This is a genomic window from Pseudomonas sp. PSPC2-3 (assembly GCF_049898265.1).
Taxonomy (GTDB): Bacteria; Pseudomonadota; Gammaproteobacteria; order Pseudomonadales; family Pseudomonadaceae; genus Aquipseudomonas; species Aquipseudomonas veronii.
The window spans coordinates 57672-169804 of the sequence record NZ_JAFCXJ010000011.1 but is presented as its reverse complement, the minus strand read 5'-3'; the positions used below and the strand labels follow the sequence as shown (position 1 = coordinate 169804).

Annotated in this window: 107 protein-coding genes, 1 tRNA gene and 4 pseudogenes (2 of these 112 cut by a window edge); 58 read left to right on the top strand and 54 right to left on the bottom strand. The window is 61.0% G+C overall.

Annotation, left to right across the window (positions count from 1 at the left end):
* The 5 genes from ACP7E3_RS25090 to ACP7E3_RS25070 all read left to right on the top strand — a co-directional run.
* Positions 1 to 64, top strand: the 3' portion of a protein-coding gene (locus tag ACP7E3_RS25090) for a DUF3313 family protein (protein ID WP_000837791.1). It extends 557 nt beyond the left edge of the window; 64 of the gene's 621 nt are visible here — the last part of the coding sequence; the start codon falls outside the window, past its left edge; the stop codon is at positions 62 to 64.
* Positions 61 to 1218, top strand: coding sequence for an MlaE family ABC transporter permease (locus ACP7E3_RS25085; RefSeq protein ID WP_000063629.1), 1158 nt, complete (start codon positions 61 to 63; stop codon positions 1216 to 1218). The genes ACP7E3_RS25090 and ACP7E3_RS25085 overlap by 4 nt, the downstream gene beginning before the upstream one ends.
* A gap of 5 nt (positions 1219 to 1223) precedes the next feature.
* Positions 1224 to 2036, top strand: coding sequence for an ABC transporter ATP-binding protein (locus ACP7E3_RS25080; RefSeq protein ID WP_024944155.1), 813 nt, complete (start codon positions 1224 to 1226; stop codon positions 2034 to 2036).
* Positions 2037 to 2127: 91 nt separating this feature from the next.
* A complete protein-coding gene (locus ACP7E3_RS25075; RefSeq protein ID WP_000433686.1) occupies positions 2128 to 3057 on the top strand; it encodes an MlaD family protein in 930 nt (309 codons plus the stop codon).
* A 92-nt stretch (positions 3058 to 3149) separates the two neighbouring features.
* Positions 3150 to 3749, top strand: a complete 600-nt coding sequence (locus ACP7E3_RS25070; protein ID WP_003124411.1) for an ABC-type transport auxiliary lipoprotein family protein — start codon at positions 3150 to 3152, stop codon at positions 3747 to 3749.
* 66 nt (positions 3750 to 3815) lie between these two features.
* Here the strand turns inward: ACP7E3_RS25070 and ACP7E3_RS25065 are convergent, their stop codons facing one another.
* The 9 genes from ACP7E3_RS25065 to ACP7E3_RS25025 all read right to left on the bottom strand — a co-directional run bounded on the left by ACP7E3_RS25065 (position 3816) and on the right by ACP7E3_RS25025 (position 11275).
* Positions 3816 to 5819: a relaxase/mobilization nuclease domain-containing protein gene (locus ACP7E3_RS25065; protein ID WP_000132148.1), complete on the bottom strand. Its 2004-nt coding sequence runs from the start codon at positions 5817 to 5819 to the stop codon at positions 3816 to 3818.
* 448 nt (positions 5820 to 6267) lie between these two features.
* On the bottom strand, positions 6268 to 6867 hold the full coding sequence (locus ACP7E3_RS25060; protein WP_021162757.1) for a S26 family signal peptidase: 600 nt from the start codon (positions 6865 to 6867) through the stop codon (positions 6268 to 6270).
* The gene (locus ACP7E3_RS25055; protein WP_021162758.1) at positions 6864 to 7412 is read right to left on the bottom strand and encodes a DUF2840 domain-containing protein; all 549 of its coding nucleotides are present in this window, start codon (positions 7410 to 7412) and stop codon (positions 6864 to 6866) included. The genes ACP7E3_RS25060 and ACP7E3_RS25055 overlap by 4 nt, the downstream gene beginning before the upstream one ends.
* On the bottom strand, positions 7409 to 7672 hold the full coding sequence (locus ACP7E3_RS25050) for a hypothetical protein (protein WP_023123968.1): 264 nt from the start codon (positions 7670 to 7672) through the stop codon (positions 7409 to 7411). Before ACP7E3_RS25050 ends, ACP7E3_RS25055 begins: the two co-directional genes overlap by 4 nt.
* Positions 7669 to 8307 carry a ParA family partition ATPase gene (parA, locus tag ACP7E3_RS25045; protein WP_023082450.1) on the bottom strand — a complete coding sequence of 213 codons (639 nt, stop codon included), beginning with the start codon at positions 8305 to 8307 and terminating at the stop codon, positions 7669 to 7671. Before parA ends, ACP7E3_RS25050 begins: the two co-directional genes overlap by 4 nt.
* A gap of 241 nt (positions 8308 to 8548) precedes the next feature.
* Complete coding sequence (locus tag ACP7E3_RS25040) at positions 8549 to 9403, bottom strand: replication initiator protein A (protein WP_023123967.1); 855 nt, start codon at positions 9401 to 9403, stop codon at positions 8549 to 8551.
* Positions 9404 to 9429: 26 nt separating this feature from the next.
* On the bottom strand, positions 9430 to 9699 hold the full coding sequence (locus tag ACP7E3_RS25035; RefSeq protein WP_230965746.1) for a helix-turn-helix transcriptional regulator: 270 nt from the start codon (positions 9697 to 9699) through the stop codon (positions 9430 to 9432).
* A 90-nt stretch (positions 9700 to 9789) separates the two neighbouring features.
* Positions 9790 to 10587 carry a DUF2285 domain-containing protein gene (locus ACP7E3_RS25030; RefSeq protein WP_021162763.1) on the bottom strand — a complete coding sequence of 266 codons (798 nt, stop codon included), beginning with the start codon at positions 10585 to 10587 and terminating at the stop codon, positions 9790 to 9792.
* 337 nt (positions 10588 to 10924) lie between these two features.
* Positions 10925 to 11275 carry a DUF2958 domain-containing protein gene (locus tag ACP7E3_RS25025; RefSeq protein ID WP_021162764.1) on the bottom strand — a complete coding sequence of 117 codons (351 nt, stop codon included), beginning with the start codon at positions 11273 to 11275 and terminating at the stop codon, positions 10925 to 10927.
* A gap of 318 nt (positions 11276 to 11593) precedes the next feature.
* Between ACP7E3_RS25025 and ACP7E3_RS25020 the strand changes: the two genes are divergently transcribed.
* Positions 11594 to 11887, top strand: a complete 294-nt coding sequence (locus ACP7E3_RS25020; protein ID WP_034203400.1) for a helix-turn-helix domain-containing protein — start codon at positions 11594 to 11596, stop codon at positions 11885 to 11887.
* A 70-nt stretch (positions 11888 to 11957) separates the two neighbouring features.
* Here the strand turns inward: ACP7E3_RS25020 and ACP7E3_RS25015 are convergent, their stop codons facing one another.
* A complete protein-coding gene (locus tag ACP7E3_RS25015) occupies positions 11958 to 12272 on the bottom strand; it encodes a DUF736 domain-containing protein (RefSeq protein ID WP_021162766.1) in 315 nt (104 codons plus the stop codon).
* Positions 12273 to 13132: 860 nt separating this feature from the next.
* Between ACP7E3_RS25015 and ACP7E3_RS25010 the strand changes: the two genes are divergently transcribed.
* Positions 13133 to 14155, top strand: a complete 1023-nt coding sequence (locus tag ACP7E3_RS25010; RefSeq protein ID WP_023123965.1) for a DUF4917 family protein — start codon at positions 13133 to 13135, stop codon at positions 14153 to 14155.
* 76 nt (positions 14156 to 14231) lie between these two features.
* On the opposite strand, the gene ACP7E3_RS25005 is transcribed toward ACP7E3_RS25010, so the two are convergent.
* Positions 14232 to 16265, bottom strand: a complete 2034-nt coding sequence (locus ACP7E3_RS25005; protein ID WP_021156353.1) for a ParB/RepB/Spo0J family partition protein — start codon at positions 16263 to 16265, stop codon at positions 14232 to 14234.
* A 79-nt stretch (positions 16266 to 16344) separates the two neighbouring features.
* A complete protein-coding gene (locus ACP7E3_RS25000) occupies positions 16345 to 17172 on the bottom strand; it encodes a DUF932 domain-containing protein (RefSeq protein WP_023123964.1) in 828 nt (275 codons plus the stop codon).
* Between the two features lie 536 nt (positions 17173 to 17708).
* On the opposite strand from ACP7E3_RS25000, the gene ACP7E3_RS24995 reads away from it, so the two are divergent.
* The 10 genes from ACP7E3_RS24995 (at position 17709) to ACP7E3_RS24950 (ending at position 29226) form a co-directional block, all read left to right on the top strand.
* A complete protein-coding gene (locus ACP7E3_RS24995) occupies positions 17709 to 17855 on the top strand; it encodes a hypothetical protein (RefSeq protein WP_021156355.1) in 147 nt (48 codons plus the stop codon).
* Positions 17856 to 17883: 28 nt separating this feature from the next.
* Positions 17884 to 17985, top strand: a complete 102-nt coding sequence (locus tag ACP7E3_RS24990; protein ID WP_023082439.1) for a hypothetical protein — start codon at positions 17884 to 17886, stop codon at positions 17983 to 17985.
* Positions 17986 to 18221: 236 nt separating this feature from the next.
* Positions 18222 to 19376 (top strand): AAA family ATPase, encoded by a 1155-nt coding sequence (locus ACP7E3_RS24985; RefSeq protein ID WP_023082438.1) that lies wholly within the window; start codon positions 18222 to 18224, stop codon positions 19374 to 19376.
* A complete protein-coding gene (locus tag ACP7E3_RS24980; protein ID WP_023082437.1) occupies positions 19373 to 21598 on the top strand; it encodes a S8 family peptidase in 2226 nt (741 codons plus the stop codon). The genes ACP7E3_RS24985 and ACP7E3_RS24980 overlap by 4 nt, the downstream gene beginning before the upstream one ends.
* A 54-nt stretch (positions 21599 to 21652) precedes the next feature.
* Positions 21653 to 22432, top strand: a complete 780-nt coding sequence (locus ACP7E3_RS24975; RefSeq protein ID WP_019184003.1) for an RNA polymerase subunit sigma-24 — start codon at positions 21653 to 21655, stop codon at positions 22430 to 22432.
* Positions 22429 to 23022 carry a hypothetical protein gene (locus ACP7E3_RS24970; protein WP_023082436.1) on the top strand — a complete coding sequence of 198 codons (594 nt, stop codon included), beginning with the start codon at positions 22429 to 22431 and terminating at the stop codon, positions 23020 to 23022. The genes ACP7E3_RS24975 and ACP7E3_RS24970 overlap by 4 nt, the downstream gene beginning before the upstream one ends.
* Before the next feature lie 3 nt (positions 23023 to 23025).
* A complete protein-coding gene (locus ACP7E3_RS24965) occupies positions 23026 to 26454 on the top strand; it encodes a UvrD-helicase domain-containing protein (RefSeq protein WP_021156363.1) in 3429 nt (1142 codons plus the stop codon).
* 98 nt (positions 26455 to 26552) lie between these two features.
* On the top strand, positions 26553 to 27482 hold the full coding sequence (locus ACP7E3_RS24960) for a multiubiquitin domain-containing protein (RefSeq protein ID WP_021156364.1): 930 nt from the start codon (positions 26553 to 26555) through the stop codon (positions 27480 to 27482).
* Positions 27482 to 28888: a ThiF family adenylyltransferase gene (locus tag ACP7E3_RS24955; RefSeq protein WP_019183999.1), complete on the top strand. Its 1407-nt coding sequence runs from the start codon at positions 27482 to 27484 to the stop codon at positions 28886 to 28888. Before ACP7E3_RS24960 ends, ACP7E3_RS24955 begins: the two co-directional genes overlap by 1 nt.
* Positions 28885 to 29226, top strand: coding sequence for a DUF6527 family protein (locus ACP7E3_RS24950; RefSeq protein WP_339328081.1), 342 nt, complete (start codon positions 28885 to 28887; stop codon positions 29224 to 29226). The genes ACP7E3_RS24955 and ACP7E3_RS24950 overlap by 4 nt, the downstream gene beginning before the upstream one ends.
* Positions 29227 to 29428: 202 nt before the next feature.
* Here the strand turns inward: ACP7E3_RS24950 and ACP7E3_RS24945 are convergent, their stop codons facing one another.
* The 3 genes from ACP7E3_RS24945 to ACP7E3_RS24935 form a co-directional block, all read right to left on the bottom strand.
* Positions 29429 to 29860 carry a DUF1016 N-terminal domain-containing protein gene (locus ACP7E3_RS24945; RefSeq protein ID WP_021156365.1) on the bottom strand — a complete coding sequence of 144 codons (432 nt, stop codon included), beginning with the start codon at positions 29858 to 29860 and terminating at the stop codon, positions 29429 to 29431.
* Between the two features lie 75 nt (positions 29861 to 29935).
* A complete protein-coding gene (locus tag ACP7E3_RS24940; RefSeq protein ID WP_021156366.1) occupies positions 29936 to 31135 on the bottom strand; it encodes a tyrosine-type recombinase/integrase in 1200 nt (399 codons plus the stop codon).
* A gap of 228 nt (positions 31136 to 31363) precedes the next feature.
* Complete coding sequence (locus tag ACP7E3_RS24935; protein WP_046384035.1) at positions 31364 to 31717, bottom strand: hypothetical protein; 354 nt, start codon at positions 31715 to 31717, stop codon at positions 31364 to 31366.
* 156 nt (positions 31718 to 31873) lie between these two features.
* Between ACP7E3_RS24935 and ACP7E3_RS24930 the strand changes: the two genes are divergently transcribed.
* A complete protein-coding gene (locus tag ACP7E3_RS24930) occupies positions 31874 to 32692 on the top strand; it encodes a shikimate 5-dehydrogenase (protein WP_046384034.1) in 819 nt (272 codons plus the stop codon).
* Between the two features lie 60 nt (positions 32693 to 32752).
* On the opposite strand, the gene ACP7E3_RS24925 is transcribed toward ACP7E3_RS24930, so the two are convergent.
* Positions 32753 to 33403, bottom strand: coding sequence for a YceH family protein (locus ACP7E3_RS24925; protein ID WP_046384033.1), 651 nt, complete (start codon positions 33401 to 33403; stop codon positions 32753 to 32755).
* A 116-nt stretch (positions 33404 to 33519) separates the two neighbouring features.
* Between ACP7E3_RS24925 and ACP7E3_RS24920 the strand changes: the two genes are divergently transcribed.
* The gene (locus tag ACP7E3_RS24920; protein WP_017847025.1) at positions 33520 to 34029 is read left to right on the top strand and encodes a DUF1993 domain-containing protein; all 510 of its coding nucleotides are present in this window, start codon (positions 33520 to 33522) and stop codon (positions 34027 to 34029) included.
* Positions 34030 to 34112: 83 nt separating this feature from the next.
* On the opposite strand, the gene sstT is transcribed toward ACP7E3_RS24920, so the two are convergent.
* Positions 34113 to 35333 carry a serine/threonine transporter SstT gene (sstT, locus tag ACP7E3_RS24915; protein ID WP_079443296.1) on the bottom strand — a complete coding sequence of 407 codons (1221 nt, stop codon included), beginning with the start codon at positions 35331 to 35333 and terminating at the stop codon, positions 34113 to 34115.
* Between the two features lie 230 nt (positions 35334 to 35563).
* Between sstT and ACP7E3_RS24910 the strand changes: the two genes are divergently transcribed.
* Positions 35564 to 36718: an MFS transporter gene (locus ACP7E3_RS24910; RefSeq protein ID WP_411220397.1), complete on the top strand. Its 1155-nt coding sequence runs from the start codon at positions 35564 to 35566 to the stop codon at positions 36716 to 36718.
* Between the two features lie 4 nt (positions 36719 to 36722).
* Here ACP7E3_RS24910 and nhaR read toward each other — a convergent pair whose 3' ends face one another.
* Positions 36723 to 37625, bottom strand: coding sequence for a transcriptional activator NhaR (nhaR, locus tag ACP7E3_RS24905; protein WP_017847030.1), 903 nt, complete (start codon positions 37623 to 37625; stop codon positions 36723 to 36725).
* Positions 37626 to 37759: 134 nt separating this feature from the next.
* Between nhaR and ACP7E3_RS24900 the strand changes: the two genes are divergently transcribed.
* The 4 genes from ACP7E3_RS24900 to mnmH all read left to right on the top strand — a co-directional run bounded on the left by ACP7E3_RS24900 (position 37760) and on the right by mnmH (position 41023).
* A complete protein-coding gene (locus ACP7E3_RS24900) occupies positions 37760 to 38011 on the top strand; it encodes a hypothetical protein (protein WP_017847031.1) in 252 nt (83 codons plus the stop codon).
* Between the two features lie 28 nt (positions 38012 to 38039).
* Positions 38040 to 38789 carry a TerC family protein gene (locus tag ACP7E3_RS24895; protein WP_426124724.1) on the top strand — a complete coding sequence of 250 codons (750 nt, stop codon included), beginning with the start codon at positions 38040 to 38042 and terminating at the stop codon, positions 38787 to 38789.
* A gap of 96 nt (positions 38790 to 38885) precedes the next feature.
* Positions 38886 to 39920, top strand: coding sequence for a selenide, water dikinase SelD (gene selD / locus ACP7E3_RS24890; protein ID WP_057004903.1), 1035 nt, complete (start codon positions 38886 to 38888; stop codon positions 39918 to 39920).
* Positions 39920 to 41023, top strand: coding sequence for a tRNA 2-selenouridine(34) synthase MnmH (mnmH, locus tag ACP7E3_RS24885; protein WP_017847034.1), 1104 nt, complete (start codon positions 39920 to 39922; stop codon positions 41021 to 41023). The genes selD and mnmH overlap by 1 nt, the downstream gene beginning before the upstream one ends.
* Positions 41024 to 41061: 38 nt before the next feature.
* Here the strand turns inward: mnmH and ACP7E3_RS24880 are convergent, their stop codons facing one another.
* Both ACP7E3_RS24880 and ACP7E3_RS24875 read right to left on the bottom strand, forming a co-directional pair.
* Positions 41062 to 42117 carry a permease gene (locus tag ACP7E3_RS24880; protein WP_026140034.1) on the bottom strand — a complete coding sequence of 352 codons (1056 nt, stop codon included), beginning with the start codon at positions 42115 to 42117 and terminating at the stop codon, positions 41062 to 41064.
* A gap of 58 nt (positions 42118 to 42175) precedes the next feature.
* Positions 42176 to 42877, bottom strand: a complete 702-nt coding sequence (locus ACP7E3_RS24875; RefSeq protein WP_046384028.1) for a hypothetical protein — start codon at positions 42875 to 42877, stop codon at positions 42176 to 42178.
* Between the two features lie 248 nt (positions 42878 to 43125).
* Between ACP7E3_RS24875 and ACP7E3_RS24870 the strand changes: the two genes are divergently transcribed.
* The 3 genes from ACP7E3_RS24870 to hemB all read left to right on the top strand — a co-directional run bounded on the left by ACP7E3_RS24870 (position 43126) and on the right by hemB (position 45762).
* Positions 43126 to 43824 (top strand): glutathione S-transferase N-terminal domain-containing protein, encoded by a 699-nt coding sequence (locus tag ACP7E3_RS24870; RefSeq protein WP_177033120.1) that lies wholly within the window; start codon positions 43126 to 43128, stop codon positions 43822 to 43824.
* 4 nt (positions 43825 to 43828) lie between these two features.
* Positions 43829 to 44671 (top strand): PhzF family phenazine biosynthesis protein, encoded by an 843-nt coding sequence (locus ACP7E3_RS24865; protein ID WP_057004904.1) that lies wholly within the window; start codon positions 43829 to 43831, stop codon positions 44669 to 44671.
* Between the two features lie 116 nt (positions 44672 to 44787).
* Complete coding sequence (hemB, locus tag ACP7E3_RS24860; protein ID WP_017847039.1) at positions 44788 to 45762, top strand: porphobilinogen synthase; 975 nt, start codon at positions 44788 to 44790, stop codon at positions 45760 to 45762.
* 56 nt (positions 45763 to 45818) lie between these two features.
* Here the strand turns inward: hemB and ACP7E3_RS24855 are convergent, their stop codons facing one another.
* A complete protein-coding gene (locus ACP7E3_RS24855) occupies positions 45819 to 46433 on the bottom strand; it encodes a LysE family translocator (protein WP_046384025.1) in 615 nt (204 codons plus the stop codon).
* Positions 46434 to 46578: 145 nt separating this feature from the next.
* On the opposite strand from ACP7E3_RS24855, the gene ACP7E3_RS24850 reads away from it, so the two are divergent.
* Both ACP7E3_RS24850 and ACP7E3_RS24845 read left to right on the top strand, forming a co-directional pair.
* On the top strand, positions 46579 to 47664 hold the full coding sequence (locus tag ACP7E3_RS24850; protein ID WP_426124720.1) for a DUF1615 domain-containing protein: 1086 nt from the start codon (positions 46579 to 46581) through the stop codon (positions 47662 to 47664).
* A gap of 126 nt (positions 47665 to 47790) precedes the next feature.
* Entirely contained in the window at positions 47791 to 48207 is a 417-nt protein-coding gene (locus ACP7E3_RS24845) for a PaaI family thioesterase (protein WP_079443303.1), read from the top strand.
* Between the two features lie 59 nt (positions 48208 to 48266).
* Here ACP7E3_RS24845 and ACP7E3_RS24840 read toward each other — a convergent pair whose 3' ends face one another.
* From ACP7E3_RS24840 to ACP7E3_RS24830, 3 genes are read right to left on the bottom strand one after another with little or no spacing between them, the layout of a single operon-like run.
* Entirely contained in the window at positions 48267 to 49448 is a 1182-nt protein-coding gene (locus tag ACP7E3_RS24840) for an acetyl-CoA C-acetyltransferase (RefSeq protein WP_046384023.1), read from the bottom strand.
* Between the two features lie 11 nt (positions 49449 to 49459).
* Positions 49460 to 50119 carry a CoA transferase subunit B gene (locus tag ACP7E3_RS24835; RefSeq protein ID WP_010566045.1) on the bottom strand — a complete coding sequence of 220 codons (660 nt, stop codon included), beginning with the start codon at positions 50117 to 50119 and terminating at the stop codon, positions 49460 to 49462.
* A 36-nt stretch (positions 50120 to 50155) separates the two neighbouring features.
* Positions 50156 to 50854 carry a CoA transferase subunit A gene (locus ACP7E3_RS24830; protein WP_017847044.1) on the bottom strand — a complete coding sequence of 233 codons (699 nt, stop codon included), beginning with the start codon at positions 50852 to 50854 and terminating at the stop codon, positions 50156 to 50158.
* Between the two features lie 133 nt (positions 50855 to 50987).
* Between ACP7E3_RS24830 and ACP7E3_RS24825 the strand changes: the two genes are divergently transcribed.
* A complete protein-coding gene (locus ACP7E3_RS24825; RefSeq protein ID WP_046384021.1) occupies positions 50988 to 51890 on the top strand; it encodes a LysR family transcriptional regulator in 903 nt (300 codons plus the stop codon).
* 57 nt (positions 51891 to 51947) lie between these two features.
* Here ACP7E3_RS24825 and ACP7E3_RS24820 read toward each other — a convergent pair whose 3' ends face one another.
* The 6 genes from ACP7E3_RS24820 to ACP7E3_RS24795 all read right to left on the bottom strand — a co-directional run bounded on the left by ACP7E3_RS24820 (position 51948) and on the right by ACP7E3_RS24795 (position 59733).
* A complete protein-coding gene (locus ACP7E3_RS24820; protein WP_017847046.1) occupies positions 51948 to 52277 on the bottom strand; it encodes a hypothetical protein in 330 nt (109 codons plus the stop codon).
* Positions 52278 to 52794: 517 nt separating this feature from the next.
* Positions 52795 to 53631 (bottom strand): NAD-dependent protein deacetylase, encoded by an 837-nt coding sequence (locus ACP7E3_RS24815; RefSeq protein ID WP_126588463.1) that lies wholly within the window; start codon positions 53629 to 53631, stop codon positions 52795 to 52797.
* Positions 53632 to 53639: 8 nt separating this feature from the next.
* Positions 53640 to 54080: a CBS domain-containing protein gene (locus tag ACP7E3_RS24810; RefSeq protein WP_017847048.1), complete on the bottom strand. Its 441-nt coding sequence runs from the start codon at positions 54078 to 54080 to the stop codon at positions 53640 to 53642.
* A gap of 131 nt (positions 54081 to 54211) precedes the next feature.
* Positions 54212 to 56161 carry a DNA topoisomerase III gene (locus tag ACP7E3_RS24805; protein WP_079444999.1) on the bottom strand — a complete coding sequence of 650 codons (1950 nt, stop codon included), beginning with the start codon at positions 56159 to 56161 and terminating at the stop codon, positions 54212 to 54214.
* Positions 56162 to 56327: 166 nt separating this feature from the next.
* On the bottom strand, positions 56328 to 57950 hold the full coding sequence (locus ACP7E3_RS24800; protein WP_108525649.1) for an MFS transporter: 1623 nt from the start codon (positions 57948 to 57950) through the stop codon (positions 56328 to 56330).
* Positions 57951 to 58065: 115 nt separating this feature from the next.
* The gene (locus ACP7E3_RS24795; protein WP_169881438.1) at positions 58066 to 59733 is read right to left on the bottom strand and encodes a GMC family oxidoreductase; all 1668 of its coding nucleotides are present in this window, start codon (positions 59731 to 59733) and stop codon (positions 58066 to 58068) included.
* A gap of 129 nt (positions 59734 to 59862) precedes the next feature.
* Here ACP7E3_RS24795 and ACP7E3_RS24790 point away from each other — a divergent pair, with 129 nt between their 5' ends.
* A complete protein-coding gene (locus tag ACP7E3_RS24790) occupies positions 59863 to 60756 on the top strand; it encodes a LysR family transcriptional regulator (protein WP_017847052.1) in 894 nt (297 codons plus the stop codon).
* 134 nt (positions 60757 to 60890) lie between these two features.
* On the opposite strand, the gene ACP7E3_RS24785 is transcribed toward ACP7E3_RS24790, so the two are convergent.
* The 3 genes from ACP7E3_RS24785 to ACP7E3_RS24775 are packed head-to-tail and all read right to left on the bottom strand — an operon-like array spanning position 60891 to position 63922.
* Positions 60891 to 61988: a DNA alkylation repair protein gene (locus ACP7E3_RS24785; RefSeq protein WP_128192023.1), complete on the bottom strand. Its 1098-nt coding sequence runs from the start codon at positions 61986 to 61988 to the stop codon at positions 60891 to 60893.
* A gap of 18 nt (positions 61989 to 62006) precedes the next feature.
* Complete coding sequence (locus ACP7E3_RS24780; protein WP_046384015.1) at positions 62007 to 63353, bottom strand: glutamine synthetase family protein; 1347 nt, start codon at positions 63351 to 63353, stop codon at positions 62007 to 62009.
* Between the two features lie 11 nt (positions 63354 to 63364).
* Entirely contained in the window at positions 63365 to 63922 is a 558-nt protein-coding gene (locus tag ACP7E3_RS24775) for a helix-turn-helix domain-containing protein (RefSeq protein WP_017847055.1), read from the bottom strand.
* 207 nt (positions 63923 to 64129) lie between these two features.
* Between ACP7E3_RS24775 and ACP7E3_RS24770 the strand changes: the two genes are divergently transcribed.
* Complete coding sequence (locus tag ACP7E3_RS24770; protein WP_169864748.1) at positions 64130 to 65323, top strand: MFS transporter; 1194 nt, start codon at positions 64130 to 64132, stop codon at positions 65321 to 65323.
* Here the strand turns inward: ACP7E3_RS24770 and ACP7E3_RS24765 are convergent.
* Both ACP7E3_RS24765 and ACP7E3_RS24760 read right to left on the bottom strand, forming a co-directional pair.
* A complete protein-coding gene (locus tag ACP7E3_RS24765) occupies positions 65286 to 65558 on the bottom strand; it encodes a DUF1652 domain-containing protein (RefSeq protein ID WP_017847058.1) in 273 nt (90 codons plus the stop codon). The genes ACP7E3_RS24770 and ACP7E3_RS24765 overlap by 38 nt on opposite strands.
* A 130-nt stretch (positions 65559 to 65688) precedes the next feature.
* Positions 65689 to 67185 carry a PAS domain S-box protein gene (locus tag ACP7E3_RS24760; protein WP_426124712.1) on the bottom strand — a complete coding sequence of 499 codons (1497 nt, stop codon included), beginning with the start codon at positions 67183 to 67185 and terminating at the stop codon, positions 65689 to 65691.
* Positions 67186 to 67370: 185 nt separating this feature from the next.
* On the opposite strand from ACP7E3_RS24760, the gene ACP7E3_RS24755 reads away from it, so the two are divergent.
* Positions 67371 to 67991, top strand: a complete 621-nt coding sequence (locus ACP7E3_RS24755) for a transglycosylase SLT domain-containing protein (protein WP_046384012.1) — start codon at positions 67371 to 67373, stop codon at positions 67989 to 67991.
* Positions 67992 to 68003: 12 nt separating this feature from the next.
* Here ACP7E3_RS24755 and ACP7E3_RS24750 read toward each other — a convergent pair whose 3' ends face one another.
* Complete coding sequence (locus ACP7E3_RS24750) at positions 68004 to 68891, bottom strand: nitrilase family protein (RefSeq protein WP_057004913.1); 888 nt, start codon at positions 68889 to 68891, stop codon at positions 68004 to 68006.
* A gap of 313 nt (positions 68892 to 69204) precedes the next feature.
* On the opposite strand from ACP7E3_RS24750, the gene ACP7E3_RS24745 reads away from it, so the two are divergent.
* The 8 genes and pseudogenes from ACP7E3_RS24745 to ACP7E3_RS24710 all read left to right on the top strand — a co-directional run bounded on the left by ACP7E3_RS24745 (position 69205) and on the right by ACP7E3_RS24710 (position 79536).
* Entirely contained in the window at positions 69205 to 69456 is a 252-nt protein-coding gene (locus tag ACP7E3_RS24745; RefSeq protein WP_046384010.1) for a hypothetical protein, read from the top strand.
* 282 nt (positions 69457 to 69738) lie between these two features.
* Complete coding sequence (locus tag ACP7E3_RS24740; protein WP_017847066.1) at positions 69739 to 70083, top strand: FKBP-type peptidyl-prolyl cis-trans isomerase; 345 nt, start codon at positions 69739 to 69741, stop codon at positions 70081 to 70083.
* A 3-nt stretch (positions 70084 to 70086) separates the two neighbouring features.
* Positions 70087 to 70341: pseudogene (locus ACP7E3_RS24735) on the top strand (GNAT family N-acetyltransferase); the annotation flags it as partial.
* Between the two features lie 582 nt (positions 70342 to 70923).
* The gene (gene mgtA / locus ACP7E3_RS24730) at positions 70924 to 73629 is read left to right on the top strand and encodes a magnesium-translocating P-type ATPase (protein WP_046485891.1); all 2706 of its coding nucleotides are present in this window, start codon (positions 70924 to 70926) and stop codon (positions 73627 to 73629) included.
* Positions 73630 to 73715: 86 nt separating this feature from the next.
* On the top strand, positions 73716 to 74432 hold the full coding sequence (locus ACP7E3_RS24725) for an MgtC/SapB family protein (RefSeq protein ID WP_017847070.1): 717 nt from the start codon (positions 73716 to 73718) through the stop codon (positions 74430 to 74432).
* 301 nt (positions 74433 to 74733) lie between these two features.
* Entirely contained in the window at positions 74734 to 75360 is a 627-nt protein-coding gene (locus tag ACP7E3_RS24720) for a response regulator transcription factor (RefSeq protein ID WP_017847071.1), read from the top strand.
* 1 nt (position 75361) lies between these two features.
* The gene (locus tag ACP7E3_RS24715) at positions 75362 to 78979 is read left to right on the top strand and encodes a transporter substrate-binding domain-containing protein (protein ID WP_426124708.1); all 3618 of its coding nucleotides are present in this window, start codon (positions 75362 to 75364) and stop codon (positions 78977 to 78979) included.
* Between the two features lie 134 nt (positions 78980 to 79113).
* A complete protein-coding gene (locus tag ACP7E3_RS24710; RefSeq protein ID WP_057003774.1) occupies positions 79114 to 79536 on the top strand; it encodes a hypothetical protein in 423 nt (140 codons plus the stop codon).
* A 170-nt stretch (positions 79537 to 79706) separates the two neighbouring features.
* On the opposite strand, the gene ACP7E3_RS24705 is transcribed toward ACP7E3_RS24710, so the two are convergent.
* Positions 79707 to 80783, bottom strand: a complete 1077-nt coding sequence (locus ACP7E3_RS24705; RefSeq protein WP_046384006.1) for a 3-deoxy-7-phosphoheptulonate synthase — start codon at positions 80781 to 80783, stop codon at positions 79707 to 79709.
* A gap of 338 nt (positions 80784 to 81121) precedes the next feature.
* Positions 81122 to 81256, bottom strand: a complete 135-nt coding sequence (locus ACP7E3_RS24700) for a hypothetical protein (protein ID WP_256350929.1) — start codon at positions 81254 to 81256, stop codon at positions 81122 to 81124.
* Between the two features lie 146 nt (positions 81257 to 81402).
* Between ACP7E3_RS24700 and ACP7E3_RS24695 the strand changes: the two genes are divergently transcribed.
* Positions 81403 to 82170, top strand: coding sequence for a carbon-nitrogen hydrolase family protein (locus ACP7E3_RS24695; RefSeq protein ID WP_426124705.1), 768 nt, complete (start codon positions 81403 to 81405; stop codon positions 82168 to 82170).
* 1 nt (position 82171) lies between these two features.
* Positions 82172 to 82618 (top strand): GNAT family N-acetyltransferase, encoded by a 447-nt coding sequence (locus tag ACP7E3_RS24690; protein WP_046384004.1) that lies wholly within the window; start codon positions 82172 to 82174, stop codon positions 82616 to 82618.
* 55 nt (positions 82619 to 82673) lie between these two features.
* Here the strand turns inward: ACP7E3_RS24690 and ACP7E3_RS24685 are convergent, their stop codons facing one another.
* Positions 82674 to 82913: a DNA-binding protein gene (locus ACP7E3_RS24685; RefSeq protein ID WP_046384003.1), complete on the bottom strand. Its 240-nt coding sequence runs from the start codon at positions 82911 to 82913 to the stop codon at positions 82674 to 82676.
* Positions 82914 to 82996: 83 nt separating this feature from the next.
* On the opposite strand from ACP7E3_RS24685, the gene ACP7E3_RS24680 reads away from it, so the two are divergent.
* The 6 genes from ACP7E3_RS24680 to ACP7E3_RS24655 all read left to right on the top strand — a co-directional run bounded on the left by ACP7E3_RS24680 (position 82997) and on the right by ACP7E3_RS24655 (position 87549).
* On the top strand, positions 82997 to 83353 hold the full coding sequence (locus ACP7E3_RS24680) for a helix-turn-helix domain-containing protein (RefSeq protein ID WP_017847078.1): 357 nt from the start codon (positions 82997 to 82999) through the stop codon (positions 83351 to 83353).
* Positions 83354 to 83518: 165 nt separating this feature from the next.
* Positions 83519 to 84160: a response regulator transcription factor GacA gene (gene gacA / locus ACP7E3_RS24675; RefSeq protein WP_026140040.1), complete on the top strand. Its 642-nt coding sequence runs from the start codon at positions 83519 to 83521 to the stop codon at positions 84158 to 84160.
* Position 84161: 1 nt separating this feature from the next.
* A complete protein-coding gene (uvrC, locus tag ACP7E3_RS24670; RefSeq protein WP_017847080.1) occupies positions 84162 to 85985 on the top strand; it encodes an excinuclease ABC subunit UvrC in 1824 nt (607 codons plus the stop codon).
* A 32-nt stretch (positions 85986 to 86017) separates the two neighbouring features.
* Complete coding sequence (pgsA, locus tag ACP7E3_RS24665) at positions 86018 to 86578, top strand: CDP-diacylglycerol--glycerol-3-phosphate 3-phosphatidyltransferase (RefSeq protein ID WP_017847081.1); 561 nt, start codon at positions 86018 to 86020, stop codon at positions 86576 to 86578.
* A 63-nt stretch (positions 86579 to 86641) separates the two neighbouring features.
* Positions 86642 to 86717, top strand: a tRNA-Gly gene (locus tag ACP7E3_RS24660).
* A gap of 235 nt (positions 86718 to 86952) precedes the next feature.
* Complete coding sequence (locus tag ACP7E3_RS24655) at positions 86953 to 87549, top strand: tyrosine-type recombinase/integrase (RefSeq protein ID WP_422047624.1); 597 nt, start codon at positions 86953 to 86955, stop codon at positions 87547 to 87549.
* Between the two features lie 41 nt (positions 87550 to 87590).
* Here the strand turns inward: ACP7E3_RS24655 and ACP7E3_RS24650 are convergent, their stop codons facing one another.
* Entirely contained in the window at positions 87591 to 89483 is a 1893-nt protein-coding gene (locus ACP7E3_RS24650) for a methyl-accepting chemotaxis protein (RefSeq protein ID WP_420902740.1), read from the bottom strand.
* 572 nt (positions 89484 to 90055) lie between these two features.
* Positions 90056 to 91066, bottom strand: a complete 1011-nt coding sequence (locus ACP7E3_RS24645; RefSeq protein ID WP_046383999.1) for a zinc-dependent alcohol dehydrogenase family protein — start codon at positions 91064 to 91066, stop codon at positions 90056 to 90058.
* 32 nt (positions 91067 to 91098) lie between these two features.
* Here ACP7E3_RS24645 and ACP7E3_RS24640 point away from each other — a divergent pair.
* Positions 91099 to 92106 (top strand): annotated as a pseudogene (locus ACP7E3_RS24640) (tyrosine-type recombinase/integrase); the annotation flags it as partial.
* A gap of 378 nt (positions 92107 to 92484) precedes the next feature.
* On the opposite strand, the gene ACP7E3_RS24635 reads toward ACP7E3_RS24640, so the two are convergent.
* Positions 92485 to 92775 (bottom strand): DUF1330 domain-containing protein, encoded by a 291-nt coding sequence (locus ACP7E3_RS24635; RefSeq protein WP_046383998.1) that lies wholly within the window; start codon positions 92773 to 92775, stop codon positions 92485 to 92487.
* Between the two features lie 38 nt (positions 92776 to 92813).
* On the bottom strand, positions 92814 to 93830 hold the full coding sequence (locus ACP7E3_RS24630) for a zinc-dependent alcohol dehydrogenase family protein (RefSeq protein WP_046383997.1): 1017 nt from the start codon (positions 93828 to 93830) through the stop codon (positions 92814 to 92816).
* Positions 93831 to 93918: 88 nt separating this feature from the next.
* Here ACP7E3_RS24630 and ACP7E3_RS24625 point away from each other — a divergent pair, with 88 nt between their 5' ends.
* Positions 93919 to 94824 carry a LysR family transcriptional regulator gene (locus tag ACP7E3_RS24625; RefSeq protein WP_079443481.1) on the top strand — a complete coding sequence of 302 codons (906 nt, stop codon included), beginning with the start codon at positions 93919 to 93921 and terminating at the stop codon, positions 94822 to 94824.
* A gap of 171 nt (positions 94825 to 94995) precedes the next feature.
* On the opposite strand, the gene ACP7E3_RS24620 is transcribed toward ACP7E3_RS24625, so the two are convergent.
* On the bottom strand, positions 94996 to 95436 hold the full coding sequence (locus ACP7E3_RS24620) for a hotdog fold domain-containing protein (protein WP_057005557.1): 441 nt from the start codon (positions 95434 to 95436) through the stop codon (positions 94996 to 94998).
* 135 nt (positions 95437 to 95571) lie between these two features.
* On the opposite strand from ACP7E3_RS24620, the gene ACP7E3_RS24615 reads away from it, so the two are divergent.
* The gene (locus ACP7E3_RS24615) at positions 95572 to 96192 is read left to right on the top strand and encodes a TetR/AcrR family transcriptional regulator (protein WP_046383995.1); all 621 of its coding nucleotides are present in this window, start codon (positions 95572 to 95574) and stop codon (positions 96190 to 96192) included.
* A 106-nt stretch (positions 96193 to 96298) separates the two neighbouring features.
* On the opposite strand, the pseudogene ACP7E3_RS24610 reads toward ACP7E3_RS24615, so the two are convergent.
* From ACP7E3_RS24610 to ACP7E3_RS24595, 4 genes and pseudogenes are all read right to left on the bottom strand, one after another.
* Positions 96299 to 96556, bottom strand: a pseudogene (locus ACP7E3_RS24610) (winged helix-turn-helix transcriptional regulator); the annotation flags it as partial.
* A gap of 288 nt (positions 96557 to 96844) precedes the next feature.
* Positions 96845 to 98053: an MFS transporter gene (locus ACP7E3_RS24605; RefSeq protein ID WP_256822633.1), complete on the bottom strand. Its 1209-nt coding sequence runs from the start codon at positions 98051 to 98053 to the stop codon at positions 96845 to 96847.
* Between the two features lie 90 nt (positions 98054 to 98143).
* Positions 98144 to 99166 (bottom strand): alpha/beta hydrolase, encoded by a 1023-nt coding sequence (locus tag ACP7E3_RS24600; RefSeq protein WP_426124698.1) that lies wholly within the window; start codon positions 99164 to 99166, stop codon positions 98144 to 98146.
* Between the two features lie 45 nt (positions 99167 to 99211).
* Complete coding sequence (locus ACP7E3_RS24595; RefSeq protein ID WP_079443483.1) at positions 99212 to 100261, bottom strand: NAD(P)-dependent alcohol dehydrogenase; 1050 nt, start codon at positions 100259 to 100261, stop codon at positions 99212 to 99214.
* Positions 100262 to 100425: 164 nt separating this feature from the next.
* Between ACP7E3_RS24595 and ACP7E3_RS24590 the strand changes: the two genes are divergently transcribed.
* Entirely contained in the window at positions 100426 to 101346 is a 921-nt protein-coding gene (locus ACP7E3_RS24590) for an AraC family transcriptional regulator (protein ID WP_046383991.1), read from the top strand.
* Positions 101347 to 101974: 628 nt separating this feature from the next.
* On the opposite strand, the gene ACP7E3_RS24585 is transcribed toward ACP7E3_RS24590, so the two are convergent.
* From ACP7E3_RS24585 to ACP7E3_RS24575, 3 genes are all read right to left on the bottom strand, one after another.
* Entirely contained in the window at positions 101975 to 103249 is a 1275-nt protein-coding gene (locus ACP7E3_RS24585) for a glycoside hydrolase family 68 protein (RefSeq protein ID WP_046383990.1), read from the bottom strand.
* A gap of 874 nt (positions 103250 to 104123) precedes the next feature.
* Positions 104124 to 104690 (bottom strand): phosphoribosyltransferase family protein, encoded by a 567-nt coding sequence (locus tag ACP7E3_RS24580; RefSeq protein WP_104903495.1) that lies wholly within the window; start codon positions 104688 to 104690, stop codon positions 104124 to 104126.
* A 201-nt stretch (positions 104691 to 104891) separates the two neighbouring features.
* The gene (locus tag ACP7E3_RS24575; RefSeq protein ID WP_426124695.1) at positions 104892 to 105050 is read right to left on the bottom strand and encodes a hypothetical protein; all 159 of its coding nucleotides are present in this window, start codon (positions 105048 to 105050) and stop codon (positions 104892 to 104894) included.
* A gap of 56 nt (positions 105051 to 105106) precedes the next feature.
* Between ACP7E3_RS24575 and ACP7E3_RS24570 the strand changes: the two genes are divergently transcribed.
* On the top strand, positions 105107 to 106003 hold the full coding sequence (locus ACP7E3_RS24570) for a universal stress protein (protein WP_046383989.1): 897 nt from the start codon (positions 105107 to 105109) through the stop codon (positions 106001 to 106003).
* Between the two features lie 56 nt (positions 106004 to 106059).
* Positions 106060 to 106371: pseudogene (locus ACP7E3_RS24565) on the top strand (hypothetical protein); the annotation flags it as partial.
* Positions 106372 to 106441: 70 nt separating this feature from the next.
* On the opposite strand, the gene ACP7E3_RS24560 reads toward ACP7E3_RS24565, so the two are convergent.
* Together ACP7E3_RS24560 and ACP7E3_RS24555 are read right to left on the bottom strand one after the other, a co-directional pair.
* A complete protein-coding gene (locus tag ACP7E3_RS24560; protein WP_288076558.1) occupies positions 106442 to 106894 on the bottom strand; it encodes a VOC family protein in 453 nt (150 codons plus the stop codon).
* A 52-nt stretch (positions 106895 to 106946) separates the two neighbouring features.
* A complete protein-coding gene (locus ACP7E3_RS24555) occupies positions 106947 to 108338 on the bottom strand; it encodes an NAD-dependent succinate-semialdehyde dehydrogenase (protein WP_046383987.1) in 1392 nt (463 codons plus the stop codon).
* 489 nt (positions 108339 to 108827) lie between these two features.
* Here ACP7E3_RS24555 and adhP point away from each other — a divergent pair, with 489 nt between their 5' ends.
* The 3 genes from adhP to ACP7E3_RS24540 all read left to right on the top strand — a co-directional run bounded on the left by adhP (position 108828) and on the right by ACP7E3_RS24540 (position 111489).
* Entirely contained in the window at positions 108828 to 109838 is a 1011-nt protein-coding gene (gene adhP, locus ACP7E3_RS24550; protein WP_017847956.1) for an alcohol dehydrogenase AdhP, read from the top strand.
* A 178-nt stretch (positions 109839 to 110016) separates the two neighbouring features.
* Positions 110017 to 110634 (top strand): LysE family transporter, encoded by a 618-nt coding sequence (locus ACP7E3_RS24545; RefSeq protein ID WP_046383985.1) that lies wholly within the window; start codon positions 110017 to 110019, stop codon positions 110632 to 110634.
* A 93-nt stretch (positions 110635 to 110727) separates the two neighbouring features.
* Positions 110728 to 111489: an SDR family NAD(P)-dependent oxidoreductase gene (locus ACP7E3_RS24540; RefSeq protein WP_079443487.1), complete on the top strand. Its 762-nt coding sequence runs from the start codon at positions 110728 to 110730 to the stop codon at positions 111487 to 111489.
* An 86-nt stretch (positions 111490 to 111575) separates the two neighbouring features.
* On the opposite strand, the gene ACP7E3_RS24535 is transcribed toward ACP7E3_RS24540, so the two are convergent.
* Positions 111576 to 112133: the 3' portion of a response regulator gene (locus tag ACP7E3_RS24535; protein ID WP_108525618.1), read on the bottom strand. The gene runs 126 nt beyond the window's last position; the window shows 558 of its 684 coding nt (coding positions 127-684); its start codon lies off the right edge, out of view; its stop codon occupies positions 111576 to 111578.

The window sequence follows — 112133 nt, the reverse complement described above, 5'->3', positions numbered from 1 at the left end:
CAAAGCGGCGATCACGAACTGCATCGAGCGCATCGACAGCGCTTGGCGGGACACGCAGCCATGAGCAACGCTTCACAGGCTTGGCTCCGGCAGGATGCCATGGTCGGCGGTGATCACAAATGGCTGGCGGGTGGCGACTGGACGATAGAGCACTACGCCAGTCTGGCAAAATCCGTGTCCGCCGCCCGCATCAGTCATGCCGAGGGGTACGCCACTCCCTTACTCGACTGGACGCAAGTCCAGAGACTGGACACCGCCGGCGCGGCTCTGCTGGTGGAAATTCTCGGGCCAGACTCGATACTCGACCGGCCGGAGGCAGCTCCAAATCTGTCCTCGGATCGCCTCGCCCTAATGAGAGCGCTGGCCGCCGCTGCTACCGATCAGCAGAAGACGGAGAAAGCAGCGGTGAGCGGGAATCCTCTGCTCCGCGGTCTGGGACGCATAGGCCTGACCTTGGAACAGGGCTGTCGTGCGTGTCTTGGTCTGGCCGGGTTCGTGGGCCAGATCATCGAAACATGGAGCCGTACCGTTCGTCACCCGCGTCGCTGGCGCGCGACCTCGGTGATCGCTCAAATCCAGCGATCAGCGGTGGACGCCATTCCCATCGTGGCGCTACTGAGCTTCATGGTAGGAATGGTGGTGGCGTTCCTGGGAGCAACGGTGCTGGCCAACTTCGGTGCGAGCATCTTCTCGGTGCATCTGGTCGCCTTCTCGTTCATGCGCGAGTTCGGAGTGCTGCTCCCGGCCATATTGATTGCAGGCCGTACCGCAAGCGCGTACACCGCCCAAATCGGTTCGATGAAGGCAAATGAAGAGATCGATGCGCTTCGCTCCAACGCGCTCGACCCCATCGAGTTACTGGTGCTGCCACGCGTGCTGGCGCTTCTTGTGTCCTTGCCACTGCTCACCTTAGTAGGCATCTTGGCTGGCATTGCGGGCGGCGCCACCGTATGCGCACTGAGCTTGGAAATTCCTCCCGCACAGTTCCTTGCCATCGTGCAGGAAAAAATCGAGGTGCGCCATTTTCTTGTCGGAATGAGCAAGTCCCCGCTCTTCGCGGTGATGATCGCCGCTATCGGCTGCCATGAAGGGTTCAAGGTCGCCGGTAGCGCTGAGTCGGTAGGCGACCACACGACGTCTAGTGTCGTGCAATCAATCTTCATGGTGATCCTGATAGACGCCATCGCTGCACTGTTCTTCATGGAGATGGGCTGGTGAGCGCGGTGAAGCAAGACACCGACAACGGTGTGCGACACGCTATTGAAGTGCGCGGCCTGGACAACAGGTTTGGAACCCAGCAGGTCCATCAGGACCTAGACCTGGACGTGCGGCGCGGGGAAATCCTTGGCGTGGTGGGAGGGTCAGGCACCGGGAAATCCGTGCTCTTGCGTAGCGTCGTCGGGCTGCAGAAGCCGCATTCGGGCGTGGTCCGTATCGGGGGGCGCGACCTACTGCGAGCCCAATGGCTTGCGCGCGCGCGTATGGAGCGAAGGTTCGGCATTCTGTTCCAGAAGGGCGCGTTGTATTCATCGCTGACCGTCTTGGAGAACGTCGCTCTTCCTTTGATCGAGCATGTCGGTCTGGCGCGGCCTCTTGCCGAGCGTTTGGCAAGAAGCAAGCTGGGCTTGGTGGGGTTGCCTGCCGGAGCGGGAGACAAGTATCCGGCCTCGTTGTCCGGAGGCATGGTGAAACGAGCAGCACTGGCGAGAGCCTTGGCGCTTGATGCGAACATCCTGTTTCTTGACGAACCCACCGCAGGACTGGATCCAATCGGGGCTGCATCTTTCGACCAATTGATTCTGACCCTGCGCAATGCACTGGGCCTCACGGTGTTTCTGGTAACCCACGACCTCGATACGCTGTACACCATATGCGACCGTGTCGCGGTCCTGGCGAACCAGAAGGTACTCATCAACGACGGCATCGAGGCAGTCGAGCGCTTCAAGCACCCGTGGATACAGGAATACTTTCACGGCCCCCGTGGCCGTGCGGCCGCACAGGCCACTGGTGCTTCCAGCCAAGAGACGCAGCCATGAAACCCCTCCGCATCTGCATCATTCTTCCGTCGCGCACGCATTGGGCTGGGCGCACGCAATATTTAAACTCTGAGAACGAGGTGGTCTGATCATGGAACCACGTGCCCATCATGTATTCATTGGTCTGTTCGTCGTGCTGCTCGGTGCGATTGGTATTGGCTTCGCGCTTTGGCTCAGCGACACACGTTCCGACCACGATTACCAGTATTACCGGATTATGTTCGATGAGCCAGTGACCGGGCTTACGCCCGGCAGCCAGGTTCAGTACAGCGGAATCACGATTGGCGAAGTCGTTGCACTTTCTCTTTCACCGCGAGACCCAAGGCGGGCGATAGCGCGCGTACGCATCAATGCCACCATCCCGGTCCGGCAGGATACCCGCGCTGAATTGGTCATCACGGGAATTACCGGCAACGCGGTGATCGAGTTGAGCGACGGTGGGCCAAACGTGCCATTGCTGGATCGGAGAGAGGACGAGGAACCGTTGATCCTCGCACCACGTTCGGCGATGGCATCCCTGGTCTCCGGTGAGGGGAACAGCATGACGACACTCAACGGCATCTTGCTGCGCACGCAGGAGTTACTGTCGAAGGAGAATTTGGCTCTTGTGCACCGCAGTCTGGTGAATCTTGAACAGACCACGGGCGCGGTCGCTGACCAGAGGGCCGAGATCGCGACGTTAATCAGCAATCTGACCGAAGCAAGCAGAGAATCGACAGCTGCCGTGCGCCAAGCAAATAGCACTCTTCGCGATGCCAACCTGCTACTAAATAACGATGGTAAGCAAATCATGGTGAACACGCGTGATGCAACGGCATCCCTCGAACGCGCCGCTTTCAGGGTTGAGACGCTACTGCAAAACAATCAGGAATCGCTGAACCAGGGCTTGGCCGCCACAGGTCCTGCCATGCACGAACTCCAGCAGGCGCTGGCCAATCTAAACACCGTGCTGCGCCGACTGGATCGCAATCCGGCGCAATACCTGCTCGGTGGAGAGAACATTGAGGAAACCAAGCCGTGAACACTTCCGCCAGGATGATTCCCGTCGCTGCCGTGACTATGACGCTAGTACTCGGCTTGTCCGCGTGCAGTGTGCTTCCCAAAGCAGCTCCAATGGTCACCTACAAATTGCCCGACTATCACATCGCCCAGGCGGAGAGTACGCCGCGCGCCGTTCCGGGACCCGGGGCGCTGCGCGTCTACGCCCCTGAGAGTAGTCGCGTCCTGGATTCGGAGCGGCTGTTCATTGCGCAGCCCGATGGTCGCTTGTCGGCTTGGCAAGGAGTGCGTTGGGCCGACCCCGCACCGGTGCTGCTGCGTGACCGAATCGTCGAAGCCTTCATGCGCGATGGGCGGTCGACTTCCGTGATTACCGATAGCACCCCAATGAGCGCCGATATGGAGTTGCGCAGTACGCTGCGGGCGTTCCAGCTCGAATACCGCGGCACTGAAGCGATCGCCGCGGTTCGGCTCGATGTGCAACTGGTCGATCCGGCCAAACGGACTGCTATTGCCAGTAGACGCTTCGAAGCAATCCAAGCCACAGGCAGCAAGCGAGAGGCCGATGTGGTGAGCGCGTTCGGTGTCGCCACGGATATATTGGCCGGGCAGATCGTTGAATGGGCAGTTCAGGTCGGGGCAGCGCGTTTGCGAGTTGCACCGGAATTGGCAAGCAACCATGCACCCACAGCGTCGTCGATAAGCACAGACTAGTCGTCTTAACGGAGCACAGAAGCTAGGGCCAAAACGCTGCTCGACACCTTAACTCGGTACGACAGCCTACGGCCCCGATCCAATCCCAGGACCTCTTTGCCGTCCAACCTCCCATGACACACCGCCGCCGCGTACAGTCGCGGCGATCTGCTGCCCCAGTCGTGGCTCGATTATCGGCCGCCAAGGCACCAGACTGAATCCCATGCCGTCATCGAGCAGCGCATAGCGACCGCTGGCGAGCATGACCGAGCGCCGGTAGATGCCGGCTACGCGCTGCCCGTCTGTGACGTGCCGATGCTCCAATCCGCTATCGGCGGCAATGTGCTGGGCGGCCTGCGCCAGCTCCCGATTGCGCAGCGTTTCCAGCAGATTCCGGGAGAGAATCAGCCGCTGCCCGCGCCGCTGGGCCAGCCCCTGTTCTTCGAGGAAGTCGGCGCGCTGCTGCAAGGCTTGCCTAGCATCGCCGCCAAAGCCCAGGTCGCCCAGTCCCTTGCCGCCGCCGATCAACTGCTGATCCAGCCAGGTCGCGCCGATGACGCGGGCCTGCCGTTCAATCGGCAGATGCGATTTCAGTTCGACCGCCACGCCGCCCAGCCGCTGCGCGTCGTACTGGCGGCCACGCTCGGCCAAGTCGTCCGGCACCTTCCATAACCCCTCGGCCACGCGCTCCACGATGCCGGCCCGCCGTAGGGCTTCCAGCCGGCGGATATGGGCCGCCACAGCCTCTTGCGGGTCGCGGCCGGGCTTGGCTCGGCCTTGCTCGATCGCCAGGTGGTGATCGGTGCGGTACAGGCCATTGCTCGCCAGCGTGGCGATGTTCTTGTCGGCCGCCCGCACCTCGGCGGAACCGCGTACCTCCACCACCGCGCCGATGGGATAGTTCGCCAGCTCGTCGCGGGCGTCCAACGCGACGTAGTGGGCTTTGCCGTCCAACCCGTCGATGACCAGATAGCCGCGGTCGTGCAGCTCGTCGGCCAGACCCTTAGCAGCCACGCGACCGACGATAGTGCGGCCGTCGTCGCCCGGCTCGAACACCGCCAGCTCGCGAGGCTTGCCGCTCATGGCCCGCTGCATCGTTCGGATGATGTCGCCACGCTCGCCCAGGGCACGCAAGGTCTTCTCCGCGTCCGCATGGACGGCCCAGGTGCCGGGCTGCACCTCGTCGGCCAGGCCCAGGCGCTGCAAGTGTTGCAGGCGGCCGATCAGCAGCAGGCGCTGGCGTTGCAGCCGGGGTTCGTTGAAGCGTTCGATCTGCACCCGGCCATCCTCGCCGGCCTCGCGCTGCAACGTGCGGTCGAGGCTCGTCCACCGCTCTTGCTCCACCTCGCGCTGCAAGGTCTGCTGGATCTCCAGTTCGGTGCGCGGCCCCAGCCATTCCGTCGCCAGCTCGGCGGCGCGATGGCGGAAGCCGTGGGCGATGTAGTCGCCCGCGATGATGAGGTCTTTGCCGGTATCGTCGCGTCCGCGCACGATCAGGTGCGTGTGCGGGTTGTCGGTGTTCCAGTGATCGACCGCCACCCAATCCAGCCGCGTCCCCAGGTCGGCCTCCATCCGGTTCATCAGGTGCCGGGTGTAGGTGCGCAGGTCGTCCAGCTCCGCACTGTCTTCAGGTGAGACGATGAAGCGGAAATGATGTCGGTCGTCCTGGCAGCGTTCCTTGAAGGCATCGAGGTCGGCTTCGTCGGTCTGCGGCCCGTAGGCACGGCCCGGCTCGCCGTTCCGGCCGGCACCGTCGCGCTCGATGTAGCGCAGGTGCTTGGCGAGCGACTGCGGACTGGCGTTGCGCTGGTTGACCAGCAGCGTCTTGATGGTCACGCGCCGTGACATAGGGGTCAGCTTTGCGCCTGCGAAGCGCGCCGCCGTATGGCCGCGTCCAAGCCGTGAGCCGGGCCGCTGGCCGGCGTGCTGGCCGCTCCCGCCAGCGGTAGGACGGCGCACCGCCGACTTGCCGCCGCTGGCCTTGCCAGCCTGCTTGAGCACCTTGGAAACGAAGCTCTGGCCCTGGCCTTTGCCTCGGTTCTTCGGCGCGCCAGGGCGCACCCAGAAATCATGGTCGCCGCGGTCGGTCATGGCTGTGCTCCCTGCAAGCTCCGGCGTGTCCGAGCGTGCGAAGCACGCGGACATGCCTGCATCGGCGCGTGCCTCGCGCCCCACGCGGCACGGCGGCGAAGCCGCGCCGTGCCGCGCCACCCCCACGTGCAGACTGGCTTTGCGGGCGGCAGAGTGCCGAACCCTTTTGTCTTGCCTTCCGCCTTTGCCCCTCGCTGTCGCTCCGGGCGTCGGCGGCCCGGCGGCGCTGCGCTGCTTGCAGCCAGCGCGCCGGCGAACGCGCCAATGGCCGCAGGCCGGGCGCGTTCGAGGCAAGACGCCTGCACGCTGGATGGCTGCGCCGGATGTTGCGCGAGGCGCGGCGCGAATGCGCCCGCGCTGCACGCGCGACGACACGGCAGCAGCCACTGGAACGACATGCTCGATGGCACGATGAGAGGCACGGCAACGTGCAGCGAATCGGCGGCCATCATGGGCGTGTCTCCAGCCAGACCGGGTGCGCGATGCCGATCACGGCGGATGCGCTGACCGGGCCGAAATAGCGGCTGTCAAACGACGCCGGATTGGTCACGCTCAACAGGAACAGCTCGCCCGGTTCGAGGCGGCGGCAAAGCTGCAAGGATGGCAGCGGCCGGCCCAGCCGGTCGGCAGGCAGCGCGGCGGCCGCAGGCACGCCGTCGATGCGTACCTGCCCGGCGACGATGCAAACGTGTTGCGGCGCGACTGCGCCCACACGTTTGAGCAGCGGAACGCGGGTCGGCAGGTAGCCGCGCTGCGCAGCCAGCATGGCGGCCCTGTCGGGCAGCGGCACCAGCACAATGCTGTCCACGGACAACGGACGTGGCAGCGAGGCGGTGCGCAGGTCGAGCGGCTCGATGCGATACCAGCCGACCGCCACGCTGTCGGACGGGTTGTAGGTCAGACGCGGCAGCGGCGACACGAAAGCCGCCCAGGCCAGCGCAGCGAAGCCGACGGCGGCGAAGCCCGCCAGCACGATGCGAGCGCGCAGGCGCGAGCGAGGATGCGGCGCGACTTCGTGCGTGCATGTGGTGTTGGATTGGGTCGTCATGGCAGCGCCCTTCCGGCCAGCCAAGCGGCGTGCCGCTCGGCGGTGTATTCGGGCAGCGCTAGGCGGGCCGCCAGACGGTTGCCCAGCGTGCGCCAGTACGCGGGCGACACGTCGATGGCGGCGATGTCTTGCCCTTCGATGCCGTCGATGCGTTCCAGCACGACACGCACCGCGTTTTCGCCTTCGGCGTGCAGCAGCAGGCGTGCGCCCGGCTGCACGCCGGGGATGCACTGCATGTCGTCCAGCGGCGTGGCGGCTTGCATCACCATGAGCTGCCAACGGATCGTGCCGTAGTCGTTTGCTTCCCAGCGCACGCGGCAGAACATTGCACGCGGCAGGAACACCGCGCAGCGCCGCCAGCGGTCGAGCCGCAGCATGCGCGCCGGTTCGCCGAAACGCAGGTAGAGCTTGAATCGCGGTTCAATGTAGGCGAGCGATACGCGAGTCAGCGGCACGCTGCCGGCCTGGCCGGCGAGCGTCGAAAGCGAAGGCGGCAGCGCAGCAGCCGTCGCCGCCTGAGCGGCAGGCAAGGCGGATGCGTTCATGGCAGGTTCTCCGTGCGGTTGTCGGGGAACTCTCGTTCCAGTAGTCCGCGCAGCAGTTCGGCCACGGTCACGCCCTGGCCGAAAGCGGCGATCTTGATGCGCGCGCGCAGCGCGGGCGTCACGTCGAGGGTCAAGCGTGCGGTGTAGAGGTCGCCCTTATTGAGCGCATCGGCATCGCCCTGGCGAATCCACGCCTCGGCGTGCGGATTCGCGGGCGGACGTGCGCCGATGCCGACGCGCTTGCTGCGCAGGCTGCTCATGTCGGCCACCGCAGCAGTTCATCGGCGAGCGCGGCGATCTCGCGTGCGGCGGCGCTGTCGGGCGCTGTCTCGCGGGCGAGCCGGCCAGCGGCCACGCTATCGGCGAAGACGATGCGCTGGCGCACTTCGCTGCGCAGCGCCGGCAGCGGCTGTTCGGCCAGCGATTGCCGCGCTTCCCTGCCGATGATGGTGGTGCTGACGCGCCGATTGATGACGAAGGCCGCGCGCAGCGCAGGCCGGAACACCTGTGCCTCACGGATCAGCGCCACCATCTCGGCGCTGGCCCACAGGTCATACGGGCTGGGCTGCACAGGAATCAGCACGCGCTCGGCCGCCAGCAGCGCCGAGCGCGCCAGGGCGGCGATGCGCGGCGGGCCGTCGATGATGACGTGATCGGCGCGGCGCGCCAGCTCGGGCGCTTCCTGATGCAGTGTCTCGCGGGCGAGGCCCACGGCGCTGAACAGCCGTGGCAAGCCCTGCTGGCTTCTGCGCTGCGTCCAGTCCAGCGATGAACCCTGCGGGTCGGCGTCCAGCAGGATGACGTGCAGACCACGCAGCGCCAGCTCGCCGGCGATGTGGGTGGCGAGCGTGGTCTTGCCGACGCCGCCTTTCTGGTTGAGAAACGCGAAGATCATGGCGCGGCCCTCGCTGCTGGAAAGCCGGCCTGGCCGTGCCGTTTCGCGGTTGTCCACCGAAACGGCGCGCTTCTACTAAAAGTTAGAGATTTATAGTTAGGTAAGTTAGAGGGGACGCAAACCCGCGCCGTTACTGGCTTTGCGGCGTTTTCGTACTCCTGATAGCACGAGGGTCGTACTCCCGATAGCACGATACCCGGTACTCCTGATAGCACGAGGCCGTTCACACCTTTTCCCGCAGTTATCCCCGTGCCGTGAACGGCACGGGCCGGAAGGTCAGCAGTTCCAGCCTTTCGCCCGGCATCGGCTCGATGCCCAGGACGTAGCCGGGCAGCGACTGCCGCGCCACCAGCATGCGCAGGTCGTAGGCGAAGTCCGAGAAGCGGGCCGCGCTGCCCGACTTGCGGTAGAGGTGCCGGAAGTCGAATTGCCAGCCGTGCTCCTGCCGTCCGCCGTGCTTGCGCACCAGGCGGTACAGCCAGCGTTCGATGCCGCCCTTCAAGCGGAAATAGGCAGGGTCGATGGTCAGCACCAGGGCGGCATCTAGCACGCCGGCATAGAACCAGTCCGGCAGGATCAGCTCGATGCCCAGCGGCGTGCCGCTGGCGTCGGCCAGCTCGCGCCATTCGTTCACCCACGAAAAGCGGTGCAAGCGCCGCCCAGTGGTTTCGCGGATGGAAGTCGCCACGCTGGTCGATTGCAGCCGGTCGAGCGCGGCTTTCAGACGCTGGTAGTCGTTGAGGGACGTGCCGCGCCCGATGAAGCGCAGGATTTCGTAGGGCGTGGCGTGTATCCAGCGCGACGGGCGAATGCCTGCGTCGCGCGCCTCCACGATCTGCGAGGCCGCCCAAATCAAAACGTCGGCATCCCAGATCGTTGCGATGCCGTGCTCCTGCGTTCCCTCCACGCGGATGGTGATGCCACCCGCCCGGAAGTCGATCGGCTCGGTGCGCCGCGACTTGGCGAGCGAGAAGAACGGAAAGGCCATCAAGTCCTGGCTGTCGCGCGGCGCCATGTCGCCCGGCAACGCGCGGAACAGGTCGAGCTGTTCCCGCTGCTGCGATCGCTGCCCCGGCGGCAGCGATGGGCTGGACATGACGATGGCCACCGGCGAGCCGACGATCAGCGGCCATCACGGTAGTCGCCCGCGTGACGCTCGGCATATTCCGGGTCGGATGTGGCCTCGTAGCTGCGCTGGTCGGCCCAGGCATTGAGGTCGGACACCGCGTACATGACGCGGCGGCCGAACTTGCGGAACTTCGGGCCGCCGCCGATCACGCGCTGTTTCTCCAGCGTGCGCGGCGACAGCCGCAGGTATTCGGCGGCTTCGTCGTTGGTCAGGTAGCGTTGGGGCTGCACGGGCGCAGCGACAGCAGCGGCGGCAGGCCGCAAGGGAGCGGGTCGCACGGGATGTACCTCCATCAAGCCCGGCCACACCACGCGGCCGGATAGAGGCACTTTCAAGAAAGCAAGGCTTCTTGCTCAGGGACGTTTTGCAGGGGATGCAGCGCGTCCCTGTGCAACGGGCGGAAGCTGTGCAAGGCGGCGATAGCCTCCGCGCATCAGCGCATCGCCCCGGCGTACCAGCCGGCGAACGCGGGCGCGCAAGGCGCTGTCGGCGTACCAGTCGTCGGCAACGGCATCGACGCCGAATAGCCCTTCGGCCACGTCGCGCAGGGATGCGCCAGCGAGGGAGCCGTCGAGCGCCTGGAGCGTGTTCAACTCCAGCAGCGCAGCGGGGGCCGGCCGCGACCGTGCTGTTCCCGCTGGCGCTGCATCGCCAGCGGCGGCCAGCTTGTCCAGTTCGGTCGCCAGCGCCTGATAGCGTCCGCAGGATGCGGCGCAGGCGCGAATGGCATAGGCGTAAGCCATGCCGTCGACCAAGCCGGGAGCGATCACCAGCCGCAGGCAGCAGCCCGGCCAGCGTGTCAGCAGCACCAGGCGCTTACCGTCGTGGATCAGGTGCTTCTGGCCGGGGAGGCGCCAGAATGCGAAGGCCACCGCGTCGGGCGGCGGGTCGGCGTCCGGGTAGAGCTGCACCACCGCATCGTGATCGGGGAACCAGGCCGGATGCGCGTCGCGCGCATCCAGGGCGGGATCTTCCAGCAGGCGCAATCCCCAGCGCGCGGCGGCCTCTGGCCGGCGCCGCCGGCGCAGCCAGTCGCGGCGGTAGTCGGGGTGGCGGCGCAGGTATTCCCAGGCCAGCGCGGGGCCGTCGAGGTGCAGCGTGTAGAGATACGCGGCGGTCGGATACCAGTGTTCGGCGCTCGGGTCAGCCATGACGCAGCCTCCTGTCGTTCAGCAGGAACGTCGCCACGGATTCCGCCGTGCGGGAGCTATCGGGCCGCCATCAAGTCGTCATCGAAATCGGGATAGGCTGTAACTGCTGGTGTCAAGACTGATTCGCTCCAGGGCATTGCGGAAATCGTCTGAATGCGACGACTGCGCCGCCACGAAAATGGCGCGCAGCATGGAGCACCGTGCAGCAGCCCGCGCCAAAGATCATGACTGTTTGCAACAGAAGCGCACCGCTTCGGTGCAAGAGTTCGGATTCAGACCGCGCAGGTCTTGGGTAAGACTGAAATAGTCAGAATGCGCCGTCGTTGGCTGGGACTGCTCAGTCGGTGATCGAGCCGTTTTCCTCGGCCAGCCGCAGGTACTCCGACAGCAGCCGCACGGGCTGGAAGTAGCGATCGCGCATCACAGGTTGCTGGCGCGGCCCGACGATGGACGCCAGATCGGACAGCTTCACATGGCCCAGGCCGGGCATGCCTATTCCCAGGTCGATCAGCCCCCAGGCCGTATCGCCATCGGCCGGGTCGAGCGCGGCCAGCAGCCAGGTGGTGTGTGCGTCAGGCGTGAACAGTCGCACCACCGGCATCGGGTCGATGCCCCGATCAGCGGCGAGTGCCGCGCCGACGGCGAGCAGTTGCGCCCGCTGTTCAGCGGTGACGAGCGGCTGGGTCATGGCCCGAATCCCCACGCATCCGAGGATGCACGGATACGATTTTCCACCGAAGCGCGGAACCCCCGAAGCGGATGCGTGCTTTGGCGGGAAAGCATGAAGGCGCAAGCCATCGAATCCGTACATGCACGGAAACGCAGAAGCGGAATTACGTAGGCCAGGAAAGACACGGATGCGGTTCCCCGATTCTGTCGGAATCCGCCCATGCGGATTTCCGTAAAAGCACGAAAGCGGTTCGGCCAACAGGAATGAACACTTTAGATTGTAGCCCTATTGGGTGCAATGGTCTGTCATCTTGGTTTTTACGGGGAAACCAAGTTGGTGACAGCGAAACACTCATTGGCGACGGCAATACGGACGATCAGGAAAGCGCGTGGCTTGAGCCAGGAAGCGTTCTCCGACGTGTCCAGCCGCACCTACATGAGTTCGCTGGAACGCGACTTGAAAAGCCCGACCATGCACAAGCTGACCGAGCTGTGCGAGGTCATGGACGTGCATCCGTTGACGTTGCTGACGCTGGCCTATGCTGGCGACAGCACGCGCAAGGCCGATCAGCTTCTGGTGCAGGTGCGCCAGGAGCTTGAGGCGGTGTTGAAGGAACGCGACACGCCATAGGCGCGTGCGTGACGTGCTGCGCCAGCAGCACGGCGCCCCGCCGCAATGGGCGGGGCGCGGTGGGCGGCCGTCAGGCCGCCTTGGGCTTGCTGCGCGACCAGATCAGGTCGTGCGTGCCGTCTTCGTTCTCGATCAGGCGGGCATAGACCGTCGCCGGGAACGAAGGGTCGTCGAGGGATACGGACACGTAGGGCCGCCCGGCTTCGCTGGTCTTCTCCCACGCCGCGCCGATGTCGTGGCCGGCCGCCTGAAGGCGGAAGTCGGGGGCGTTCTCGGTGTCGCCCTTGTCGTTGGGAATCAGCTTGATCTTGACGTTCAGGGTCAGGGTGCGGAGCTGGCCGGTGAAGCCGTCTTTCTCTGCGGTGAAGGTGCCGATGTTAGCCATGATGTTTCTCCTTTCGGGTTGAACGAGGTCGCGCCAGTGCGTCCTTGTTGTGATCCGGCCGGCGGGGGATGGGCTGGCCGCACCGCGCAGCGGTCGCAACACCGTGGAGAGCCTGGAAGCGAAAAGAATTTGTCCCGAGAGGAATGCGCGTAGCGCAGGGGAAATTGTTTTCGCTGGAAGGTTGCGGCCATGAAGCCCAAGGCGCAGCCGTTCCCTCGCCAGGATTCACGACAAGCCAAGGACGCACAGGCCGCCCGCTCCCGAATGGAGATGTGGCCGACTCGGCATCCCCGCGTGACGGCTTCACCGGCTTGCACCCTGGCACTGGCAAGGCCAACACCCCAACGACAAGCGAGAACGCTCCTTGCCGCAGATTACGGCGACGGGCTTGAGGCGTGGCGTGGATGCTCCATAGCGAGGCCGGGTGGCGTGTCGGTAAACCGTCCTTCGTGACGTACAGGCGCGAACCGCCAGCGTCGAGGACGGCACGCTTTGGCTCAACCTGCCGCAGCAAGCCGGGGCGTAGCCCCACAAGCCCCGCCCAGTACGGCGGGGCGCTAACCTGGCTAAACCGGCAGTGCCAGTTCGGCAGTATTCGTGAGGTGCCAAGCTACGCGTGGCGGGGCTGGGCCATGCGCCGCCCCCCCCCCCCGGAAGAAAGCGTCGGCTCGAAGGCGTGAGGGATTGAAGCCGAATAGCCGTGACGGCAAAAGTAGCACGGGGCGCAGCCCGAAGATCCGGCGGCACATCGTGCCGACACGTCCATACAGCCTTAACACCCAGGTAGAGTGACAACGGAGAATGACTCGTCACAGCTATTATTCGACAACGAGTCATCAAAGGAACAGGGAGAACCATATATGCCATATCCCGTTGTGCCGTGGGAGCACGTTGCACCCAATTACCATCGAGGTACGATTCTGCTGGGCAATGGGGCTAGCATTGCTGTTTCACCGAGTTTTGGCTATGGCTCGTTGCTGGATCATGCCCAGCGAGCAGGCTTACTCGGAGCTGACGTACAGCAACTCTTTGGCTTTTTCCGAACCTCCGATTTCGAGTTGATCCTTCGACTGGTCTGGCAAGCGTCAAACGTCAATAGGTCACTACAGATACCAGACAATCGCACGCATCAAGCCTACCTGAATGTCAGAGAGTGTTTGATTCAAGCCGTTCGCGACGTGCATCCTGCATATGATCTAGTGAGTGGTCATTTGCCAAGCATGTACCAGTTCCTCAGAGGGTTCGATACGGTAATTTCCTTGAACTATGACTTGCTGGTCTATTGGACGATGACCTATGGACTCGACATTCAGGACGGACATCTATTCAAGGATTGCTTCCTGGGGAATGGCATGTTCGACGACGCTTGGCAGAGATTTCGAGCCCCCTATAGGGAACGGACTAACACCTTGGTGTTTTATCCGCATGGAAGTCTGGCTCTGTGCCGAACTGCAGTGGAGCAGGAGTTCAAGATTCACAACGCTGGGGAAGGTTTGCTGGAGGCCATCCTTGCGGAGTGGCGCAGTGAGCGCGTTGTGCCGCTGTTTGTCAGCGAAGGGACGATGCTGCAGAAAGTTTCCTCTATTCAGAACAGTTATTACCTTTCTACGGTGTACCGGGAGGTACTTACGTCACAGCGGTTCACATTGACGTTATTCGGCTGGGGACTCGGGGAGCACGATCGGCATTTATTGCGACGGATGCGCGGAACCGGCATCCAACGGGTGGCAGTCTCCGTTTTTGGTGGCAATCAGGTCTATTGCAACCATGCCTACCAAGTCATTCAGGATGATTTAGGGCCTGTCCATGTGGACTTCTTTGATAGTGAAAGCCCTGGATGCTGGATTCATGCGGTTCCGCCGGCGTTACCAGGACCTGGCTAACCCTACGTCGGCTTTCAGCGTTATCCGATGGCATCGTTGAAACCCCGGCGCGGTGCGCCGGGGTTATGCTGCTATGTCAGGCGGCGAGCGCGTGGGCTTCCACTACGTCGGCAGCATCTTCCACGTCCTCCGCGCCGTCCTGCGGCTCCGTGTCGTGTCCGCTCTTGAACACGGCGGGCATCCAGCCCATACCATCGGCCAGCCGTTCCGCTTCGCTGGCAATGTAGGCCTTCTTCAACTTTGCCAACCGTGTGACGTGTTCCGCTGCGAACTCGCCCACGGCTTCCAGAATCGCGGCCTTCGGCACATGCTGGAAATACCCGTCTGCGGTGGGCTGCCACCATGCGGCCATGTCTAGCCCCACGGCCTGCGCCAGTTCCGCGCCCGGCTGTTGCGCCGTGGCGCGAGGCGTCACCACGTCCACGGTCGCCGCCACGCATACCGCCAGCAGCCGCACCAGTTCGCCTTGCTCCATCGCCAGCAGCGCGGCGAACAGTTCGGCGCTGTCCTGCGGCAGCGCTTCGCCCGCGACCTGCTGCAACTCGCGCAGGGCTACGGCGGCGGGCGATTCGGGCCAGTCGGGGGCCATGCCTTCCAGCCGGTCTTGCACTTTCAGGCTCACGCCCAGCGGCAAGTCGTGGCCGTAGTGGTTGTCCTGCAAGACGCTCTGCACCATGCCATGCACCAGCGCGGCCAGCGCGACTTGCGGATGTCGGGCGACTTCGATTTGCAGCGCGGCGGTGCGGTGCGCGCTCAACCGCTGCGCCAGCCGGTCGGACAGGCTCGCGGCCTTGGGCTGCTCGGCGTCCTCGCCTTCGTCGTCGTTCCCGGCTTCGCCTTCCGCGCTGCCGAAACCCTGCCGCAAGCGTTCCAGCGTGCGCAGCGCGTTGGCTTCGGCTTCGCGCAACAGCCCGCGATGAATCACAGCTTCGCCGCCGCGGTCGAGGGTGACGATGGCACCGGCCACGGCGCGCACGTCCGGGGCGTAGCCCCGCAAGGCTTCCTCCACGGCTTGCAGTTCCCCGGCGACCTGTTCGCGGCGCGGTTCCAGCGCCTCGGTCTTGTCCTCGTCCTCGGCGTCGTAGGCTTCTTCCAGTTCGGCGTCGATCTTGTCGAGGCGGGTTTGCAGCGATGCGATGCGGCGGGCTTCGCGGGCGCTCGGTTCGCGGCGCTGGCGCGGCGCGTTCTGGAACGCCTGCCGCTCGGCGTAGCTCATGTGCGGCACGGCTTCCACCCATGCCCAACCCTCGGCGCGCACGTTCCCGGCCAGCGCATCCAGCTTGCTGCGCACCAGCGTTTCCAGCAGCGCGGCGTCGGTCAGGTAGGTTCCGGCATCGCCTTCCGCGAACAGGTCGCGGCGGATGCCGCCGCCCGCCGCCGTGTAGGCGTCCAGCCCAACGAAGCGCACTAGCGGATGCGTGGCGTCGATTTCGCGCTCGGTCAGGCGTTCGCGCAACGCGGACGCGCCACGCTGCCATTCGGGCGCACCGTAGAACGCGGCTTCCTGCGCGGCGTGGTCGTCGGTGATGGTCAGGGCCATCAACTGTTCCAGCGTGACGGCTCCGCCCCGGTAGTCGGCCAGCAGGCGCGGCGAGACGTTGGCGAGTTTGAGACGGCGCTGCACCACAAGCGGGGTCACGCCGAAGTCGGCGGCAATGTCTTCGATGGGGCGGCCTTCCTTGACCAGCGCGGCGAACGCCTCGAACTGGTCGGCGGGGTGCATCTGCTCGCGCAGCAGGTTTTCCGCGAGGCTGACGGTACGGGCCGAAGCGTCGGGCACCAGCAGGCAAGGCACTTCAAAGTCGGCGGCGATGCGCTTCTTCTTCGCCAGCAGCTTCAACGCGGTCAGGCGGCGGTCGCCCGCCACCACTTCGTATTGCTCGCCATCGGCGGACAGGATGACGACGAGGTTTTGCAGCAGACCGATGCGGGCGATGCTCGCGGCCAGTTCGGGAATGGACAGGCGCGGGGTCTTGCGTGCGTTGCGCTTGGAGCGGCGCGGCAGCAACTGCGAGAGCGGAACCAAAATCAGGTTCTTGGTCGGGTCGGCCACTTCCAACGGCGCGGCGGTTTCGATGGCTCGGGTTTCGATTTGGGTAACGGCGTTCATGGTGATAACTCCTTGCGGTTAGGGATGCAGCAGCGAGAGAAGCGGCAAGGGCTGCTGCCTGCCCCTGCCGCGTGGGGATTCAGGCTTTCAACTGGCGCATGCCATCGGCTAGCAGCCAAAGCGCACGGTTGAGGCGGATGTTCTGGTCGATGCCCTGCACCGGGCGGGTTTGCTGGCGGCGTCCGTTGGCGCTGCGCCCGCGCAGTCCGCCTTGGGTCAGGTTCTCTTGCGTGCGGTTGAACACGCTCCACAAGTCCGGGCGGCGATCATCAAAGCGGCGCGGCATCAAGATTTGTGATTCCGTGATGGGCGCGGGCTTGTCGGGGTCGTCGTACTTGAGGGCCAGCGCGGCGCGGGCGAACACTTCGGATTCGCCATCGTTCAAGGTGATGGCGCGCATGGCATCGCGGGATTCCTGCACGTGGTCGAAGCCGCGCAAGACTTCGTAAGCGCCTTCGATGACGGAACCGGCCACGTCGCCTTTGTGCGGCACGCGCACATCGGCCACTGTGTCGCCGCAGACAAGGCCATTGCTGCAAACGAACCGGAACATTCCGGCCAGCATCTGATAGCTGCTCGTGCCGTCATGCGAGTTCAACAGCACGATTTCATTGGCTTCCGCGCCGTTGATCTGGCTGGCGTGGCGCAGGCGCAGCATGTGCTTGGTGAAGTCGCGGCGGTCCTCGTTGCGCACGCGGGTCTGCGCCACCATGAAGGGCTGGAACCCTTCCTTGCGCAGTTCCGCCAGTACGGCGGCGGTTGGGATATAGGCGTACCGCTCGGAACGGCTTTCGTGCGGGGCGTCCGCGAAGATGGACGGAGCTACGCGGCGGATTTGGTCATCGGACAGCGGGTAGTCGCTGCGCAGCGACGGGGAGCGGGAAGCGAATCGGGATGCGAGTTGCATGGCATTTCTCCTGACGAAAAAGGTTTGCTGTTCAAACCGCACACCGGATTCCTAGATTCGGAGCCCAGCCTTTCGGCTGTTCGGTGCGGTCGGCACGAGGAACCCGGTTGGCCTCGTTGCCACCGTCTTTCCTGAGTTCATCGCCCGCGGCCAAAGGAGCGCGCGGACGGGGGCCGTCAAGGAAACGAGCGCAGGGTTGGTGCGGCCCGCAGGCGCAGCCGAGGACACGGCCCTGCGCGCCTTGACGGCACACGGGAGCGGGCTACGGTCGCGGGTAAGGTGATGAAGTCAGGGGAGACGGCTGGACAAGGCAACGGCCATCCCTGTATGCCGACCGCACGCAAGCGAAGCGCGCAGGCCCGAAGCTGGAAGCCGGGCCGAAGGCGTCAGCCGAGCGGAGCGAGGGAACGATGGACGCCAGATAGGGGCGAGACTCGCGCAGCGAGGCTCGATGCGCTACGCGCACGACAGCGCGACCGGCCATTGCTCAGATGGCCGGGGACGCCCGAACGCAAAGTGGCCTTTACGATGACGCTATGCCCGAGACAGAACACGCCGATTCCAACGATCCCCTGGAACACATGTTCCAGCGCTCGGAGGCCTTGCACGAACGGTTCAACGAACTGCTCGACGGCGCCGATTTCGACGGCTCCCCATGCATCTGGCCTGGAGGTGCTGCGTAACTCGAACGGCCTGAGGACCATGATCGCCATGATGATGGCCATCCTCAGCGGCGATGAAGCCATCACCATTCCGATGGGCAAGGCCCAGCCGGCGTTCGCCGACTGCCCGCCGGACTTGCTCAAGCCCTGATGGCCGGTCATACGACACCCCGCCCGACCAGGCGCGCATAGGCGCTCAGGCGCTTCTGGGCGTGGAATCGCAGATCACGCTAGACGGCAAACCTGCCAGTCGACGACGGCGCTGTGACCGCCACTGCCGCAGCCTCTCTTACCACTTGACCTCGCTTTATGAGATAATTACTTTAGTCCATTGAAGAATTTTTATTTTTCAATATAAATCAATTAGTTATCGAGGTTGCGGGCGAAATGAGAGAAGAGCAGTCAGATTTAGCCCAGATGGTCCGCCTGGCTTTGGCCGAGCAGAGTGAGGATGTGCGCCTGTTCACGGCGCGGCTAGTCCGCAAGTACCGAGGGACGGCGCCCGACTTGGCCGAGCAGCTCGAACTGTTCCTGAAGTCGAAGCCAGTACGCAGTGTCTCTCCCATGCGCAAGCTGTCGCCTCAGCCGCCAACGGCCCACGCCTTGCCGGTTGACGACGAATCCCGTCTCTCTCTCCTGAAGGTGTTCAAGGACGAACCGACGACAGATGCGCCGCTGCTGTCCGGCGATGTCGAGGATTCACTGGGGCAACTCATCGCCGAGCGCCGGCAGAGCGATCGACTTCAGGCCATGGGGCTGACGCCGACCCGCTCGGCCATCTTTGTGGGGCCGCCCGGGGTCGGCAAGACACTCACGGCCCGCTGGCTGGCCGCGCAATTGAAGGTGCCGCTGTACGTGCTCGACCTGACAGCCGTGATGAGCAGCCTGCTAGGCAAGAGCGGCACCAATCTGCGGGCGGCCATCGATTTCGCCAAACGCGAGCCTTGCGTGCTGCTGCTGGACGAAATCGACGCTATCGCCAAGCGACGCAGCGATGACAGCGACGTAGGCGAACTCAAGCGCCTGGTCACGGTGATCCTGCAAGAAGTCGACGAATGGCCTGCCAGCAGTGTATTGCTGGCGGCCACCAACCACCCGGAACTGATCGATCCGGCGCTGTGGCGACGCTTCGACCTGGTAGTCCAGTTCAAGACGCCCGATGAACAGGCAGTCAAGGAAGCCATCAAGCGATTCCTGGGGCCGGACTACGCCCTTTTTGCCCGTTGGATCGACATCCTGGTGTTTGCATTCGCCGGCCATTCGTTCAGCGACATCGAGCGCGACGTGCAGCGCTTCCGGCGTGCCGTGGCGCTGGGCACGACCACCGACGCTGATCTGGTCGAAGACTTCATGAAGGCGCGTGCGTTGGCGCTCGATAGGCAGGGCCGCATCGATCTGGCGGTGATGCTGGCCAAGCAGACCCGCCTGTCCCAGCACACTGTTTCCGACATCACCGGGGTGAGCCGGGACACGATCCGAAAGTACACCAATGAGACGTCTGCGGTACGAAAGGCCGCACAACGGAGAAAGGCTGACGCATGAGCCAAACCAATTTCCTGATCGGTCGTGGCGAGCTGCTGACCCATGACATCGTCGGTCCGAAGCGCATGCCAGGCAAGGCCGAGGTCTACACGTTCGCGCAGGCGAGGGAGCGAATGGTTCCTCAGTTCCGCAGTGCAAGCAAGGCGCTGGACGAGCTATCTGCTGACGCTTGCCCGGGCGACTTCGCGGTAGCCCGGCTGATGATGAATCCCAGCTTCATTGCGCGCTCGTATTTTCCGACAGGACTGCTGCGTAGTACGGGACTGGAGTCCATCGGGAGCCGTACCGTCAAGGTCAAGCCGCAGGCCTGGACCCGCAAGGGGCAGCCGCATGAAACCACAACGACCGAACTGTTTGTCGCCGGCAAGCGCCAGGCTTTCCGCAACCTCTCCCGATGGACGCAAACCATTGAGGCGGAATCCGACGAGGGCGAAGATCTTGCCCACATCGAACAGTTTGCCGCCTTTGCGCCAGCAGAGCGAATCGTGGGCCTCGGCGGCCCGAAGGATCGCTTTTTCGAAGTAGGCCTACATCTGCTACCGGATGAAGACCCGGGCCTAATCCAGAAGGCTTTCGTGAAGTTCGCGCAGCAGGAAGGCGTGAAGGTCCACAGTGAAGTCGATTTCATCGCCGGCAATCTGTGGTTCGTGCCGGTCGAGGGCAAGCCGCGCGACATTGAGCGGTTGGCCAGCTTCGCCTTCGTGCGGGTGATCCGTCCCGTGCCAAAGCTGCGTGGTATCCGTCCCTTGCAACGCAGTGGTGGGCCCTCAGTGGGATGCAGCCTCCCCACCGAACAGGCCCTTTCATCCGAACCTCGTGTCGCCATCCTGGACGGTGGCCTGCCTAAGCACCATCCGATCGGCCCCTGGCTGCGCTCGTACCGCAAGCTCGACGAAGACGCCGACGATGATCCGGACGGCCCGGAGCATGGCTTGGGCGTGACCTCGGCCGTGCTGTTCGGTCCGATCCAGCCCAACGGTACGGCCGGCAGGCCGTTCGCCCCGGTGGACCATCTGCGCGTGCTGGACCAGGAGGCGGGCGGCGAAGATCCATTGGAGTTGTATCGCACACTCGGTCTCATCGAGCAGGTTCTGCTGTCGAGGTCCTACGAGTTCATCAACCTGAGCCTGGGCCCAGATCTCGAAGTGGAGGACCGGGAAGTTCACGCTTGGACGTCCGTTATCGACGAGTTGCTCAGCGACGGCGACACGCTCATGACGGTGGCCGTTGGCAATAACGGAGACCGGGACCGCGAGCTCGGCTACAACCGCGTACAGGTTCCATCGGATTGCGTGAATGCGCTCGCGGTCGGCGCGGCCGACGACACCGATGCTGGCTGGGCACGCGCGCCCTACAGCGCGATCGGGCCGGGCCGCAGCCCCGGGGTTATCAAGCCAGACCTGATGGCGTTCGGTGGCAACCCAGCAGCCAAATACTTTCATGTGTTGGCGCCGAACGTGAAGCCGGTGCTGACGCCGCAGTTGGGTACCAGCTTCGCGGCTCCGTACCTGCTGCGTAGCGCGGTCGGCGTACGCGCGATCCTGGGCGGAGATCTGACGCCACTCGCCATCAAGGCCCTTCTGGTTCACGCGGCCGATCCTGGCGAGCATGATCCGGTCGAAGTGGGTTGGGGCAAGATTCCTGAGGACACCCTCGACATTATCACCTGCCCGGATGGTGTGGCCCGCGTGGTCTACCAGGGCGAGCTCAAGCCCAGTAAGTACTTGCGTGCCAGCCTGCCGCTGCCCAAGGAAGGACTGCTCGGCAATGTGCGTCTGAAGGCGACGTTCTGCTATGCCTCACCCACCGATCCGCAGGATGCCGCGGCCTACACCAAGGCCGGCCTCGAAGTCGTCTTCCGGCCCAACGACGAGAAGATCAAGGATGGCAAGAGCAACGCGGATACCAAGGGCTTCTTCGACTTGAAGAAGTTCGCCACCGAGCAGGAGCGGCGTTCGGATCAGGGCAAATGGGAAACTGTGCTGCACGGAGCCAAGACCTTCCGCGGCTCCAGCCTCAAGAACCCCGTTTTCGACATTCACTACAACGCCCGCGACGGCGGCGGCCGGGCCACCACTGGTGCCGAGAAGATCCGCTATGCACTGATCCTCTCGGTCGAGGCCCCGAAGCATGCTGATCTCTACAACGACATCTTGCGTGCCTATGCCAAAACCCTCGTGCCGATCCAGCCGCAGGTGTCCTTGCCGATTCGTGTTCGGTGACGGTGGAAAAGAGAACGCATGTATAGAGCGGGCTGACGGGCAAGGAGAAGATCGATGCCGAAACCCTTGAGAAGCAAGGATAAAAACGGGGAGCCGTTCGCGCGACCCCCGGAGATCGACGCCTGTTTGCAGAGGCTGGAGTCGATCGATGCCGCGACACGCCTGCAGGCCTTCACCGTCGCGTCGAGGAAGAGCGACGGCTATGTGCCGTCGGAAGCACTGACATATTTCCTGCGGCGCGCCCATGCGACAGGCGCAAAGGACGAGTTCAAGCAGCTTTTCGGACTGCTCATGAAGCGCGTCGGGCAGTCTCTGTTTGCATCGATCCCGGACTCTCGTATGGCCGGGGCACAAGACATCAGAGAAGAGGTCATGAGCCGATTCGCTGAGCGAATTGCCAAGGACTGCAGCGGCCGCTTCGCTATGCTGGATTTCTTTGAAGTGCGGTTCGACCTAGCATTCGCCCGGTTCCGCAAGACCGTGCTGAGGCAGATTGGTCCGGCCTCGGTCCTTACAGTGCCGCTGTCCACGGATGACGATGAGGGTCAGGACATTTCACCGGAGGTCGAGGCAGCAGCGGCCGACTTCCTCGGAGGCGACCCTCAAAAAATTGACGACCCGGCTTTCCGGTTGGAGTTGGACGCTGCGATTGACGCATTACCAGACGATCAGAGGCGGGTCGTTGGCTTGCTACGGCAAGGCTTCCAGATCGACTCGAAGGACCCGAACATCATGACTATCGCGAAGATGCTCCAGTGCGATGAGAGAACCGTGCGCAATCGCCGCGACCGTGCCTACAAGACCCTCAGGTCTGTTCTGCAGGAGGACGCATGAGTACGTCAAAGCCTTTCGCTGCAGACGAGGAATCTGTGCTGATGGCGTTCTCCATGGAGCCCAACCATGGCCGGGAAACGCTTGAACGCTACATTAGGGAGTACCCGCAGCATGCGACCGCGCTGATCGACTGTTCGATCGATCTGCTTTATGAGGCGCCAGAAGGCGATGTTCCGGCGACCGAAGTGCCGGACAGCGCGATTGATAAGGCCTGGCAGCGATTCGAGCGGGCTGTCCAGCAGCCCGATGCGGAGGTTGCGAATCCGTTCACCAAGCTCAATACGAGCAGCTTCAAGTCGCTCGCACGCAGCCTGGACGTCAGTAACCTCTTCCTCATGCGGGTGCGCGATCGGGCCATTCGTACTGCCACCATTCCTGCCCGATTCGTCGAGAAGCTTGCGTCAGAACTGGGTGTCACCGTTCAATCTGTGAACGCATACCTGCAGGGGCCACCGGGCATGGTTTCCGGACACGCTTTTCGGTCAAATGTGAAGCCGAGTGTGGGCGAGCAGATCACGTTCGACCAAGCTGTCGCGACTTCACAACTCACGCCGGAGCAGCAGGCGACGCTAAAGGCACTGTCGGACTGAACGATGGACGCCACCGAGGCCGCTCGACTGGAAGCAGAACGCCTGCACCGTGCGAACGTCGCGGCCGGCGGAGATCCGACCCGGCCTTTAGTGTTTGCGCTTCAGGAAGCCTCAAATCGCGGCTTGGATGTGTACGCGCTGCGAGAAGGAGACCCACAGCTTAAGGGAGGCAAAGCCACGTTCGACTGTCAGGCTGGAGGCATCCTCTACGAGGATCGTGGATCAGACTTCGAGCGCGCGTTTTTGATTGCACACGAACTCGGCCATGTCGTGCTGGAAGGTGGCACGCTCGATGTGGTGACGGTGGATGTCGAGCCCGACCGATCGCTGGAAGACGCACCGGTGGGCGTCGATCGTGTCCTTGACTACGGGGCGCGTGAGCGACGTGAAGTGAAGATGGACCTCTTCGCGCGCGAGTTCCTGCTGCCGCGTCCTGTGTTGCGCGAGTTGCATGTCAACGAAGGACTGACATCCGACGCGATCGCGATGCGCTTCGGCGCGCCGCTCGCTGTGGTGCAGCAACAGTTGCTTGATGCACTGCTGCTGCCAGCGGCCGAAGAGCCGAACCCCGTAGGCGCCGGCGCCGTGGCAGCTCCGCTCACCCCAGACCCCACGCAGGCTCAGGCGGCAGCACATCGTGGCTTGGCGTTTCAGCTGCAGGCAGGGCCGGGTACGGGCAAGACGCGGACGCTTGTTCGTCGCATCGAAGGGTTGCTTGCGGACGGCGTCGATCCCACCACGATCCTGGTACTCACCTTCTCCAACAAGGCGGCCAATGAACTGTGCGAGAGGATTGCCGCGAGCAATCCTGTCGCGGCGGCGGCGATGTGGATCGGCACATTCCACGCATTCGGGCTGGACATCGTTCGCCGCTTTCACGACCGACTGGCGCTGCCGCCGGACCCACGATTGATCGACCGGACGGAGGCCATTGAACTCCTGGAGGACGAGTTTCCGCGGCTCGACCTGAAGCACTATCGCAACCTCTGGGACCCGGCCCTGGATTTAAGCGACATGCTGAGCGCGATCTCGCGCGCCAAGGATGAGGTTGTCGATGCAGCAGGCTATCGCGCCCTCTCGCAGTCGATGGCGGATCGAGCAGGGACCGACCAGGACGCGAAGGTTCGTGCGCAGAAGTGCCTGGAGGTCGCCACGCTCTTCGAGGCGTACGAACGGCTGCTGACCGCGCGCCAGCTGCTGGACTTCGGTGACCTGGTCGCGCTGCCGGTTCGTCTTGTCGAGGGCAGCGCCGAGGTAAGGGATGCCCTGCGTGCTCGCCATGAGCATGTACTGGTAGATGAATACCAAGATGTCAACCGCGCCTCGGTCCGGCTCCTGAAGGCCATCGTCAGCGACGGCCGCAACCTGTGGGTTGTCGGCGATGCACGCCAATCCATCTACCGCTTCCGCGGCGCCTCTGCGACGAACATCGCGCGCTTTGCGATCGACTTCCCCGGCGCGCAGGCCGCACAGCTGGGCGTCAACTATCGCTCCGACGAACGGATCGTCGATGTGTTCACCGAGTTCGCGCGCGGCATGCAAGCATCCGCCGGTGCGTTGCCGCTGAACCTGCTGGCCGACCGCGGCTCCACAGGAGAACGGGTTGAGCTTCGCGTTGCCGGGTCGGCTGACGATGAAATCTCCGCGCTTGCCGCGTCGATCACGGCCCTGCACGAGCAGGGCATTGCCTATGGTGGCCAGGCGGTGCTGTGCGCGTCCAATGCGCGCCTGAACGCCATTGCAGAAGGTCTTGAGGCCCGGGGCATTCCCGCGCTGCACTTGGGCAGCTTGTTCGAGAGGCCGGAAATCAAGGATCTGCTGGCCTTGCTCTCGCTGGCGACCGACCCGCGGGCGGCCGCGATGGTGCGCGTGGCAACCATGGCTCGGCACCAAATGCCCTTGAAGGATGTCATGCGGGTCATTGAGCCGCTGCGGACGACGAATCCAGCTTCGCTGGATTGGTTGGCAATACACGCCGGAGTGGATGGCCTGACAGACGGCAGTCGAGAAGCGCTATCTCGCCTGTCCGCGCTCTTTGCAGGTGTGAACGCATCGACTGACCCCTGGCTCTTACTTGCTGGATGGACGATCGATGGTCTCGGACTCGCGAAGACGCTTTATTTGGCTGGTGATCCGCAGAGTCGCATGCAAAGTCTGGCTGTCTGGCAGTTCTTGAACTTCTGTCGCCGGCAGCCAAGAGGCCAAGGCATGCCAGTGGTTCGCCTGCTTGATCGCGTCAGGCGGTTAGTTCTGCTCTCTGAGGATCGTGGATTGAGCCAGTTGCCCCGCAGTGCCGAGAACATCGAAGCAGTGCGCTTGATGACCATCCACGGAAGCAAGGGGCTGGAGTTCGATGTCGTTCATTTACCTGGCATGGTAACGTCCGGCCTACCGCGCAACAACGTGCCGCCGCGTTGTCTTCCTCCGGACGGTCTGATCCATGGTTCGGAGGGACTGACCGGCATCGAGGCGGTGAAGGCCGGCCACGACGAGGAAGAAGAGTGCTTGTTCTTCGTAGCGCTTTCGCGAGCGCGCGATAGGCTGCAGCTGTATGCCTACGCCAGGCAGGCAGATGGTCGTACGCGTAGCGCCTCCAAGTTTATCGCCCCGATCGACCGACTCCTTGTTCGTCCGGTACCGGTGCCGTTGCAAGCCGGCTCGACATCGACGGGCACCCCGCTCGCCATCACATGGCAAGGGCGTCCCCAATGGACCGACATCCAGGTCAACCTCTTCGAGCGGTGCCCGCGCCGCTTCTTGTACACGCACGTGCTGAGGCTTGGAGGTCGACGAACTGAAACCGCATTCATGAAGATGCACAACGTCGTGAGCGACGTGTTCGATTGGTTGAAACGGGAGCACGAGACGACAAGTCCCACGGTCGACGAGCTGGCTGCATGCTTCGAGGAGGCCTGGTGCTCCAAGGGTGCGACAGAGCATGGATATGCGGAGGACTACCGCCGCATCGGCAAGCGGCTCGTCGATTTCCTCATCGAGAGCCGGAATCGTGACGTGGCCGCGCCGGCGCCACCGATCTCGCTGGGTTGGGCCGAGGGCGAGATCCTCGTAACCCCGGATGGTGTAGCTCACGGAGCCGGTGGCCGGGTCACGGTGCGGCGCGTCATGACGGGCAAGCAGCGCTCGAACGCCTTCGATGATATTGAGTACACAATTCTCCAACTCGCCGCCGTCCAGGCTTATGGACCACATGCGCAGGTCGAGGTGACCTACCTTACCAGCGAAACCATCCAGCCGATGGAAATCACGTCGCGCAAGCTGGAATCCAGGCGCGAGAAGCTGCAGACCTTTCTTCAGGCAATGCAGGCCGGGCAGTTCCCCTCTAAGCCCGAGGCTCGTAGCTGTCCGCGCTGCCCGCACTTCTTCCTCTGCGGCGAGTTGCCCGGAGGGGGGTGGGTACAAGAAAAACTTTGATCGACCTTTCCGGTCTGCCGCTGGGCTGCGATTGACCAAGTAAGGGGCTAGAAAACCTGCAATCCCGCAGATGACGGCTCTCCCTATGAGGCAATCAAATGCAAACCCAGACCACCAGCGGTGATGACCGCTTCGATGTCGAAGATGTTGCTGCGGCGATCCGCGAAGGCCGCAGCCTGCGGCCAGCGGCGCTCTACCGGATCGTCGTCCTGGACGACCAGCTCCACGAACGTCACGTCGATCTCTCCGATCCGGTGCCGACCGGGCGCCAGATCCTTCAGGCCGCCGGATCGCGCCCGGCCGATGAGTACAGCATTTATGCGATTTTGACCTCTGGCGAGTTCGAGGACCTGCGTCTGGACGAAACCTACGATCTGCGCGGCCGCGGTGCGGAACGTTTCGTCATCTTCCAGACTGATCGCGCGTTCAAGTTCACGATCGATGACCGGCAACTGGAGTGGGGCAAGCCCAGCATCAGCGGCCGCGTGCTCAAGGCGCTGGCCGGTGTCCCACCAGAGACCTACGACGTCTATCTCGAAGTGCGTGGCGGGGGCCAGGACATTCTGATCCGCGACGGTGACCTGATCGATCTGGGTAAGCCGGGCATCGAGCGCTTCATCACGCTGATCCGTGACACCACTGAGGGGCTGCTCACGCTGCCCGAAGCGGACCAGCGCTATCTGAGCAGCCATGGCGTGGCTTTCGAGATGGTGAGCGACGGTGCGCACACGGGCGTCATCTTCAAGCAGTTGCCGCTGCCCTCCGGAAAGCTCAACCACGCCACGGCCGATGTGCTCGTTCTCCTGCCGCCGGGCTATCCCGATGTTGCGCCGGACATGTTCTATTGCGACCCGTGGCTGACGCTGCAAAGCGTTGGGCGCTACCCGACCTGCGCTGACCAGGCCCACGCGTTCCAGGGCCGCAGCTGGCAGCGCTGGTCGCGCCACAACACAGCGTGGCGCCCGGGCATCGACGGCCTGCACACTATGCTCAAGCGCATCGAGCACGCCCTGGCGGAGGCGAAGTGATGTCGCCGGCCGCTCTGGACATCGTCCTGCTGGAGCCGCACGAGGCGGCCCTGCGCTTGCTGCTGCAAAGGGAAAACGGTGCCGAGGCGTCCGCCTACGTGCTGTTCGGCAAGGCTGACATCTCGGCAGACCCCTGGTCGGGAGTGCCTCGCACCAGATTGATCTCGCACGAAGTCATCCCCGTCGCGGCCGATGAAATGGTCTCCGCATCGCCTGTCCATGTCACATGGTCCACCCGAGGCTTCATGCGCATTCTCGGCATCGCGAAAGAACGGGGCTTGGTTGCGGGCCTGGTACACACGCATCCGAACGCGGCAGCGTTCTTCTCCGACCAGGATGACCGAAACGAGTCGGAGCTGGCCCGGACGACATTCAACAAGGGCGTTTCCGGCCTAGCCAGCATGGTGTTCGGCCGCGATGACGCCATCGCGGGCAGGCTCTGGACTGCCCCCGGCAAGACGGTCATGGCATCCTCGATCTCGCTGGTAGGAAGCCAGATCAAGATCGCGCGCAAGGTGGCTGCGGCTGACGAAGATCAATTCCTGGCGCGGCAGGCCGCGCTCTTCGGCCAAGGGTTCAATCCAGTCGTGCGCGGGCTGCGGGTGGGTGTCGTAGGGGGCGGCGGCACGGGCAGTGCTGTCGCGATGCTATTGGCGCGGCTGGGCGTCGGCTTTCTGGGGCTGATGGACAAAGACACCATTGATGTCACCAATCTCAACCGCGTGCATGGCTCGCGCACCGCAGATGTGGACGCCGGCTTGGCCAAGGTGGACATCCTCGCGCGCGAGATTCGCGCCGCGGGTCTCGGCACCCAGGTCGTCACCAAAGAGGAGTGGGTCGGCCATCCTGATCTGCGCGATCTGCTGCGCTCCTGCGACGTGCTTTTCGGCTGTACCGACGACCATCAGGGGCGGCTGACGCTCAACCGCCTGGCGCACTACTACGGCATCCCGCTGATCGATGTGGGCCTGCGCATGCGCGCGGCACGCAGCGGCGCGGACTTCGACATGACGGGGCGCGTGTCGACGATTGGGCCCGGCAAACCTTGTCTCATGTGTCTGGGAGTAGCCGATCCGCGCCGCGCTGCGGCCGAAGGACTCCGGCGCAGCGACCCGGCCGAGTTCGAGCGGCGTAAGGCGGAAGCCTATGTGGACGGCGGCGGCGACCCGGCGCCTGCGGTGGTCACGTTCACTACGGCCATCGCCTGCGCGGCCGTCGATGAACTCATTCAGGGACTGACCGGTTTTCGCGGTCCTGCGGGCATGTCGCACAACAGGATTCGCCGCTTTGACCGCGTAGAGGATCGCACCATGACCTGCCGACCCTTGGCGTCTTGCCCGGTTTGTGCCAGCCAGGCGAGCTGGGGACGCGGCGATGTCAACCCATTTCTTGGGGTGATCGGATGACCATGAAGCGACTTATCGCGCGAGCGCTGCGCCGGCTCGGGTGGCTGCAGTACAACCTGCTCGTTTACCCGGTCGCGCAGCATCCGGGCAATAATGCCGTGCCGCCGGGAGAGCTGTGGCTGGTCATCGACACCGGCGTCAAGAAGTGGGCTTGCATGAGCTGCCCCGGCGGTTGTGGCGTGCAGATATCACTTTCCCTTAACCCGGATCGACGACCCCGGTGGTCTGTCGAAACAGACTTCTGGGGGCGACCAACCATGTCGCCCTCCATCCACCAGCATCGGGCATGTTCCTGTCACTTCTGGGTAAAGAAGGGTTTGATCGAGTGGTGCCGGTAGAGACCCACCCGGCACCATGTCCGGCCGATACGCAATCGACGCTGTCGTCGGCAAAGGTGCAGCCTTTGCCAAGCTCCGGGAGAAATCCACCATCCGCTGGTCGACTGCTGTTTAATATCAGATTCCGAATATTCGTCCTTGCGGTTCAGTGACTCCAACTCATACGAGCTCTTGATTGCATCGTCAGGCTTTGGCGGTGCGCTCATAGAAGTGGCTGCCGATCTGCCTTCGAGCTGGCGCACCGCGCACCGCGCGGCGCCTCGGCCTCGTAAAACCGACGGGTATGGTCATCCTTGACCGCCAGCAGCCGGACATAGGCCGACCACAGCAACCTGAAGACCAGGGCCAGTTCGGAGAGGTCAAATTTCCGAGACAGCGTCTCGGAAATTGCCTCAAGGGGGTAAGCGGCAAAGAAGCGCCGCATGTTTTCCAGGTTGTCCGGGCTGAACCCGCGCCCAAAGCGCGCCGTCAGACCGGCGGACAACCGCGCCATCAACTGCTCGCCGTAACCAGCCCGCCGCCTGCCTTTCTGCTCGGCTTGCACGATCCGGCGGCCAATCTCCCAATAGCTGGTCGTCATCAGCGCATTGACACTGCCCGCCGCTGCTTGGCGCGCGGCATCCAGCAGTTCCACGATGCCGCCCTGGATGCCAGCATATCCAGCCCCGGTAAGGCGGCGGATTCCCCACTGCTGCGGGCGTCTTCCTTGTCATGCTGTCACCTCCACAGAACGGGACGCCCCGGTAATCGCCAGCCGCCGATTCGCCACCAGCTCGGCGGCATCTCGCACCGGCTTGTCCTCGGTATGTACGTAGTGCATAAACATCGCAACGGTCTTGTGACCTGTGAGCTTCATGCCCACTTTGGTTGGCACGCCTGAGTTGGCAATGTCGGTCGTCGCTCGATGGCGGATGCCGTGCGTGCCGACATGCGGCACGCCGGCGGCCTTGAGCACGCGCTTCCAGCCGCCATAGTGTTCGCCATGCGTCAGATGCCGGGCCGGGTCGTTGGGCGACGGCAGGACGTAGGGGGAGCCCTCCCGGCGCGGCGCCGTCGAAAGCAGCCGATAGGCTTCCTCGCTCATGGGTTTGGAAATGCCGCCGGTCTTGCTGTCGGGCCAGACGACGCGGCGCTTTTCCAGATCAACCCAGCCCCATTCGAGCGGGCAGATTTCGGAGCGGCGGGCGGCAAACTCGAATTGCAGGCGGATCGCCAGCGGGATGACGTAGTTCTCCAGTCCCTCGGCTTCCAAGTGCTCCAGGTGACGGAAGATCCGCACCAGTTCATCGTCCACGATGAGCCGGGTTTCCTTGCCGGGCGGAAACATCGGGACGTGGCGGCACGGGTTTGTGCCGTCCGGACGCAGCCCCCACACTTCGGCCAGGTTGAACATCTTGCGCAGCACGCCGAAGGTGCGGTTGGCCTCGGCCGGCTTGTGGGCCAGCTTCTTCATCAGCGCGGCCACGTCCGGGCGCTTCACGTCCTGCACCTTCATCCGCCCCATGATCGGGATGATGCAGCGGTCGATGACGCCCTGATAGCCGCGCTGCGTGCTGGGCTTGTTGCGCTGCTTGGAGTAGTCCTCCATGAAGGTGTGGCAATACTCCTTCATGGTCTGTGCCTTGCGGGCGGCGGCCTTAGCCGCGCTGGGGTCGCCGCCCCGGCGCACCTCGGCCAGCCACTCCTGCGCCATGACACGGGCCTGCTCGACGGTCAGTTCGCCGTACTGGCCCAGGGCCGGCTTGCGGCGCTCGCCGGCGTTCGTCCGGTACTGGAGCATGAACACCTTGCGGCCGGCCGGGGTGATCTTGCACAGGAAGCCGGGCACCACGGTGTCCCGCAGTTCGATGGCCTGCGCCTGGGGCTTGGCGGCATCGACAGCGGATTTGGTGAGTTTGATTCTTGCCATGATGACTCCTCGGAAACCTCGGTTTCCAAGAGCCACATGGGAGCCACGCGACCGGAAGCCGGGTCAAGTTTCGGAAAGCACCGGCATATGATGGACGCGCCTAAGTCCTTGATAAACCTGCTGTAGCGGGCCTGGGCGCAGTCCAGCGAAGTGCCGGGCTGGAGTCATCGTCAAACAAAAAAAGGCCCCGCGGGTGGGCGAGGCCGGTTCAGGCAGATCGGTTCAAGCTTACCAACCGCGACCATAGTAGCCGTGGGGGTGGCCGTAATAGCCACGCGGTGGCCCGTAATACACCGGCGCCGGGCGGTAATAGACTTCTTGTTGCACATACACCGGCGGCGGTGGTGCGTAGTACACAGGCGGCGGTGCGGCGTAAACCGGTTGCGGTTGCACATACACCGGCTGCTGCACATAGACTTCACGGGGTTGGCTGGCAACCACGGAGCCTACGACGGCGGCGCCGACTAACGCACCCAAGACGGCCGGACCACCCCATCCACCACCGTGGGCGGAGGCTTGGCCTGCCATAGCGAGTGCACCGATAAGCAAGGCGATCTTGGGGATTTTACGAATCATGGTCATTCCTCGGTTAGCCCCTGCGCTTGTGGCCTGCAATCAATTGGCTCAAGTAATGTCGCGGGGATACTTTTAAGACAACGTATTTCTGAAAAACAGCACGGCCGATTGGTAAAGATTGTGTAAGGTCTGTACCGATTTGCTTACTTCAAGGAGTTACCCATGCAGATGCACCCCAACAAGGATACCCAACTGTGCATGTCACTGTCGGCGCGTCCCGGGAATTTCGGCCTGCGATTTCATAACCATTTGTATGAACAACTGGGTCTGAATTTCTACTATAAAGCCTTCAGCAGCCAGGATTTAGCCGGCGCGATCGGCGGTATCCGGGCGTTGGGGATTCGCGGTTGCGGGGTGTCGATGCCGTTCAAGGAGGCCAGTATTGCCCTGGTGGACGAACTGGACAGTTCGGTCAAAGCCATCGCGTCCCTGAACACCATCGTCAACACGGCCGGCCATCTCAAGGCCTACAACACCGACTACATCGCCATCGCGCAACTGTTGAAAAAGCATGCAGTGCCGACAGATTCGACCTTTGCCCTGCGCGGCAGCGGCGGCATGGCCAAAGCCGTGGCCAGCGCCCTGCGCGACGGCGGGTATGCCAATGGCGTGATCGTGGCGCGTAACGAAGCGGCGGGCAGGGCGCTGGCGCAGAGCCTGGGTTATCAATGGCAGGCGCAATTGGGCGATCTGCGCCCGCAGATGTTGATCAACGTCACGCCGATCGGCATGACCGGCGGGGCCGAGGCCGATCAGTTGGCTTTCGAGGCTGACGCGGTGGACCAGGCGCAGACTGTGTTCGATGTGGTGGCGATCCCGGCGGAAACACCGTTGATCGTGCGCGCACGTGCCCAAGGCAAGCGCGTGATCACCGGGCTGGAAGTGATCGCGATCCAGGCGCTGGAGCAGTTTGTGTTGTACACCGGGGTGCGGCCGACCCAGGAGCAGTTCGAAAGCGCCGTCGCGTTTGCGCGAGGCTGAACAGCGCGGCCAATCACCTGTAGGAGCAGGCAAGCCGGCTCCTACAGGGGGTTGAGCGTGTCAGGCCTGTTCCAGCTGTGCCAGCCGTTCTTCGAGCGCGGCAATCCGCGCTTCCAGCTCTTCGATGCGCTCGACTGAGACCCCGCCGGCCCCGCGTTCCACCGGGTTGCCGCGCGCCGCGATAATCGCCTCGATATCCGCCGGGTCGCCCAGCGCGTGGGTATAGCGATCCTCGCGTTGCCCCGCCTGGCGCGGCACCAGCACGGCCAGCCCCCGCGCAATCAGGCGTTCCAACTGGTGTACGACCTGGTCGGCGTCTTCGAAGTCATGCATGCGCCCGCTGCGGGTCAGCAGTTCGTTGACCGTCTGCGGCCCACGCAGAAACAGCAGCCCGGTCAGGATCACCTGGGCCGGCACCAATTCCAGGGCCTTGTCGACCCGGTGTTCCCAGCGGTCGGCGCGGCTGCCCATGACCAGGCGGGTGAAACCCTGGCCTTCCAGCACGCGCAGGCTTTGGCCGACCTGGCCTTGACTGAGGTTCATCACCGGCTCGCGGCTGGTCTTCTGGTTGCACGCCAGCACCAGCGCGTTGAGGGTCAGGGGGTAGGTTTCCGGGTTGGTCGCCTGTTTTTCGATCAGGCAGCCTAGGATGCGGATTTCCGTGCTGTTCAGGCGCGGCTCAGGGGTGTCGATATCGTGTTCAGCGGTCATCGCGCTTTCCCTATGCAGTGAACGCACTAGCCTAATCCCGAAAAAATAAAAGACAAGCGGCCGGCATGGCTATAATCGCAGCTGGTTCCAACCCAGCCCTTACCGATGAGACTGTCATGACTATTTCCCTGTACGCCGCTTCCGTCCCAGTCTTCAAGCAAATGCTCACCGCCCTGAGCGGTGTGCTGGACAAAGCCGAAGCCCACGCCACCGCGAAGAACATCGAACCCAACGCCTTGCTGCAAGCGCGCCTGTTCCCGGACATGTTCCAACTGGTGCGCCAGGTGCAGATCGCCGTCGACTTCGCCAAGGGCGTTTCCGCGCGCCTGGCCGAGATCGAAGTGCCGAAATACGAAGACAACGAAGTGACCTTCGCCGACCTGCAAGCGCTGATCGCCAAGGTCCTGGCGTTTATGGACAGCATCAAGCCCGAGCAAATCGACGGCAAAGAAGGCATCGAGATCATCACTCGCCCAGGCACGCCGAAAGAGAAGCGCTTCAGCGGCCAGTCCTACCTGCTGACCTACGGCCTGCCGCAGTTCTTCTTCCACGTCACCACCGCTTACGCACTGCTGCGTCACAACGGTGTGGAAGTGGGCAAGCGTGATTACATGGGCGCTTTCTGAATAACCGTGTACTGAGCGCATAAAATAAAAAAGCCCGGGGTCGTTCCGCTGTGAACGGCCCCGGGCTTTTTTGCGAGCGCTGTTTAAACCGGTTGCTCTTCCTTGCCCAGGCACGCCGCCGCAGTAAACAGCACATCGGTGGACGAGTTGAGCGCGGTTTCCGCCGAGTCCTGCAACACACCGATGATGAAACCTACGGCCACCACCTGCATGGCGATATCGCTGGAGATGCCGAACAGGCTGCACGCCAGCGGGATCAGCAGCAGCGAACCGCCGGCCACGCCCGACGCACCGCACGCGCAAATGGCGGCGACCACGCTGAGCAGCACGGCGGTGGGCAGGTCTACGATGATGCCCAGGGTGTGTACGGCGGCCAGGGTCAACACGGTGATGGTGATCGCCGCACCCGCCATGTTGATGGTGGCGCCCAGCGGGATCGACACCGAGTAGGTGTCTTCATGCAGGCCCAGGCGTTTGCTCAACGCCAGGTTCACCGGAATGTTCGCTGCCGAACTGCGGGTGAAGAATGCCGTGATGCCGCTTTCGCGCAGGCACATCAATACCAGTGGGTAGGGGTTGCGGCGCAGTTTCCAGAACACGATGGCCGGGTTGATCACCAGCGCCACGAACAGCATGCAGCCGATCAGCACCACCAACAGGTGGGCGTAACCGAGCAGGGCGCCGAAGCCGGAGGTGGCCAGGGTCGAGGCCACCAGGCCGAAAATCCCCAGGGGCGCGAAGCGGATCACCACGCGCACGATCAAGGTCACGCCGTTGGACAGGTCATCGAGCACCGTGCGGGTGGTTTCGCCGGCATGGCGAATCGCGATGCCCATGCCGATGGCCCAGGCCAGAATGCCGATAAAGTTGGCGTTCATCAGCGCGCTCACCGGGTTGTCCACCACGCTCAGCAACAGGCTCTGCAACACCTCGCCGATGCCGCCGGGGGCGCTCACGGTGGCGTCGTGGGTGGCGAGCACCAGCGGCGAGGGAAACAGCGTGCTGGCGATCACTGCAACCACGGCGGCCGCGAAGGTGCCCAGCAGGTAGAGGAACAGGATCGGCTTGATGTGGGTTTCCTGGCCGTGTTTGTGGTTGGCGATCGACGCCATCACCAGCACGAACACCAGGATCGGCGCCACGGCCTTCAGCGCGGTGACAAACACTTTGCCGATGAAACCGGTGGCCCTGGCGGCGTCGGGCAACACGAAGGCCAGCAGAATACCGGCGATCAGGCCGATGACGATTTGCGTGACCAGGCTGACGCGCGCGAGTCGTTGGAAAAGGGAAGGGGCAGCAGTCATAAACGGTTGTCTCTGGTTTTTTTAGTAGGACGCAGCATTGCAGGTGGAGCGCGCTGTAGGAAGCGGGTGCGGAGTCTATCATGCTGTAGGAAATGTCCCTGTTGATGCGGCATTCCGTCACCCATTTGCGGCCAATTCGCACAGATCCTGTTAATATCGCCGTCTCTCATCTTTCCTCTTCGTCAGCGGGCCTCCGGGCTTTCGTTGATGTTGTCGTTTCTGGAGTTTTCATGCTGTTTCCCATCCTGCTGCTGTCGGCCGCCGGTTTTACCGTGCTGACCACAGAATTCATTATCGTCGGCCTGTTGCCGTCGATTGCCCGGGACCTGAATGTCAGCGTGTCCCAGGCCGGCCTGCTGGTGACGCTGTTTGCGTTCACCGTGGCGGCGTTCGGCCCGTTTCTCACGGCCTACTGCGCGCGGTTCCAGCGCAAGCGCCTGTTCATCACGATTTTGATCATGTTCTCCGTGGCCAATGGCGTGGCTGCGCTGGCGCCGAATATCTGGGTGATGTCCCTGGCGCGCTTGATTCCGGCGTTGGGTTTGCCGGTGTTCTGGGCGCTGGCCAGTGAAACGGCGGTGGACATCGTCGGCCCGGCATACGCCGGTCGCGCCATCGAGAAGATCGGCTTCGGGATCGTCTGCGCCACCGTCTTCGGCATTCCGGTGGGCACGTTGATTTCCGATATGTTCGGCTGGCGCAGCGCGTTTGCGGTCCTCGCGGTGATTGCCTTGGCCAAGGCGCTGCTGCTGTTTGTCTACCTGCCGGTGACACAGGCGAAGAACGCGCAGGTGACGTTGCGCTCGCAATTCAAGCTGCTGCGCAGCCCGTTGATGCAGGGGCATATCCTGCTGTCGATCCTGGTCTTCAGCGGCATGTTCACCGCCTACACCTACCTGGCCGACATCCTTGAGCGCCTGGCCGGCTTCGACGGCACGCTGGTTGGCTGGTGCCTGATGGGCTTTGGCGCGGTCGGGTTGATCGGCAACTCCCTGGGCGGCCGTGCGGTGGATCGCCACCCCTTGATTGCGTCGATGGTGTTCTGCGGGTTCATGATCGGCGGCATGGTCGCGTTGGTGCCGGCGATTCACTCCACCATCGGCCTGGCGGCGGCGATGGCCGTGTGGGGCGTGACCCAGGCGGCGATGTTCCTGGTCAGCCATGTGCGGCTGATGAAGGCTGCGCCGCATGCGCCGGCGTTTGCCGCGTCGCTGAATATTGCCGGTGGAAACCTCGGTATCGGTCTCGGCGCCTTGGTCGGTGGGCATGTGATCGACACCCTCGGCCTGGCCAGCCTGGGCCTGGCTGCGTCCGGGTTCATCCTGGTGTCGATGCTGCTGGCGCTGTGGCTGATGAGCGCCAAACCGCTGCCGACTGGCGCTTGAACCCTCAGGGCAGGGCGGTGAACAGTTCTCGCCTGGCGCCTTCGGTAATCGCCACGATGCCGGGGTGCTTGACCTTGCGTTCCACCGAAATCGCATAGAACGATTCGGTCACTGCCTCGGTCTGGCCAATCAGCGCGACGCCGTACTGGCGCACCACCTCATCGGCGATCACGCTGGGGGCGATAAAGATCCCGCTGCCGGATTGGCCGAATGCCTGCATCAAGGCACTGTCGTCGAACTCGCCGATGATCTTCGGTTGGATCTGTTGCTCGGCAAACCAGCGCAGCAAGCGGCTGCGCACCACGGTCTCCGCCCCCGGAATCAATAGCGGCGCGCCCTGTAAACACTGTGGGAAAACGCCGCGGTGTCGGTCAGCCAGTGCTTGGGTAGCGAAAAAACTGATGCCGCATTCGCCCAACTTCTGGCTGTAGCCTTTGATGTCCAGATGCGTGGGCATGGGGCTGTCGGAAATCACCAGGTCGAGGCGCTGGATCGCCAGGTCGGCGAGCAGGCGTTCGAGTTTGTCTTCGCGGCAGGTGATGCGGATCGGCTCGCTGAGCTCCATGGTCGGCGCGATCAGCCGGTAGACGATGGATTTGGGCACCACATCCGCCACCCCGACGCGAAACAGAATCTGCTGCTCATTCGGCTGGGCGCGCAACATCGCCTCCAACTCGTTGCCGGTCTGGAACATCTGCTCGGCATAGGGCAACGCCTGGCGCCCGGCTTCGGTCAGCTCGAGCTGACGGCCAACCCGCTGAAACAGGGCGATACCGAAGGTTTGCTCGAGCAGACTGATCTGCCCGCTGATGGTCTGAGGGGTGAGGTTCAGTTGCTCACAGGCGCGCACGATGCTGCCGGTCTTGGCCACCACCCAGAAGTAATGCAATTGTCGGTAATTGAGCATGCCGGCCTACACTTCGTTAAAGCCGAAGTATACGCGAGAAAAATACGAATTTTCCTGAAGTGTTCCCCTGCATAGAATGCATCGCTATCGAGGGGCCACTATTTGGACCCAATGGTTCTAATGAGGAAAACATCATGAAACTCAATTCTCTGGGCGCGGCATCGTTGCTTGCGCTTTCATTAGTAGTGGTCAGCGGTTGTGATCAGGTCGAAAAAAGCGCACAGCAGGTGATGGGCAAGGCCAGCGAATCGGCCAAGCAAGTGATCGATGACACCCACAAGGCCGCCGAGCAGGCATTGAGTGAAGCGACCCAAGGCCTGATCAGTCCGCAGAAAAAAGACGATCAGCCGCAAAACGAGTCTGAATCGACGCGTAAAGAAGCCTAATTTCCCAGCACAACGTCAGGATTGATCTATGGACTACCTTGTACAACTGGCCGCCAGCCCCACCGCCTGGGTCGCACTGGCGACCTTGATCGTGATGGAAATCGTGCTGGGCATCGATAACCTGATCTTTATCTCGATCCTCACCAACAAATTGCCCGAGCAGCACCGGGCCAAGGCGCGGCGCATCGGCATCAGCATGGCGTTGGTGTTGCGCCTGGGCCTGTTGAGCACCATTGCGTTCATCGTGCAGTTGACCACGCCGGTGTTTGAGATCCTCGGCCAGGCGTTTTCGTGGAAGGACATGATCCTCATCGCCGGCGGCCTGTTCCTGGTCTGGAAGGCAACCACCGAGATCCATCAAAGCATGGACCCGGAGCCTGAAGATAAGGCCAGCAGCGGCAATGCCGTGTCCATCGGCTTTGCTGCGGCCATCGGCCAGATCCTGATGCTCGACCTGGTGTTCTCCATCGACAGCATCATCACCGCCGTGGGCATGACCGAGCATTTGCCGATCATGATCGTTGCCGTGGTGACCTCGGTCATCGTGATGCTGGTGGCGGCTGAACCGCTGGCCAAGTTCATCCACGACAACCCGACCGTGGTGATGCTGGCCCTGGGCTTCCTGATCATGATCGGCATGACCCTGATCGCCGAAGGCTTCGGCGCCCATGTGCCAAAAGGCTACGTGTATGCGGCCATGGCGTTCTCGGCGGCGATCGAGTGCTTGAACATCGCCCGGCGCAACCGCCACAAGCGGTTGCTGGCCGCCCGCCAGTAATCGCAGCAACCCAAAAAGGCCGGCTGTGCTCGTAAGAGCCCCGCCGGCTTTTTGCCGTCTGTTAGAATCCGCGCACTTGATAGCTTGAGGTCCACCATGAACGAGCCGATTCGCCTTACCCAGTACAGCCATGGCGCGGGGTGTGGCTGCAAGATTTCGCCCCAGGTATTGGAAGTGATCCTCGCCGGCAGCGGCGCACAGAACCTTGACCCCAACCTGTGGGTGGGCAACGCCTCGCGGGACGATGCGGCGGTGTACGCCATCGACGACGAGCGCGGCGTGGTCTCCACCACTGATTTTTTCATGCCGATTGTCGATGACCCGTTCGACTTCGGCCGGATCGCCGCCACCAACGCGATCAGCGACATCTACGCCATGGGCGGCGACCCGTTGATGGCCATCGCCATTCTGGGCTGGCCGGTGAATGTCCTGGCGCCTGAGGTTGCCCGCGAAGTGATCCGTGGCGGCCGCTCCGTGTGCGACGAGGCTGGCATTCCCCTGGCCGGTGGCCACTCCATCGATGCGCCGGAGCCCATCTTCGGCCTGGCCGTGACCGGCATCGTGCAAAAGCGCCATATGAAGCGCAACGACACCGCCACCGTCGGCTGCCGTTTGTACCTGACCAAGCCCCTGGGCATCGGCATCCTGACCACTGCCGAAAAGAAGGGCAAATTGCGCGAGGCGGATATCGGCCTGGCTCGTGACTGGATGTGTACCCTCAACAAGCCTGGCAGCCGCTTCGGCAAACTGGCCGGCGTCACGGCAATGACCGACGTCACCGGCTTCGGGCTTTTGGGCCACTTGGTGGAAATGGCTGACGGCAGCGGCGTGACGGCACGCATCGAATACGACAAAGTCCCACGCCTGCCCGGGATCGAGGACTACCTGGACCAGGGCTGCATGCCGGGCGGCACCTTGCGCAACTTCGACAGCTACGCGAGCAAGCTCGGGCGCCTGCAGGAGCTGCACAAGCGCGTGCTGTGTGACCCGCAGACCAGCGGCGGCCTGCTGATCGCCGTTACGCCCGCGGGCGACGCCGAGTTTCATGCGGTCGCCAGCGAACTGGGCCTGACCCTTGAGCCCATCGGTGAATTGGTTGAGCGACAGACCCACGCGGTAGAGGTGTTTTGATGGCGACTGACATCACCGACTACCGCGACATCTTCCTCAACGACCGGCCGATGATGGATACCCGCGCGCCGGTCGAGTTCGCCAAGGGCGCGTTCCCGGGCGTGGTCAACCTGCCACTGATGACCGATGACGAGCGTCAGCGGGTCGGCACTTGCTACAAACAGCAGGGCCAGCAAGCGGCTATCGTGCTCGGACACGAACTGGTGTCCGGGGCGATCAAGGCCGGGCGTATCGAGCAATGGGCGCGGTTCGCCCAGGCCAATCCCGACGGCTACCTGTACTGCTTTCGTGGCGGGCTGCGCTCGCAGATCGTGCAGCAATGGCTGAAAACCGAAGCCGGTATCGAGTACCCCCGCGTCGGCGGCGGCTACAAAGCCATGCGTGGTTTTTTGCTGGAGACCGTCGAACAGGCGGTCGCCGAGTGTGATTTCGTGTTGCTGGGCGGCATGACCGGCACTGGCAAGACCGAAGTGCTCGGCCAACTGCGCAACGCCCTGGACCTGGAGGGCCACGCCAACCATCGCGGTTCCAGCTTCGGCAAACGGGCCACAGTGCAACCGTCCAACATCGACTTCGAGAACCGCCTGGCGGTGGACCTGCTGAAAAAACGCGCGGGCGGCGTCGAGCAGTTTGTGGTCGAGGATGAGAGCCGCATGATCGGCAGTTGTGCGCTGCCGTTGCCGTTGCACAAGGGTATGCAGACCTTTGCGATGGTGTGGCTGGAAGACACTGTCGAAGGCCGGGTTGAACGTATCCTGCGCGATTACGTGGTCGACCTTTGCGCCGAATTCATCGCGGTATTTGGCGAAACCGGCTACGTCCTGTTTGGCGAGCGCCTGACCCAGAGCCTGGCCAATATCCACAAGCGCCTGGGCGGCGAGCGTTTCCAGCGGTTGCAGGCGATTCTGCAGGACGCCCTGGCGGAACAGACCCGCAGCGGCGCTGTGGACCTGCACCGGGTGTGGATCGAAGGGTTGCTGCGCGAGTACTACGACCCGATGTACGCCTTCCAGCGTGAAAGCAAAGGCGCGCGCATCGAGTTTGTCGGGGAGCAGGCAGCGGTGGTGGAGTATTTGCGCGAGCGTGGTGCATTGCGAGGTTGATGCCTGCCTGCAATAAGGCCCTCAACCCCGCCTGCCACTTACAGAATCGCCGCTCCAATCAAGCCGCAGACCACGCCTACCAGCATGGTCAAGCCGGCCACGGTGACCAGCACCCGCGCGTCGAAATCCTTGCGCAACATCAGCAGCGACGGCAGGCTCACGCTCGGCAGGGTCATCAACAGGGCCACGGCCGGGCCGCTGCCCATGCCCAGCGTCATCATGGTTTGTACGATAGGAATCTCCGCGGCGGTCGGAATCACGAACAGCGTGCCGACAATCGCCAGCGGCACCAGCCACAGCAGGCTGTCGGCCATCGCCCCATCCACATGGGGAAACAGCCAGACCCGCGCCGCGCCCAACACCAGCACTGCCAGGATATACACCGGGATCGTGCTCCAGAACAGTTGCCACAGGGTGCGCAACCAGCGGCTGAAAAACGGTTGCGACTCGATCACGCTGGCCTCGGCCACCGCGCCCAGCGCCGCTTCCGGCACTTGTTCCGGGCGCGCGATGCGCTGGGCCACCAGGGACACGCCCACCACCAGCACAATCCCCGCCACCAGCCTTAACGCCGTGAAGCCCCAGCCCAGCACAAACCCCATGAATACCAGGGTGGCCGGGTTCAGCACCGGGTTGGCGATCCAGAACGCTAGCGCCGCGCCCACCGACACTTGCTGCCGGCGCATGCCTGCCGCCACCGGTGCCGCGCAGCAACTGCACATCATTCCGGGCAGCGCGAACAGCCCGCCGCGCAGGGTCGAACCCAGCCCGGCACGCCCGAACAGGCGCAGCAGCCAGTCGCGGGGGATCAACACTTGCAGCAACGAGCCCAAGATCACCGCCAAAACGGCGGCTTTCCAGATCGCCAGGAAATACACCTGGGCGTAGGCCAGCGCCGCGGCCAGTGGCGAGGTTTGCTGGTCATTGAGAATCGACGCGCCGATGCTGTGGTTGTCGGCGGCGACGAACGCCTTGAAGTAGTAGGGCGACCACTTCACGTAGTAGAGGCCGATGCAGGCGACCAGCAGGAACAGCGCTGGTTTCCACCAGAACGACCAGCCCCGGTTGGGCTGGGTGGAGACGAGGTTGGACATGGTGTTGATCCGCAGATGAGTCAATAGCCGCGCATCATACGCCTCTATTGCTCAGGCTTCAGAGGTCTGCGCTGACCTGCGTCGCCGGTGGGCAGGTTTGTTCGCCGTTGTTCAGGCCCTGCTTGTAGTTGCGGCTCAGCAGCGAGGCCTTGCCGTTATGCCAGGTGAGCGTCAACACATACAACGTGTCGTAGTCATTGCCGGACCAGTCTTGGGTGATGGTGTGCTTTTCGCCCACCGCTTCGCTGGCCACCTTGTTGATCAATTCCGGCAGATAGCCGTGGGACCAGGCGGTGTAGATGATGGCGTTGTGGTACTTGTTTTCCACCAGTTCGTCGGCGAGGGCGCTGGTGTCATTCGCCGAAAACTTGATGTTCACCGGCAAGCCGAGCTTGATCGCGCTGGGGCTGATGGTCATCAGTGGGCGAATGTAGCTGTAGGAATTATCTTTTTCGCCTTCCTCGACATTGCGCGTCGGGTTGGCGGCGAAGACGAAGTTGGCCTTGCCGAACTTTTCCGGCAGCACGGTGGCCAGGTTCATCGCACGGTTCAGGCCCTGGCAATTGAGTTGGCCCAGGCCGCCGACGGGTTTTTCGCCGTGGCGCAGGAACACCAGGGTTTGCACGCCGTCCACCGATTCGGCGCGGCTGATGCGCGATTGCAGGGTCAGGTCGAGGGCGCCGCCGACCAGCAACAGCGGTAATATGATGTATGAATATCGTTTGAGGCGTTGCGCAAGGCACAGAGGCTTTATTGTCATTGGGCTCGAGTCTTCAGTGCATCGGATTAAGGCGGACAAGCCCGGCCCCAGTGACACACGCGGCGTCCTGCGGGTTCCGTGTCTTATTAACAGGGTGCCTCCATTCACCGTTCAGCGCACTTAAGAGTCCACTCGGCCACTTTGGTTCGCTCGTGGGGGAGAGTAGCGAGGGCATGTTGCGCAATGATGACCCATGCAGGATGCCGGACAGATGATTATCATGGGGGTTTCCGCCGAGGGATATCCCGATGAATTCACTCGCCGCTTTCCCGATCAACCGCAAATGGCCCGCCCAGCATCCGGAACGCCTGCAACTGTATTCGCTGCCCACGCCCAACGGGGTAAAAGTCTCGATCATGCTCGAAGAGCTGGGCCTGCCCTACGAGGCGCACAAAGTCAGCTTCGAGACCCAGGACCAGATGTCGCCCGAGTTCCTGTCGCTGAACCCCAACAACAAGATTCCCGCGATCATCGACCCCAACGGCCCCGGCGGTCAGCCGTTGGCGCTGTTCGAGTCCGGTGCGATCCTGCTGTACCTGGCGGAAAAAACCAGCCAGTTGCTTTCCGAAGACCCGGCGACACGTTATGAAACCATTCAGTGGCTGATGTTCCAGATGTCCGGCATCGGCCCGATGTTTGGCCAGGTGGGGTTCTTCAACAAGTTCGCCGGCAAGGCCTACGAAGACAAGCGCCCGCGTGACCGCTACGTCGCCGAGTCGCGGCGCTTGCTGGAAGTCTTGGAAAAACGCCTGCTGGGCCGCACCTGGATCATGGGCGACGACTACAGCATCGCGGACATCGCGACGTTTCCGTGGATCCGTAACCTGATCGGTTTCTACGAATCCGGTGACCTGGTCGGCATCGCCGATTTCCCCAATGTGCTGCGCGCGCTGGACGGCTTTGTCGCACGTCCGGCAGTGATCCGTGGCCTGAACATTCCGAGCTGAGCCCATGCCGACTTTCGATTTCAAACAACTGGATGTCTTCAGCAGTGTGTCGCTCAAAGGCAACCCGCTGGCAGTAGTGCTGGGGGCCGACAGCCTCAGCGAGCAACAGATGGCCGACTTCGCCAAATGGACCAACCTCAGCGAAACCACGTTTTTACTCACGCCCCGCGATCCACGGGCTGACTACCGGGTAAGAATCTTCACCACCTTGCAGGAGCTACCGTTCGCCGGGCACCCGACGCTGGGCAGTTGTCATGCATGGTTGCAGGCGGGGGGCATTGCGCGAGGGGAGGAAATTATCCAGGAGTGCGAAATCGGCCTGGTGCGTATCCGTCGCCAAGGCGATGAGCTGGCGTTCATCGCGCCGCCGTTGTTGCGCTCGGGCCCGCTGGAGGCGGCGTTGCTGGAGCGCGTGCGGCTGGGGTTGGGCCTGGCGCCGGAGGCTATTGTGCGCAGTCAGTGGGTGGACAACGGCGCAGGTTGGCTGGCGGTGATGCTGGCCGACCGCCAGGCGGTGCTCGATCTGCAGCCCGATTACTCGCAGTTGCTCGGTCTGGCGGTGGGCGTGATTGCCCCCTGCGATCCCGAACGCGACGCTGTAGACACGCACTTTGAAGTGCGCGCGTTCATCGCCGGCGACGGGTCCCCGGAAGACCCGGCCACCGGCAGCTTGAATGCCGGGGTGGCCCAATGGTTGTTGGGCGAAGGCCTGGCACCGAACTGTTACGTGGTCAGCCAGGGCACGGCCATGGGGCGCGCGGGGCGTATCCGCATCGAGCGCCAGGGCGATGAGATCTGGGTCGGCGGTGCTGTGGCGGTGTGCATCGAAGGGCGTCTACAGCTCTAGATCAATGCAATTGTTGTGGGCCTTGCCATAAACTATTGCCTGCCTGGCATTTGCGCTGCCGGGGTCGGGGGGCATACGCTTTCGCCCCAACGTTTTTAGCCTTATTCAGGACAGCCATGACCAGCCAGTTCCCTCAAGCCCGCCCACGCCGTCTGCGCCGCTCCCCGGAGTTGCGTAGCTTGTTCCAGGAAACCGAGTTCACCCTCAACGATCTGGTGCTGCCGATTTTCGTCGAAGAAGAAATCGACGACTTCGTACCGATCACCAGCATGCCGGGTGTGTTGCGCATCCCTGAGAAAAAGCTGGCCGGGGAAATCGAGCGCTATGCCCGCGCCGGGATCAAATCGGTGATGACCTTTGGCGTGTCCCACCACCTGGACGCCAGTGGCAGCGACACCTGGAAGGAGCGCGGCCTGGTCTCGCGCATGTCTTCGATCATCAAGGACGCCGTGCCGGAAATGATCGTGATGTCCGACACCTGTTTCTGCGAATACACCGATCATGGCCATTGCGGTGTGATGCATGGCGCCCATGTCGACAACGACGCGACCTTGGTCAACCTCGGCAAGCAAGCCGTGGCGGCGGCTCGTGCCGGTGCCGATGTGATCGCGCCGTCGGCGGCGATGGACGGCCAGGTTCAGGCGATTCGCCGGGCGTTGGATGACGCCGGTTTTACCCATATTCCGATCATGGCCTACTCCACCAAATTCGCTTCGGCCCTCTACGGCCCGTTCCGTGAAGCGGGTGGCAGCGCGCTCAAGGGAGACCGCAAAAGCTATCAGATGAACCCGATGAACCGCCGCGAAGCCGTGCGTGAATCGCTGCTGGACGAGCAGGAAGGCGCGGATGCGCTGATGGTCAAACCGGCCGGTGCCTACCTCGACATCATCCGCGACATCCGCGAAGCCTCGCGCCTGCCGGTGGCGGCGTATCAGGTCAGCGGCGAGTACGCGATGATCAAATTCGGTGCTCAGGCAGGCGCGATCGATGAGGACCGCGTGGTGCGGGAAACCCTGGGTTCGATCAAGCGCGCCGGCGCGGACCTGATCTTCACTTACTTCGCCATGGACCTGGCGCTGGCAGGGATCTAAAGCGCCCAACCTGTGGGGCGGGTAAGCCCGTCCCCCACAGTGGGTTGCAGCGTTTTTCAGCGCTGTGCGAGCGCCAGGTTCAAGCCCAACCCCGCAAAGGCCGCCGCAAAACTGCGCCGCAGCCAGTTCTGTACCCGTGGTGACTCGATCACTGCGCGGCGAAACACATTGGCCAGCAGGCCATACACCACAAACACCGCAAACGTCATGGCCATGAACACGCCGCTCAGCACCAGCATTTGCAAGGCCGGCGCCGTGCTGGCCGGTGTGACGAACTGAGGCAGGAAGGCCAGGAAGAAAATCGTCAGCTTGGGGTTGAGAATATTCAGCAAAAAGCCGCGCAGCATCAGGCCACGGGCCGTGGTTGCCGTTGGTGTGTCATTCACCGCGAAGGCCGAACGATCGCGCCAAGTGGCGTAGGCCAGGTACAGCAAGTAGGCGGCTCCGGCGAATTTCAGCGCTTCGAATGCCAATGCGCTGGTGTGCAGCAGGGCGGAAAGGCCGAGTATGGATGCCAATAAGTGCGGGATGATCCCAGCGGTACAGCCCAGCGCGGCGAACACGCTGGCGCGCTTACCGGCCATGAGCCCCGTGGACACGGTAAAGATCACGCCGGTGCCGGGAATCAGCACAACGATCAGGCAGGTGATGAGAAAGTTCATGCTGAGCATGGCATTCAAACTCCTTGTACGAATGGTCGGTGAAAGATCCTGTCATATTCGCATTGTGTTGGCGAGGGGGCCACAGGGCGAACCCGCGTTAGACTTATCGGTCGATATCTGCATCGCCCGGCCCATCGCCCCTCAAGGAAGCCCCATGCACCTACGCCGCCTGATCCTGTGTCTCACGCCCTTGCTGGTGCTGGCCGGTTGCTCGACCACACGCGGCCCGCAACAGCCGGAGCGCAGTGAAGCTGAGGTCAAGGCGCAGATCGTGCGTTTGCTGCCCGCCAAGGTCGCCGATCGCAACGGTTGGGCCCAGGATATCTACACCGCTTTCGATACCCAGCACATCTACCCGAGTACCGAAAACATCTGCGCCGTGCTGGCGGTGACTGAGCAAGAGTCCACTTACCAGGTCGACCCACCTGTGCCGAACATGGGCAAGATCGCCCAGGATGAAATCCTGCGCCGTGCCGGTAAGGTGCATGTGCCGGCGGTGTTGGTCCGCACGGCACTGCAACTGCGTTCGCCCACTGGTAAGTCCTACGCCGATCGCTTGAATGCCGCCCGCACGGAGAAAGACTTGAGCGGGATCTTCGATGACTTCATCAGCATGGTGCCCTTGGGTAATACGCTGTTTGGCGGCTTCAACCCGGTACACACCGCCGGCCCGATGCAAGTCAGCATCGACTTTGCGCAGAAGCAGGCGCGGGGTTATCCCTACACGGTAGACGGCACGATCCGTCGGGAAGTGTTCACGCGACGTGGCGGCATGTACTTCGGCATCGCCCATTTGCTTGGTTACCCGGTGAGTTATGACCGGCCGTTGTACCGGTTTGCCGACTTCAACGCCGGTTGGTACGCCAGCCGCAACGCTGCGTTCCAGGCCGCCGTCAGCCGCGTCTCAGGCACCGAGTTGGCGCTGGACGGGGATTTGATCCGCTACGGTTCGCTGCTGCCCGGCAGCACCGAATTGGCAGTGCGTTCCCTCGGCGCCCGGCTGGGCATGCGCAACCCCAGCATCCGCAGTCAGCTGGAGCAGGGCGAACAGTTGGATTTTGAGCAGACCACGCTCTACACCCGCGTGTTTGCCCTGGCCGACACGGCGGCCGGCAAACCGCTGCCGCGCGCGATCCTGCCGGGCATCGTGCTCAAGAGCCCGAAGATCACTCGCAATCTGACCACTGCCTGGTTCGCCCAGCGGGTGGATGAGCGTTATCAGCGCTGTACGAAGCGCTGAGGCCGGTCCTGAGCGGGGTTGGCGAATCAGCCCCAGGCATTGCAGAGGATATGTGCGGCTGATGGTAATGGTCGCCGTGTGAGGCCTGGGGTACACCTCATGCCTGACTCCAAGGAAGACTCCGCGATGATCGCTCACGCCGTGCCCGAAGGTTTTGTCTCACTGCCGCGCAGCAGCCCGCTGCTCGACTTGTTGGGCCCGGCGTATTGCCGGGGTGAAGGTCTGCAACTGGAAATCGGCCTGCGCGCCGACAACCGTCATGCCAATGGCCGCGGCACGGTGCATGGCGGGGTGTTGGCGACTCTGGCGGATATCGGCATGGGCTACGCGATGGCGTTTTCCAGTGAGCCGCCATTGCCGTTGATTACCGCGAGCATGACTGTCGATTACCTGGGCGCGGTGCAAGTGGGGGAGTGGATCGTGGTACGACTGGAGCATCACAAGCGTGGCCGGCAAATGGCGTTTGCCACGGTGAGTCTGCAGGTGGAGGAGAAAGTCGTGGCGCGGGCGAACGCGGTGTTTGCGGTGCCGCGTGCGGACTGACAGACGAAAAAAAGCCCGGTTTTTCGTGGAACCGGGCCTTTTCGTGTGTTGCTCTTGAATCAGCTGCGCTCAAGGGCCAGGGCTACGCCTTGGCCGCCACCGATGCACAGTGTCGCCAGGCCTTTTTTGGCGTCGCGCTTGATCATTTCGTGCAGCAGGGTCACCAGTATGCGGCAGCCTGATGCGCCGATCGGGTGGCCAATGGCAATCGCGCCGCCGTTGACGTTGACTTTGTCGGCGTCCCATTCCAGCTCTTTGGCCACCGCCAGGGATTGCGCGGCAAAGGCTTCGTTGGCTTCGACCAGGTCCAGGTCGCCGACGCTCCAGCCGGCTTTGTCCAGGCAGCGGCGGGTGGCCGCGACCGGGCCGATGCCCATGATGGCCGGGTCGACGCCGGCATTGGCGTAGCTGGCGATACGCGCCAGAACGGGCAGGCCAAGGGCCTTGGCCTTGTCGGCGCTCATCAGCAGCACCGCGGCGGCGCCGTCGTTGAGGCTGGACGCGTTGCCCGCAGTGACGCTGCCGTCTTTCTTGAACGCGGGTTTGAGTTTGGCCAACGACTCGGCGGTGGTGCCGGCGCGCGGTTGTTCATCCACGGCGAAGGCCACCGGGTCGCCCTTGCGCTGCGGGATCAGAATCGGCGTGATCTCATCGGCAAAGCGGCCGGCTTCGATGGCGGCGGCGGCTTTTTGCTGGGACGCGGCGGCGAAGGCGTCCTGGGCTTCACGGCTGATGCCGTACTTGTCCACCAGGTTCTCGGCGGTGATGCCCATGTGGTAGTCGTTGAATGCATCCCACAGGCCGTCGGTGATCATGCTGTCGATCATCTTGGCGTGGCCCATGCGCAAACCGGTGCGCGCACCAGGTAATACGTAGGGGGCCAGGCTCATGTTCTCCATACCGCCGGCGATGATCACGTCGGCATCGCCACAACGGATGGCCTGGGCGCCCAGGTGCAGGGCCTTGAGGCCCGAACCGCAGACCTTGTTCAAGGTCATCGCGGGTACGGCATGGGGCAAGCCGGCGAGGATCGACGCCTGGCGCGCCGGGTTCTGGCCTGAGCCTGCGGTGAGTACGTGGCCGAGGATCACTTCATCCACCTGGGCCGGGTCGAGGCCGGTCTGCTCCAGCAGGCGACGGATTACGGCAGCGCCCAACTCCGGTGCCGGGATGCTCGCGAGCGATCCTTGAAAACTGCCTACGGCGGTACGTGTGGCAGCAACAATCACAACGTCTTGCATGGAATGTGTCCTCACTGGAATTGCATTTCTGGAACGTGGTCGGGGACGATTAGTTTACCGGCTGTCTTGCTGACAATCTCTTCAATACTGACCCCTGGGGCACGCTCCTTTAGGATAAAGGCGCCGTTGTCGATTTCCAGGTATGCAAGGTCCGTCAGCACACGCTTGATGCAGTGGGCACCGGTCAGCGGCAGGGTGCATTGGCTGAGCAATTTGGACTCACCGTCCTTGGAGGCGTGGGTCATGATCACGATGATGTTTTCCGCGCCGGCCACCAGGTCCATGGCGCCGCCCATGCCCTTGACCAGCTTGCCCGGGATCATCCACGAGGCGATGTTGCCCTGTACGTCCACTTCAAACGCGCCGAGCACGGTGAGGTCGACATGGCCGCCGCGAATCATTGCGAAGGACTCGGCGGAGGAGAAGATCGAGGCGCCGATGCGCGCGGTCACGGTTTGTTTGCCGGCGTTGATCATGTCGGCATCGATGGTGTCTTCGGTGGGAAACGGGCCCATGCCGAGCAGGCCGTTTTCCGATTGCAGCATCACTTCCATGCCTTCCGGGATGTAGTTGGCCACCAGGGTCGGAATGCCGATGCCCAGGTTGACGTAGAAACCGTCCTGCATTTCGCGGGCGACGCGTTGAGCCATTTGTTCGCGGGTGAGAGCCATTGTGCTGTTCCTCTTGTTCTCTTCGGGCTGGAGGGATTATTTGCGGACGGTGCGCTGTTCGATGCGCTTCTCGAAGGTGCCGCAGATGATCCGGTCGACGTAGATGCCAGGGGTGTGGATCTGCGACGGTTCCAGCTCGCCCGGTTCGACGATTTCCTCGACTTCGACCACGGTGATCTTGCCGGCGGTGGCGGCCAGCGGGTTGAAGTTCTGGGCGGTGTGGCGGTAGATGACGTTGCCGAAGTGGTCGGCTTTCCAGCCTTTGACGATGGCGAAGTCACCGGTGATGGATTCTTCCATCAGGTACGGGCGACCGTTGAATTCGCGGGTTTCCTTGCCTTCGGCCACCGGGGTGCCGACGCCGGTGGCGGTGAAGAAGGCCGGAATGCCAGCACCGCCGGCGCGCATTTTTTCCGCCAGGGTGCCTTGGGGGGTGAGCACCACTTCGATTTCGCCGCTGAGCAGTTGCTTCTCGAACAGGGCGTTTTCGCCCACATAAGACGCGATCACTTTGCGGATCTGCTTTTGTTCCAGCAGCACGCCCAGACCAAAGCCGTCGACGCCGCAGTTATTGGAAACCACGGTCAGGTCGCGGGTGCCTTTGCGCTTGATCTCGGCGATGAGGTTTTCCGGAATGCCGCACAGGCCAAAGCCGCCAGCGAGTACGGTCATGCCATCTTCCAGGCCTGCGAGGGCTTCTTCATAGGACGCCACGCGTTTATCGAAACCTGCCATATGCACCTCTTTTATTGTTAGTGGGCCAGCCAATGCCTCGAGTGTTGCGCCGACGGATTGATTTGTTAAGTTGTTTTTTAAGGTTGATTGATTTAAAAAACTGCATAGTCGAGCCGTCGTCCGGAGTAATGTCATGACCGTCAAACAGATGCGTGCCTTTTTGGCCGTGGCGCAGAGCCTGAGTTTTGCCGCCGCCTGCGAGCGCCTGCACCTCTCTCAGTCGGCGCTGAGCCTGACCATCAAAGGCCTGGAAGAAGGGCTGGGCGGGCGCTTGTTCAGCCGCAATACACGGAATGTCGCGCTGACCCCTGAAGGGGAATCCTTATTGCCGCTGGCGCGTCGGCTGATTGCCGATTGGGACAACGCCGAGGATGAACTGCGCCAGCGCTTCACCCTGCAGCGCGGGCGCGTAACGGTGGCGGCGATGCCGTCGTTTGCGGGCAACCTGCTGCCGCCGATCCTGAAGATATTCCGCGCGCGTTACCCCCATGTGAACGTGACGGTGCATGACCTGATCAACGAACAGGTGCTGGAAATGGTCCGTGATCGCCAGGTCGAGTTGGGCGTGGCGTTCGAACCGTCCGAGGGGTCGTCGCTGGCGTTTACGCCGTTATACCTGGACCGCTTCATTGCCGTGGTGCCCATGGATTCACCCTTGGCACTGCGTGCTGAAATCGACTGGAAAAGCCTGTTGGAACAACCGTTCATTGCCCTGCAACGACCCTCGACGGTACGGGTGATGCTGGAGGAGCATCTGGGTGCCTTGCAGATGAAATTGCCGGTGGCGCTGGAGAGTCATCAATTGGCGACGGTGGGCAAGATGGTTGCCAGTGGCCTGGGGGTCAGCGCCGTACCGGCATTATGTGCGCAGCAGATGCAGGAGGCGGGCGCCCATTGCATCACCTTGACCGATCCGGTGATCGAGCGGCCGATTGGTGTGTTGACCAAACCGGGGCATGAACTGTCGGCGGCGGCACAGGTGTTGTTTGATATTTTCCGCGATGAAGCAGGGAAAGGGCGTTACCCCAACTTTTGAAGTTGCATAAAAAATGTGGGAACTGGCAAGCCAGCTCCCACATTAGTTGAGAAGTACTTAGTAGTAGCGGTCGATTACTTTAACTTGCGAGTTGTCTTTGAAAGACTCCCACGCGTGGTTAAGTGTGTCGAACACTTGCTCGATGAAATTGCGATCGGCCGCCGCTTTCTTGCCGACATAACCCTGGCCACGGCGGTACATCTTCAGGCGCGCCGCCAGTTCACGGTTGTTTTTGTCGAACTCGGCTTCTTCGGTGTGGGGCGCCAGGCAGTCAATTTGGACTTTGCCCGATTTGCCAATCCACAGGATATGGTCGTCGAGTGTGTCTTTCTGCGCTGCGAACATCTCAGCCAATTCTTCGATAGTTGGTTGGTTGTTCAGATTCATGTGTAAGCCCCTTGACCAGTTGGCGATCTATCAATTGATTCGTTAAAACTGCTTAGTTGTCTCCGGTTCCGAAAACCGGGCGTCAGTGACGGTCTGCCGAATACGGGCAGGGTCTTGAACCTGATGCATGTAGTCTTGCTGATGAACTGCTACGCAATGGTTTCATAACGAAGACAAGCAGCGTTTGAGCTCCTTGTACCGAACCCTTCGGGTCGGTCAGCTTCATCAATCTGCCTTGTGGGCAGTGCACATCCGGAAGAAACAGCTCGGCGGTCAGACGAGCTTGTTCAAAACGCTTGTTACCAACGCTCCCGATCCGGGAGACGTCTAGATCATGCAAGGACAAAAAGGTTACGTCAACGGTTATGTAGTGATTATTTTTGATCACTACATAAATCGCCGTGGGGACGGGGGCATGCGAGGAGGTGTGACTTAGGCGTCATTTTTTGTGCGGTGGGTCGCTGCAGTTCGTTGGCTTGCCCGGGTCTCCCGCTGATTTTTGAGGGGCGTGCCCTGGCTATCCCAGGCGCTCTGCCAATAGCGGCAACAACCGCTCGCAGGATGCCGCGATCTTCAGTTGCAACAACTCATCCCCACGGGTCTTGCCCAGATTGATGGCAATCACCGGTTTGCCTTGCTCGACCATCGCCTTGCACAGGCGAAACGCCGAATAGGCCATCAGCGACGACCCCACCACTAACAGCCCCTCGGCGTGTTCCACCGCCGCCATCGCCCTGGCGGCGGTGGCCTGGGCAACGTTTTCGCCGAAGAACACGACGTCCGGTTTGAGCCGTTCACCGTCGCAATGGGGGCAGCGGGGCACGCGAAAACGTTGTTCAAACGCTGCGTCGAGCAGCGTATCGCCGTCGGGTGCCTGCACGGCGTCGACGCCCGCCAGGTACGGGTTCTCGGCCTCCATCAACCGTTGGATCACATCGCGTGCGCTGGGCCGATGGCAATCCAGGCATAGCACGCGATGCAAGCTGCCATGCAGCTCGATCACATCCTCACTACCGGCCTGGTCATGCAGCGTGTCGACGTTTTGTGTGATCAGCCCGCTGATACGCTGGCGATGTTGCAAGGCGGCCAGCGCCAGGTGGGCCTGGTTCGGCTGCGCAATCCGCACCCGTGGCCAGCCCAGCATCGCCCGTGCCCAATAACGGCGCCGCGCTTGCGGGGTGGCCAGGAACTCCTGGTACATCATCGGCGCCTTGCCTCGGCGCACGCCTTCGCTGTCCCGATAATCCGGGATACCTGATGACGTGCTGATCCCCGCCCCGGTCAGCACCAGAAAACGCCGTGCGGCCATGGCCCGGTGCAGAGTGTCGAGGTGGTCTTCTTGATGTTCGAGCATGGGCTCTTCTATTCGCCGCGAATGTATTGCTCCAGTTGCTTGATCAGGTTGGCTTGTTCGGCAATGGCTTCCTTGACCAGGTCACCGATGGAGAGCAGGCCCAGCAGTTTTCCGTCGACGACCACCGGTAGGTGGCGCAGGTGACTGTCGGTCATGATGTTCATGCAGGCTTCGACTGTCTTGTGGGCATCGACCGTGATGACTGGAGAGCTCATGACCTCGTGGACTTTGGTGGTGACGGAAGAAAGGCCTTTGAGTATCAGCTTCCGTGCGTAATCGCGCTCGCTGATGATGCCAACCACCTCACCCTGCTTGACGACCGGCAAGGCCCCGACATTTTTCGATGACATCACCACCAACGCTTCGAATACGGTGTGGTCCCATTCAATGGTGTGGACTTCCTGGTTTTGCTTGTCTTTGGCTTTGAGTACTTCTGAGACGGTTTTCATGGTGGCCACTCCGGTGTTGTTGTTAGGAAGTCAGCAATCCCCTACAGAATCCTAGACGGCCGGCGCCGGAGCAAGGACCAAAGCGGCGTTAAAACTGTCGAAAAACGTCATCCGCCGGATTTATTCATGGTTTACCCGGTACTTGTCGGCTTTTTCGCCCGCTTTGGGCTGGCCGCCGTCTTGCGGGGCGCGGCCGTGCGTTTCTTCTTCCACGGGGTGGCGCCGCGGCCTGCCGGGCTGGCGGGGCCGGTGATGGTCATACGCATACCGTTGCAGCGGGCCACTTGCTTGCTCATCCAGGCCGCTTGCTTGGCGACGAATTCTTCCAGGCTCATTTCGCCGCTTTGCACCATGTCCAGCGCCTGTTCCCAGATCGCCGTGGTGCCCGGGTCGGCGATGGCGCGCGGCACCGCATCGATCAGGCTGAACGCCGCCGGGGTGGCCGAGAGGGCCTTGCCGTTCTTCACCAGGTAGCCTCGGTCCAGCAGGCCCTGGATGATCCCGGCGCGGGTGGCTTCGGTGCCGATGCCGGTGGTGTCCTTGAGCTTTTGCTTGAGCAACGGGTCTTCCACCAGCTTGGCGACGTTTTTCATCGCCTTGATCAGGTCGCCCTCGGTGAAGGGTTTGGGCGGCTGGGTCCACAGGTCCTTGAGGTTGACCTTGGCAACGGCGTAATCCTGGCCCTGCACCAGCGCCGGCAGGGCTTGCGGCACTGGCGCCTCACGGCCTTTGGCGGGTGCAAGGGCTTCGGGCAGCGCGCGTTTCCAGCCCGGCTCGATGACGACTTTGCCCACCGCGCGCAGCGCTTGGCCGGCACAGTCGAAATCCGCCTGGGTGCGGTCGTATTCATGGTTGGGCAGAAACTGCGCCAGGTAGCGCGCGCGAATCAGTGTGTAGACCGCCCGATGCTTGCCGGTGAGCTGCCCGGCATCCTTGCCGGCGCCGGTGGGAATGATGCCGTGGTGGGCGCTGACCTTGGCGTCGTTCCACGCCCGCGAGCGGCGCTGGGGATCGAGATGCGGCATCAGTTCGTTGACGGCCGCGTCGGCCCGGCCCAGGGCGGCAAGGATCTTCGCCGCGTCGCCATGCTGACTCAATGGCAGGTAGCCGCAATCGCTGCGCGGGTAGGTGATGGCCTTGTGGGTTTCGTACAGCGATTGGGCGATGTCCAGGGTTTCCTGGGCGCCGAGACCGAGCTTCTTCGAGCAGATTTCCTGCAACGTCCCCAGGTCGAAGGGCAGGGGCGCGACCTCGCGCATGCGTTCGGTGCGCAACTTCACCAGCCGCGCACTGGCGGCGTGGGTCATGGCGTCGGCGGCGTCCCGGGCGAGTTGCGGGTTGAGGCAGCGGCCTTGGTCGTCACAGGCATCGTCGACGGCGCGCCATTGGGCGGTGAAGGTCATGTGCGCGTGGCGCAGGTCGACGTCGATGGCCCAGTAGGCCACCGGTACGAAATCGGCGATGCTGCGGTCGCGGTCGACCACCAGGCGCAGGGTCGGGGTTTGCACCCGGCCCACCGGCAGCACGCCTTGGTAACCGGATTGGCGGCCGAGCAAGGTAAACAGGCGGCTCATGTTCATGCCGATCAGCCAGTCGGCGCGGGAACGGCCGAGGGCCGAGTGGTACAGGCTGAAGGTCTCGGCGCCGGGTTTGAGCGCGGCCAGGGCCTTGCGGATGGAGGCGTCGTCCAGCGCCGACAGCCACAGGCGTTGGATCGGCCCGCGATAGCGGCAATGTTCCACCAGCTCGCGGGCGATCATTTCGCCCTCGCGGTCGGCGTCGGTGGCGATCACCAGTTCCAAGGCTTCCCCCAGCAGGCGCTTGACCGCCTTGAACTGGGCGGCGGTCTTGGGCTTGACCCGCATCTTCCATTTGTCCGGGACGATCGGCAGGTCGGCGAGCACCCAGCGCTTGTACTTGGCGTCGTAGGCGTCGGGCGGGGCGGTTTCCAGCAGGTGGCCGATGCACCAGGTGACGGTCACCCCGTTGCCCAGCCAGCAACCGTCGCCACGGCGCGTGGCGCCGAGCACGGCCGCAATATCCTTGGCCTGGGAGGGTTTTTCACAGAGGAACAGCCGCATGGTCATCACATCAGATCGGGTTGATGCCTTGCAGGATGCGTAGTCCGAGGGATTTGAGCAACCATTATCTGTATGGATGTACAGCAATTTGTGTGGCGCCGCAGAGCAGATGTGGGAGGGGGCTTGCTCCCTCCCACAGGGGACCTGCGGTGTTCAGGTGGTCGGGTCAGTTGTTGTCGATATCCACATGCCGCGTTTCCTTGAGGCAGAACATCCCGACAACCAGGCTCACCCCGGTCACGACCACCGGATACCACAAGCCATAGAAGATATCGCCGGTGTACACCACCAGGGCAAACGACACGGTCGGCAGGAAGCCGCCAAACCAGCCGTTGCCGATGTGATAGGGCAGGGACATCGAGGTGTAGCGGATGCGTGTCGGGAACAGTTCCACCATCAACGCCGCCAGCGGGCCGTAGCACATGGCCGCGATCAGGATCAGCACCACGATCAGCACCACCACCATCACCTTGTTGACCTGCGCCACATCCGCCGATGTCGGGTAGCCGGCCAGGGTCACGGCGGCGCGCAGGGCCGACTCGTCAAAGCCATCGATGTGCACGTCGCCCACACTCACCTGCACCGGGCTGCCTGCGGGGGCGGCGGCGCTGCTGTAGGGCAGGCCTTGCTTGACCAGGAAGGTCTTGACCTTGTCGCAGGGGCTGTCAAAACGCGCCTTGCCCACCGGGTCGAACTGGAAGGTGCAGGTGGCCGGGTCGGCCAGCACGGTGATCGGCGCCTGGCGACTGGCCTGGTCCATCGCCGGGTTGGTGTAGTGCGCCAGGCCCTTGAAGATCGGGAAGTACAGCGCGGTCGCCAGCAGCAGGCCGAGCATCAGCACCGGTTTGCGCCCGATCTTGTCCGACAGCCAGCCGAAGAAGATAAAGAACGGTGCGCCAATCACCACGCTGATGATCAGCAGCATATTGGCCAGGGCCGGGTCCATCTTCAGGAACTGCGTGAGGAAGAACAGTACATAGAACTGTGCCGCGTAAAAGGTCACCGCTTGCCCGCCGTTGATGCTGAACAGCGCAATCAGCACCACCTTGAGGTTTTCCCACTTGCCGAAGGACTCGCGGATCGGCGCCTTGCTGGCCTTGCCTTCCTCCTTCATTTTCAGGAACGCCGGCGATTCATGCAGGCTCATGCGGATCCAGGTGGAAATGCCCAGCAGCACGATGGAAAACAGGAACGGAATGCGCCAGCCCCACACTTCGAACTGATCGCCAGTGAAGTAGCGGCAGGCCAGCACCACCAGCAATGACAACAGCAGCCCCAGGGTGGCGGTGGATTGAATCCAGCTGGTGTGCAGGCCGCGCTTGCCGGCGGGGGCGTGTTCGGCGACATAGGTCGCCGCGCCGCCGTACTCGCCGCCCAACGCCAGGCCTTGCAGCATGCGCAGGGCGATCAGGATGACCGGCGCGGCAATGCCGATGCTGGCATACGTCGGCAGCAGGCCGACACAGAACGTCGCCACACCCATCAGGATAATGGTCACGAGGAAGGTGTACTTGCGCCCGATCATGTCGCCCAGGCGGCCAAACACCAGCGCGCCGAACGGGCGCACCACAAAGCCGGCCGCGAAGGCCATCAAGGCAAAGATAAACGCCGTGGTGTCGTTGACCCCGGCAAAGAACTGTTTGCTGATCACCGCCGCGAGGGCGCCATAGAGGAAGAAGTCATACCACTCGAATACCGTCCCCAGGGACGAGGCGAAGATGACTTTTCTCGATTCGCTGACGGTGCTCGTGCTGACCGCCGAGCCCAGGGTTTGAGCATGTTCTGACATCGGGTATCCCTCACAGTGATTATTTATTGTTGTTCCACTGTCGGCGCCAACCTCAGCGCCGGTCTGTTTTCCGTTCCTCTGTAGGCGCGCGCTTGCTCGCGAAAATCGCCAACGATTACGCGGGAAATCTGGATGAACGCGGCGCCTTTGTGTTTTTCGCGGGCAAGCTCGCTCCTACAGTGTTCGGTGAAAGGATCAGTTGCGCGGCTTTCTCCGCGATCATCAGCGTCGGTGAGCAGGTATTGCCGGATGTGATGCGGGGCATGATCGAGGCATCGGCGATGCGCAGCCCCGGCACGCCATGCACCCGCAACTGCGCGTCGACCACCGCGTCCTGGTCACTGCCCATGCGGCAGGTGCCCACCGGATGGAAGATCGTTGTGCCGATGCGCGCCGCGGCTTCGTGCAGTTGCTCTTCGGTTTGCAGCGCATCGCCGGGCAAGTATTCCACCGGTTTGAACGGGCTCAGGGCCGGCGCGGCGACGATCCGTCGAGTCAGGCGAATCGCGTCGGCGGCCACCCGCAGGTCTTGCGGATGGCTGAGGTAATTGGGCTGGATCAACGGCGCATCCGCCGGGTTGGCCGAGCGAATATCGATACGCCCGCGGCTTTGCGGGCGCAGGTCGCAGACCGACGCGGTAAACGCCGGGAACGCGTGCAGCGGCTCGCCGAAGCGCTCCAGGGACAGCGGCTGCACATGGTATTCAAGGTTGGCCGAGGTTTGTTCCGGGCCCGAGCGGGCAAACGCACCGAGCTGGCTGGGCGCCATCGACAGCGGGCCGCTGCGGTCATACAGGTAACGCAGGCCCATGCCCATTTTGCCCCACACGCTGCCCGCGATCTGGTTCAGGGTGCGCGCGTTTTCCAGCTTGTAGATCAGCCGCAGTTGCAGGTGGTCCTGCAGGTTGCCGCCAACCCCCGGCAGTTCATGCAACACATTGATGCCGAGCGGCTTGAGCACGTTGGCGGGGCCAATCCCCGAACGCTGCAAAATGCCGGGCGAACCCACGGCGCCAGCACACAACACGATTTCCTTACGGGCCTTCCAACGGAGCGACTGGCCGTGCTGACGCCCGACCACTGCCGATGCGCGGCCGTTTTCCAGCAACACGCGGTCGACTTCGACTTCGGTCAAGACCGTCAGGTTCGGCCGTTGGCGGATCGGTTTGAGGAACGCCTTGGCCGCATTCCAGCGGACGCCGGCCTTCTGGTTGACCTGGAAGTAACCGCAGCCTTCGTTATCGCCCTGGTTGAAGTCGCTGACATTGGCGATGCCGCTTTGCGCCGCGGCCTCGCGAAACGCATCCAGGATCGGCCAATGCAATCGCTGTTGCTCGACGCGCCACTCGCCGCCGTCGCCGTGAAATGCCGAACCGCCAGCAAAATGGTTCTCGCTGTGCTTGAACAGCGGCAGCACGTCTTCCCACGCCCAGCCCGGGTTGCCTGCCGCCGCCCAGCCGTCGTAGTCCTGAGCCTGGCCGCGCATGTAGATCATGCCGTTGATCGACGAACAACCGCCGAGCACCTTGCCCCGCGGGTAACTCAGGGCGCGGCCTTGCAGGCCGGCCTGGGCTTCGGTCTTGAAGCACCAGTCGGTGCGTGGGTTGCCGATGCAGAACAGGTAGCCGACGGGGATGTGAATCCAGGGGTAATTGTCGCGACCACCGGCTTCAAGCAACAGCACACGGTGGGCGGGGTTGGCGGACAGTCGATTGGCCAGCAGGCAGCCTGCGGGGCCGGCGCCTACGACGATGTAATCGTATTCAGCAGTTGCAGTGGGCATCTGAGGTCTCGCTTGTTTTTCTTATTGGCTCCATCCTAGTTGTTAGTTTTCGTCTTAAAAATGTTAGTTTTTACCCAGTGGCTGTGCGTTTTTAAACAGTGCGGTCCAGGCTCACGGATTGGAGGCGCTATGTTCGACTGGAATGACCTGCGGTTTTTTCTTGAGTTGCAGCGCAGCGGCCGCCTGCTCACCGCCGCGCAACGCCTGAAAACCACCCACGCCACCGTGGCGCGGCATATCGAGGCGATCGAGAAAAGCCTCGGCACCGCGTTGTTTGTGCAGCACGCCCACGGCTATGAGTTGACGCCGTCCGGCGAGGCCCTGCTCAAACACGCCGAAGCCATGGAAAACGTCGCGCTGCTGGCCGAAGACGAACTGACCCACACCGCCGCGCCCCTGGGCAAGATCCGCCTGGGCGTGGCCGAAGGGCTGGGGGTGATGTTCCTCGCCAGCCGCATGGGCGGGCTGTTCGAGCGCTATCCGGGGTTGGAAGTGGAGCTGGTGGCCGTGCCGCGTTTCGTCAGCATCCTCAACCGCGAAGCCGAAATCAGCATCCACCTCGAACGTCCCAGCGTCGATCAACTGGTCACGCGCAAACTCACCGACTACCGCCTGGCGCTCTATGCCAGCCGCGCGTATCTGGCGCGCACCCCGCCGATTGAAAAACGCGAAGACCTCGCCGCCCATGCCTGGATCGATTACGTCGACGATCTGCTGTTCAGCCAGGAACTGAAACTGCTCAGCAGCTTCTGCCGCAACCCCAAAGTGGTGTTCCACAGCACCAGCGTGATCGCCCAGCACCAGGCGGCGCGTTCCGGGCTGGGGATTGCGGTGTTGCCGTGCTTCATGGCGGCCGGTGATCCGGACCTGGTGGCGTTGTTGCCGGGGGAGGGGATTCAGCGCAGCTATTGGATCAGCTCGCGCCGGGAACTGCACAAGTCAGTGCGGCTGCGGGTGTTGTGGGATTACGTGGTGGAGTTGTGCGCGCGGGAGCAGGCACTGTTGCTCGGCGGGTCCACCTGAAGAACCTGGATCAAAAATGTGGGAGGGGGCTTGCCCCCGATAGCAGTGTGTCAGCCAAAACATGCATGACTGAAGCAGCGCTATCGGGGGCAAGCCCCCTCCCACATTGGATCTGTGGTGTTGCTTGAACTGAGTCAATCGCGCAAGACGAATTCCGCGCTGCCCAGCCGTTCTCCATTCACCAGCACATGCACCGCATGCTTGCCCGGGTAGTGCTTGCGCGTGGTCAGTTCACGGATATGTTGTTCGCGGCTGATGTGCTGCTGCTCGCCTGCGCCAAGGGTAAAGGCCTTGAGCTTGAACACTTTGGCCGCACGGTGGCCGGCGCTTTTTACGTAGTCGATGGCGTAGTCCACCACCAGTTTTTGTGGTGCGGCGGCGGTGGATTCGAGGCTGAAGGTCAGGTTGATCCGCTCCCCCAGTGTGATCACCGCCGGCGTGACGCGCAGGTGATGAATCTTGACCTCGGCCTTGGCTCCCGCGCCGATGATCGTCAGCGCGCGGGTGTTGCCCTGCTTGATCAGGCTGCGCAGTGCATGGCGGGCGATCCAGGCGGTGTGCGGGTTATCCAGCGACCAGCCTTCGATCAGGCTGAGGACCCAATCGGGGTGGTCCTTGGTGATGTCGTTGAGGTGGTTGGCCACGGACTTGCGCACGTAGAGGCTGCTGTCGGCCTTGAGGTTGTCGAGGATCGACGCGCACAGCGCGGGGGTGGCCTGCACGTCGGCCAGGCGGAATGACCACGGCAGGCGCGGTCGCGAGCCTTCGCTGGCGAGGCGGCGCACGTGTTCGTTGTCATCCAGCGACCACTGTTGCATCACCGCCAGGGTGCGTTGGAAGTCGTGCAGCAAGAAGTGCCGGATCGCGAATTCGGCGGAGCCAAAGGTGGTGAAATATTTGAGCGCGGCCATGGAGCGCTCGAAGTCATCCCGGCCATGACTCGCCACGTAGTGCGGCAGGAACAGGCTGACAAAGCCGCTGTTCAAGCGCGGCGCGAGGGCATAGAGCAGCGTGAGAGTCTGTGGGTAATCCAGCGGGATCACCGCATGCAGGCTGTCGCTGACCCGCGCCACGCGCTGCATCACCGACAACTCGGCCAGCCCGGCCTTGGCGTGCTGGAGAAAGCCCTGGGCGTCGAACGCCGGGTACACCGCCGTCATCTCGGTGGCGATGTGTTGCAGGCGTTCGGCGTTGAAGATTTCCTTGAGGGCCGGGGCGCTTTGGTCGGTCATCGGTGATTCCATGGGGGGTTAGAGAAACCAGCGGTATTCCCGTGCGTTGATCTCCTGCTGAAACGCCAAGTGGTCCTGGCGTTTGTTCTCGCAGTACACGTCGACAAATTCCGCGCCCAGCTTATCGCGCAATACCGCTTGATGTTGCATGGCGCGCACGGCCTCGAGCATTTCCAGGGGGAAGTCGGTGCCGCTGTTGCGGTCGTCGTTCAGTGGGGCGATGGGTTCGCGCTTGGCGTCAAGCCCATGCTCCAACCCCACCAGAATCGCCGCCAACACCAGGTACGGGTTGGCATCGGCGCTGGCCAGGCGGTGTTCGATACGCAGGTTGCGCGGGTCGGACTCGGGGATGCGTACGCACGCATCGCGGTCTTCGAAGCCCCAGCTGGCACGGGTGGCGGCGTTGACCGTACCGCCCAGGCGGCGGAAGGCGTTGTGGTTCGGCGAGAAGATCGGCATGCAGTGCGGCAGCAACTCCAGGCAGCCGGCCACGGCGTGGCGCAGGGGTTGCTGTTGATGGGCCGCGAGTATGTTGTTGCCGGCGCCGTCGTACAGGCTGACATGCACATGCATGCCGCTGCCGGGGAATTGCAGGTAGGGTTTGGCCATGAAGCTGGCGCGGTAGCCGTGCTTGAGCGCCACGCCACGGGTGCTGCGGCAGAACAGGGCGGCCCAGTCGGCAGCGCGCAGGCCATCGTCCAAGTGGCCGAAGTTGATCTCGAACTGGCCGGGGCCGAGTTCTGCGGTGATCACCGTGATGTCGATGCCTTGGTCCTTGGCGGTTTGCGCCATATCGTCGAGCACCTCGCTGAAGCGCGACAGTCGCTCGATATGCAGGTTGGGCTGGTCGTCGGCGTCGTCACTCAGCGGGTCGCGGGCGAATTGCGGCAGGCCGTTGTCGAGCTGCTTGTCGAACAGGTAAAACTCCAGTTCAAAGGCCACCACCGGGTGAATGCCTTTGTGGTGCAGGCGTTCCAGGACCTTGGCCAATACTTCCCGCGGTTCGAATTCGATCGGCGCTTGCGTACCGTCCGAGGTGATCAGCATCTGGCCCAGCGGCTGCGACTCCCAGCTCACCGGCTTGAGCGTGCCCGGCACCAGGCGGCGGTTGGCGTCGGGGTCGCCGTCGTTGAAGCAGTAATCACCGATCTTGAACAACCCGCCCTGAACCCCCAGCAGCACGGCGTTCTGCGGCAGCTTCAAGGGGCCGCCGGCGGCGACTTTTTCCAGCATCTCCACCGGGTAGCGCTTGCCGTAGAAATGCCCGGGGATGTCCAGGGCGATCAGGTCGACATAACGCACGTCGGGGTGGTTCTGGCGAAAGCTCCGTACTTCGGCCAGCAGCGTGGAGGAATGGCTTTTCACGGGTGTAGCTCCTAGTTGTAAACCCACAGCACGCGGGCGGGCAGTTCGGTCAGGTTGGCGTAGCGGCAACGGGCGAAACTGGCCAGGTGGAAGCTGTCGCCTTGGTGCAGGGTGACCGAGTCGGCTTCCCCTTCCACCCACAGCGTCAACTCACCCTCCAGCACAAACCCGGCCTGCTCGGCGCGGTCGCTCATGGTCTGCTCACCGCTATTGGCTCCGGGGGCCAGCAGGCTGTCGAGCATCGAAAACGCACCGTTCATGTTGGGGGAGACCAGGATGTCGGTGATGCCATTGGCGTAATACACCGTGCGCCGCTCGTTGGGGCGCGTCACCCAGTTGATGGCCTTGGGTTTGCTCAGGCTGTAGAAATAGGTGGTGGGCACGTCAAGGGCGTGGCTGATCGCGGTCAGGTCCGCCACGGTCGGGCGTGACAGGCCTCGTTCGACCTGAGACAGGAAACCCACCGAACGCTCGATCTTTTGCGCCAATTGCGCGAGGGTGAGTTTCTTGTACTTGCGCAGGTCGTGGATCAGGATCGCCAGGGCTTCGAGTTCTTCTTGTTGGTTCATGAAATTTATTTCGTTAAATTTCATGAAAAATTACAGGATAAATTTCACGAGAGCAATGGGTTTGTGCTGCTCAAAACCACTAACGGCACCATCCTCGAGATCACCCCGGTCAAGCGATAATCCGCTGGCAACGCCTGCTTTTTTCGGGTTCCTGAGGTAAGGTGACCGGCTGCAATGGCCGCGTTACCTTCATGGAATGAGAGCAGGATGCTTGCCACCCTAAGACACTACCCCCGCACAGTGAAGCTGTTGCTGTCCGCCACGTTGATGTTGACGCTGGCCAAGGCGATCACCTTTCCGTACCTGGTTATCTACCTCACCCGGCACTTTGCCCTGGACATCACCCAGGTCGGCCTGGTGATCGGCAGTTCGCTGATCGTCGGTTCGTTGCTCAGCGTGTATGGCGGGTTTCTCGTCGATCGCATCAGCAGCTATCGGTTACTGCTGGGCTTGAGTGCGCTGTTTGTCGTGGGCTTTATCGGTACGGTGCTCGCGCAGACTATCTGGGCGTTCTATGGCTGCCTGATCCTGATCAACCTGGCTTACGCGGTCATCGATATTGCGATCAAAGCCGGCTTTGCCAGCCTGTTGCCGGAAGACGCGCGCAGTGAGGTGTTTTCCATCAAGTACACCCTGACCAATATCGGCTATGCGGTGGGGCCGCTCTTTGGTGCGATGGTGGCCAGGCTGGATATCAGCTTGCCGTTTATGCTGTCGGCGCTGTTGGGGGTGGGGTTTTTCCTGCTGTACTGGCGCTGGGGTGATCGTGCGCTGGCCACTGTCGATGCCACGCAAAAGCCGGTGTCGTTCCTGGCTGTCGGCCGCGTGCTGTTGAAGGATCGGCGCCTGGTGTGCTTCACCGTTGGCGGCGTGCTCAGTGCGGTGGTGTTCGGCCAGTTCACGGCTTACCTGTCGCAATACCTGGTGACCACCACCACTGCTGAATACACCTACAAGGTCATCAGCGCGGTGCTTACGACGAACGCCGTGTTGGTGATTGCCTTGCAATACGTGATCGGTCGGCGCATCTCGCACCGTTACCTGAGCCAATGGCTGATCTTCGGCTTGAGCATGTTCATGCTGGGGTTGATCGGCTTTGCGCTGTCCACCAGCGTACTGTGGTGGGTGCTGGCGATGGCGGTGTTTACCGTGGGGGAAATCGTCGTGTTCCCGGCCGAGTACATGTTTATCGACCGCATTGCCCCGGACCACCTGCGCGGCATGTATTACGGCGCGCAAAACCTGTCCAACCTCGGCGCCGCGCTGGGGCCGGTGCTGTGCGGGTTGGTGTTGGCCAGCCTGCCGGCGCATTACATGTTCTACATGCTGGGGGCGTTTATCGTCGGTGGCGGGGTGTTCTATTTCATGGGTGCGAGGCTGAAGGCAAGTCATCCAGAGTGAGTTTGCCCAGGTGGTTGCTGTGCAGCTCGTAGCGTAATTCTTCGACCATCTTGTCCACTTCTTGCGGGGTCTGCAGCCGATTGGTGCTGATCCCGGTGACCACCAGGTCGACCCGGCCGGTTTCGGCGTCGAAGACTTTGAGGGTCAGCGACGCGTCCCGGCACAGGGTGAATTCGCACGTCAGCGGCGACAGGCCTTCTTCGATGCAATTTCGCAATTGAGACAGGGTAAACATGCTAATTCCTTCCGGGTGTGGAATACGACGACACAGGATCGAAAGCCTGTGCCCACCCCAGGAAGGTTAAGCATTACACCTAGGCGCAATAAGGCGAATTCGCACTAGCCGCACTAGTGCATTTGTACTTTCAGCGCTTGTTTTTCAGACGCAGTTCACCGGCGAACAGCCCGCGCTCACGGGCCCAGACGATCGCTGCACTACGGCTATGCACCCCCAGTTTGGAATACACCGTGGCCACATGGTTACGCACCGTGTTGGGCGCCAGCTTCAGGCGCGAGGCGATCTCTTTGTCGGCCAGGCCTTCGCAAATCAAACCCAGCACATCGCGCTCGCGGGTGGTGAGATCGGTGAAGGCAATGCCCGGCACATTGGGTCGGTTGGCGCCTTTGGCGTTGGCCAGCTTTTCGATCAGGGTCTGGCTGAACCAGGAGGCGTCCTGCATCACTTCTTCGATGGCCGCCACCAGCTCCAGCTCCGAGCGTTTGCGTTCGGTGATGTTCATCAGCACCAGCAGGTAGCAGGGCACGTCCTGGATGCTCACGGTATCGGCGGACACCACGCAGTCGATCACCTCAGCGCCTTTCTTGCGCACCTTCAGATCCAGCCCGTCGAGGTTGCCGGCTTTTTCCAGAGTGGCGAACAACTGCGCGCAGGCTTGGGCGCTGTCGATGAAGTCGATGTCTTCGATGGCTTTGCCGATCAGTTCTTCACTGGTGTAGCCGGTAATGCTTATGAAGGCTTCGTTGATATCCACCACTTGACGGTTGTCGGCGTTGCACACCAGGGTTGGCACCGGCGTCAGGCGGAACGACTTGGCGAAGCGCTCCTCACTCTGGCGCAAGGCGATTTCTGCCTTGCGCCGCGGTTCCAGGTCGGTGAAGGAAAACAACATGCAGTCTTCCTCGTTCATGTCCAACGGCTGGCCGGCCACGATCACCAACTTGCTGCCGCCCTCGGGCAATCTCAATTCGGCCTGCATCTGCGGGATGGTCGCGCCTTCGGCCAGGCGCTGGATGGCCAGGTCCTTGCGCTCGGCGTGTTCCAGCACGTCCAGTTCATACACCGAGCGGCCGATCACTTGGTCGCGGTTATAGCCAGTCATCTCCAGAAAGCCCTGGTTGACCTTGATATAGCGCAGGTCGCTGAGGCGGCAGATCACGGCGGGCGCGGGGTTGGCGTTGAAGGTTTTTTCGAAGCGCTGCTCGGCGCTCGCCCATTCGGTGGCGTCGCTGAGGATCAACACCAAAAGCTCCGGTTCGCCGCGTGAATCGGTCAGCACCAGGCTGCGCAGGCGATGGACCCAACTGCGCTCGTCGTCGCCGGTGGGGCTGACTTCCACGATCACGTCGCTGAACGCTTCGCCGGCCGCCACCCGGCTGAGCGGGTAGTTGTCCGGCAACAGCGGGTGGTTATTGCGATAGCGCAAGGCGAACCGCTCGGCATAGGCCTGATTGTTGGCGCCCAGGTGTTCGACCGCGCTGACCCCGTGCATGGTCAGCGCGGCCTCGTTGGCCCAGAGGATGGTCTGGTCTAGCTCGGCCAAAATCACCCCGTCGGACAACCCGGAGATGATCTGCTGCAATTGGCGGCGGTTGGTTTCTTTGGCGAGGACGTCCTGGCTCATGGTTTCTCCTGGGAATGGGCGCATGCGAGTTACGACACCCAGGCTGCGCGATAGTGCAGCGCAACTGCCCCGTGCGATCTGGCGCACGCTGCTGTTGCGCACGGCGCTGAGCGTTTCCTTTCTTCACCTGCCGCGTTGAATGGGTAAAATGCCGGCTTTTTACGCGTATCCCGCAAAGGTGCATCTTGAACGCAGGCAAAGCTGTCGGCTTGTTATTACTCACTTCGCTGCTGGCGGCCTGCGGCACCTCGCCACCCCGCACGCCCAACGACCTCTGCGGCATCTTTCGCGAAAAGGCCGACTGGTACGACGCCGCCCAAGTCACCCAAAAGCGCTGGGGCGTGCCGATCCAGTTGCCGTTCGCCATCATGTACCAGGAATCGGCCTTCCGGCAGGACGCCAAGGCTCCGCGTAACTACCTGTTGTGGATCATCCCCTGGGGCCGCGTCTCCACCGCCGCCGGCTATGCCCAGGCCAAGGATGAAGTGTGGAACGACTACCGCAAAAGCACCGGCCGCAGCGGCGCCAGCCGTCAGGACTTCGACGACGCCATCGACTTCGTCGGTTGGTACATGGACAAGACCTACACCATCAACGGCGTTTACAAGTACGACGCCTACGGCCAATACCTGAATTACCACGAAGGCTGGGGCGGCTATCGCCAGCGCACCTACGCCAGCAAAGCCTGGCTACCCCCCGTGGCCAGCAAAGTGCAGGCTCGCTCGCAGCTGTATGCGCAGCAATATGCGGGTTGCAAGAATGATTTGGGGCGTGGGTTCTGGAGCCGGTTTTGGCATTGGTTGTGAGGCCGCTCGTGCTCAACGCGGCAATGCTCGATGCTGCATATAGCCCAGCATCTGATCGTACAGGTCAACCCGCCGATCCCTTTGCAGATCATTGAGGCTGTTCCAGATGGGCGCACTGCGCGCGCTGCTCAGGTCGATATCGGCGAACAGGATTTCCTGGCGATTGGCCGACGCCACCTTGCCGATAGGCCACCCATTGGTCCCGGCAATCAGCGAACACCCCAGGTAACGGGCATCGCGCTCTTCGCCGATTCGACTGGCGGCGGCAATAAACACGTTATTGACGTGTGCTGCCGTCATCGTCAGGTAGGACGCCATGCACCGCCCGGCGTCGTCGAACAGCGGGGGCGGCGTCCAGACCCAGTTGTTCAGGCTGCAAATGATATCGGCACCCTGCTGGCTGAGAATGCGCGGGACTTCGGGAAACCAGATGTCCCAACAGATCAGCATGCCGATCCGCCCGATCGGTGTCTCGAAGACTGGAAATCCCGTGTTTCCCGGGGTGAACCACAGCTTCTCCAGGTTCCATAGATGGGCCTTGCGGTACTTGCCGATAAAACCGTCCGGGCCGAGCAGCACCGCTGTATTGAATAATTGCGCTCCGTCGATTTCGTTCAGGCCCGCCGCCAGATAGACCTGGTACCGGCCGGCAAAGTCGATCCATGCCCGCAGACTCGGACCGTCTGGCACCGCTTCGGCGTGATCGAACGCATCTTTGCGGCTGGAAAAGAAGTAACCGCAGTTGGAAAGCTCCGGCAGCACGATCAGATTGGCGCCGCCGTTCGCTGCCGCGGCTGCCAGCTCCAGGCTACGTCGCAGGTTTGCGGTACGGTGGTCCACACCGACCTGGGGATCGAATTGCACAACAGAAACACGTACAGGGCTTGTGGCTTGGTTCATTGTGGGTGATCTCTTTGGATGGTTACCGCCGAAGTGGCTGGCGCTCCATAAGAGGTGATCTGACGGGCGGGAGAAAATCGGGCGCTTCCGGTTGAGGTGTCAGTGGGCTCTTGATAGTTCGCTGCCCCTATTCGTGGAGAGAGGTCAGGTCTTTCGGTCCCAGCGAAATTGGATCGACATGCACTAGCATTGGTTGTGAGAACGACACCCGGCGACTGGTACAGACCTGTGAACTCTGACAGTAGGCAGGATGCAGTGAGCTTCTTAAGCTGTTGCGTGTGCCCTCACGCATTGTTGAAGAAGGAAACTGACAATGAAAAAGTCTGAATTTAGCGCTTACCTTGATAAAGAGATTAATACTGCCCAGGGCCGTATCTCATCCAAGGACAGCAAGTCCGATAAGGTCGATTCGGGCCGGGTGGAGTTTTTGACAGCGTTGAAGGATGTTGTCGATGGGAAGCCCCAGCCTAAAAATGTGGGCGTTGTCGGCGCAGTCAATGACGTGTTGCAGACACTAGGTCTGCTCTCTCGCGACAAAACCTTACTATCCGGCCTTGAGCTTTGAGGCGGTGATTGCTTTTGTTGTGGTGAGGCAATCGTCCCTCCTCACAACGCGTGCCGCCGGTTCAGCTCGGCAGCATGCACTCCAGCGATCAATTCACCGCCCCCTCGATTATGTTCACCGAGTGCGATCTCGAAATAGCGCCTGTGCGCGAGGTGCTGCCCAGCCGGCGGAAACGCCCCGCAGGTTAAAGAGAAATGTCATTGAGCCGACGCTTCCTACACTTGCCAAACCCACCCAATTCTGGGAAAACCCCAGCCTTTGCGCAGTCAACGAGAGCCCCCCATGAGCGACGAACAACTCCAGATCACCGACATCCGCCCCGGCACCGGCAAGGCCGTGGTCAAGGGCGCGTTGATCACCACTCAATACACCGGCACCCTGGAAGATGGCACGGTGTTCGATTCGTCGTGGGAAAGGGGCAAGCCGTTTCAGTGTGTGATTGGAACGGGCCGGGTGATCAAGGGCTGGGACCAGGGGTTGATGGGCATGCAAGTCGGCGGTGTACGCACATTGTTCGTACCGGCGCACCTGGCGTATGGCGAACGTTCGATGGGCGCGCATATCAAGCCGAACAGCCCTTTGCGCTTTGAAATTGAATTGCTGGAAGTACTGACGCGTGATGATTGAGGGCGGCGGTTACACGCCGACCTCGAAGCATGGGCCGTCACGCAGGGTGCCGAGTGGCCGCGCCTGACGGTGGTGGTCGGTAATCGCAAGGCCGAGCGTTTCTGGCCGAAACTGGGGTATGTGCCGGTGCGTATTCGCGAGGGGATCAGGATGGGGCGACAGCTGAATACGGTGTCGACTCAGGTCAAGGCGCTGGTGGGTGGGCAGGTGGATGATTACCTGATACGGGTGCCGCGAGATCGACCTGTTGCACCTTAGCTGCGGATAGACACATTCAACCTGTGGGAGGGGCGGTGCGACGACTCGACTTGCTCCCGCTGGCGGTGGGGCAGTTAGCTTATCTCTAGCTGCACCATCGCCATCGGGAGCAAGCTCCCTCCCACATTTAAGCCTTGGAGGGCTTCAAGATAGGGGTTCCTGAACCCATCCTGAAGAATCCTCTTATTCATCATGCAGGTACTTTCCTACGGTTTACTCTCCTGTAATCGGGGCGTAAGCTTCGCGCGTTTTCATCAATAGCGGAGACCCTCAGTGGGTACTTGTTCAAGTGACAGTCGTCGGCCGGTTTCGGTAACCGGCACAGACTTGGCAAGGTAACGCGCATTCTTCCGATGCCGTTGTCTCGCCAAACAGCGAGAAGCGGCATCCCGGCAGCGACCAGTTCTGGCGCCTGCCTCGATCCACTCTCATCGACGCTGACCAGCACCTGATTCACCTCAGGTTGCTACGGACGCGCCTGCCTTTTTGCGGCGGGCGGGCCAGGCTGGCTGTGCCTTTTTGATCGGGCGCGGCGCAGTTGGCCGTACCTGCACGACGGTTTCCTCGCGCAGGAGTAACACCATGAACTTCACTCTGTTGAAAGAGTTCTTTGCCGGCTTCCTGCGGACCCGGCATATCGCTCGGCATTTCCGTCGCCTGGCACTGCTCGACAGCGTCACTGACGCCAGCGTCAGCCGCGAAGTCCCGCCGAGCCTGGCGCAAACCCTGGTGGCTGCGGCCAACAGCGGCGCGGAACAATTGCTGGGCACCCTGGGCAGTCACGCCGAAGGCTTGGACGCCCAGGAAGCCGACGCGTTGCGGGAGCAATACGGCCTCAATGAAGTCGAACACGAACAGCCGCTGCCCTGGTGGGTCCACCTGTGGCATTGCTACAAGAACCCCTTCAACCTGCTGCTGACCTTGCTGGCGGTGATCTCCTGGCTGACCGAAGACATGAAGGCCGCCACGGTGATTTTTTCCATGGTGGTGCTGTCGACCCTGCTGCGTTTCTGGCAGGAGGCCAAGTCGAACAAGGCTGCCGACGCACTCAAGGACATGGTGAGCAATACCGCGACGGTGTTGCGCCGCGAGGCGGCCAAGCCCATCGAGCTGCCGATCAAGCAACTGGTGCCGGGCGACCTGATCGTGCTGTCGGCCGGCGACATGATCCCCGCCGACTGCCGCGTGCTCAATGCCAAGGACCTGTTCGTCAGCCAGGCGGCGATGACCGGCGAATCGATGCCGGTGGAGAAGTTCGCCCAGCAGAAGGATGCCAAGACGCGCAACCCGCTGGACCTGGAGAACATCCTGTTCATGGGCACCAACGTGGTGTCCGGCGCGGCGACGGCGGTGATTCTGACCACCGGCAACAGCACCTATTTCGGCGCGTTGGCCCAGCGCGTCACCGCCACGGATCGCGCGACCACCTCGTTCCAGCAGGGCGTCAACAAAGTCAGTTGGCTGCTGATCCGCTTCATGTTCGTGATGGCGCCGCTGGTGTTGTTCATCAACGGTTTCACCAAGGGCGACTGGACCGAAGCGCTGCTGTTCGCGCTGTCGATTGCCGTGGGCCTGACCCCGGAAATGCTGCCGATGATCGTCACCTCGACGTTGGCCAAGGGCGCAGTGTTTCTGTCGCGCAAAAAGGTCATCGTCAAGCGCCTGGACGCAATCCAGAACTTCGGCGCCATGGACGTACTGTGTACGGACAAAACCGGCACGCTGACCCAGGACAAGATTTTCCTGGCGCGCCATGTGGACGTGTGGGGCGAAGAGTCCGACGACGTGCTGGAAATGGCCTACCTCAACAGTTACTACCAGACCGGTCTGAAAAACCTGCTGGACGTGGCGGTGCTGGAACACGTGGAGGTGCATCGCGAGCTGAAAGTCGCCACCGCGTTCCAGAAGGTCGATGAGATCCCGTTCGACTTCAACCGGCGCCGGATGTCGGTGGTGGTGGCCGAGCAAGGCCAGCCGCACCTGTTGATCTGCAAAGGCGCGGTGGAAGAGATTCTGTCGGTGTGCAACCGGGTGCGCCACGGTGACTCCAACGAAGCGCTGACCGATGAGTTGCTGGCGCGCATCCGCCAAGTGACCGCGGCATTCAACGAAGAAGGCTTGCGGGTGGTCGCGGTCGCCGCGCAGCCGATGTCAGCGGGGCGCGATACCTACAACCTGGCGGATGAAAAAAACCTGACGTTGATCGGTTACGTGGCCTTCCTCGATCCGCCCAAGGAAAGCACCGCGCCTGCCCTCAAGGCCCTCAAAGCCCACGGCGTGGCCGTCAAAGTGCTGACGGGCGATAACGAACTGGTCACCGCCAAGATCTGCCGCGAAGTGGGCCTGGAGCAGCAAGGCCTGCTGATGGGCAACGACATCGAGGACATGACCGACGCCGAACTGGCCAAGGCCGTGGAAACCACCAACGTATTCGCCAGGCTGACGCCGTCGCACAAGGAACGCATCGTGCGCCTGCTCAAGGCCAACGGCCATGTGGTGGGCTTCATGGGCGATGGAATCAACGACGCACCGGCGCTGCGCACGGCCGATATCGGTATTTCGGTGGACAGCGCGGTGGACATCGCCAAGGAAGCGGCTGACATCATCCTGCTGGAAAAGAGCCTGATGATCCTGGAGGAGGGCGTGCTCGAAGGCCGGCGCACCTTCGCCAACATGCTCAAGTACATCAAGATGACCGCCAGCTCCAACTTCGGCAACGTGTTTTCGGTGTTGGTCGCCAGTGCGTTCATTCCGTTCCTGCCGATGCTGCCCATGCATTTGCTGGTGCAGAACCTGCTGTACGACATTTCGCAGATCGCGATTCCATTCGATAACGTCGATGAAGAAATGCTCGCCAAGCCGCAACGCTGGCAACCGGGGGATGTGGGCCGTTTCATGCTGTTTTTCGGGCCGATCAGTTCGATCTTTGACATCACCACGTTCGCACTCATGTGGTATGTGTTCGATGCCAACACCCCGGACCACCAGACCCTGTTCCAGTCGGGTTGGTTCGTGGTGGGGTTGCTGACCCAGACGCTGATCGTACATATGATCCGCACCCCGAAAATCCCGTTCCTGCAAAGCCGTGCGGCAATGCCGCTGATGGTGATGACGGGGGTGATCATGGCCGTGGGGATTTTCCTGCCGATGGGGCCGCTGGCGCACTACTTCAAACTGCAGGCGTTGCCGTCGCTGTACTTTGTGTTCCTGCCCGTGATTCTGTTGGGGTACATGGCGTTGACCCAAGCGGTGAAGGGCTACTACATCCGTAAGTTTGGCTGGCAATAACAGTTGTATCGAACGCCCCTGGGCCCGGTGGGAGCCGGGCCTGCCCGCGATGGCAGTGGGGCTGCCGCCGCATTCATGGAGTTTTTATGCAGGCAATCAACAACATCAACCTCGATTCCCTGATCGATACCGTGGTCAGCCTGACCGCCGCGTTTATCCTCGGCGGCTTGATCGGCTTCGAGCGCCAGTACCGCCAGCGCACGGCGGGCTTGCGCACCAACGTGCTGGTCGCAGTGGGCGCGGCGATTTTCGTCGACATGGCCAACCGCCTGGGCGGTGCAGACGGTGCTGTGCGGGTGGTCGCCTATGTGGTGTCGGGCATCGGCTTTCTGGGGGCCGGCGTGATCATGCGCGAAGAAGGCAACGTGCGCGGGCTCAACACCGCCGCCACCCTCTGGGCCTCGGCCGCGGTGGGCGCCTGTGCCGGTGCCGACCTGATCCTCGAAGCGCTGCTGGGCACGCTGTTCGTACTGGCGGCCAATACGCTGCTGCGGCCGATCGTCAATAACATCAACCGCCAGCCGCTGGATGTGGTGTCGGCGGAGGTGACCAACATCCTCTATGTGATTGCACGGCGTAGCCAGCAACAGGCGGTCATGGTGTTGCTGGAAGCCGAGCTGGCACGTTGCAACTACCCCGCCAGCGATGTCGATGTGCGCCCGTTTGGCAGCGAAGAAGTGGAGATCGAGGCGACCCTGGCGGCCACTTCCGTGGACGGTGATGAACTGGACGCCCTGGTGACGCGCATTTCCATGTCGAGCCTGGTGGTGCAGGCTTTCTGGAGCCCAAGTACCACCGACTGATCCACCCTGGTCAAGCCTAGGCATACCCAGGATTGGCTATGCTTTTGTAAGGAAAAGTCCTACACGCAGTCAGGATTATCCCTTCGTAAGAAACATCACCCCATTGCTAAGGTTGATCGCTGCGGCTGGCCGGCAGCAATGATACGGCTTCATATGTTCGTGGTGATTTTCAAGGGAAGGGACCAGGCACCCGTCTGTTGGCGCTCTGAGGGACTGTACCGTTCGTCGGGACTGTCAATTCTCACAGGTGGCTGGGTCCCGTGTGATGTGTCAGCGTACTTTGTCCTCTCAGGGGTGTTTTATGAGCAAAGCGTTAGTAGTGGATGACCACCCGTTTATTCGTGCCACTGTCAAATTTCTGTTGAAACAGGAAGGTTTTACTGAAATTGATGAAGCGGGTAATGGCGCGGATGCCGTGCAGAAGGCCAGAGAAGGGCGCCCGGACCTGGTGATTCTCGACCTGGCGATGCCCAAGTTGGGTGGCCTGGAGGTCATCAGTCGGATCAAGGCCTTGGGCCTGCCGTGCAAGATCCTGGTGCTCACGTCCTACTTGGCGGTGTTTTTTTCGACCCGGTGCATGCGGGCCGGTGCCATGGGGTTTGTCGCCAAGACCGGCGAGTTGGACGAGCTGCAAAAAGCAATCAAGGCTGTGATGTGCAACTACAGCTGCTTTCCCAGCCTGCCCACCAGTTCGGTGCGCCGCGATGATTTGCAGACCTCCGAGCACGAGTTGGTGGAAGCTCTTTCGGACCGCGAGTTGACGGTGCTGCAGAAGCTGGCCCTGGGCCTGGGCAACAAGGAAATCGCCGAGGACATGCTGCTGAGCCACAAGACCATCAGCACGTACAAAACCCGCCTGAAGGAGAAGTTGCGCATGTCCTCCGTCGTGCATTTATCCAAGTTCGCCCAGCGCAATCACTTGATCTGAAATGACTGCCACTGCGTTCAGGCGGCTCGCCGCTATCTTGTTGATGGGCCTGTTGCCCATGCTCGCAGTGGCCGTCGATCAGCCACACGCGCTGCGCCTGTTGGGGCACTCTCAGCTCGAAAACCCCCGCCTGATACTGGATGAAACCGACTGGCGCTGGCTACGTGAGCGGCGCACGTTGGTGATGGGGGTGTCGGCGCCGGATTACGCGCCATTCGACCTGAGCAACAACAACGACGAGCTTGAGGGCATTACCGCCGATTATGCGGCGCTGGTGGCGCAGGCGTTGAATATCATCATCGAGGTGCGACGCTACGACACCCGCGATGAAGTGATTGAAGCGCTCAAGCAGGGCGCGGTGGATTTCGTTGGCTCGGCCAACGGCTATGAAGCCGCAGACCCTGAGTTGGAGCTGTCACGCTCTTACGCCAACGATCAACCCACCCTGGTCACCCGCATCGGAGACACCCAGGCCCTGAGCGCGGACTTGGCCGGCAAACGCGTGGCCATGCTGTATCACTACATGCAGCCCGATGCCGTGCAGCGGTTCTACCCCCACGCGCAGTTGCAACTGTTTGCCTCGACCTTCGAAGCCATCGGTGCGGTGGCGTTCGGCCGGGCCGATGCGTACCTGGGCGATGCCATCAGCACCCGGTACCTGATCAACAAGAACCACCTCAATAACGTGCGCGTGGCGGATTTTTCCGGCCTGGAGGTCAACCCTTTCGGGTTTGCGTTCACCAAGGACAATATTCGCCTGCGCAATATCATCAACGCCGCGTTGGCCATCGTGCCGGTCAACCAGCAGATGGATATTCTGCGCCGCTGGAGTGCTGGTGGCAGCGGTTTCATGGAAGCCGAACGGCTGCGCCTGAGTGACAGCGAGCAGCGCTGGCTGGAGAAACACCCGCGGGTGAAAGTGGCGGTGCTCGACAAGTTCGTGCCATTGTCGTTTTTCAATGAGCAAGGGCAATTCGAAGGGCTGAGCGCGGAAGTGCTGGCGCGGATCAGCTTGCGCACGGGCCTGAAGTTCGATGTGGTGAAGGGCAGTTCGTTGCCTCGACAAATCGATGAGGTCAATGCTGGCCAGGCAGACATGCTGGCGGTGATTACCCCCAGCGTCGAGCGGACCGAGAAGTTGCGCTTCACCCGGCCTTACCTGTCCAACCCGTATGTGCTGGTGGTGCGCGCCGAAGACGAGCGGCTGGTTACCCTGGAGGACTTGCCCGGAAAGCGCCTGGCGTTCATTCGCAGCAACAGCCTGGGTGAGCAAATCGCGCGGGATTACCCCGGTATTGAGTTTATCGACAGCGCAAACCCCGAAGCCGCCATGGAGTTGGTGGCCAATGGCGGGGCCGATGCGACTGTTATTTCGCTCATCAGTGCGCGCTACATGATCGCGCGTCATTACCGCGACCGCTTGCGTATGACCAGCACCGTCGGCACGGAGCCGGCGCGGATCACGTTTGGCGTCAACCGCAGCCAACTGGAGTTGTATTCGATCCTCGACAAGGCATTGTTGAGCATCACACCTGAGGAGCTGGATGAACTGACCAATCACTGGCGCAGCGAGATCATCATTGAAGACAGCTACTGGCTGCGCCATCGCAACGCAATCATCCAGGGTTTCAGTCTCGCCGCGGTGCTGTTGTTGATCACCCTGTGCTGGGCCTTTTACCTGCGCAGCCTGATTCGCAAGCGCGCCCAGGCCGAGCGGGCGTTGAGCGATCAGATGCGCTTTATGAGCGTGTTGATCGACGGCACGCCTCACCCGATTTACGTGCGCGATCGCCAGGGGCGGTTGATGGCCTGCAACAATGCCTACCTCGACGTGTTCGGTTTCAAGCTCGAAGACGTGATCGGCAAGACCGTGGTGGAAACCGACACCGGTAACCCGCCGCAAGCCCAGTCGTACCATGACGACTACCTGAAGTTGATGGCGCGGGGCGAGCCGCAGATTCATGACCGGATCCTCAGGGTGCCGGGCGGCGAAGTCCTCACGATTTACCATTGGATGCTGCCGTACCGCGACGGCGACGAGAAGGTCGTGGGCATGATTGCCGGCTGGGTGGATGTGAGTGAGCGCCACCGCTTGCTAGGCCAGTTGCAGGAAGCCAAGGACGATGCCGACGCCGCCAACCGCGCCAAGACGACGTTCCTGGCCACCATGAGCCACGAGATCCGGACGCCGATGAACGCGGTGATCGGCATGATCGAGCTGGCGCTCAAAAGCGCCGAGCAAGGTCGGGCGGATCGCGATGCGCTGGAAGTGGCGTCGGTGGCCTCGCGCGGCATGCTGGAATTGATCGGCGACATCCTGGACATCGCCCGGATCGAATCCGGCCACCTGTCCCTGGCCCAGGAGCCCGCCAACCTGCGTGAGCTGCTGGCCTCGGTGGTGCGGGTTTTCGAAGGCCTCGCGTGGGCCAAAGGGCTGGCGCTGCGCGTGACGCTCGATCCGGCGCTCGATCGCCCGGTGCTGATCGACCCGCTGCGCTTCAAGCAGGTGGTTTCGAACCTGCTCAGCAATGCCATCAAGTTCACCAGCAAAGGCCAGGTGCAATTGGGCGCCCAGGGCGATGTCGCCGAGGATCAACTATGGCTCAGGTTGTGGGTGCAAGACACCGGTATGGGCATCAGTGCTCAGGACCAGCAGCGGCTGTTCAACCCGTTCAGCCAGGGCAGCAACGCTGAACAATCGGCGCGCAGCGGTTCCGGCCTGGGGTTGGTGATCAGTCGCAGTCTGTGCGAAATGATGGGCGGTCAGTTGCACCTGAGCAGCGTGTTGGGGCAGGGCACCCGGGTGGACGTGAGTGTGGCGCTGAGCCTGGCGGCCGCGCTGCCGGTGCCGGCTTCGGCGCCTGCTCCGCACAGCCCACCGACACGCGCGTTGAGTATCCTGGTGGTGGATGACTACCCGGCCAACCGTTTGCTGCTGGCCCGGCAGTTGAGCTTCCTGGGGCATCGCATTACCACGGCCGAGGACGGTGTGCAGGGGCTTGCGCTGTGGCAGGCCGGGCACTTTGATGGCGTGATCACCGATTGCAATATGCCTCTGAAGGACGGTTACACATTGGCGCGGGATATTCGTACTCAAGAGCACGAGCGAGGCCTGGTGCCGTGCCTGCTGCTGGGGTTTACCGCCAATGCCCAACCCGAAGAAGCCGAGCGCTGTCGCCAGGCGGGCATGGACGGGTGCCTGTTCAAGCCCACCGGGCTCGAAGACTTGCGATCGGCCCTGGCGCCGCGCATGGCGAGCCTATGCGAGCCGCAAGCCGAACCGGCGTTCGATCTGGGAGCGCTGATCATGCTGACGGGGGACGATCATGCCGCGCTCAACGAATTGTTGATGCCGCTGCTCGACAGTCTGGAAGCCGATCAACGGCTATTGCCGTCATTGCGACGTCAGGCCGACTTTGCCCAGTTGCATGACCTGGCACACCGCGCCAAAGGCGGCGCGCGGATGGTCAAGGCGCACGCGCTGATCGCTTGTTGCGAAACCTTGGAGGCCGTGTGCGAACGGCAGGACCTCCAGGCGTTGGGGGCAGCGGTTGAGGACGTCGAGCAGGCGATCGATGATTTGCATCACAGCTTGAGCGTTTATTGCAATCAACCTTGACGCGGTTGGGTGGTTATTCGGTGGATTTGGGACAACTCCTACATGAAGGGGGAACATGCCTGATTTTGTCTGCGGGATATGTCTGGAAAATGGGCTGCTCTCATTCAACGAGCACAGCCTGCCAGGGGTTTGCCATGCCGAACAAAGCACTGACCATCCTGATTGCCGATGAACAGCACCTGCAACGGTTGTATATCGAAAAAATGCTCAACCGATTGGGGTATCACCGGATTGTGCCGGTGCAAACCTTTGAAGAGGTCCAGATCCTCACGGCGATCCCGGCCGAACCCTTTGATGTGCTGATCGTCAATGCAGGCTTGGCGACCCACGCCGGTGGGCCGCAGGCCCAGGTACGCCACGTGCTGGTCTACGATCACTTGGACCTGGGCGTACCCGTCGGCTCGACACCGCAGGTACTGGTCCGCTTGCCCGGCGTACCGGATAACATCAATCTTGAGCACTTCATGGACATCATCGACCCACCCGAGGCCGCCGCGGGCTTGCGGGTATTGCCCTGGCTGCGGGAATTATCGCGCACGCCGGTGGCCGGGGTTTAGTTCCGCGTCGGCGCGATGCCATTGGGGCTGTTGGGCGCTGGCCCCGTCACGGCCCGCAACCTGCAGCATGTCGGCAGCGCTCAAGGTCAGTTGCAGGGGCTTGAGGTTGCTCTCCAGGTTGGCGGCCGTCCGGCTTGCCCGCGCTTTGCAGGCAAGCCGGTGTCCATTGCTCAGCCGATGGCGTGTTCGCGCAAGCGTTGAGCTGCGCTGCGCAACAGCTGCTCGGTGCTGTCCCAACCCAGGCAACCGTCGGTCACCGACACGCCGTATTTCATCGCCGGGCCCAATGGTTGGCAGCCTTCGAACACGTGGCTTTCGAGCATCATGCCGATCAGCGAAGTGTCGCCCTGCAGGCGTTGCTCCAGCACTTCATTGAACACTGCCGGCTGACGCAGCGGGTCTTTGCCACTGTTGGCATGGCTGCAATCGACCATGATCCGAGCGGTCACCTTGGACTTGGCCAGGTCCTGTTTCACCTGGGCCACGCTCTGCGCATCGTAGTTCGGCCCACGGTGACCGCCGCGCAACACCAGGTGGGTGTCGGGGTTGCCCGGGGTCTGGATGATCGCCGGGTGGCCCTGGCTGTCGACGCCGAAGTGCCGGTGCGGGTGGGACGCCGAGCGCATCGCATCGCAGGCAATGGCGACGCCGCCGTCGGTGCCGTTCTTGAAGCCGACGGGCATGCCCAGGCCGCTGGCCATTTCGCGGTGGATCTGCGACTCGGTGGTGCGTGCGCCGATGGCGACCCAACTGAGCAGGTCGTCGAAGTAGCCGGCGGCCATCGGTTGCAGCAACTCGGTGGCGACCGGCAGGCCCAGGCGCAGCATCTCACGCATCAGTTCGCGGGACAGGCTGAGGCCGGCGGCCATGTCATCGCTGCCATCCAGGTGCGGGTCGTAGGCCAGGCCTTTCCAGCCAATGGTGGTGCGCGGTTTTTCGACGTAGGCGCGGATTACCAGCAGCATCTGGTCGCTGACGTCCAACGCCAGTTTCTTCAGGTTGCGTGCGTATTCCATGGCCGATTCCGGGTCGTGGATCGAACACGGACCGACGATCACCAGCAAACGTGAATCTTCGCCATTGAGAATGGCGCGCACGGCTTGGCGATGGGCGTGGATTTGCTCATTGAGGAATGGGCTGAGAGGTAACTGGTGCTTGAGTTCAAGGGAACTGGGCAAGCGCAGGGTCAGCGCTTCATTGGCGCTGGTCAGGGTAGAAACGGGCAGAGCGGCGACGGAGGAGTTCATCTTCAAGGCTTCCTGGGCAAGCGGCGGGCGATTCCCGCACGCTCTGCCCTACTGGGGTGTTCGACAATTGGCCGTAGTGGCTACGTGTGTTGGCTTGCCACCGATAGGTGACCGATCGGAGGCGGCAGGCTGTCCCGAGCGGAGCTTGCTAAATCGCCATGCAGTGCTGGTGTCGTAGCGGTAATAGGTGGCGTAGTTCATGTCGTGATTCCTTTAAATGGTCTTGATCAAACAAAGTGTTCAGGGCTGAAAAAACAAAACCCCCGATCGGGGAGCCGACCGGGGGTTAGATTTCTCTGGTAGGCGACCCCTTGAGCAGTGGGCGCCGATTTCAGGTATCAGGCGCGCCAGTGGCTAAACCAATACCCAAAATAAAAGCTGACCAGTGCGCTCAAACCGTTCACACGGGTAGCCGATACCGAGCGCGAGGCGCTGGCAGCAGGGCAAACCTGGGTGTGGGTGAGTTGCAACATGGTGGCTCTCCAAATGATGGTGGCAGCTTACTAGAGGCGCACGGGTGGATTCAATCGGTAATTTCTATTGCGTGGAGGTACTTACGACTATGGGGTGAGTGTCGATATGCTGGTGGCCACTCAATAATGCTTGCCGGGACGCAACCATGACTGCCTTGACCCTTGCCGCTGCTCAATCCGTTTCCATCGCCGGCGACGTACCGGCCAATATCCTGCGGCACCTGGCGTTCATGCGCGCCGCGGCTGAGCAGGGTGTGCAAGTGCTGGTGTTTCCGGAGCTGTCGTTGAGCGGGTATGAACCGTCCTTGGCGGCTGAGCTGGCAATCGCCCCCGAGGACGCGCTGTTGACGCCGCTGCGCGAGATGGCGCGGGAGCTGCGCTTGACGGCGGTGGTGGGCATGCCGATCCGCTTGGCGCCAGGGGCGGGCGTGTCGATCGCCGCGTTGGTGCTGGGAGCAGACGGTTCGCTTGCGGTTTACACCAAGCAGCATCTGCATCCCGGCGAAGAGGTGGCGTTTGTCGCGGGGCAGGGCGGTGACGTGCTTGAGTGGCGGGATGATCGGATCGCGCTGGCGGTCTGCGCCGACTTTTCCCACGCCAGCCATGCACGTCAGGCTGCGCAAGCGGGCGCCACTGTATACGCCGCCGGCGTGCTGATCAGTGAAGGCGGCTACGCAACGGACAGTGCGTTGCTCCAGAGCTACGCCGCCGAGCATGGCCTGGTGGTATTGATGGCCAATCACGGTGGCCCCTCGGGCGGCTGGGCGTGCGCGGGGCGCAGTGCTATCTGGGGCGCCGATGGGCAGGTGCTTGCCGTCGCGCCGGGGGTGGGCGACGCGCTGCTCATTGCCCGTCGCGATGGCGGGCGCTGGACCGGTCAAGCGGTAGCACTGTGGGCTGAAGGGGCGCGATGACATGACGTTTCACCTGCGCGCGGCGACTGACCAGGACCGCTCATTTGCCCGGACGCTGACCTACGAAGCCATGCGCGGCTACTACGCGCAATACCGTTTGCTGTGGTCCAACGATGGTTTCGACGTGGCCTGGGCGGGGCGCGAGAATTGGCTGATCTGCAGCGACGATACTGTGGTGGGCTTCATCAGCCTGAGTCGCGACAGCCAGGCGCTGTACATTCGCGAGTTGCATATTCTCGAACCGTTCCGTGGCCGTGGAGCAGGCAGCTGGGTACTGGAGCAAATGGCACTCAAAGCGTGCGGTCAAGGTCGCGGTCTTTTACGGTTGACCGTGTTTAAAACCAATCCGGCAAAAAGGCTTTATCAGCGCAAGGGCTTGCAAGTTGCGGGTGAGGAAGCGTGCTTCTGGTGCATGGAACGCGATTGTCGGCCCATGTCCGCAGACTAATAAGTGACTCATTTGCGCAAAACAGGCACAACGGCTTAATAAGCGCATACTGAACCTAGGGCAATATTTCTTGTTCCTGCCTCAGAGGCTCATTCTCGGCAAGGATGATGCCTTCTTTCATGCCCAGAAGGACCGCTACCTTATGGGCCTCTCCCCGCCGTCCTTTCTTGCGCCCAGCGAGCACCTGATACGTGGTTGCCGGGTCGACACCGTGTTCCCGGGCGAACGCTTGAACCGACTTACCTTGGTGTTCAAGCCAAGCCTTGGCTTGTGCAGCAGTACGAATTCCGGGCATAGTTCAAAACCGTTCAAGTTTGTGTAACCAAGGGATCAGCGTATCACCTCTTGGGGTGTGCCAATTTAGGATCATACATCCAAATGAGTGGAATCGGTTTGCGTCTAAGGCAGGAAAGAGAGCGGCTTGGGTTGTCGCAAAAAGTGTTTGGTGAAATTGGAGGCGTTGAAGCGAACGCACAAGGCAAATACGAAAACGGCGGGCGGGCGCCGAAGGCCGATTATTTATCGCGTGTGGCCGAAAGAGGCGTGGATCTTCTGTACGTATTAACAGGCGCTCCCACGCCGGCGCAAATGGATAACTTGAGTCAGATCGAAGAAAAGGTGCTGGGCAACTATCGGGCGATGTTCAAAGAGGACCAGGATGCGATCCACCGATTGACCTCAACCTTGGCTGAACATTCGTCAATGTTGATAATGAATGGTAAATCCAAGCTGTAGCCCGGGATTCCTGACCTTTCCCCCAGGAAATAGCGTTGCGCGTCGTTCGACGGGCGCGCTTCCCGGCGTCAAGAGCTATATATATGACACTTGCAACTAGGTCTGCGCCTTGGTTTTTTGCTAAGGTGTTCAGCAACCTATAAGACCATATCGCGAGGTGTCTGCTTGATTAGGGTGCTAGTAGTCGATGACCATGATCTCGTTCGTACAGGCATTACACGAATGCTGGCTGACATCGATGGCCTGCAAGTAGTCGGCCAGGCTGAATCGGGTGAAGAGTCCCTGATCAAGGCCCGGGAGTTGAAACCCGATGTGGTGTTGATGGACGTCAAGATGCCTGGGATCGGCGGCCTTGGCGCCACTACCAAATTGTTGCGCAGCCATCCGGACATCAAAGTCGTGGTGGTCACCGTGTGCGAAGAAGACCCGTTTCCTACACGTCTGCTGCAGGCGGGGGCGGCGGGATACCTGACCAAGGGCGCAGGCCTGGCGGAGATGGTACAAGCCATTCGCCTGGTATTTGCCGGCCAGCGCTACATCAGCCCGCAGATCGCGCAGCAGTTGGCGATCAAGTCCTTCCAGCCCACCAGCGATTCGCCGTTTGACGTGCTGTCGGAGCGTGAAATCCAGATCGCCTTGATGATTGTCGGCTGCCAGAAGGTGCAGGCCATCTCCGACAAGCTGTGCCTGTCCCCCAAGACCGTCAACACCTACCGCTATCGCATTTTCGAGAAGCTCGCCATCAGCAGTGATGTTGAATTGACCCTGCTCGCGGTGCGCCACGGCATGGTGGACGCCAGCGCCTGACATGACCACACCGTTTGATCCGAGTGCCTTTCTCTCGACCTGCAGCGGCCGCCCCGGCGTGTACCGCATGTTCGACAGCGAGGCGCGCCTGCTGTATGTGGGCAAAGCCAAGAACCTGAAAAACCGCCTGGCGAGCTACTTCCGCAAGACCGGCCTCGCGCCGAAAACCGCGGCCCTGGTGGCGCGTATCGCCCAGGTCGAAACCACCATCACCGCCAACGAAACCGAGGCGCTGCTGCTTGAGCAGACGCTGATCAAGGAATGGCGGCCGCCTTACAACATCCTGCTGCGTGACGATAAATCCTACCCCTACGTGTTTTTATCTGACGGCGACTTCCCACGCCTGAGTATTCATCGGGGCGCGAAGAAGCAGAAGGGCAAATACTTCGGACCTTACCCCAGCGCCGGTGCGATCCGCGAAAGCCTGAGCCTGCTGCAAAAGACCTTTTTCGTGCGGCAGTGCGAAGACAGCTTCTACAAGAACCGCACCCGGCCGTGCCTGCAATATCAGATCAAGCGTTGCAAGGCACCCTGTGTCGGCCTGGTTGAACCGGCGGAGTACGCCGAGGATGTGCGCCATTCGGTGATGTTCCTCGAAGGGCGCAGCAACGCCCTCACCGACGAACTCTCCGGCGCCATGGAACAAGCCGCGAGCACCCTGGATTTCGAGCGAGCCGCCGAGTTGCGCGACCAGATCTCGCTGCTGCGGCGTGTGCAGGACCAGCAAAGCATGGAGGGTGGAACCGGCGACGTCGATGTGATCGCCGCGTTCGTCAACCCGGGTGGTGCCTGTGTCCACCTGATCAGTGTGCGTGGCGGTCGGGTGTTGGGCAGCAAGAACTTCTTCCCGCAGACCGGGATCGACGAGGAGGTCGCTGAAGTCATGGCCGCGTTCCTGGGCCAGTATTACGTCAGCAGCCCCGAGCGCGACTTGCCGTCGGAACTGATCGTCAACGTGGTGCATGAAGACTTCCCGACGTTGATCGAGGCCATCCACGCGTTGCGTGGCCGTGAACTGGACATCAGCCACCGCGTGCGCGGCACGCGGGCGCGCTGGCAGCAACTGGCCGTGACCAACGCCGAGCAGGCCCTGAGCGCACGCCTGGCGAATCGACAGCACGTGGCCGCGCGCTTTGAGGCCCTGGCCGAAGTCCTCAACCTGGACGAACCGCCCCAGCGCCTGGAGTGTTACGACATCAGTCACTCCAGCGGCGAAGCCACGGTGGCGTCCTGCGTGGTGTTCGGGCCGGAGGGGCCGATCAAGTCCGATTACCGGCGCTACAACATCGAAGGCGTCACCGCCGGCGACGACTACGCCGCCATGCACCAGGCCTTGACGCGCCGCTTCAGCAAATTGAAGGAGGGGGAGGGCAAGCTCCCCGATATCCTGCTGGTGGACGGCGGCAAGGGCCAGTTGTCCATGGCTCGCGACGTGCTCAACGAACTGGCGGTGCCCGACCTGATCCTGCTCGGCGTGGCCAAGGGCGCCACGCGCAAGGCCGGCTTCGAGACGTTGTACTTGAATGATGCCGCCCATGAGTTCACGTTGAAGGGCGACTCGCCTGCGCTGCACCTGATCCAACAGATCCGCGACGAAGCCCACCGTTTCGCCATTACCGGCCATCGCGCCCGTCGCGGCAAAACCCGGCGAACCTCAACCCTGGAAGGCGTGGCCGGAGTAGGCCCGACACGCCGACGCGACCTGCTTAAACATTTTGGTGGCTTGCAAGAGCTCTCCCGTGCCAGCATTGACGAAATAGCCAAAGCACCCGGTATCAGTAAAAAGCTCGCTGAGTTGATTTATGCAAATCTGCACAGCGAGTAGAATGCCTTCTCACCTCGCAGCCAGTTGTGCCGATGAATATCCCTAATCTGATCACCGTTCTACGCGTCCTGCTTATTCCGATTTTCATTTTGTTGTTCTATTTGCCTTACGAATGGAGCTACATGGCCTCCAGTTCGGTGTTCGCCGTTGCGGCCGCGACCGATTGGCTCGACGGCTACCTGGCCCGACGCCTGGAACAGAGCACGCCGTTCGGCGCGTTCCTCGACCCGGTGGCCGACAAATTGATGGTGGCCGTGGCCCTGGTGCTGCTGGTGCAGGAACACGGCAACCTGTGGCTGACCTTGCCGGCTGCGGTGATCATCGGCCGCGAGATCGTCGTTTCGGCCCTGCGCGAATGGATGGCCGAAATCGGCGCCCGCGCCCACGTCGCCGTGTCGAACATGGGCAAATGGAAAACCGCCGCGCAAATGCTCGCGTTGGTGATCCTGCTGGCCAACCCGTCGGACTTTTCCTTCTGGGTCTTGCTGGGCTACGCCTTGCTGCTCATCGCTGCCGGCCTGACGCTGTGGTCCATGCTCCAGTATTTACGCGCTGCCTGGCCTCATCTGCGCACCACTGTTGAAAAAAAATAAAACTTTTTTGAATCAAGGGGTTGACGGGTGCTGAGGATTCTATAGAATGCGCCTCACCAAGACGCGGGAATAGCTCAGTTGGTAGAGCACGACCTTGCCAAGGTCGGGGTCGCGAGTTCGAGTCTCGTTTCCCGCTCCAAACATAGCGCTACAGAGTTCCACTGAATTCTGTCAGCGATCGAAACAAGGACCTTCGGGTCCTTTTTTCGTTCCGGCGGGAACCGCTGACATCCAGCACCGTCCAGTGCTTTTAAGTCCCGATTTAAGTCCCGAATGAGGATCTTGGATTTGGATATGCACTGAATCGGTTTTTTGCTGGAGCAGCTTGGATAGCGAGACGAGCATCCGCTCCTGACTCTGTTCAGGAGCTCGCTATGGCACTCTCGGATACGACCGTTCGGCAAGCCCGAATCACCGGCAATGACTACACGCTAGGCGACACGGATGGGCTTGCGCTCAACGTGACGGCCCGCGGCGGGAAAATCTGGCGTTTCAATACTGCTGGGCGGGCGTACAGAAGCGTATGTCTCTCGGTAGTTATCCGCAAATCAGCCTCAAAGAAGCCCGTGCGCGACGTGATGAGGCGCGCCTTGGTCGCCCAAGGCATCAATCCCTATGAGCACCGTAAGCAGCAGCGTCGTGCTGTTCGTTTTGCGGCAGAGCAGGCCTTCGAGGCCGTGTTCAATCAATGGGTGGAGTTCCGCAGGCTAAGCCTGAAGGAAGGGCGCCAGAGCACGCTCTCGCAAATCTTGAGAATCTTCAACAAAGACGTGCTGCCCACACTGGGCGGGCGGTCTATCTACGATATCAACCGTCACGATCTGCTGGATTTACGGAGCAGGATCGAACAGCGCAAGGCCTTAACGACAGCTGAAAAGTGTCAGGCCTGGTTTAATCAATTGTTCCGCTATGCGTTGGTAAAAATCGAGCATAGGCTGGAGATGTCTACGTTGCTGGGGGCAGTCCAATGAGCTTGCAAAGTGTCTAGAGAGTCCGTGGCGATTCACATCGGTCAAACTTTGAAGTGACTGACAAGTTGCTGTAACTGTACCCCCAAGCGCGCGAGTTCGATACTGGAGGCCGCTGTCTCCTCACTAGCTGAGGCGGTCTGTTCAGACACGTCGCGTACACTCAAAATGCTGCGGCTTATTTCCTCCGCCACCGAACTTTGTTGTACTGCGGCGGCAGCAATCTGTTGGTTCATGGCTTGAATCCCAGAAACCGTCTGAGTGATGCTAGCTAAAGATGCGCCTGCTTTACCTGCCAACGCCACAGTGCTATCGGTTAGTTCGCGGCTGCTCTGCATAATACTGGACACCTGACGTGTTCCACCTTGCAAGCCTGCCACCAAGCTTTCTATTTCCTCAGTGGACTGCTGAGTACGCTGAGCCAGTCCTCGTACTTCGTCAGCGACCACTGCAAAACCGCGCCCTGCCTCACCTGCGCGAGCAGCCTCAATGGCCGCGTTAAGGGCCAATAAATTAGTTTGCTCAGCCACCGCCTTGATCACGTCCATGATCTTGACGATGCGCCCACTTTCTTGTTCAAGCTTATTCATAGCTTCCGCTGAACGCCCGACTTCGCTGGACAAACGCTCAATCTGGGCGATGGCTTCCGCGACTACTTTGTCACCAGCGCGCGCCTGAGCATCGGCCTCTGATGCGGCAACGGAAGCTTGTTCCGCATTCCGCGCAACTTCATGCACAGTGGCCGACATTTCGTGCATCGCAGTAGCCACTTGGTCGGTCTCGGTTTTCTGGCTATTGACCCCAGCGCTGGTCTGCTCAGTGACAGCTGAAAGCTCTTCCGCTGCACTGGCGATCTGGGTGACTCCATCGCGGATACCACCGATCAGATCGCGCAAGGTACGACCCATGCGCTGAATACCTTGTTGCAGCACACCCAGTTCGTCTCTACGGGTCACGACCATGTTTTGCGTGAGATCGCCCGCTGCAATGCAATCGACCACAGCCAGAGTCTCCTGCAATGGGCGGGTAATCTGGCGGGTGATTATCAGAGCTGCAAGAAGCCCCAATATCATTGCCAAAGCAGTGCAACTCAACTGCAGCGTGCGGGCCTGAGCACTATCTGTTTCAAGGGCGGCCAGCTGTCTGGCATACATTTCATCAGTCAGACGGGTGATGGCCTCTCCGAAATTGACAGTGTCCTGCACGGAGTGGTCGATAGCCCCATTACTGGCTGTAAAGTCCTGCACTGAGCGGCGGTAAGCCATCAGAGCGGTTTCCAGTTGCCTGATAGGATCGGCATAGGCGGCACCAAAGGTGTTGTTGAGGGTTTCAATGCCCTTGAGCGCACTATCAAGCTGGCGGGCGGCGGCTTGTTCCGTAGTGCTGTTGGGATTGCCGGTGTAGCCACGAACTTCATAACGCACCAGCGCGACATCCTCTTTGGCCTTGAGGATGACTTTGTATAACTCATAACGGCGCTGATCAGAGACTGGCATTGCTTCTACGTCATTGATGAGCTTGGCAATCAGCGCGGCGCCTTTGACCGCATTGGTGGCCATTTCCTTACGGGTGGCCGCACTATTGCGATAGGCCTCGCGCATCGTATTAATTGCCATTTGATACTGAGTGGTGGCTTGGTTGATCAGCGCAAGACTTTGCAAGTTTTCAGGTAGCTGCAGTTCTTTTGCGAGGCTTTTTTGCTTGGCGACAAACAGTTCCAGCGCATCCTGGATCAATGCACCTTGTTGCTCGTCACCCTTGTCCACCTGATACTGAAAACGGGCCCTCCGTAGATGATCAAGACGGTTGCCGAGTTCGGTGATGCCGGCCATTCGATTACTACGGTCAATCATTTTTCCCAAGCTGAACCAGCTGGTCGCGGCAAGGATGGCGGTTAGAAGGAGTACAACAGCAAAGCCCAAGGCCAGCTTGAGCATGACGCTGATATTCGCGAGCCAAGAGTTCATAGCGTTCCTTTGGTAATCAGCCGTGACCGATGAAAACTGGCGCGGTCATCTGAGAAGGGGGGGTAGGTATAATCAATATTGATATGGATGATTGGATGAATATAGCACAGTGATGGCGCGGTGCCATCATGAGCTTTTAATGATTTCGACGATACGTGTCAGAATGGCGACAGCTAGAAAAATGAATCGCCCAGGATTCTCTAGACACCTTGCAAAAAGTTATACAAGGTGCTCGATTTCGTAAAAGGGTGGTGGCCGGCCTATGCAAGTCGGCATGCAATCCTACCGATCAATCACTACGCTCCACCCTGAAGCCTCTCTAGGTGGTTTTGACATCTGCCGCACTCAGGAGAAAGTCCGGTTAGCGCATTGCTTTCAAGACAGGACGGTTGCAGAGGTCGCATACGCCGTCATGAACAGTGAGAGGCAACTATTGTGGGTGGGTTTTTCCAACATTGAGGTCTGAATGACGAACCTTGCAAGCCGTGAAGAGCTAATCACATGGCGAACCTTAAGGTCTTCTCATGCACAGTTATGCGCGCTTAGATATCCAGACAAATTTTGCCGAAATGCTTGTTGGTTTCCTGATACTTGAACGCTTCGACAATCTCGTTCAAAGGGAAATGACGATCAATAATCGGACGCATACCATTAGCATTGATGGCTCGGATCATGTCTTGCTGCTGGCTGCGGCTGCCCACCAATACACCCTGCAGACGTACTTGCTTGATCAGTGCGGGTACAAAATTCATTGCACCGCTTACGCCACTCAGTATCCCGATGATGGAGATGTGACCAGCAACCCGAGTTGCAACCATCGATTGCTCGAGAGTCGCGGGGCCGCCGACTTCTATGATGTGATCAACACCACGGCCACCCGTTAGAGCGCGTGCAGTTTCACCCCAGTTAAGGTCTTTGCGGTAATTGATCACATGATCAGCGCCTAGTCCTTTCAGACGTTCAAGTTTTTCGTCGCTTGAAGAGGTAGCAATGACGGTAGCGCCGGCCAATTTAGCGAACTGCAGAGCGAAAATTGAAACGCCGCCAGTGCCTTGGACGAGCACGGTGTCGCCCGGCTTGAGTGAGTCATCGGCCATCAGGGCGCGCCACGCAGTAAGGCCGGCAGTGGTGAGCGTGGACGCTTCAGCATGGCTGTATCCGATAGGCGCGAGAGTGAACGATGTGGCTTTGGCCGTCACTTGCTCACGAGCGTAGCCGTCAATGCCATCACCTGGCACGCTAACAAAACCCTCAACCAGTGGCGCACCATTGATCCACTCAGGGAAGAATGTACTAACGACCGAGTCACCCACCTTGAATTCAGTGACATCTTCGCCGACAGCAATGACTTCACCTGCGCCGTCGGCCATGGGGATGCGTTTTTCACTAGGCCCCCACATACCGCTGACCACCGCGAAGTCGTGGTAGTTGAGCGAGTTGGCGTGAAGGCGCACTGTGATTTCGCCGCGCGCTGCGGCCCGTACTTCGCTACTGCCAACCACAACCTTTTCATAACCGCCACCGGGTTGGACGAAGATAGTTTTACTGCTCATAGGGGATTCCTTGTGTTTTCTAATTACGCGAAATTACGACCGTTCGGCAAGCCCGAATCACCGGCAATGACTACACGATAGGCGACACGGATGGGCTTGCGCTCAACGTGACGGCCCGCGGCGGGAAAATCTGGCGTTTCAATACTGCTGGGCGGGCGTGCAGAAGCGTATGTCTCTCGGTAGTTATCCGCAAATCAGCCTCAAAGAAGCCCGTGCGCGACGTGATGAGGCGCGCGCCTTGGTCGCCCACGGCATCAATCCCTATGAGCACCGTAAACAGCAGCGTCGTGCTGTTCGTTTTGCGGCAGAGCAGGCCTTCGAGGCCGTGTTCAATCAATGGGTGGAGTTCCGCAGGCTGAGCCTGAAGGAAGGGCGCCAGAGCACGCTCTCGCAAATCTTGAGAATCTTCAATAAAAACGTCCTGCCCATACTGGGTGGATGGTCTATCTACGACATCAATCGTCGCGATCTGCTGGATTTACTGAGCAGGATCGAACAGCGCAAGGCCTTATCGACAGCTGAAAAGTGTCGGACCTGGTTTAATCAATTGTTCCGCTATGCGTTGGTAAAAATCGAGGGGCTAGAACACAATCCGGCTTCAGGCCTGGATGTGGTTGCACTTCGCAAACCTCCTGTTACTCACAATCCATTTCTCCGTATGGAGGAGTTCCCGGCCTTGATGGCTGCTCTTCGAAACTACGGTGGCGCCAACCAAACTCGGCTTGGCCTTCGGTTGTTGCTGCTGACCGGTGTCCGCACGGGCGAGTTGCGGCTGGCGACACCCGACCAGTTCGATTTGGAGAAGCGCTTGTGGATCATACCGGCGGAAGTGGTGAAACAACTCCAGCTAGCGATGTGCAAGCCAGGTAAGCAGATCCAAAACGTACCGCCTTATATCGTGCCACTGTCGGTGCAGGCGCTGGAGATAGTGCGCCATTTGTTGGACCAGGTTGTCCCCGCGCAGCGCTACTTATTTGCGCATCGAAGCGACCTGAGCAAGCGCATCAGTGAGAACACTCTGAATGGCGCTACTGTGTCGATGCGAATGTGCTGGAGACGTCGGGTACTCGGATCGGCATGCCGATCGCTGTTGGACTGGTCAGCGACGCGGGTTGCGATCCGGTCGAGACGGGCAATTTGGCCTCGGTCCTGCCTTTTCAGCAGGGTGGGCCGTGTTGGCGAGCGCACCTTACTGCTCCCCAATTGCGTCGTCGTCTGAGTCTGTCTGACGCATAACCCATCACCATTTTGCCGAGTGTCCCGACGTGTGGTGATGGGCGATCAGGTGACCGGGACTGCCACGTGACCTAGCGAAAAAGCTCGCAGGTTCCCCTGCGCGCTTCATTTCCTGATTAGTAAGCCTAGGTAAGTGTCCTTCGACGGCCGACACAGGGTTCTGGATATCCTCGGTAGGCGTTCTAACTTACTCCGTCTACGACAAACCCTCGATAGACTGCACCCTTGAGCCTGTGTCCAACGATGGACTGATACGCATCGCCGTGATACCAGGCCTTGGCTTCGTCGAATGTCGGGAAGGAGAAAAGTACAACGCCTTCTGGTAATTCCCCTTCAAACGCCTCAATCCGTTGATAGGCTGAAAGCATCGTGGACTGCAGGCCGGCAAGAGCAATGGTGGCTTTTTGTGCATAGATATCAAGCTCATGCTGATCGAGCGTTTTCTCTCGGATGAAGATTACATAAGCAGTCATGATCTGTCCCGTTAGCTATCGTTGACTGGGTCATCACATCAGTGGCTGATAACGACCTTGCCAAAGACGTCACGTGTCATGAGTTTTTCATACGCCCGCTTGGCGTCCCCAAACTCAAAACGACTGTCGATTACAGGGCTGATTCCATGTGCGGCGATGCCTGCGATCAAATCTTCCAGATCTTGTCGATTGCCCAGGGCGATAGGCTGGTATCGCGCCTGGCTCATGAACATGGACATGAAGTCGACGCTGCCTTCCAAGCCCGCGAGTACCCCAACCATCGAAACCTGGCCACCCACCGCAATGGCTTTGACCGACTCCTGGAAAGTGCCTGAGCCACCCACCTCAACGATGCGATTGACGCCATTGCCGTTGGTAAGCGCCCGGACCTGCTGCGACCATGCGGGATGGGTTTTGTAGTTGATGATGTCGGCTACGCCCAACAGCTTGAGCTGTTCGGACTTCTCATCGCTGGATGTCGTGGCAATGACGCGCGCGCCCAGCGCTTTTGCAAACTGGATGGCGAACAACGAGACGCCTCCCGTTCCCTGTGTCAGTACCGTGTCGCCTGCGCTTACTCCTTTGACCGCAGACCACGCAGTGACCGCAGCACAAGGTAGGGTAGCGGCCTCTTCAAAGCTCAGACTGCCAGGAATGTGGGCCAGAGCGTTTTCTGATGTGACGCGGTAATCTGCCAGCCAGCCGTCGACATCATATGAATACTGGGAATACTTTCCGGTGAACGGCCCGTCAATCCATTCAGGGAAGAATGAGTTCACGACTCGATCCCCAGTGACGAAGCGAGTCACTCCCTCGCCAACGGCGATCACCTCACCTGCACCATCGGAAAGAGGGATGGTGCCCGATGGTACGGGCGCTGTGTAGTGTCCTTGCAGAATGAGGATGTCTCGGAAATTCAACGAGGAGGCGCGTACGCGGACGACGACTTCGCCTGAGGCCGGAGTCGGAATCGCTATGGCACCGTTGACAAGGCCATCGAGCCCGCCAAATTTTTCGAGGTGATAGGCGCGGTTTTGTTTGGTTTCAGCATTCATGAAGCAGTCCTTTCTAGGGGGTTGATACATTATTTTCCCCTTGAATGCCGTGGTTGATAATCCACTGCCACCTACTCATACTGTTTAGATGAACTACACAATCGGACGCGGTGAGTTAGATGGGGTTCTCGTGTTCTTGGCGGTCGCCGAGGCGCGCGGCTTCCGGGCGGCTGCGCGCCGCCTTGGCATTACGCCATCAGCTGTTAGTCAGGCGATACGCACATTCGAACAGCGAGTGGGAGTGCCACTGCTGGCACGAACTACCAGAAGCGTCGGACTGACTGAGGCTGGAGCAAGACTGCTGCTTCAAGTGCGGCCTGCTGCTCAGCAGGTACTTCTGGGAATTGAGTCCGCGCGTAACTTCGGTGAGTCTGTAACCGGGCTGCTTCGAATCAGTGTTCCCAGGCCAAGTGTTCCTATGCTGACAGAACGCTTCGTGCCTGGGTTCCTTAGCGCGAACCCGGGAATACAGCTTGAATTTGTCGGTGATGATCACCTGGTGGACATCATTGATGAAGGTTGCGATGCCGGAGTACGACCGCGTTCATATGTACACGCTGATATGGTTGCGGTACCTCTGACCGCTGAGGAACCCAGCATTGTTGTCGGCTCACCGTCCCTGATCGCGCGCTATGCGCGGCCTCTGCTACCTGATGATATCTTGGGCCTGCCGTGCATCACCTATCGGCAGGCGGGTATTGTGCTGGACAGCTGGACATTCAGCGTCTCGGGCGAAAGACACGTAGTGCGCGTCCGTGGTCCGTTGATACTGGATGACGTGGCCGCTTGTATTCACGCCGCGGAGCGAGGGGTCGGATTGTTCATGCTTCCGCGATCTCTCGTTGCGCGCCATATCCACGCTGGAACACTTGAAGTCTTACTCGAAAGCTTCTCGGTGACCTTTCCCGGATTGGCGCTTTATTATCCCAGTCGGCGAAATGTGCTGCCCAAACTTCGTGCATTCATCGACTATGTTTTAGTCAGCAGACCTTGATAAGGGCATTGCAGTTTGAATCGCTCCGGGTTTTCTAGACACTCCCCAAGCTCGCCGTGCAGCGCTTTTCAAACTCTACCGGGACAGTTAATTGTTGAAATCATGACGCATTTTTCATGCTCGCAGCGGGAGCGATTTGGCTCGGCATAACGCCGAGCCTATAGAAAAGGCCTAAGCGATTTTCACATTCATCGTGATTCTGGCAGTGAAAACTTTCACGCCACCCTCGTCGAAGATATCAACCGGAACGAACTTGTCGCCGCCGGTTTTCCAGTCAATACCGCTGCCATCAGCTACAGCTCGAATGCTCGATTTTGCTTTCGCGAGATATTCAACGGTCATGCCTTTCGGAATCCATTTGGCGCCTGAAGGAATCGAAGCGTCAGTCATCATTCCGCCCGCGAGCTCGGCTGCGTTGCACAGGGCTATCGCGTGCACAGATGCCAGATGGTTGGTGATTTCCTTGCGAAACGGCACGTTAACGACTGCATGGCCTGGGCTGAGCTCTGAAATCTCAGGGGCGATCGTGCTGAAGTAAGGTGCCATTTGGCAGGCCATATTGCTGAACGCGGCGGGGCCTACGCTATTGAACATACTTAGAGCTTGACTCATGAGATACCCTCGCGGTTGGTTGCAGAATAATATTCTGTAACGGAATAATGTTCTGTGTTTATGGAGGCTGTCAAGCCAAGCTTTCTTTACGGTGCGTTCACCCTATAGACTCCGCTTCATTTGGCGTTTCCCCTCATGCATTCAACTGATCTGATCGAGCGTATCTATCCGGGAAGGCGTAGCGAGCTCAAGCGCACAATCCTGCGCCGAGCACTTGCCTGCTTTAACGAGGTAGGCATCGAAGCCACAAACATCGAAACCATTCGGGCTCAATGCGAAACGAGCGTAGGCGCTATCTATCATCACTTCGGCAGTAAAGAGGGACTGGTGGCCGCTCTTTTTTTCGCTGCGCTAGAAGATCAGGCAGCGCTCCGAGATAGCTATTTGCAAAAAGCACAGACGGCTCAAGCGGGTGTAGCGGCTCTGATCTATAGCTACGCTGAATGGGTCGATGAGCAACCGGACTGGGCTCGCTTTGTTTTCCAAAGTCGCTACGCCGTCTCAAGTGGGCCTTTCAACGGTGAATTGCTTGAACGCAATAAACAACGCAACAGGCAGTTGCTGGACTGGATGAGTGTCGAGGGCCGCAAGGAACAGTTCAGTCATCTTCCTGTAGAACTCTTACCGTCACTCATCATCGGCGCGACGGAAAGCTATTCGCGTGCCTGGCTTTCCGGGAGGGTCGAAAAAAGCCCGAAGCAGTATCAGGACTTTCTCGCGAAGGCTGCTTGGAATTCGATTACGCAAATTGACTAGATAGCTAACTGACTTTTGAGTAAGCGTTGGAGGTTCTGAATCAGCTGGCTTTCAAGGTGCAGGAGGCACGTCGCACATCACTTCGGCTGCAGTGAATCGCTCAGGTTTAAACCGCCCCATCACCTTTGCGGGTGCTGTTAGCTTTTCGGCCACGTGGATTTGGATTTACGGGGACGCTTTTCCCGTACTCGCTCCACCAGGTGGCGAGTGCCGCCATCGTCGGCCCGAGCGCACTCGCCTTGGCTGTCATCTCATATTCGACGCGCGGTGGTACTTCCGCGAAGACTGTTCGCGAGATCCGGCCATCGTTTTCAAGCTCTCGGAGTTGCGCCGTCAGCATGTGTTGTGTGATACCGCTAATCGCAAACGCACAAGCGGAGTTGGGCTATTCAGCCTCCCACCTTGTGCCTTTGATGATCGTGGTCAAAGTACTGGGTCCTGCCACGATTCTCTGGCGCTTTAACGTGGCGCTCAGTGATCTGGCTTATGTCGGCATGTTTTATCATCTGCTGCTCTCCGCCCTAGCACACCTGGGTGTTCGCAAACCCAAAGGTTTTCTCCCGGCAGTCGTAGCACTCATCCTCTTGGCCGCCTCCTTCATGACACAAAACGCTGTTCGCGATAAAAGACGCCTTGGCGTGTCTTGTGTTTTTTATGCGATGTTCACCGATGCAACCGGCTCCCGCGTGGCAGAGCGTGCAGCCAGGAAGGCAAGCACAGCCGCCACGCCCAGCAATGCTGCGCTCAACTCGAAGGTTGCGCGATAGCCGCTCAAGTCAAACACCAGCCCGCCAACGGTTGCACCCGAGGCAATGGCCAGTTGAATGATCGCCACCATTAAGCCGCCTCCCGCTTCAGCAGCCTCTGGCAATGTTCTGGCCAGCCATGTCCACCATCCCACTGGAGCTGCCGTTGCAACCAGTCCCCAGAGACCCAACAAGACAGTGGTGGTGGCCGCCGAACTGCCGAATGAAACGAGCGCCAGTGCGATCACCGCCATCAATATCGGAATGACGATGAGGGTGCGATGCAGGCCATTTTTCAAGAAGGCTTCAATCAGGAAGGTTCCCGCGAGCCCAGCCAGACCCAAGACGAGCAACATCAGCGATAGCGTGGAAACACTGACGTGCGTGACCGTTTCAAGGAACGGGCGCAGGTAGGTAAACAGCATAAACTGCCCCATGAAAAAGACACTGACCGCCACCATGCCTAACGCGACCGGTAGGCTTTTCATCAACTTGAAGACATTCCCAGTGCCCGAACCACTTTGTGACTTCATCGCCGGAAGGCTAAATAGAAGCCAGGCAGAGGCGATCACCGCGACCGGAATAACGCACAAAAATGCACCGCGCCAGCCGATCAACGCGCCAAGGAAACTGCCCAGCGGCGCTGCAATCACTGTTGCCAGAGCGTTGCCGCCGTTGACGATTGCCATGGCGCGAGTGATCTGGTCTTCAGGCACCAGGCGCATGGCGGTTGCGGCCGACAGCGACCAGAAGCCGCCTATCGCTACCCCGATCAACGCGCGACCGATCATGAACACCCAGTAATTCGGCGCGAAAGCGACCACTGTTCCCGAAATGATCATCAGCACAGTCAGTGACAACAGCAGAGGTTTGCGGTCGACCCGCGCCGCCACCGAAGCGATCAGAAGGCTGGCGAACAGCGCAAACAGCCCAGAGACAGAAATGCCCTGGCCCGCTTGCCCCTCGGTGATATGCAAGTCGGCGGCAATCGGCGTCAGCAGGCTGACGGGCATGAATTCCGATGCCACCAGCACGAAGGCTGCAAGCGACATGGCTAATACCGCGCCCCACGATTGTTCAGCTTTCCGGGGGGCGTGGAGGGAGTGGTTGCTCATTGATTGAATCCTGTCATGCGCGAAGCGTTGCGGCCCCGTAAAAATGAGGCCGCGCGAGAGAACCGGTGCCCGGCCAGGGGCACCGGCCATTTACTTCAGGTTGCTTTTGAAGAACGAAGTCAACTTAGCGAATGGAATGAGGTTGACCCGGTCGTAAAGATCCACATGTCCGGCATCTGGAATGATCAGCAGTTCTTTGGGTTCGGCAGCGCGTTTGTAGGCGTCTTCACTGAACTCGAGCGAGTGTGCCTTGGCACCAGCAATGAACAGCAGTGGGCGAGGGGAGATCGAATCTATGTCGTTAAACGGATAGAAGTTCATGAACTTCACGTTGCTGGTCAGTGTAGGCATGGTGGTGGTCTGCGCCGATGCGCCGGCAGGCGTAACCTCGCCACGCGGGGTGCGGTAGAAATCGTAGAACTCGTCACCCACGGCGTTACCGGTCAGCTTCAGCGGCGTGCCGCTGGTATAACGGATTTGACCACCCTGAAACTCTATATCACGCTGCTGCGCCGCTTCGCGAATGATCTGCTGACGTTGTTCCGACGTTACGCCATGCTTGAGGCCGTTACGATTGGCTGCGCCCATGTCGTACATGCTGACGGTGGCGATCGCCTTGAGGCGCGGATCAATCTTGGCCGCGCTGATGGCGAAGCTGCCACTGCCACAGATGCCAATGACGCCAATAAGCTCGCGATCAACAATGGGTTGAGTGCCGAGAAAGTCCACGGCGGCACTGAAGTCTTCGGCATAGATATCAGGCGAGACCGCTTGGCGAGGTGTGCCCGCACTTTCGCCCCAGAAGGACAAGTCCAGCGACAGCGTGACAAATCCCTGCTCGGCCATTTTGGTGGCGTAGAGGTTTGTGCTTTGCTCCTTTACCGCGCCCATGGGGTGGCCAACGATGATGGCGGCGTTTTTCGTTTTCGGGTCGAGGTCTTTCGGGGTGAACAAGTTGCCCGCGACTTTCATTCCGTATTGATTGTTGAAGGTGACTTTTTCCACCGTCACTTTGTCGCTTTTGTAGAAGTTGTCTGCACCGTTTGACATATCGGCTCCCATCGAAGAGAAAGAGGTAACAAGTAGCCCGAGGGCGAGAAAAATACCTTTCACTGGATCATCCTTTCGGTTGAGTCGTTACCGGCTGGAGTCTTTCGACTAGCCAACCAATGTGGCGTTGTCGATCACAAAGCGATACTTGACGTCACCCTTGAGCATCCGTTCGTAGGCGTTGTTGATCTGATCGGCTCGAACCAGTTCGATGTCGGCGACGATGTTGTGCTCGGCACAGAAATCCAGCATCTCCTGTGTTTCAGGGATGCCGCCGATCATCGAGCCGGCAATAGTTCGGCGCTTCATGATCAGGTTGAACACGTTGGGTGATGGATGCGGGGAGGCGGGGGCACCGACCAGCGTCAGCGCTCCGTCGCGCTTGAGCAACACCAGAAACGCATCCAGATCGTGGGGCGCTGCGACGGTATTGAGGATGAAGTCGAAGCTCTTGGTATGCGCGGCCATCTCCTCAGCGTTGCGCGATACCACCACTTCGTCCGCGCCCAATTCCTTTGCCGCTTCGCGCTTGGATTCCGATGTGGTGAATGCCACGACATGGGCGCCCATCGCATGGGCCAGTTTGATGCCCATGTGGCCTAGCCCACCAATACCGACCACGCCGACTTTCTTACCCGGCCCGACGTTCCAGTGGCGCAGCGGCGAATACGTGGTGATGCCCGCGCACAGCAGCGGTGCGACGGCGGCCAGTTGTTGCTCGGGATGGCGGATGCGCAGGACGTAACGCTCATGCACCACAACGTTTTGTGAGTAGCCGCCGAGCGTCCAGCCAGGAGCGTCTGGGGTAGGAAAGTTGTAGGTTCCGATCATGCCGTCGCAATAGTTTTCCAGGCCGGATTCACAGTCGTCACAGTGTTTACAGCTGTCGACGATGCAACCGACACCGACCAGATCGCCGACTTTGAATTCCGCTACATGGGCGCCGACCGCCGATACGCGGCCGACAATTTCGTGTCCCGGTACGCAGGGGAACTGCGTGCCTGCCCATTCGGCACGCACCTGATGCAAGTCCGAATGGCAGATACCGCAGAAGGCGATGTCGATCTGAACGTCATGGGTGGCGGGGGAACGGCGACTGATCTGCAAAGGCTCAAGGGGTTTGTCGCCCGCATGAGCACCATAGGCTTGTACAAGCATGGGAGAGTCCTCGATGGTGTGTCGGATGAACATTTTCCCGCTCTGCCCTGACTGCAAACAGTGCATTGCGCTGGATTACTTGCCTGATTCTATGAGTCTGCGTTCTTTTGCAGGACGGTTGCGCGCGGGCGAGTTAGAGTTCAGCGAAGAGGTACGAGACGAACATGATGCCCCCACACGAAACCCCCACATCGCCCCAAGAGGCGCTCGTCCAGGTCATTGGCTCGCGGGTCTTGAAACCCGGTGACTACGCAACATCGATTGCGGGTCTCGGCTTCTTTAGGCGCGAACACCCGTCGCCGCCTGTTGTTTGCATGGTCGAACCGAGCATCATTCTTGTCGCCCAAGGCGAGAAACAGCTGTGGGTAGGCGGTGAGGGTTATCCGTATGACACCTCGCGTTTTCTGGTCACCTCACTGGATTTGCCGGCCAACTCGGAGGTGCTCAAGGCGAGCCCGGAGCAACCGTGCCTGGGCCTGACGTTCAAGCTCGATTTGCGCATGCTGGCAGAGCTGATAGCGCAGAGTGATCTGCCGCCCACCCGTGAACGCTCGGCCGCGAAAGGGGTAGGCATCGGTTCAGTGACCGCAGCCATGCTGGCGCCGTTCGAGCGCTTGTTGGCGCTGCTCGATGAGCCGGAAGCTATTCCTGTTCTCGCCCCCTTGATCCAGCGTGAAATTCACTACCGTCTCTTGAAAAGTGATCAGGCTGGCCGGCTTCGACAGATAACTTCTGTCGATGGCCAAGGTTATCGGATCGCGAAAGCCATCGATTGGTTGAAGTTGAATTACACTTCGGCGCTTAGAGTCGATGAGCTAGCGGCCCGTGTACAGATGAGCACGCCAACCTTCCACCACCACTTCCGCCAACTCACCGCAATGAGCCCCTTGCAGTATCAAAAATGGCTGAGGCTGAACGAGGCAAGGCGATTGATGCTCAATGAACACCAAGACGTATCCAGTGCGGCTTTCAAGGTTGGATATGAAAGCCCCTCCCAGTTCAGCCGCGAATACAGTCGATTCTTTGGTGTTGCGCCTAAACGAGATATCGCAGTGTTACGAAAGGGCAGGCTAGCGACATTGTGAGGTCTTCTTGGCGAATCAGATCGGAGCAAGGGTCCGATTCACCAGCCGCTGCTCGGGTGGCGATAGGATACGTCCCGCCAGTTGCACGATGGCGCACTCGATACACATGTCCGATGGCGAAAGTTCGGGATGTAACAGGCGCGCAAGTTTACTAGGCCGCCATTACGGGCGTCATGCTCCAGCCAAGAGTTTCAGGTGAACAGGAGGTTGTCGCCACACAACGTCAGGTCGCGTAGCAACGACGGGTTGTCAAAGGTCAGTTCCCACCAGTATTGCCTGATTCTGTTTCATGATGAACATCGCGCGCAGGCGCGGGGCGAGAGACTTGTCGAGCATCACGAAGGACCAGGCATAGCCCGGCACCTGCGTCGGTGAACGGGGGGAGTCTGCTGGAGTAGTGGATGTTCCGGCCGGCGGTAGAGGGCGGCCGGCCGGGCCAGCAGAACCAATTGGGTGTATACCCGTTACTGGCTGCCTCCTTGCAGCCAGTAACAAAGGGTTGTTACTACGTATTGTTCAAGAGGGTTCCCGAGCAAAGTCGCAGTAAGTTAGGTGGGATATATCGATCCTATCCGCAACGAGTTTTTCATCGAGCTCAAACTCGCTGCCTCAAAGCCCTGGGTAGCGATTACTTGAGCGTAACGTCGAGCATCGGCGGGATGTAACCGTAGTCGTACTCGGCAACCACGAACGTCTGCTGCCCTTTGATCTTGATCCCCACCGTCGGTGCTTCGGTGCCGCCGATACGAATCTGCGTGCCGGTTTCGTCGGTCGGTACGCTGTCGATAAATGAGGTCACCAGGCCGTTGGGCATCACGCAGTGCGAGTAGGTCTGGAACGGCTGGGAAGACGGATTTCCCAGTACCAGGCCGGAACCGTTCAAGGGTACGTAAGGACCGAACAGCGAATCTGCGACAAAGCCGTACACACCGTCTGGCCCGGTCACCCCATCGGCATAGGTAAAGGTGTGGCTGATGGTGAACAGGTAGTACTTGCCGTCCTGGAACACGAAGTGCGGGCGTTCGGTCTGATCGTTGACGCCTACCGCGGTCAGCAGCGGCGGCAGCATTTCCCAGTCGTCGCCGTCTTCGTCACGGGCCACTGCGATGCCGACACAGGCCGTCTGGAAGCGCGAGTTGCCGACGTCTTCATAACCCGGCGGCACATCACCGACTTCTGCTTCACCGACCTTGTGCGAGCCGCGCTCGCCGGCCACGTTGCCCTCGAACAGCATGTACAGCTTGCCATCCTTCGGGTCGCGGAACGGCCATGGATCACGGAAACCCCAGAAGGCGTTTTGCGCTTCGGTCTGGTACATCTTGCCGTCGGCCTCGAACAGCGGCTTGACCTTCTCGAAGCCGACCAGGCTGACGCCATGCTCGGTGGTCACCACACGGCCACGCACCTTGACGATGGTCGCGCCCGGCGTGACCGCGGTGTAGTACAGGTCCACTTCGCCTTGCTCGTTCAACAGAATCGGCGTGCCGGCCCATTCGCGAACGGTCGGCGAAACCCCTTCAGCCATCACTCGGCCGCCGAGTTCCCAGTTCTTGCCGGTGCGGGAGAACCAGTAGTACATCTTTGCCCGACCATGGCGATCGTTCCAGTCGCGGGTGATGTCGTAGTTACCGTTCTGGTCGAGGTATTGCGGGTCGTTCGGGTGACGATCCGCAGTCAGGGTGAAGATCACTGACCAGCCATCGACAGAGGTGATGTTGCCGTCGATATCACGCAGCGGCATGGTGTCCCAGATAAACACCTCGTCGCTCAGTACCGGGAAGTTCGCACTGACCAGTGGCTGGGTGGTAGTGGGGTCGTCCGCGCGGACTTTCAGCGCATCGGCTCGGGTCCACAGGCTGGGTTGATGGGGTGTTTTGCCAAATTTCTCAGTGTTGCTTTTCATAGGGAAAAACCTCGTCCATGAATGGATTCAAATAAATACTGATCAAAAAATACTGTATTTATATACAGTCATTTAACTGTAAAAGACTCCTCCCTTCGGGTCAAGGGAAAAAATGCATTTATGCATAATTGAGTTTTTTGTTGAAGCTGATACGTTTCAGCTTGTGATGTTTCTAGAGGTTTGTTCTCGGACCGATCAGCGACGTTACCTGCATGATGCTGGGTAGACGCAGGTGGTCAAATCGATCAACGCTGTCGAACCTTGCAAAGAGTTTTGGTGCGATGGCATGCACGTAGCCCTGCGTCTTCAACGCCTGCATCACTATCAGTAGGAGTCAGGCAATGAACGGTGCAATCGATGCGCGGGCACGTCACCGAGAGGCTCAACCGGCATTAATACTTGCAAGTTAGGGGCTGCGGATTGTGGGTTAAGTCAGTCGAATTAATTTCGCAGCTGTTTCGAAAGCCGACAGCAACGATGCTACCGAGCCAATCAAGCTGATCAGGTTGCCTGGGATCGGGTACATCGCCCCAAGGGGTTAATACCGATACAAAGTCGACTCACCGGAGGTACGGACGAAAATTTGGATGAACTGATGGCGATCTCATCCCAGGCCTAGGTCCGTGAAAGCTACCAAAGCGGAGCTGGTCGGCCGGTCCGTGGCGCCGACGTTTCCCGCTCCAAACATAGCGCTACAGAGTTCCACTGAATTCTGTCAGCGATCGAAACAAGGACCTCCGGGTCCTTTTTTCGTTCCGGCGGGAACCACTGACATCCAGCACCGTCCAGTGCTTTTAAGTCCTGAATTGTTGGCGCCGAGCGTTCTCCATCGCTCAAGCCCGGTGACTCGGCGAAGCCCTGAACGCTTCCACCGTCAGCGGGCGGCGCCGTGTCGTACCACTTCTATGCAAAAGGCCTGTTCGTAGGGCGGTACGTTGCATTCGACAATATCAGTGGCGGCGACTTGCAGGTGTATACCGACAATGTCGGCCCGGATCGGCTGCTGACGGACATGCCGGTCGACCAGTACCGCCGTATGGACTCGACGAGCCCCCAGTTGTGCCAGATATGCGCAAGTGCGCAGGAGGGAATGGCCTTCGAAGAGCACATCATCGACCACCAGAAACGTGGTATTGGCCAGATCCAACCTGCCCAGGGCCGGGTTTTCGGTCAATTGCGTGTAGGTATGCAGCACTTGCAGGTCGTCGGCGTAGCGCTTGACCTGCAGCGGGTAAACAGGGAGTTCCGGCCGGCCGGTCTGACGCGCAATGTACTCGCGCAACCTTTGAGCCAGGGGCTGACCCCTGCGTTCGATGCCTATCAGTGCCGTATGCGTCGGTGGCAGAAGGGTGGCGGCCTTGCGCGCCATCGTCTGCAACACAACATCCAGCTCATCACTGTCATACAGGCGCAACCGTTGACTTGCCACTAGGATCGTCATTGCTTTCTCCTGCTCGGGAAACATGGGGTCATGCGGTGCCGGCTACGGCAGCAGGCGTATGCCATGAGATACGTGTGCAATCGGCGAGTCTGAACTCCTGAGGCGCCGCACCCTTGCGAGTGCATGTTGGGTCAATGTAGACCGGCTGACCCTGGCAGGATTGATATTGATCAATCGCGATCAATCCAACGCCCGATCCTTTCAGCCGACGCGAATCTGCGGTAGCGCCAGAGGTGTGGGCACAAGCTGCCGCGAGTGAATGTATTGCGTGCCCGGGCACTTGATATAAATCAACTCCAAGGCCGCATCGACGGAGGATTCTGAGTTCATAAAGAAGGTGCTCGGTTCGGCGGTGAACACGACAGTTGTCCGCCATTGCGGGCAATGACAAACGTGCAAGCCCATGGAGTCCGATCATGAGCCAGTATCAACGGTTATTGCTGATCATCAACCCGGCGCTGCGCCGGTCTCAAGCCATGAACCATGCTGCCGCTCTGGCCAAGGTCAGCGGTGCCAGCCTGCACATTGCTGCCTTGATCCCTACCTGGAACCTGTTGTCGCTGCTCGAAGAGGGTGACCGGGAAAAAGCTCGCGAAAATTATCTGCAAGATCATCGCGATTGGCTCAAATACCAGGCAGCTCATCTGCGTGATAGTAATAAAGGTATCGAAGTGACGGCTGAAGCGAAGTGGGCCGACGACCTTCAGCAAGAGATTCTCGATTACGTCGCAGAAATGCAGCCAGACCTGCTGATCAAGCAGGTGCAGCGCGAACCGGCACTCAAGCGTGCATTCATCACCCCGCTGGATTGGCGTTTACTGCGTCACTGCCCGATACCGGTCTATCTGCTCAGCGAAGACGACCTGCCCTTGCCGCGCAAGATCGTGGCGGCGGTCGATGCCTCCAATACCCTTGCCCAGGACAACGAGCTCAATGAACGGATCATCCAGCAGGCTTCCAGTCTCGCCATCCAGTGTCAGGCCGAGTTGCACTTGCTGTATGCCTGCGACATTTCCATGGTGTACCTGGGCGATATGGGCGGCGGGGGCCTGACAATTTCGGACCTTGGCAGGCAGTTGCGCAAAGGTCATGAAAAGTCATTCCTCGAACTGGCCGACCGTTATGGCGTGCCTGCCGACCGGCGGCATTTCATTGAAGGACAGCCTGTCGCGGTGCTCCATGCGTTCACCGATGAGCAGCATATGGATGTGATTGTGATGGGCAAGGTCCAGTCCCACGGACTGGACAAGCTGCTGGGCAGCACCACCGAACATCTCCTGTATCAGGTGTCCTGCAGCATTCTGGCTATCTAGCGCGGCGAGGGCCGCCTATTCCGAAATCACAGGCGTGATCGTCGGAGGAGGTCCTCGTGATCCTTAGTCCCTCATTGCAAACCCTCTTGCCAAACCGCGTCGAGGCCGGTCGACGACTGGTGGAACCCTTGCTCAAATACGCCAACAGGTCTGACGTCATCAATCTCGCGTTGCCCCGGGGCGTTGAACGGAACGCCGATTTGCGTTTGCCGACCAACACCCGCGCCTTGCTCGTTTTCGTACACGGCAGCGGTAGTGGCCGTTTGAGCCCGCGTAATCAATACGTGGCCGATGTACTGGCCCATCGGGGCTTGGGTTCGCTGTTGTTTGACCTGCTCACGGAAACGGAGCAGCGCCTGGATAACTTGAGGCGTATCAGGATTCTGACGCACGCTCGTTTTATCAATCTCTTCAAGCGTGTATGCCGATGAAGAAATTTTATTCCCGGCGATCATTTCCTCGCGATTTTCCAAGCAAGCGCCGCTTTTGTTTTTCCAGGAAGAACATCACCTCGAGCTTCAGATTATCGGGGTCGAGGAAATAAACCGCATAGTAGCCCTCGCCATAATCCGGATAGTCAGCGGGTGCGTCGACAATCGTAACCGCCTGATCCAGCAGGAACGCGTAGAGCGCATCGACGTCCTCGCGCGCGGCAACCTCGAATGCATAGTGGTGATAGCCCACATCGCCGGTCCGGTGCTTGTGTTTGCGCCCCTGGGCATCGGCTTCGGTGATCCAGAACAGGGTTTCGCCATTGGTCCAACCAATAACCCGGTCGAACTCCCACTCTATGGTGAATCCCAAGAAACCGAGTACCTGATCGTAGAACGCCCTGGAGCGGTCCAGATCGCTGACACGAATAGCCAAGTGGTCTATCCCGATGACGTTCATCCTGTCAGGTCTCCTCGATTTCGGTTTCTTGGGACAAAGAGCGCTGTTGAACTCAGAACGGGGCGTCGATATCGACCACGACAATGAGCTTGTGGTTGACGAACTCCTTGAGCCCGAGACCGATCAGCTCGCGGCCGTACCCCGAGCGGCGCACGCCACCGAAAGGCAGGTCGGCTTCGACCTTGGTCGGATGGTTGACGAATACCATGCCGGTGGAGATTTTCTTCGCGACTTCTGCGCCATGCGCCGTGTCCGAGGTGAATACCGAACCGCCGAGGCCGAACGGCGAGTCGTTGGCGATACGCACTGCATCGTCTTCATCCTTGGCGCGGAACACCATGGACACCGGACCAAAGAACTCCCAGTAGCGAGCGGGGTTGTCTTCGGCGACATCGGTCAGGATCGTCGGCTGCACGAATGCCCCATCGACAGGCACGGGCGGTCCGACTTCTTCGGCCTTGGCGCCAAGCTTCACGGCTTCGAGGATCTTTTGCTTGACCTCATTGGCCGCGCTTTGCGAGGAGAGCGGTGCCAGGGTCGTTTTCGCATCGAAGGGATCGCCGGCCACCAACTCCGCGACGCCCTTGCGATAGAGCGCGAGGAAGTCGTCATAGACCGCATCGACCACGATCATGCGCTTGGAGGACACGCAGACCTGCCCGGCATTCCAATGCCGGCCGAACACCGCCCATTTGCTCGTTTTCGCCAGGTCCGCGTCGGCCAGCACGACGAAGGCGTCGGCGCCGCCGAGTTCCAGGGTGGATTTTTTCAGCGCTTTACCCGCTTGCGACGCAACCACTGCACCGGCGCCTTCCGAGCCGGTCAAGGCAACGCCCTGCACGCGGGCATCGTTGATGATCAGCTCGATCTGCGAACGCGTGGCGTACAGATTACGGAAGGCGCCGTCAGGCAGGCCGGCATCCTTCATCAGCTTTTGAAAGCCAGCGGCGCTTTGCGGCACATTCGCTGCGTGTTTGAGAAGCACGGTATTACCGGCAGAAAGCTGCGGCGCCAGAATGCGGGCGATCTGGTAATAAGGGAAGTTCCACGGCTCGATCGCCAGCAGCACGCCGAGCGGTTCGCAGACGAGAACCGCCTCGCCCTCGGCAGGGTCGAGGACCGGGAGTTTCTCCGGCTTGAGCAAGGTTTCGGCATTGCGCACATAGTATTCGAAGATTTTTGCCGACAGCTCGACCTCGGCTTTCGCCTCGGCAAACAGCTTGCCCATCTCCAGCGTCAGTACCCTGGCAAAGGCGTCGCTGTCCTTGCGCAGGATATCGGCCGCATTCTGCAGGATGCGCGCACGTTCGGCGAAAGATGTGTCCTTCCACGCCAGGAAAGCCTCATGGGCCTTGCCGATGGCCGCGGTGACTTCTGCATCGGTCGCATCGGGAAAGGTTTGCAGTGTCTCGCCCGTATAGGGATTGATTGTTGCGTATGCCATGTAAAAGCTACTCCAGAACCGTTTCGACTAAATGGCCAACCCGCCGCTGAGTGCATATGCCGGGCCTGCCGAAGGTACACGAGGAACAGGTTTCAAACATGGAGCCAAAGGTCGCAGGCCCACCCAGACCCGAGAGATCGGGGAGCTCACTTGACGTTCAGGGCGGCGGCGACGGTCACTGAAAGCGGCCACGATGATCTGCCGATCAGCGTCTCCTGTTGATCTTTGTCATAGAAAGGCAAAGAAGAGGCGTCCTTGCGCGGGTTGCCTGACTAATAGGCATCCCCCTTTTGCGCGACTTGTGCCATAAGACCGGTAGCGTTGGCGACCCGATGGCGCAGCAATAGCATCCATTGACTCCCCGACCCTGGGGCCGGGTGGCGGGCATTGCGCCAGACTTCGGCGCGCTGGAAGGGTGGTGCTGTACTGCTTTGGCATTTGTTGGGCCCGCTGTAACGCAAGCTCACTCACGGATACAAGGAGATAAGCATGAAAGCTGCTGTTGTTGCCCAAGGGCAACGCGTGAATGTGATCGAAAAAACATTACGGCCTCTGAAACATGGTGAGGCTCTCCTTAAAATGCAGTGCTGCGGGGTCTGCCATACCGACCTGCACGTCAAGAACGGCGATTTCGGTGATAAAACCGGGGTGATCCTAGGCCATGAAGGCATCGGTATCGTGCAGCAGGTAGGACCAGGCGTCACCTCTCTGAAGCCCGGTGACCGTGCCAGCGTAGCCTGGTTCTTCCAGGGCTGTGGGCACTGTGAATACTGCAACAGCGGCAACGAGACACTCTGCCGCAACGTAAAAAACTCCGGTTACACCGTGGATGGCGCAATGGCCGAAGAGTGCATTGTCGTCGCCGACTACTCGGTGAAAGTGCCTGATGGGCTTGATTCTGCGGCGGCGAGCAGCGTGACCTGTGCTGGCGTAACGACCTATAAAGCCGTGAAGGTTTCCAATATCCGCCCTGGGCAATGGATTGCGATCTACGGGCTGGGCGGCCTGGGGAATCTGGCGTTGCAGTACGCAAAAAATGTATTCAACGCCCGAGTGATCGCCGTGGACATCAACGATGATCAACTGCAGTTCGCCAGGGAAATGGGCGCTGACCTGGTCATCAACTCCCGCAACGAGGATGCCGCAAAAGTTATCCAGGAGAAGGTCGGCGGAGCTCACGCGGCTGTCGTGACGGCCGTCGCCAAGGTCGCGTTCAACTCTGCGGTGGATGCCCTGCGTGCCGGTGGACGCCTGGTCGCAGTTGGGCTTCCGCCTGAAGCCATGAGCCTCGATATTCCTCGGTTGGTGCTTGACGGGATCGAGGTGGTCGGCTCACTGGTCGGTACTCGACAAGACCTCGTAGAAGCCTTCGAGTTTGCCGCGCAAGGCAAGGTGGTGCCGAAGGTAACATTGCGTCCGATCGAAGATATCAATGAGATCTTCGATGAAATGCAGCAAGGGAAAATCAAAGGCCGCATGGTGATTGATTTGAGTCATTGACGGGCCATTGGCAGTCGCTCGGGCGGCTGCCAATACCGTTGGCTCCTCGCGACGAGAAGCGCAGCCGATCGCTTTTGCCGATAGTTTCTGGATGGTTTTCTCACCTGCATCGCTAGATATTGAGGCGAGGTTGATGATAGGTTTTGCGTCCAAAACCATCCTGCGCGGGAGATAACCGATGTTTGGCGTGACCGACTATGGCGCTTTCATCATCGCCTTCATCATCGTCCTGGCCATTCCTGGCCCCGGCAATTTTGCCCTCATCACGGCGACCGGCAAAGGCGGGATAAAAGCGGGTTTGGCTGCGACGTGCGGAGTGATACTCGGTGACCAGGTGCTCTTATGGCTGGCGGTTGCTGGCGTCGCAACCCTGCTGGCCGCGTATCCGGCAGCGTTCCATCTCATTCAATGGTTGGGCGCGTCGTACTTGGCGTGGCTGGGCCTGCGAATGTTGTTTAGTCAGGCTGGGGCCGCGCCGCGCAAGAGCCGGATGGATAACGGCCATTTCCTGCGTCAGACCATGATGATCACGTTGCTCAACCCCAAGGCGATCATCTTCTACATGGCCTTTTTTCCGTTGTTTGTCGATCCGGTGAAGCATCAGGGCATAGTGACATTCGCGTTCATGGCCGCGACCGTAGCGGTGGTGACGTTCCTCTATGGTTTGATAGCCGTCCTATTGACCCACAAGCTCGCTCAGCGCATGCGGGCCAACCCGCGCATCGCCAATCTGCTGGAGCGCTTGGCCGGCGTTTGCCTGCTGGGGTTCGGCGTCAAGCTGGTCGCCATGCGCTGAATACGAGCCGTTGGTTTACCCTGGCAGTGATGCCGACGTTGCCCGCTGGGTGCTACGGTGATGGCTTTCTAGCAACCCATTCGAGATGTCCCTATGAAACCCAATCCGACAATCGATAACGTATTACGCGTCGCGTTGGTTACAGGGTCCACTTCCGGTATCGGCGCAGCCATTGCACGTGCACTAAGCCGGGCAGGCTATGCAGTGGTGCTCCATTCGCGAAACTCTGCGGATACGGGACGCGCTATGGTTGCCGAAATGAAGCAGGCTATTTACGTGCAAGCTGATCTTGCTTTTGAAGCTGACAGGGTCAGGCTTGTTAATGAGGCGATCGCCGCGTGGGGGCAGCTCGACGTATTGGTCAATAACGCTGGTATTAGCAGAGTCATCCCGCACGGCGACCTTGCCTCGGCCAACTCGACGGTGTGGCACGAACTTAACGAGGTTAATGTCGTGGCGCCGTTCCACCTAGTCGCATTGGCCGAGTCGGCATTGCGCGATGCCGCCTGTTACCGTCGAGCAGGTTGCGTCGTAAACATCAGTTCGCATGCCGGTATCCGTCCTAAGGGCGCATCTATTCCCTATGCGGTAAGCAAAGCTGCGCTTAATCACATGACCCGCTTGCTCGCGGTATCGCTGGGGCCAGAAATTCGCGTAAACGCTGTGGCGCCTGGCTTGGTCGACACGCCGCTGACCGCAGAGTGGACAGAGGCCCAAGAGTTGTGGCGAACTCGCGCCCCTATGCGCAGGGCCGCTAGCCCAGACGACATCGCAAACGCTGTTGTAATGCTGGTCGAGTCGGACTACTTGACCGGCGAGATACTCCTCTCAGACGGCGGGTTGAATCTGACCTAGGTTTAGCGTGCTCCGGTATCTGGCGATGGTTGCAGGCGTTCCGCTTGCGCCTCGTTGACGGTGCCGATGTGTATTATTCCGAGGTATCAGGCCTCGGAAAGCTGAAACCGATAACCGACCCCATACAACGATTCGATGGGCGTTTCCCCTGGGCACGCCTGCTCCAGCTTGCGCCGCAGGTTGCGGATATGGCTGTCCACCGTGCGGTCGGTGACCACGCGGTGGTCGGAGTAGATCTTGTCGAGCAGTTGGTCACGGGAAAACACGCGGCCGGCAGAGCGGGCGAAGGTGCTGAGCAGTCGCAGTTCCAGGGGGGTGAGGTCCAGGGCGATGCCGTCTATCGAGGCGCGATACTGCGCTTCGTCGATCAGCAGGCGCGGCGCCGAGCTGACCAGCAGTTGGGGCCCGCGGCGCAGGATGGCCTTGACCCGGGCCACCACCTCCCGGGGGCTGAAAGGCTTGCAGATGTAGTCGTCGGCTCCCAGGTCCAGGCCCAGCAGGCGGTCCACCTCTTCGACGCGGGCGGTGATCATGATGATCGGCACGGCGCTGAAACCGCGCAGGTCCTGGCAGATTTGCATGCCGTCGCGCCCGGGCAGCATCAGGTCGAGCAGGATCAGGCGCGGTGTTTGCGCACGCACGGT

Coding starts and splice junctions, on each gene's coding strand:
- ACP7E3_RS25085 (WP_000063629.1), top strand. CDS start 61: ATGAGCAACGCTTCACAGGCTTGGCTCCGGCAGGATGCCATGGTCGGC.
- ACP7E3_RS25075 (WP_000433686.1), top strand. CDS start 2,128: ATGGAACCACGTGCCCATCATGTATTCATTGGTCTGTTCGTCGTGCTG.
- ACP7E3_RS25070 (WP_003124411.1), top strand. CDS start 3,150: ATGGTCACCTACAAATTGCCCGACTATCACATCGCCCAGGCGGAGAGT.
- ACP7E3_RS25065 (WP_000132148.1), bottom strand. CDS start 5,819: ATGACCGACCGCGGCGACCATGATTTCTGGGTGCGCCCTGGCGCGCCG.
- ACP7E3_RS25060 (WP_021162757.1), bottom strand. CDS start 6,867: ATGACGACCCAATCCAACACCACATGCACGCACGAAGTCGCGCCGCAT.
- ACP7E3_RS25055 (WP_021162758.1), bottom strand. CDS start 7,412: ATGAACGCATCCGCCTTGCCTGCCGCTCAGGCGGCGACGGCTGCTGCG.
- ACP7E3_RS25050 (WP_023123968.1), bottom strand. CDS start 7,672: ATGAGCAGCCTGCGCAGCAAGCGCGTCGGCATCGGCGCACGTCCGCCC.
- parA (WP_023082450.1), bottom strand. CDS start 8,307: ATGATCTTCGCGTTTCTCAACCAGAAAGGCGGCGTCGGCAAGACCACG.
- ACP7E3_RS25040 (WP_023123967.1), bottom strand. CDS start 9,403: ATGTCCAGCCCATCGCTGCCGCCGGGGCAGCGATCGCAGCAGCGGGAA.
- ACP7E3_RS25030 (WP_021162763.1), bottom strand. CDS start 10,587: ATGGCTGACCCGAGCGCCGAACACTGGTATCCGACCGCCGCGTATCTC.
- ACP7E3_RS25025 (WP_021162764.1), bottom strand. CDS start 11,275: ATGACCCAGCCGCTCGTCACCGCTGAACAGCGGGCGCAACTGCTCGCC.
- ACP7E3_RS25015 (WP_021162766.1), bottom strand. CDS start 12,272: ATGGCTAACATCGGCACCTTCACCGCAGAGAAAGACGGCTTCACCGGC.
- ACP7E3_RS25010 (WP_023123965.1), top strand. CDS start 13,133: ATGCCATATCCCGTTGTGCCGTGGGAGCACGTTGCACCCAATTACCAT.
- ACP7E3_RS25005 (WP_021156353.1), bottom strand. CDS start 16,265: ATGAACGCCGTTACCCAAATCGAAACCCGAGCCATCGAAACCGCCGCG.
- ACP7E3_RS25000 (WP_023123964.1), bottom strand. CDS start 17,172: ATGCAACTCGCATCCCGATTCGCTTCCCGCTCCCCGTCGCTGCGCAGC.
- ACP7E3_RS24995 (WP_021156355.1), top strand. CDS start 17,709: ATGCCCGAGACAGAACACGCCGATTCCAACGATCCCCTGGAACACATG.
- ACP7E3_RS24990 (WP_023082439.1), top strand. CDS start 17,884: ATGATGATGGCCATCCTCAGCGGCGATGAAGCCATCACCATTCCGATG.
- ACP7E3_RS24985 (WP_023082438.1), top strand. CDS start 18,222: ATGAGAGAAGAGCAGTCAGATTTAGCCCAGATGGTCCGCCTGGCTTTG.
- ACP7E3_RS24980 (WP_023082437.1), top strand. CDS start 19,373: ATGAGCCAAACCAATTTCCTGATCGGTCGTGGCGAGCTGCTGACCCAT.
- ACP7E3_RS24975 (WP_019184003.1), top strand. CDS start 21,653: ATGCCGAAACCCTTGAGAAGCAAGGATAAAAACGGGGAGCCGTTCGCG.
- ACP7E3_RS24970 (WP_023082436.1), top strand. CDS start 22,429: ATGAGTACGTCAAAGCCTTTCGCTGCAGACGAGGAATCTGTGCTGATG.
- ACP7E3_RS24965 (WP_021156363.1), top strand. CDS start 23,026: ATGGACGCCACCGAGGCCGCTCGACTGGAAGCAGAACGCCTGCACCGT.
- ACP7E3_RS24960 (WP_021156364.1), top strand. CDS start 26,553: ATGCAAACCCAGACCACCAGCGGTGATGACCGCTTCGATGTCGAAGAT.
- ACP7E3_RS24955 (WP_019183999.1), top strand. CDS start 27,482: ATGTCGCCGGCCGCTCTGGACATCGTCCTGCTGGAGCCGCACGAGGCG.
- ACP7E3_RS24950 (WP_339328081.1), top strand. CDS start 28,885: ATGACCATGAAGCGACTTATCGCGCGAGCGCTGCGCCGGCTCGGGTGG.
- ACP7E3_RS24940 (WP_021156366.1), bottom strand. CDS start 31,135: ATGGCAAGAATCAAACTCACCAAATCCGCTGTCGATGCCGCCAAGCCC.
- ACP7E3_RS24935 (WP_046384035.1), bottom strand. CDS start 31,717: ATGACCATGATTCGTAAAATCCCCAAGATCGCCTTGCTTATCGGTGCA.
- ACP7E3_RS24930 (WP_046384034.1), top strand. CDS start 31,874: ATGCAGATGCACCCCAACAAGGATACCCAACTGTGCATGTCACTGTCG.
- ACP7E3_RS24925 (WP_046384033.1), bottom strand. CDS start 33,403: ATGACCGCTGAACACGATATCGACACCCCTGAGCCGCGCCTGAACAGC.
- ACP7E3_RS24920 (WP_017847025.1), top strand. CDS start 33,520: ATGACTATTTCCCTGTACGCCGCTTCCGTCCCAGTCTTCAAGCAAATG.
- sstT (WP_079443296.1), bottom strand. CDS start 35,333: ATGACTGCTGCCCCTTCCCTTTTCCAACGACTCGCGCGCGTCAGCCTG.
- ACP7E3_RS24910 (WP_411220397.1), top strand. CDS start 35,564: ATGCTGTTTCCCATCCTGCTGCTGTCGGCCGCCGGTTTTACCGTGCTG.
- nhaR (WP_017847030.1), bottom strand. CDS start 37,625: ATGCTCAATTACCGACAATTGCATTACTTCTGGGTGGTGGCCAAGACC.
- ACP7E3_RS24900 (WP_017847031.1), top strand. CDS start 37,760: ATGAAACTCAATTCTCTGGGCGCGGCATCGTTGCTTGCGCTTTCATTA.
- ACP7E3_RS24895 (WP_426124724.1), top strand. CDS start 38,040: ATGGACTACCTTGTACAACTGGCCGCCAGCCCCACCGCCTGGGTCGCA.
- selD (WP_057004903.1), top strand. CDS start 38,886: ATGAACGAGCCGATTCGCCTTACCCAGTACAGCCATGGCGCGGGGTGT.
- mnmH (WP_017847034.1), top strand. CDS start 39,920: ATGGCGACTGACATCACCGACTACCGCGACATCTTCCTCAACGACCGG.
- ACP7E3_RS24880 (WP_026140034.1), bottom strand. CDS start 42,117: ATGTCCAACCTCGTCTCCACCCAGCCCAACCGGGGCTGGTCGTTCTGG.
- ACP7E3_RS24875 (WP_046384028.1), bottom strand. CDS start 42,877: ATGACAATAAAGCCTCTGTGCCTTGCGCAACGCCTCAAACGATATTCA.
- ACP7E3_RS24870 (WP_177033120.1), top strand. CDS start 43,126: ATGAATTCACTCGCCGCTTTCCCGATCAACCGCAAATGGCCCGCCCAG.
- ACP7E3_RS24865 (WP_057004904.1), top strand. CDS start 43,829: ATGCCGACTTTCGATTTCAAACAACTGGATGTCTTCAGCAGTGTGTCG.
- hemB (WP_017847039.1), top strand. CDS start 44,788: ATGACCAGCCAGTTCCCTCAAGCCCGCCCACGCCGTCTGCGCCGCTCC.
- ACP7E3_RS24855 (WP_046384025.1), bottom strand. CDS start 46,433: ATGCTCAGCATGAACTTTCTCATCACCTGCCTGATCGTTGTGCTGATT.
- ACP7E3_RS24850 (WP_426124720.1), top strand. CDS start 46,579: ATGCACCTACGCCGCCTGATCCTGTGTCTCACGCCCTTGCTGGTGCTG.
- ACP7E3_RS24845 (WP_079443303.1), top strand. CDS start 47,791: ATGATCGCTCACGCCGTGCCCGAAGGTTTTGTCTCACTGCCGCGCAGC.
- ACP7E3_RS24840 (WP_046384023.1), bottom strand. CDS start 49,448: ATGCAAGACGTTGTGATTGTTGCTGCCACACGTACCGCCGTAGGCAGT.
- ACP7E3_RS24835 (WP_010566045.1), bottom strand. CDS start 50,119: ATGGCTCTCACCCGCGAACAAATGGCTCAACGCGTCGCCCGCGAAATG.
- ACP7E3_RS24830 (WP_017847044.1), bottom strand. CDS start 50,854: ATGGCAGGTTTCGATAAACGCGTGGCGTCCTATGAAGAAGCCCTCGCA.
- ACP7E3_RS24825 (WP_046384021.1), top strand. CDS start 50,988: ATGACCGTCAAACAGATGCGTGCCTTTTTGGCCGTGGCGCAGAGCCTG.
- ACP7E3_RS24820 (WP_017847046.1), bottom strand. CDS start 52,277: ATGAATCTGAACAACCAACCAACTATCGAAGAATTGGCTGAGATGTTC.
- ACP7E3_RS24815 (WP_126588463.1), bottom strand. CDS start 53,631: ATGCTCGAACATCAAGAAGACCACCTCGACACTCTGCACCGGGCCATG.
- ACP7E3_RS24810 (WP_017847048.1), bottom strand. CDS start 54,080: ATGAAAACCGTCTCAGAAGTACTCAAAGCCAAAGACAAGCAAAACCAG.
- ACP7E3_RS24805 (WP_079444999.1), bottom strand. CDS start 56,161: ATGCGGCTGTTCCTCTGTGAAAAACCCTCCCAGGCCAAGGATATTGCG.
- ACP7E3_RS24800 (WP_108525649.1), bottom strand. CDS start 57,950: ATGTCAGAACATGCTCAAACCCTGGGCTCGGCGGTCAGCACGAGCACC.
- ACP7E3_RS24795 (WP_169881438.1), bottom strand. CDS start 59,733: ATGCCCACTGCAACTGCTGAATACGATTACATCGTCGTAGGCGCCGGC.
- ACP7E3_RS24790 (WP_017847052.1), top strand. CDS start 59,863: ATGTTCGACTGGAATGACCTGCGGTTTTTTCTTGAGTTGCAGCGCAGC.
- ACP7E3_RS24785 (WP_128192023.1), bottom strand. CDS start 61,988: ATGACCGACCAAAGCGCCCCGGCCCTCAAGGAAATCTTCAACGCCGAA.
- ACP7E3_RS24775 (WP_017847055.1), bottom strand. CDS start 63,922: ATGAACCAACAAGAAGAACTCGAAGCCCTGGCGATCCTGATCCACGAC.
- ACP7E3_RS24770 (WP_169864748.1), top strand. CDS start 64,130: ATGCTTGCCACCCTAAGACACTACCCCCGCACAGTGAAGCTGTTGCTG.
- ACP7E3_RS24765 (WP_017847058.1), bottom strand. CDS start 65,558: ATGTTTACCCTGTCTCAATTGCGAAATTGCATCGAAGAAGGCCTGTCG.
- ACP7E3_RS24760 (WP_426124712.1), bottom strand. CDS start 67,185: ATGAGCCAGGACGTCCTCGCCAAAGAAACCAACCGCCGCCAATTGCAG.
- ACP7E3_RS24750 (WP_057004913.1), bottom strand. CDS start 68,891: ATGAACCAAGCCACAAGCCCTGTACGTGTTTCTGTTGTGCAATTCGAT.
- ACP7E3_RS24745 (WP_046384010.1), top strand. CDS start 69,205: ATGAAAAAGTCTGAATTTAGCGCTTACCTTGATAAAGAGATTAATACT.
- ACP7E3_RS24740 (WP_017847066.1), top strand. CDS start 69,739: ATGAGCGACGAACAACTCCAGATCACCGACATCCGCCCCGGCACCGGC.
- mgtA (WP_046485891.1), top strand. CDS start 70,924: ATGAACTTCACTCTGTTGAAAGAGTTCTTTGCCGGCTTCCTGCGGACC.
- ACP7E3_RS24725 (WP_017847070.1), top strand. CDS start 73,716: ATGCAGGCAATCAACAACATCAACCTCGATTCCCTGATCGATACCGTG.
- ACP7E3_RS24720 (WP_017847071.1), top strand. CDS start 74,734: ATGAGCAAAGCGTTAGTAGTGGATGACCACCCGTTTATTCGTGCCACT.
- ACP7E3_RS24715 (WP_426124708.1), top strand. CDS start 75,362: ATGACTGCCACTGCGTTCAGGCGGCTCGCCGCTATCTTGTTGATGGGC.
- ACP7E3_RS24710 (WP_057003774.1), top strand. CDS start 79,114: ATGCCGAACAAAGCACTGACCATCCTGATTGCCGATGAACAGCACCTG.
- ACP7E3_RS24705 (WP_046384006.1), bottom strand. CDS start 80,783: ATGAACTCCTCCGTCGCCGCTCTGCCCGTTTCTACCCTGACCAGCGCC.
- ACP7E3_RS24700 (WP_256350929.1), bottom strand. CDS start 81,256: ATGTTGCAACTCACCCACACCCAGGTTTGCCCTGCTGCCAGCGCCTCG.
- ACP7E3_RS24695 (WP_426124705.1), top strand. CDS start 81,403: ATGACTGCCTTGACCCTTGCCGCTGCTCAATCCGTTTCCATCGCCGGC.
- ACP7E3_RS24690 (WP_046384004.1), top strand. CDS start 82,172: ATGACGTTTCACCTGCGCGCGGCGACTGACCAGGACCGCTCATTTGCC.
- ACP7E3_RS24685 (WP_046384003.1), bottom strand. CDS start 82,913: ATGCCCGGAATTCGTACTGCTGCACAAGCCAAGGCTTGGCTTGAACAC.
- ACP7E3_RS24680 (WP_017847078.1), top strand. CDS start 82,997: ATGAGTGGAATCGGTTTGCGTCTAAGGCAGGAAAGAGAGCGGCTTGGG.
- uvrC (WP_017847080.1), top strand. CDS start 84,162: ATGACCACACCGTTTGATCCGAGTGCCTTTCTCTCGACCTGCAGCGGC.
- pgsA (WP_017847081.1), top strand. CDS start 86,018: ATGAATATCCCTAATCTGATCACCGTTCTACGCGTCCTGCTTATTCCG.
- ACP7E3_RS24655 (WP_422047624.1), top strand. CDS start 86,953: ATGGCACTCTCGGATACGACCGTTCGGCAAGCCCGAATCACCGGCAAT.
- ACP7E3_RS24650 (WP_420902740.1), bottom strand. CDS start 89,483: ATGCTCAAGCTGGCCTTGGGCTTTGCTGTTGTACTCCTTCTAACCGCC.
- ACP7E3_RS24645 (WP_046383999.1), bottom strand. CDS start 91,066: ATGAGCAGTAAAACTATCTTCGTCCAACCCGGTGGCGGTTATGAAAAG.
- ACP7E3_RS24635 (WP_046383998.1), bottom strand. CDS start 92,775: ATGACTGCTTATGTAATCTTCATCCGAGAGAAAACGCTCGATCAGCAT.
- ACP7E3_RS24630 (WP_046383997.1), bottom strand. CDS start 93,830: ATGAATGCTGAAACCAAACAAAACCGCGCCTATCACCTCGAAAAATTT.
- ACP7E3_RS24625 (WP_079443481.1), top strand. CDS start 93,919: ATGAACTACACAATCGGACGCGGTGAGTTAGATGGGGTTCTCGTGTTC.
- ACP7E3_RS24620 (WP_057005557.1), bottom strand. CDS start 95,436: ATGAGTCAAGCTCTAAGTATGTTCAATAGCGTAGGCCCCGCCGCGTTC.
- ACP7E3_RS24615 (WP_046383995.1), top strand. CDS start 95,572: ATGCATTCAACTGATCTGATCGAGCGTATCTATCCGGGAAGGCGTAGC.
- ACP7E3_RS24605 (WP_256822633.1), bottom strand. CDS start 98,053: ATGAGCAACCACTCCCTCCACGCCCCCCGGAAAGCTGAACAATCGTGG.
- ACP7E3_RS24595 (WP_079443483.1), bottom strand. CDS start 100,261: ATGCTTGTACAAGCCTATGGTGCTCATGCGGGCGACAAACCCCTTGAG.
- ACP7E3_RS24590 (WP_046383991.1), top strand. CDS start 100,426: ATGATGCCCCCACACGAAACCCCCACATCGCCCCAAGAGGCGCTCGTC.
- ACP7E3_RS24585 (WP_046383990.1), bottom strand. CDS start 103,249: ATGAAAAGCAACACTGAGAAATTTGGCAAAACACCCCATCAACCCAGC.
- ACP7E3_RS24580 (WP_104903495.1), bottom strand. CDS start 104,690: ATGACGATCCTAGTGGCAAGTCAACGGTTGCGCCTGTATGACAGTGAT.
- ACP7E3_RS24570 (WP_046383989.1), top strand. CDS start 105,107: ATGAGCCAGTATCAACGGTTATTGCTGATCATCAACCCGGCGCTGCGC.
- ACP7E3_RS24560 (WP_288076558.1), bottom strand. CDS start 106,894: ATGAACGTCATCGGGATAGACCACTTGGCTATTCGTGTCAGCGATCTG.
- ACP7E3_RS24555 (WP_046383987.1), bottom strand. CDS start 108,338: ATGGCATACGCAACAATCAATCCCTATACGGGCGAGACACTGCAAACC.
- adhP (WP_017847956.1), top strand. CDS start 108,828: ATGAAAGCTGCTGTTGTTGCCCAAGGGCAACGCGTGAATGTGATCGAA.
- ACP7E3_RS24545 (WP_046383985.1), top strand. CDS start 110,017: ATGTTTGGCGTGACCGACTATGGCGCTTTCATCATCGCCTTCATCATC.
- ACP7E3_RS24540 (WP_079443487.1), top strand. CDS start 110,728: ATGAAACCCAATCCGACAATCGATAACGTATTACGCGTCGCGTTGGTT.